This window comes from Streptomyces flavofungini, assembly GCF_014650815.1.
Classification (GTDB): Bacteria; Actinomycetota; Actinomycetes; order Streptomycetales; family Streptomycetaceae; genus Streptomyces; species Streptomyces flavofungini.
Genome location: NZ_BMVR01000003.1, coordinates 111,416 through 225,518, shown reverse-complemented (window position 1 = coordinate 225,518; position 114,103 = coordinate 111,416). Strand labels below are relative to the sequence as shown.

The following is a 114,103-nucleotide window of genomic DNA, read 5'->3' as shown; positions in this document are numbered from 1 at the left end:
CACCGGTCCGGCTTCGCGGTCACCGTGGTCGAGAAGGCGGGCGCACTGCGCGGCGGCGGCTATCCGATCGACATCCGCGGTACGGCGGTGGAGGTCGTCCGGCGGATGGGGATACTGCCGCGGCTTCGGGACGCGCACATCGACTCGCGTCGCTGCACCTTCCTCAACGCCGACGGCAGTGAACTGGCCTCGCTCAAGCCGAGCACTGTTGCCGGGAGCGTCGAGGGCCAGGACCTCGAGGTGCGTCGTGGGGATCTGGCCGCGATCCTGCACGCGCTGGTCCGCGACGACGTGGAGTTCCTCTTCGACGACTCCATCGACGTCCTCGACCAGTCCGGACCAGGGGTCGACGTGACGTTCCGCAGTGGGCGACAGCGTACGTTCGACGTGGTGATCGGCGCCGACGGAATGCACTCGCACACCCGGGAGTCCCTGTTCGGCCCCGAAGACCGGTTCCACCGCTACCTCGGCTACTGCTTCGCCCTCTTCACCATGCCGAACACCTTCGGGCTCTCCCGCGAGCTCCTGATGTGGAACAGCCCGGGGAAGGCCGCGGCCCTCTACGCCGTCGGGGACAACGACGAGCTGCACGCCTTCCTGACCTTCCACCAGCCGGCACCGCCGTCCGCCGCCCTGCGGCACCCCGACGCCCAACGGGACCTGGTCGCCGAGGTGTTCGCCGACGCGGGCTGGGAGGTCCCCCGCATGGTCGAGGCCATGCGCGCCGCGGACGACCTGTTCTTCGACACGGCCGGTCAGATCCGCATGCCCCACTGGTCAAGGGGCCGCGTCGCCCTCGTCGGCGACGCCGCGTACGCACCCTCGTTCCTCACCGGACAAGGATCGAGCCTCGCGCTGGCCGGTGCCTACCTGCTCGCCGACGCCCTCGCCGCGCACCGGGACCACACGGCGGCCTTCGCCGCGTACGAACACGGCACCCGCGACTTCGTAGCCATGAATCAGGCACTGGTCGACAACGGTGCGGCCGCGCTCTTCCCCACCACGGCGCGGGCCCTGGAGCAGCGCGACACCCGACTGCGCGGCCTCGTCACGATGCCCGCCGCGAAAGCCCGACCGGCCCACTCGGCCCTGACGCTGCCCGAGTTCGCCCCGCTCCCCTGACCTGAGACGACAGGGCGGCGCCGGCCAATGGGCTACGGCAGCTGGTCGGTGCCGCCGTCGAGGGTGGCCCGGGCCAGGCCCGTCCGGTAGGCGATGACGACGAGTTGGGCCCGGTCGCGGGCGTCCAGCTTCGTCATGGCGCGCTGCACGTGGGCGCGGACGGTGAAGGGGCTGAGGTACATCCGCTCGGCGATCTCCTGGTTGGACAGGCCGGTCGCGACCAGGGCCACCATCTCGCGCTCGCGCGGGGTGAGCACCGCGAGCTGCTCGGGGTCGCGCGGCGGTGCGCTGTCCGGGGTGGCCAGGAAACGGGTGACCAGGGAGCGGGTCGCGGCGGGGGACAGCAGCGTGTCGCCCTCGGCGATCGTCCGCACGGCGTCCAGCAGGTCCTCGGCGCCGATGCCCTTGCCGATGAAACCGCCGGCCCCCGCGCGCAGCGCCTGAGCGACGTACTCGTCGGTCTCGTAGGTGGTGAGGATCAGGATGCGGCTGGCGCTCAGGTCCGGGTCCGCGCAGATCTCCGAGGTGGCGGTGAGGCCGTCCACCTCGGGCATGCGGATGTCCATGATGACCACGTCCGGGCGCAGCTCCCGGGTGAGCCGCACTGCCTCCCTGCCGTCGGCGGCCTCGCCGACCACAGTGATGTCGTCGGCGGAGTCGAGCAGCAGCCGGAAGGCCCCGCGCAGCAGGGCCTGGTCGTCGGCGAGCAGCACGCGGAGCGTCACGACGCACCCCCGGCCCGTCCGTCACCCGTCCGTCCGTCGGCGGTTGTTCCCTCGCCTGTCGTGCGGTCGCCCTTCGCTCTGTCGGTCATCCGTCCCTCGCTGGTCGTCGCTCTGTCAGATGTCCGCGTCGTGTCCTTGGCGGGCGGGAGGGGCAGTCGGGCGGAGACGAGGAAGCCGCCCTCCGGGCGCCTGCCCGCGGAGAGCTGTCCGCCGACCGCGGTGGCGCGTTCGCGCATCCCGATCAGACCGTAACCGGGCGGGCGTTCCGACGTCGCGGCCGCACCCGGTCGCGGTCGCATGGCCGCACTCGGTCGCGGTCCCGTGGCCGCGCTCGCCGCCGTGGCTCCGGTCGGCCCCGTACGGCCGCCCGCTCCGTCGTCGGCGACGGTGAGGGTCACGCGATCGCCGTTCCAGATGAGGTGCACCCGGGCGCTGCCGGCAGCGGCGTGCTTGGTCACGTTGGTCAAGGCCTCCTGGACGATGCGGTAGGCGGTGAGGTCCACTCCCGGGGGCAGCGGCCTGGCCGTGCCCTCCTCGTGCACCGACACCTCCAGGCCCGCGCGGCGGAAGGACTCCAGGAGCGTGGGCAGGCGGGACAGGCCGGGCGCCGGATCGGCGGGCGCGTCCGCGTCCCCGGACTGCCGCAGCAGCCCGACCGTGGCCCGCAGGTCGTCGAGCGCGTCGCTGGTGGTCTCGACGAGTTCCTTCAGGCTCTTGCGGGTCTGCTCCGGGCGGGCGTCGAAGAGGTGGGCGGCGACAGTGGCCTGCGCGTTGGCCAGGGTGATCTGGTGGGCCACGAGGTCGTGCAGTTCCCGGGCGATGCGCACCCGTTCCTCGGCAACGCGCCGGCGCGCCTCGCTGTCCCGGCTCTCCTCGGCCCGCACGGCCCGCTCCTCCACGGCCGCCAGATAGGCCCGCCGGTTCTGCACCGAGCGCCCGAGCACGCCCGCCACCAGCGGGAACGCCGCCACCGCCCCGACCCTGCTCGCGTCCTTCCACGAGAGGGCACCGAACAAGGGGGTGGCGGCGACCAGCAGCCCTGCCGAGATGAGCAACACCGCGCTCGCCGCGCGCCGTTCGTTGCGCACGGTGAGCGAGTAGGAGTACGCGGTGATCACGGCGGGGGCCACGATGAGCGGGCTCAGCAGCAGGCCGAGGGGCGGCACCAGGATGCCGCTCGCGGTCGTGACCACCATGACGGCCAGCGGCGCCCGGTGCCGCAGCGGCAGCACGGCACAGGACACCACGGCGATGAAGTAGGCGGCGGCGGACGGCGGTGACAGCGGCCCGTCGTCGTCCCGCAGCACGCCGCCGAGCAGGCAGAGGGCGAACGCCGTCGCCGTGACGGCTCCCTCCCGCCACCAGGAGCCGCGTGCTCGCGGGCCACCGCCGCCTGTCCTCGTCATGGCGGGCTCAGTGCCGGTGCCGGCCGACGGGAAGCGGCGGCACCGCCGCGTCCGGCACGGTCAGGTCCGGCACGGTCGCAAGCGCCGGGGCATGCCTGCTCAGCTTCTCCCCCTCGATGTCCACGTTCGGCAGCACACGGTTCAGCGTACGGGGCAGCCACCAGGCCCGGTGGCCGAGCAGCGCGAGGACCGCGGGCACGATCGCCATCCGGACCACGAACGCGTCGAAGAGGACGGCGGCGGCCAGGCCGACGCCCATCGTCTGGATGGTCGGGCTGCTCATCCCGATGAATCCGGCGAACACGCTGATCATGATGATCGCCGCCGCGGCCACCACCCGTCCGCTGTGCCGGAAGCCGCTGACGATCGCCTCGCCGGGGTTCGCGCCGTGGACGTAGGCCTCCCGCATCCGGGTGAGGAGGAAGACCTCGTAGTCCATGGCGAGGCCGAACACGATGCCGATGACGAGGATCGGCATCAGCGACATGACCGGTCCGGTCTGCTCGATGCCGAGCAGGTCCGCCGCCCAGCCCCACTGGAAGACGGCGACGAGGACACCGAAGGCGGCACCCACCGACAGCAGGAAGCCGAGCGCGGCCTTGATCGGCACCAGGACCGAGCGGAAGACCACCATCAGCAGCAGCACCGCAAGGCCGATGACGACGGTCAGATAGGGGATGAGGGCGTCGGACATGGCTTCGGAGATGTCGATGTTCATCGCGGTGGTGCCGGTCACCAGGACGGCGGCGCCCGTGTCGGCCTCGACGCCGGAGACCGCGCCCCGGATCGCGTGCACCAGGTCCTTGGTCTCGCCACTGTTCGGCGCGGTCCGCGGCACGGCGGTGAGGACGGCCGTGTCCTTGCTCTTGCTGAGCACCGGCGCACCGACGGACGCGACCCCGTCCAGTCCCCGTACGGTCGTGACGACCCGGTCCGTGGCGGCCCGGGTGGCCGCGGCCTCCGAGGTGTCCACGACCACGGTCAACGGGCCGTTGAAACCGGGGCCGAAGCCGTCCGACAGCAGGTCGTAGGCGCGGCGCTCGGTGGTCTCCACCGACTTGGACTCGTCGCCGGGCAGCCCGAGTTCGAGGCTCAGCGCCGGTAGCGCGACGGCGCCGAGACCGAGTCCGGCGACCAGCAGCACGGCCACCGGGCGGCGCAGCACGAACCGCGCCCACCGCGTGCCGAGCCCCTGCCGACCGGCCGCGCCGGGCATCTGGTGCGGGGGCTCGCCGCCCGGCCCGCGTCGCGCGGGTGCCTTGCGGACGGCACGGGACAGCACCCGGCGGCCGAAGAAGCCGAACAGCGCGGGGACCAGCGTCAGTGCGACGAGTACGGCGAGGGCCACGGCGCCCGCGCCGCCCAGGCCCATCTTGGTGAGTTCGGGGATGCCGACGACGCCGAGCCCGACCAGGGCGATGAAGACGGTCGCACCGGCGAAGACGACGGCGGATCCGGCCGTGCCCACGGCCCGGCCCGCGGCCTCCTCCGGCTCGCTGCCCCGGGCGCGCTCGTCGCGGAAGCGGGAGGTGATGAAGAGCGCGTAGTCGATGCCGACCGCGAGGCCCAGCATCAGCGACAGGATGGCGACGGTGTCCGTCAGGCCCAGCGGCACGGCGAGGGCGGAGACCAGGCCGAAGGCGATGGCCACGCCCACGAAGGCGGTGAGGAGCGAGAGTCCGGCCGCGACCAGCGACCCGAGGGCGAGGACCAGGACGACCGCCGCCACCGCCACGCCGATGAGTTCCGTCGTACCGCCCGGTCCCTCTTCCGACTCCAGGGCCGAGCCGCCGATCTCCACGGTCAGGCCGGTGTTCCGGGCCTGGTCCGCGGCGGCCTCCAGGGCGCTCTTCGTCGACCCGGTCAGGTCGGCGGTGTCCGCGCTGTAGGTGATCGTGGAGTAGGCGATGGTGCCGTCCTTGCTGACGGCGCCGGTCTTGTAGGGGTCGGTGGTCGACGCGACCTGATCGCCCCCGGCCAGCGAGCCGAGCGTGTCGTTGACGGCCGCCCTGTTCTCCCCGGCCGTCACCCGCTGTCCGTCCGGGGCCTGGAACACCAGGCGGGCCTCGGCGCCCTGGGAGTTACTCTCGGGGAAGCGCTCGTCCAGCAGGTCGAACGCCTCCTGCGACTCGGTGCCGGGCATCGAGAGGTCCTCTTCCTCCGCGGCCGGCGCCAGGGCGGCGGCCGCCACGGCGAGCACCAGGGCGCCCAGCCACAGACCGCCCACGAGGCGGCGCCGCCGGAAGGCCCACCGTCCGATCCGGTAGAGAAATGTCGCCACCTGTAGATCACTCCAGACACCGCTAGGCAAGGGGAAACGCGCGGAATGCGCGCGTCTCCAACCCTTGCTTCCGGCGTCCTTCCGGGCATCGTCCGCCGCCGCCGTCTTCCCCTGGTGCGCCCGGACCAGCCGCGCACGTGTCCTGGTGCGACCGGACCAGCCACCCGCGGGTCCTGGTGCCTGCGCACTACAGGACGGGGCGGACCCATCCCCTCGGTGGACTCCCCCGTCACCCCCGGTGAGACTTGCCCCATGGATACCGCGCGGACAGCCGCCTATCTGCGACGCATCGGCGTCGACCGCCCCGCAGCCCCGACCTCGTCGGCCCTGCGCGAGCTGCACCTCGCCCATCTGCGCAGCGTCCCCTTCGAGAACCTCGCCATCCACCTCGGCCAGGAGGTCGGCCTCACGGAGCAGGACCTGGTGTCCAAGGTCGTCGACGGGCGCCGCGGCGGGTTCTGCTACGAACTCAACGGCGCCTTCGCCGCGCTCCTGACCGCGCTCCGCTTCGAGGTCACGCTGCTGCAGGCCCGGGTGTACGGGGACGAGGGCCGCCCCGGCATTCCGTACGACCACCTGGCGCTGCGGGTGCGTACCGAGGGCGGCGGGGACTGGCTCGCCGACGTCGGCTTCGGCACCCACAGCCACTTCCCCCTCGACCTCACCGAGCGCGGGGACCAGGCGGACCCCGGCGGCACGTTCCGCGTCGCGGCGGCGCCCGGCGGCGACCTCGACGTCGTCAAGGACGGCAGGCCGCAGTACGTGATCGACCAACGCCCGCGCGAGCTGGCCGACTTCACGGCCGGGGCGTGGTACCACCGCACCTCCCCGAAGTCGCACTTCACGCGCTCCACCGTGTGCACCCTGGTCACCGATACGGGCCGGGTCACCCTCAGCGGCGGCAAGCTCACCGTCACCACCGGCGGCGAGCGGGACGTCACGGAACTGGCCACCGACGCCGAGGTCCTCGCCGCGTACGAGAAGCACTTCGGGATCGTCCTGGACGAGGTGCCGCAGGTGGCGAAGCCGGTGCGGGTCGGCGGGCGGTAGCCGGACGGGAGCGCGCTGTCCGGAGGAGGATCTTCCAGGTAGGTTCGGCGGGCCCGCCCGGCGTCCTTGCGACAAGACATCGGGACGGATCGGCGGCGCACGGACCGGCGCCGGGCCGGGCCCGCGGAGCCCGTGCCGGACCGTTCCCGCGCGGGTCCCGCCGACCCCGTGGCGCAGCACGGGCGGGCCCCGTTGTCCAGCCCTCTTGGCGGGAAGGGCACGCGCACGCAGGCGGTGATGTTCATCGCGGCGTTCGCGGTCCCGCCGGACGTAGGCTGCTGCACTGTGAAGAGACACATACCTTTCGAACGGCTGCACAACTTCCGTGACCTGGGCGGCTATGTCACTGAGGACGGCCGTGCGGTGCGCTGGGAGCAGGTGTACCGGTCCGATTCGCTGAGCAAACTGCGGGACGCCGACTGGGACCGCTTCCTCGCCCGGGGTGTCCGCACCGTCATCGATCTGCGCCGCCCCGCCGAGATCGAGGCCGACGGCCGGGTGCCCGCGCACCCGACGCTCGCCTACCACCACCTGAGCATCGAACACCGCCCCTACGACCAGCCGTCGTTGGGCCCCGACACGGCCGTCGGGCCGTACCTCGCCGAGCGCTATCTCGCGGTCGCCGAGGATGGCGCGAAAGAGCTGCGCCGCGCCCTCGAAGTGCTCGCCGACGACGGCTCCGGCCCGGTGGTCTTCCACTGCGCGTCCGGCAAGGACCGCACCGGCCTGCTCGCCGCCCTCGTGCTCGCCCTGCTCGGCGTCGCCGAGGCCGACATCGTCGAGGACTACGCGCTCACCGAACTCGCCAGTGACCGCCTGGCCGCGGACTGGCGCGCCGCCCACCCCGGCGCGGAGCCGACGTGGCTCGGCTTCGGCCGCGCGCCCGCCGAGGTGATGCGGCTGTTCCTCGCGGGAGCGTCCGGGCGGTACGGGTCCCTGCGCGGGTACGCCGAGCGGCTGCTCGGCGCCGACGAGGAATTGGCGGCCGGGCTGCGCCGCAACCTCCTGGAGCCGGCGGCGGGGCGCGAGCTGTCGTTCCGGCGCGCCGACGAGGCCGACGTCCCCGTCCTCGTACGGCTGCGGGACGAGGCGGCCCGCTGGCAGATCGCGCAGGGCATCGCGCAGTGGAAGCCGGGCGAGCTGGGCGAGGAGCACTTCCGGGCGCGGCTCGCGGACAGCGAGATCTGGATGGCGACGCTCGGCCCGGACGGGCCGGTCGCGGGCGCCTGGGAGCTGTGGTGGGACGACCCGGCGACCTGGGGTCCGCAGCCGCCCACGGCCGGCTATGTGCACTGCCTGATGACCGACCGCCGGGTGGCGCCGCCCGGCACCGGCCGCCGCATGCTCGCGCACGCCGAACGCCGCATCCGCGCCGCGGGGCGGGGCCTGTGCCGCCTCGACTGCCGGACCAGCAATCCGCGGCTGCGGGCGTACTACACCGCCGCGGGCTTCGACGTGGTCGGCGAACAGCCGTGGAAGGACGGCGGGGTGGCCGGGAACTTCGCGGCGACACTGCTGCAGAAGCGGGTCCGCGACGCCGAGCGGCCGCTCGACGAGCACGCGGCCGACGGCGAGCGGCCGCGGGTGAGCGGCGCCGACCCGCACCGCAGTGGTCAGTGGCGGCTCAAAGCGACGATTTGATCCGGCGCGGCGCGTCGGCGAGCCGGCTGACCAGCGAGACCACGCCGGGTGGCTGCCGGCTCGCGTTCCGGTCGGCACTGAGCACGTAGTAGATCTGCTCCAGCGAGGGCGGGCCCACGGCGACCGTGCGCAGCGCCGCCTGGCCGGGCGTGGCCTGGCCGGTGCGGACGAGGTACGCGGCGGTCATCGAGCCGGTGCGGCCGACGCCCGCGCCGCAGTGCACGAAGACCGGCCCGCGCGCGTCCGCGACGACGCGCAGGAACTGGTCGACCTGGCGGCCGTCGGGGGTCTGTCCGTCGCGGATCGGCATCCGGACGACGTGCAGCCCGGCGCGCTTCGGCTGTGCGAGGGCCCTGGCGCTCAGGTCCTCCGCGCGCAGGTCCACGACGGTGTGGATGCCGTGCGCGACGAGCGCGCGGTAGCCCGACGCGCTGGGCGCGGAGCCGCGCCAGAGCCGCTCGTCGACCTGCTGGAAGTGCCGGATGCCCGCCAACTCGCCGTCAGCCGGTGCATGTTCGCCCGCCCAGGCCGACACGGCGAGGACGCCGAGGGCCGAGGTGAGCCAGAACACGGTGTAGCCGAGGACACAGGCGCCGACGGTCTTCAGCGCTCTGCGGGTGAGCCGCCGCCGGGGTGTGAGTCCACCGCGCGCCCGGGCACCGGCGGCGCGCACGGCCCCGAGGAGGGCGGCGGCGCGGGCGGGCAGGGCCCCGGAAGGGCGTGGGGCCGCGGGCGGCGAAGGGCTCGGGGAAGAGGGGGTCGGGGACGCGGGAGACAAGCGGTCACCACCTGATGGAGTACGCAGGGGCGCACGCCAGGTCGGGCCGGGAGGAAAGACAGACGCCTTTCAGGCTACCTGCGCGGGCGGGGTCCCGTGACCGCGTACGACTGCTTCACCGGGCTCATCGACATCACTAACTCGCCCTGACATCAAGGGAGTTGGGCACCCGAGGTACGGCGACAGCGGTACGTCTCCACCCCGGCCCACCCCTCCCCCTTCTCCCGGCCTTCCCGCCCTTCCCGGCCCCCCCCCCGGGCACTCACCCCTCCCGCCGGGCCGGTTGCACCTGGCTCTCACCGAGGACTCGGGCGCGGGCGCGATGGGCGGTCGCGTCGGTGAGGCAGCCGCTGAGTCGCATCACGTCGTGCTCGGACAGGGCGGGGCGGATCACTCCGGCCCAGACGTCCGTGTCGAGACGGGTCAGCGGGGCCCGCACGTTGAGGGCGGCGGTGGCGCGGCGGCACCGCTCCCACAGCTCGCGCGCGGCCAGGGCGCGGGCGTTCGCGTCGTCGGTGCCGTGCACCTCGACCTGATAGACGAGGGTGGTCGCGGCCGAGCCCGCCGACTTGCCCGGGCGGGTCTGGGTGGCATCGGACAGCGTGTCCACGAGGAGGGCGAGGAGCAGCCCGCAGGCGGCGACCACGGCGGTCAGGATGAGCACGCGGGCCGTGCGGGGCGCCGGGACGGCGGGCCTGTCCTCCAACTCCGGCGCGCGGCCGATGAGTTCGCGCGGCGGCGCGGCCAGCGGAGCGAGGCGCCCGGCGAGCCGACGCTCCGCTCCGGGCCGGGCGGTGGCCGCCGAGATCCGCTGGACGACCCAGGCGACGCCGGACAGGAGCACTCCGGCGACCATCAGGACGGGCACGAAGACGTACGTGCGGTGGGCACCGTCGGGCTCACGCGACTCCAACCACCGGAACCGTACGTCCTGTTCGTCACCGGACTCCCGCAGCCGCCGCCACACCTCCTCGGTGCGCTCCCCCGTGTCGGCCACCCGGTGCTCAAGGCGCCCGATGCGGCTCAAGAGCACGGCGCAGCCGAGGAGGACCTCCACGACCAGGAGCAACACCCCGCAGATGAGGGCGCGTTGCCACTCCCAGCGGGTGAGGTAGACGACGCTGTAGGCGGCGGCCGCGGCGGCGGTGAGACCGCCGAGGAGATAGCTCACGTATTTCATGAGGCCATGCCCTCCCGGTAGTCGGGGCAGTTGGGCCGGTAGTCCGTACGGTCGGGCGGGGCGGCGCCGGTGTCGTCGGGGGAGCTGGGCGACGCGTCGGGGCCGGAAGTCGTCATGGGGCGTGCCGGAGCGTCCGGGGCCAGGGGTGGGGGCGGGACCTCGGAGACGGCCGCCTCCGGCCTGGACATCGGATCGACCCCGGACGCCCCGTCCGCCACGTCCGTCATGGCGGTCCCCCCTGTCGCTCGGGCCAGGGGCGGGTGCGGTGTCCCGGTCGTCGCCGACTCCGCCGGGCCAGTCGCCTCCGGCACGGACGTCATGCCCGTCGCAGCGGTCGCCTCCGCCATGGCCATCCGCCGCACCACCTCCCCCGTCCCCCCGTCCACAGATATCCGCGTCCCCTCCGGGAACCGGTCGAGCGCGTCGCGGACCCCCACCGCCGTGGGCACCCGGTACTCGCGGGCCAGGACGGCGAGGTGGGAGAGGACGCTGCCGGTCTCGGCCACCAGGGCGGTGAGGCCGGGGAGGAGGGGGGCCAAGGACGGGTCGAGGGTGCGGACGATCAGGATCGCGTGTCGGGGCGGGGTGCCGGTTCCGTGCCAGGCGGTGCCCGAGCCGTAGCCGCCGCCCGCGCCCTGGCCGGGAGTCCTCTTGCCGCGCCTGGGCGGTTCGGGCACCGGGCATCCGGCGGCGAGGCGGAACACGGCGGGCAGGGCGGGGCGGTGCGGGCGGGGCAGCCGTTCGGGGAGGTCGGCGGGGAGGCCCGCGCCGTCGCTCGCGGCCGTCAGCTCGGACCAGCGCAGCAGGGCCGCGCGGGACGGGTCGTCGATGAGCCCGGCCGCCGTGAAGCGGTGGGCGATCTCGCGCACCATGCTCGCCTGCATCTCCTGCACCCAGCGGATGCGCAGCCGCAGGCCTTCGCGGGGCGGGAGCGCTGCCGTGCCGCGCGGCACCCCGGCCCACGCGGTGCGCGCGGGCAGCGGCGGGCGCGGGCCGAGCGACGGCGGGAGCAGGGAGAGCAGGACGGGGTGCCGGGCGATGAGCCTCGCGTCGTCCGGGTCGGCGGTGAGCCGCGCGACGTCCAGCGCGGGACGGTGACGCGCGGCATCAGGCACGGCACGGTGGCGCGCGACATCAGGCTCGGCAACGTGCCGTACGTCGTCAGACTCGGCGACGCATCGCGCGCTGTCGAATCCGGCGGCGCGCCGCGCGCTTTCGGGTTCGGCGACGCGCCGTGCGCCGTCGGATCCGGCGACGCGCCGCACGCTGTCAGGTGCGGCGGCACGCACCTCGGACAGGTCGGCCGGGACCTCGCCAGCGGCACGCACCCCGGACAGGTCAGCCCGGGCCTCGCCCGCGGCGCGCGCCTCGGGCAGGACGGCCAGGACCGCGCCAGCGGCACGCACCTCGGACAGCACCGCCAGCGCCTCGCCGACGGCAGTGGCACCCGAGTCCTGCGCCAACAGGGCCCCGGCCAGGGACTCCTGGGCGTGCAGCGACGCCAGGACCGTACGGCCCCAGGACACCGCGGCGAACAGCCGTCCGCTCAACATCGCGTCCGGGGGCGGCAGTTCACTCAGGTACCGGTCCACATCGGCCATGAGGTCGACGGCCAGCATCGGCAGGGCGGCGCGCAGCCGCCCGGTCCGCCAGGCCGCTCCGGCACGGCGGGCGCCCGGGGCGGGGTTGAGGAAGGCGAGGGCGGGGTGGCGTGCGGGGGCCGCGCCGAGGAGTCTCAGGTCGGCGGCCGCGCGCCCGTCGACGGCTGTGACGACGGGCAGTCGGCGCAGCAGCCCGCGCGGGGCCGAGCCCGTGAGGTCAAGGGCGAGCGTCAGGCCGTACGACATGGGGGCCAGCCACAGGTCCTCCGCCAGCGGCTGTACGACGCCGGGGAAGGTCTCGGCCACAGGCCCCGGGCCGAGCAGGCGGGCGCCGCGGGGCGGGGCCGTGGGCATCGCCGTGATCGGGCGGGTCTGGAACAGCCACAGCCGGTCGTCCGCGTCGAAGCCGAACTCGATGTCCTGCGGGCCGCCGAACTCCCGCTGCGCCAGGCGGGCGAGGCGCACCAGGCGACGCAGTCGGCCGCGGCCGAGGAGGCGGGTGCCGCGCGGCTCGGCGGGTTCGGTGCGGACCAGGCGGGCGCGGCGGGTGAGGTGGTAGCGCACGCCGTCGACGCTGCCGTCGACCAGCCGGTCGGGGCCGCCGGGCACGGCGCTGACGAGCACCCGGTCGTACCGCCCCGCGAGCGGGTCCGCGCCGAACATCACCCCGCCGACGACGGCACGCACCATGGGCTGCACCAGCACGGCCATGTCCGAGCGGGCGGCACCGGCACCGCCGTCCGCCGCGCCCTCCGCGTCCCCTGCGTCCGCCGGGCGCCGTTCGGGGACACGGCGCGCGGAGCGGAGCACCCGCCGCACGGCGTCGGTGAACGCGTCCCAGCCGTGCACGTCGAGCACCGTCTCGAACAGCCCCGCCAGGGACGACTCGGCGCCGTCCTCGTACGCGGAGGACGACCGGACGACGAGCGGTCGCGTACCGCCGTCGCTCAACTGCTCCCAGGCGCGCCGCAGTTCACCATCGCCCTGCGGCACTCCGCCGCCCCGCAGCGCTCCCCCGCCCCCCGGCGCTCCCCCGTCCTCCGGCGCCCCAGCACCCTCGTCCGCGGCCGCCACCACGAACCCCGGCAGCACCGGCAACCCCGCCCCGGCCGCCCGCGCCAGATGCGCCGCCTTCGCCCCGGCGACCCGGGCGTCCCGCGCCCGCCGGGCGTCCAGAGCGACCACCGCGAGCCGGTCCCCGTCGACGTCGATCATGGGCAACCCCCTCCGCGCGAGCACACCCCCGGGCCCCCGTCCGCCGGGCACACGACACCGCTCCGCGCGGGACGAAGGGCCTGGCAGCCGGGCTGAAAACGGTCCAGTCCTTAGCACGGACGCGTGTCGTCACAGCGAAGTTGAGTTCGCGCCCGCACGAATCGAGCCGAATCGTCTCTTCGGTGCCGATCGGCGCGGTTCCCCCGGGCCGAGGCCCCGGCGTCAGTCCCGCCCGCCCCGGAGGTGGTCGAGGACCAGGCGCCCGCGCGGCGACAAGCGGTAGCCGACGTCCAGGCTCTCCGTCAGCCCGCGTTCCTTCAGCTTGCGGACGTCGGACTCGAAGGGGAGCTTCTCGCGGCCCGCCCGCTCGGCGAGGTCGGCGGCGCGGACGGCGGGGTGCGCGGCGATGAGTTCGAGGGTGGCGGTGGTCCACGGGCCGTGGCCGCTGCGGGCGTCCATCCGGCCGAGGGCGGTGACGATGGCGTCCAGGTCGGCGGCGGAGAGGTCCGTGTCCGCGCGCAGGCCGATGCGGGGGTCGGCGCCGACGCGGCGGAGGGTGACGCGGTAGAGGGTGCGGTCGGCGCCGGGACGCTGGTCGGCGAGGAGGCTCGCGCGGTCGGCGTATCCGGCGCGGCGGGCGTCGCGGTCACTGACGGCGCTCTCCTCGACGGCGGCCACCGCGTCGACGGCGAGTACTCCGACCGCGGTACGCAGCTGTGTGCCGGGCCGGACGGCGGGCCGGGCCCAGCGCCGGAACGCCAGGTCGACCTCACCGGCGGCGATGTGGGCCAGGGCCTCCTGGCTGAACAGCACGGGCACCTCCGGGGTGGGGGGTCCTGTGGCGGCCACCGGCCGACACGGGGAAGTCTCCATCAGGCGGACGCCGCCCGCACCGGCAGCCGGACGCCGACGGCACCGGCAGCCGGACCTCGGGCCGCGCGGTCGGCCGACCGCGCCCGCACAGCACAGCGGCCCGGTGACCGAGATGGTCACCGGGCCGCCGTACCAGTACAGGCGATTCAATGTGCGCTGCCGACCGGAGCCGACCGCGTCATCGCACGCGCTGCAGCTCCCGCTCGGGGTCGCTGTGCGGCGCGGCCCCGCCGTTCACGTCGCCGAGCTGCTTGTGCAGCTTCTCGCCCTCCACGTCCACGTTCGGAAGGAGCGCGTCCAGCCAGCGCGGCAGCCACCAGGCGGACTTGCCGAGCAGTGCGAGCACCGCGGGCACGATCGCCATGCGGACCACGAAGGCGTCGAAGAGGATGGCCGACGCGAGGCCGAAGCCCATCATCTTGATCATGTCGTCGTTCTCCATGATGAAGCCGGAGAAGACGCTGATCATGATGACACCGGCAGCGGCGACGACGCGTCCGCTGTGGGTGAAGCCGGTGACCACTGCCTCGCCGGGGCGCGCCCCGTGGACGTACGCCTCACGCATCCGCGTGACGAGGAAGACCTCGTAGTCCATCGCGAGACCGAACACCACACCGATCATGAAGATCGGCATCATGCTCATGATCGGGCCGGGCTGGTCGACGCCGAAGACATCGGCGAGGTGGCCCTGCTGGAAGACCGCCACGACCGCGCCGAGCGCCGCGAGCACCGAGAGGAGGAAGCCCAGGGCCGCCTTCAGCGGCACCAGGATGGAGCGGAACACCAGCATCAGGAGCAGGAAGGCCAGGCCGACGACGAGACCCAGGTACGGGATCAGGGCGTCGTCGAGGGTCTGCGAGAAGTCGATGGTCAGGGCCGTCGAGCCGGTGATCAGGACCTCGGAGCCGGTCTTGCCCTCGACACCGCTGATGTCGGAGCGGATCTTCTTGACCAGCTTCTCCGTGTCGGCGTCACTCGGGCCGGTCTTCGGCGTGACCGTCATGGTCGCCGTGTTGTCGCCCTTGTTCGGCAGGGCCGGGGAGACACTCACGACGCCGTTGAACTTCTTGAGCTCCTCGCCGACGTCCTTCGCCGCGGCGCCCGCGCCCTTCTCCTTGTCGACGACGACCGTCAGCGGGCCGTTGAAGCCCTTGCCGAAGGAGTCCGACAGCATGTCGTACGCCTTGCGCTGGGTGGTGTCCGTCGCGAAGGTGCCCTCGTCGGGCAGGCCGAGCTCCAGCTTGGAGGCCGGGGCGGCGATGGCGCCGAGGCCGACGACGGCGAACAGCAGCACGATCAGCGGGCGGCGCAGCACGAACCGGGCCCAGCGGGTGCCGAGCTTCGGCTTGGCGTTCGCGTCGGTGAACGGCGTACCGAAGGGCTTCTTGCGGTCCTTGCGGCGCAGCACCTTGCGGCGGCCGAAGCCGAGCAGCGCCGGGATGAGGGTGAGCGCGATCAGCACGGCGATCACGACCGTGCCGGCTGCGGCCATACCCATCTTGGTGAGCAGCGGGATGTTGACGACCATCAGTCCGGCGAGCGCGATGACGACGGTGAGTCCCGCGAAGACGACTGCGGAGCCCGCGGTTCCGACGGCGCGGCCGACCGCGTCCTCCGGTTCTCGTCCTTCGGCGATCTCCGCTCGGTAGCGGGACACGATGAACAGCGCGTAGTCGATGCCGACCGCGAGACCGATCATCATCGCGAGCGTCGAGGTGGTGCTGGACAGCTCCAGGGTGCTGGCGAGCGCCGTGATGCTGGAGATGCCGATGCCCACGCCGATGAGGGCGGTCAGGATCGGCATGCCCGCGGCGATCATCGAGCCGAAGGTGATGAGCAGGACCACCGCGGAGACCGCGATGCCGATCAGCTCGGCGCTGCCGCCCATCGACTGCTCGGTGGGAACGGCGTCACCGCCCGCCTCGACGGTCAGACCGCCCTTGCGGGTGTCCTTCAGGATGTCGACCAGCGCGTCCTTGTTCTTGTCACTCAGCTCGGTGCCGGTGACCTTGTAGGACACGGTCGCGTAGGCGGTGGTGCCGTCCTTGCTGACGGCGCCCACCTTGAACGGGTCGTCGACCTTGGAGACCTTCGCGCCCTTGCCCAGGCGGTCGACCAGCTTCTCGACCTTCGCCTTGTTCTCGGCGGCGCTGATCTTCTCGCCGCCGGGGGCGCGGACGACTACGCGGGCGGTGGCGCCGTCGGCGTTCGTCTGCGGGAAGCGCTCGTCGAGCAGGTCGAAGGCCTTCTGCGACTCCGTGCCCGGCATGGAGAAGGTGTCGGCGGGTGCTGCGGGAGCCGCTGAGGCCGCGAAGCCGGCGCCGACGAACAGAAGCACCCATATGAGTGCCATCCATCCGCGTCGCCTGAAGGCGAGGCGGCCCAGTTTGTAGAGGAACGTAGCCACGGCGAAAGGGACTCCCGTCGGGATTGGCAGAGACGACCTTCGTCAGCGCCAGCGGCACGTCAGTACAGGTCGGCAGGATCCCCTCCATCGTGACTGCCGGTTCTGCCACGGAAGTCAGACTGCGGGCCGGACTATCGGCCCACGACCGGTGTAGTCCTGACAGGGGCAGCTCATCCTCGGGTAGGAGACGCGCAGAGTCCGTGTAGGTCTCATGTACCAAAGGGTCAAGAACGGTGTGATCTGCGTCTCTCGGACACCAACTTGCCCACAATGCGCCTCAATTCGGGACAGAGGCCGTGTTGTTGATCACGGAACCAGGGTGACACGGACACCCACTGTGCCGTTCACCCCACGCCGCAGCCTGCTGCCGAGCAGGACCATCCTCCCGGTCAGGCCGTACTTGCGCACGAGGAGTCTGCGGTAACGCGCAGTCGTCGTCGAGTCACAGATCTCGGCGGTGGCCGGAACCTGATCCCCCGTCGGATTGCCGCGTACGTCGCAGGGACCGACGAGCACGTCCGCCCGGCGCCGGATCCGCTTCACCTTCCAGCTGTCCGTCACCGTCCAGATCCCGAGCGCGTCGCCGTCCCGCACCACCCAGACGGGCGTCGGCACCCCGGTGCCGTTCTTGCGGTAGCTGGTGACCAGTACGTACTTGCCCTGGGCGAGGCGGTCGAGCCGCGAGGTGTCCATGCCGTGGAGTCTAGGGACGCGCCGGGCGGTATTGGCGTGATGATGACGTCGGCGGGCGCGTGCCGGAGCGATGAGTTCCGCGTGCGCTGCGGCACGCCGCGGGAGTTCGCCGAGAACCCGTCGAACCGGCTGTGTCCCACCCTCGGACCGCGCGAGGAGCAAAGCCGTGGGGTCGTGTCCCACGAGCACCATTCGTTCCCCGTCGCACCACCGGATACAGCGTCATCTTGACGGTATGGCAATGGAGTTGAGGGACGGGAGTGCCCCCGGGACCGTCTCCATCGACCGCCTGAGGGACGGCGCCGCTGTTGCTATCGTGATCCGGAGTCAGACCGGGAGACACCGCCGGGGGACACCGGGGGACAGCAGTCTTGGGGGATCATCCGTGCCGAACTCTCGCCGTGTCGGTGCCTGGCTCATCGACTTCGCGTTGGTGGTGGCGGCGGCCTGCGGGCTCGCGGTCCTGACCTTCCATCGCATCTCGGCACTCATCACCGATGTGCCCGAGCTGATGACCAAGGGCAGCTGGCACTTCGTCAAGTCCGGGGGCGACGCCCAGGGAGCGGCCGGGAACGTGGTCGACTCGCTGTGGAAGGACGCGGTGGGCTACGTCCAACAGGGCTTCCTGGCCCTGATCGTGCTCACCTTCCTCTACCAGTGGCTCACGCTCACCTGCACCGGCCGGACGCTGGGCAAGGCCCTGATGGGCTTGCGCGTCACGCCGCGCACACCCTCGCGCACCGCGGTGCGGGCGGCCGTCACCACCGCGGCCGACGTCGCGGTGTACGCGCTGGCCTGCTGCCTGCTGGTGCAGGGCTGGCTCGTCCTGTCCGTGCTGTGCTGGATCGCGGCAGTCGCCCTGTTCCTGCTGAACGTGCTCCCGGTGCTCTCGCGGTCGTCCCGCTCGCTCGCGGACCGCGTCGCCGGTACGGCCGTGGACTCCCCCGGATTCGCCGGGCTGCCCTCCGCCCGGCGCGAGCCCGACCAGCCCCAACGGAACCTCACCAGCTGGTGACGCGGTGGCGTCGGCCCCGGTCGGGCCGACGCCACCCCGCGTTCCGAAGGTCCGGGCGCCGGGCCGCCCGCTCAAGCCCGCGCGCCCCCGCCGCGTCGACCCGTCGGACGGCCCTAGGCCTTGGCCCCGCCGCTCCCCCGCAGCACCTCGATCACGCTCGCGTAGCTGTCCCCGCCGTGCCCCGCCGCCTGCGCCCGCCGCATGGTCGCCTGCAGCAGCTCCGGCAGCGCGTTGTCGACGCCCCGGTCGGCCGCCGCGTGGATGAGGTGGTCGATGGCCCCGATCTGTACGTCGACGGTCGCGTCGTCGCCCGGGTAGCGGCCCTCGTCCACCTGCGCCGCGTACCGCGTGAGGAAGCCGCTCACCGCGCCGCCGAGCCAGCGGTTCGCGAGCGCGGTGAACTCCGTGGCGGCCACCTTGTCCGCGCCGACGAGCGCCGTGCCGTGCAGCCAGCCGGTGAACGTGGACCACATGAGGCCGAGCAGCGCGGCGTCGTACAGCGAGGCGACCGCCGGGTCCGGGCCCAGGAACAGCGCGTCGCCGAGGACGTCCAGGGTTTCCTTGTGCGCGGTGAAGGTGTCCCGCGAACCGCTGTAGAGGAACATCATGTCCGGCCGTCCGACGCCGGGCGGCGTGGTCATGATGGCGCCGTCGAGGTAGCCGGCGCCCTGGCCCTCGGCCCAGTCCCTGAAGTCGCGGGCCTGCTCCGGCGATCCGGAGGTGACGTTCACCAGGGCGCGGCCCGGGAGCCGGTCGGCGACCGGGTCGAGCACGGTGTGCAGCGCGTCGTAGTCGAGCACACAGGCGATCACCAGCTCGGCGGCGGTCACCGCCTCCGCGGGCGTCGCCGCGACCCGCGCGCCACGCTCGGCGAGGGCCTTCGTCTTCTCGTGCGAACGGTTCCAGACGGTGGTCGGGTGGCCGTGCTCCAGGAAGGCGGCGGCTAGGGCCGTGCCCATGTTGCCGAGTCCGATGACGGTCACAGGGGCGCGTCGTTCTGCGCTCATTGCGTGGTTACTCCTCAAAGCTCCGCCTTTGGGCGGCTGATCACGTTGATCACGTACGGACCACCCTCGCAGCGCGCCGAGGACCCCGACAGTGACGGTGGTGCCGGTGCCCACCAAATTCCTGCCAGTGCGGCGGGCGCCGTATTCTCGGCCGCATGAGCGCTGGTTCTGTCGCGGTGGTCGTGACCGAGGAGATCGGGGTCCCGTCGTGGGACCTGTACGAACTGAGCATCCCGTGCACGGTGTTCGGCAAGCCCCAGCCGGACCTGGCCGACCCCTGGTACGACCTGCGGCTGTGCGGGATCACCGGCGGCGGGGAGGACGACGCCGCCACGGGGGCGGGCTTCTCGCTGCGCACGCCGTACGGGCTCGACGACCTGGTGGGCGCGGACACCGTCATCGTGCCGTCGGTGCCGGACGCCTGCCTCGAGGAGGGCGCGCCGCTGCCGCCCGGCCTCGTCGACGCGCTGCGCCGCGCCCACGCGGCGGGCGCCCGCATGGTCTCGCTGTGCAACGGCGCCTTCGCGCTCGCCGCGGCGGGCCTCCTCGACGGCCGCAGGGCCACCGCGCACTGGCAGCACACGGCCCAACTCGCCGCCCGCCACCCGCGAGTGCGGGTCGACGACTCGGTCCTGTACGTGGACGACGGCGACGTCCTGACCAGCGCGGGCCTGACCGCGGGTCTCGACCTGTGCCTGCATCTCGTACGCCGTGACCTCGGCGCGCACGTCGCCAACCAGCTCGCCCGCCGCATGGTGGTGCCCGCCCACCGGCCGGGCGGGCAGGCCCAGTTCATCGATCTGTCGGTGCCCGCCACGGACGACGCGGGCCTCAGCCCCGTCCTGGAGTGGGCCCGGGAGCGCCTCGACCAGCCGCTGACGGTGACGGATCTGGCGCGGCGCGCGGCGATGAGCCCGCGCACCTTCTACCGCCGCCTCCAGGCCGCCACCGGCACGACACCCCTGCAGTGGCTCCTCAACCAGCGCCTCGCGCGCGCCCAGAGCCTCCTGGAGTCCACCGGTCTGCCCATCGAGAAGGTCGGCGAACTCAGCGGCCTCGGCACGGCGAACAACCTGCGCCACCACTTCCTGAAGCAGGTCGGCGTGTCCCCGAGCGACTACCGCCGCGCGTTCCCGCAGTTGAGCGCGGCCGTGCCCGACCGGGCGCCGGCGCGGCCCGCCTGACGGCGCGTCGATAGTCTCGGCCCCTCGGGAAAGGGGTTCGGATGGACCGGAACATACGCACCGTGGACGACGTGTTGAAGCTGCTCGACGGGCTGTTCGCGCCGGGGGCCGACCGCTGGACGGCGGACGCGGGCGACTGGTGGGACGGCTTCTACGCCGACCGGTCCAAGCCGGTGCCGTTCTTCGTGGCGAAGCCCGACGCGAGCCTCGCCTCGTACGTCGAACGGGGCCTCGTCCAGCCGGGGCGCGCCCTCGAACTGGGCTGCGGTCCGGGCCGCAACGCCCTGCACCTGGCCGCGCTCGGCTTCGCCGTGGACGCCGTCGACGTCTCGCCCGCCGCGCTCGCCTGGGCGAGGGAGCGCGCCCGTGCGGCCGGGGCGGAGGTCCGCTTCCACCTCGGCGACGCGTTCGCGCTCGACCCCGCCGTGCTGGACGGACCGTACGACCTGGTCTACGACTCGGGCTGCTTCCACCATCTGCCGCCGCACCGCCGCGTCAGCTACCTCGCCCTGCTGGAACGCGCCCTCGCGCCCGGCGGCCACTTCGGCCTCACCTGTTTCGCGGCGGGCGGCATGGGCTCCGAACTCCCCGACGCCGACCTCTACGGCGGCTCCGGACTCCAGGGCGGCCTCGCCTACACCGCGGAGTCGCTGCGCTGGATCTTCTCCGACCTCACCGAGGTCGAGCTGTGCCGGATGCGCGACGAGCCGCCCGAGTCGGCGTACTTCGGCGAGCCGTTCCTGTGGACGGGCTTGTTCCGCAAGGACGCCGCCGCCGAGGCCCCCGCTCCGTAGGGCGGCTTCGCCTACGGCCCGTCGCTCTCGACCGCGTCGTCCGCCCCGCCGTGGCCCCCGCCGACGCCGCGGCTGCGCGCGAGCAGCGTCGTCCCCACGACGACGAGGCCGACGGCCACCAACTTGGCCGCGCCGTGCAGCATCATCAGGTGGCCTTCGACGTCGAAGCCGCCGAGGAACAGGAAGAGCGCGCCGCCGACGCCGAGCAGGATGAGGACGACTCCGCCGACCGGGCCGAAACCGGCCCACCACGGCATCTCGACGGGGGCGGTGGCGTCCGCGCGGCTCACGTCGTCGGCGGTGTCCGCATCGGTGACGGTGGTCGTGTCGGCGCCGATGCCCGCCGCGTGCGCCACGTCGGCCGTCTTCTCCCTGTCGGACACGTTCCGCCTCTCCCCCGCACCCGTCGCCCCCGACGGCTCACTTGATCGATTCCCCGGACGCCGACGTTAGCGCCTGCGCGGTGATCGGCAAAGCATCTGTACCTACTAGTATGTACAAGACACTCGGCGCGCAGGCCACCGCCTGCGCGCCGCAGGGACCAGCGAAGGGACCACCGCCATGCCTTTTGTCCGCATAGACGCCCTGGAGGCCGGACCCGAGCGCCTCGACGCCCTCGGCCGGGCCGTGCACGACGCACTCGTGGAGACCATCGGCATCCCGGCCGACGACCGCTTCCAGGTGCTCAACGGCCACACCGGCGGGGGCAGCACGCTGCGGTACGACGACTATCTCGGCGTACGCCGGGACCGCGGCATCGTGTACGTGGCGATCACCATGCGCGCGGGCCGCACCCCCGACCGGAAGCGGGCGCTCTACCGGCGGATCGCCGAACTCGCCCAGGAGTACGCGGACACGGAGCCGCGGAACGTGTTCGTCACCGTGACCGAGAACGAGTCGATCGACTGGTCGCTCGGCAACGGCGTCGCGCAGTACGCCGAGCCGCCGCACCGGGGCGCCGGGCCCCTATAGGGCACTCCCGCTCCGCGCGCCCGGCGTTCGGCGACATCGTCATGCTCCCGCGTGACGCGGCCCGCGCCGGACGCCGCGAGTCGGGACAATGCACCCATGCCTGACGACTGGAAGCGGCAGATCGACGCGCTGCACAGCGACTTGGTCCGCCGTGACGACCCGGCCGCGTGGGTCAGCGAGGCCGACGCGGTGGATGCCTCGTATCTGTACCCACAACTAGCCGTGCGCGGACCGGTCTTCGGTCTTGCCGCCCGGGCGACCGGCGCCGAGGAGCCATGGCGGCTGCTCGGCGACGTCACCGACGGCACGCCCCAACAGGCCCGGGACGGCCTCAACTCCCTGCTGTGGTTCAAGGCGAAGGACGGGACCGACGACCCGGAGCAGCGGCGGGCGCTGCTCGCGGCCGTGGCGCGGCTCGAACGCGAGACGGTCAACGAGGTCACCGTGCTCGGCACGCGCTACCGGATCATCCGCGGCGACGAGTTCGCGCGCGCCGGCGCGGACGGCCTCGAACCGCCGCGGCCCACCGACCCCGAACCGGGCGACGTGTCCTGGGCGGACCGCCCCTCGCCGCCCTCGCAGGACATCGGCTTCACGCTCGGCCCGAACAGCGCCGAGGGCCTGATGGCGGGGGCACTGCGGATCGCGCTGCGCGGCTTCACCTACTCGGGCGGCCACCTCCCGCCGCCGCTCCGCAAGGACTCCGAGCTGGCCGCCCGGGACTACCCGGAGGTCGTCCTGCTCCCGGTCAGCTTCGGCGTCGCCGAGCGCCGGGGCGAGCGGTGGCGGCCGCGCGGCGCCCTCATGCCCACCCCGCACGACGCCCGGCGGCTGCTCGTCCACGGCATGACCGAGCTGTGGCCGCTCCTGTACGACTTCGACGACGCCGAACGCACCGCATTCCGCCGCGCCGCCGAGGACTTCAAGGCGGCGGGCCGCGCCAACCAGGTGGTCGTGCGCGACCGGTGCTTCCGCATCTGCCGCGTGGAACGCATGGTCCGGATCGGCACCGACGGGCCCGAGTCGGCGCGCCCCTCGGACATGGAGACGACGGAGCCCATGAAGCTGCATCCGACGATGGACGCGGACGGGGTCATCCACTACGACGAGTGAGCGCTGTCGCGGAACGACTCACACCGCCACAAAACACCATCGGCACCGCACCGGTTCCGGCTCCCCGGCGTCCGGGCAACCGGACATCTGTGTGTACGGGACACCGGTCCGGGGTAGCGGTTCGGGCGCCGACCGAACCGCCACCCCAGGTTGCGGCACTTGCCCCGCTTCTGGTTCCGTCGCGCGGGCGACCACTTGAACCGCGGCCCGACCGCCTAGCTGCTCGACGGAGTGCTGATGACCACCGAACCGAACCCGACCGCCCACCGCCCCGGTGGCGACTCGGCCGCTCCCACCCCCCGTTGGCTGCGCCGCACCCAGCCGCGCCCCGGTGCCCGGACCACCCTGGTGTGCTTCCCGCACGCGGGCGGCACCGCCTCCTTCTTCGCGCCGTGGGCGAAGCTGCTGCCGCTGGACGTGGAGCTGGTCGCGGTCCAGTACCCGGGCCGTCAGGACCGGATCGCGGAGCGGCCGATCGGAACCATGACGGAGCTGGCCGACGCGGTCACGGAGGCGCTGCGGGCGGGCCTGCGCCCCGATCGGGACCTGGTCTTCTTCGGCCACAGCATGGGCGCGGCGCTGGCCTGGGAGACGGCGCTGCGCCTGGAGGCGGGGCCGGGTCCCGCGCCCCGGCAGGTGTTCGTGTCCGGCCGCCAGGGTCCGCGCCGCCACCGTCCCGGGACCACCCATCTACTGCCGGAGGAGCGGCTCGTCGACGAGATCAAGCAGCTCGGCGGCACCGACCCGCAGCTCCTCGACGACCCCGACCTGCGCGAGATGGTGCTGCCCGCGATACGCGCCGACTACCGCCTGATCGAGACGTACCGGCCGGACCTGGCGGCGCGGCTCCGCTGCCCCATCGGCGTGCTCACGGGCGACCAGGACATCGAGGTGTCGCCGGAGGACGTGGAGGCGTGGCGCGACGCGGGCAGCGGTGACTTCTCCGCCCTGGTGCTGCCCGGCGACCACTTCTACCTGGCCGACCAGGCGGAGCGCGTCATCTCCTCGATGTTCGCCGGTCGCACCGTCTGAGCTCTGCGCCCCGTTGCGGGACGGCCCCGGCTCCCCGGGCGTCAGCCCGCGAAGGCCGTCCCCGGCAGGCCCTGGCCCGCGTTCTGGACCACGAGGACCGAGCCCGCCATCGGGTGCGGGCGGTCCAGGCCGGTCCGGGCCGACGTGACGTACAGGTCGCGCAGGTCCGGGCCGCCGAACGCGCAGGCCGTGGGGCGCGCCACCGGGAGGCGCAGGACGCGGTCCAGCGCCCCGTCCGGGGTGTAGCGCCGCACCTGCCCGCCGTCCCAGAGCGCCACCCACACGCAGCCGTCGGCGTCCACGGTCAAGCCGTCCGGGAAGCCGTCCGAGTCCGCGATCACGGCGAACTCCCGCCGCTCGACCGGTCGTCGGCCGTCCATGCGGCAGACGTCGACGCGCCGCGTGGGGCTGTCCACGTAGTACATGAGCGTGCCGTCGGGGCTCCAGCCGGTGCCGTTGCTGACGGCCACGTCAGGGAACACCTCGGTCACGGTGCCGTCCGCCGTGACGCGCGTGAGGCCACCGCCGCCGGGCGCTTCGTCATAGCGCATGGTGCCCGCCCAGAGCGCGCCGTCCGGGGCGACGGCCGCGTCGTTGCCGCGCCGTCCGGCGACCGGGTCGCGCACCAGCCAGGCGAAGGCGCCGTCCGGACCGTAGAGCCCGATGCCGTCGCGGAGGTTGACGACGATGCCGCCGCCGGCCCGCGGCTTGGCGGCGCCGACGTGCTGTTCCGTGGCGAGCACCGTGCGGCGGCCGCTCGCCGGGTCGTAGGTGTGGACACGGGAGTTGAGGATGTCCACCCAGATCAGCCGGTCGGCGGCCGGGTCCCAGGTGGGGCCCTCGCCCAGTTCGGCCCACTCGTGCACCGCGACCTCGACGACCGGATTCCACTTCGTCACCGTCTCACCCTTCGCCACCGCTCCACCTCTCGTCGGGGCCCCGCCTCGGCCGGGGCCGGGCGCCCGCCGCGATCCATGGCCACGGCTCACGCCCCCTGGGGCCCATCCAACCCGTCCGACCCGTCGGCGGCGAGTACGCGGGCATGCCGAAGACCCATGCGGCGCGCGAACTCGTGGCGATCACTGCCTCGTTCATCGATGGTGCGTCGATGAGGGCGGCACCGGCACGGTACTGGGTGCCGTCGTCGTCGGCCAGATGTCCGGCGTACCCGACGACGGCAGGTCATGCGTCGGTGGGGGCACCGACTACGGGCAGACCGCCGTCGCGGTCGTGCTGCTCGCGGCGGTCGGGGGCACTGTGCGCGGCGCGGGGGTGCGCCGTGCACGGGGGGCGGGGTGGTGGGACCCCGTCCGGTGGGCGGGGCCCACGCGGCGTATCAACGTCCGCGTGGTCGGTGCGCCCCGCCTGACACGCGGCGGTGTGACTGTCGACGCGCACGCGCGGGCCGACGCGAAGTGGCCGGCCACTGCCGGACAGATGCATTCCACCCGGCCGCAGTACGGGCAGACAGGAACCATGGTTGTCATGCGTGTCAATATGCCCTGTCGAAGTCAAGATTCCGTTAGAACCGGGTGAGTATCGGCTAGGTCGGGGTGGCCATTGTCCCTTTCGTGCGGGAAGTGCTCCGTGAGCTGTGTCTCCCTGAGCGCGCTGGTTCGCCCGGAGCGCAACTCCCGCCGCATTGCCCCTTTCCTCCGTAGAGTGATCATGTGGCTGAGACCTGGAATGAGACCGCCGAGGGCGTGCTGCGGCTGCCCTCCGGCCGACTTGTGCGCGGCCGGGGACTCCGTCGCCCGCTGCCCGCGGGACCTGAGCCCATGTTCGCCGTCCACCTCCAGGGCAAGCAGCCGCCCGAGGTGCCGTGGGACGCGCGCTGGCTGCGCTGGCCGGACTTCTGGCTGCCCACGGACCGGGTCGCGGCGCGTCAACTCCTCGGTGAGGCCTGGGCGCGCGCCGCGACGGAGCGGGTGGAGATCGCCTGTGGCGGCGGCTTCGGGCGCACCGGCACGGCCCTCGCCTGCCTGGCCGTGCTCGACGGCGTCCCGGCCGGGGAGGCCGTCGCCTATGTGCGCGCGCACTATCACCGCCGCGCCGTCGAGACACCCTGGCAGCGGCGCTACGTACGCGACTTCGGCACCCCGCCCGCCGGCTGACGCCCGCCCGGGGCACCGGGCACGTCAGCGGTTCAGGGCCACGAGCGTGGCGTCCAGGTCGGCGTCCCGAGGGCGGTTGTGCGGCAGCCTGGCCAGGACGCGGGCCATGCCGCAGGTGTCCGTGAGCGCGGAGAAGACCAGGCCACCGGCGATCGCGGCGGACAGCCACAGGGCGTACGGCCACAGCAGCCCGAGGGCCAGGCCGGTCAGGACCAGCGACCCGGCGGCCAGGCGGACTTGGCGCTCCATGGCCCAGGCGGTGCGGGGTGTGCCCTGGGGGTGCTCGACGTCGTATCCGCGCTGTGTCCAGGCGGTGGTGCCGCCGGTGAGGGTGGCGGCGGGGACGCCGTTCTCCGCCAGGGTCGCGCAGGCACGGGCGGAGCGGTTGCCGGAGGCGCACACCAGGAGGAGTTCGCCGCGTGCCGCCGCGGCCCGCAGGGCGGGCAGGGCTTCGGTGAGGCGTTCCAGGGGGATGTTGTGGGCGCCGGGCAGGTGCCCGGCGGCGAATTCACCGGGGGTGCGGACGTCTACGACGGCCAGTTCGTCCAGGCGTTGGCGCGCCTGGTCGGCGGTGAGCGCGGTGGGGGACGGCACGGGGGTTCCCTTCATCGGATGCCTCGGGATGTCTTGGTTGATACGTGCACCACTCCCGTACGGTACCCATAGGGGTATCCAGATCGGAGTGACCAGTGGAACTGACGATGGCGGCCGAGGAACTGAAGACGGCGGTCAACCGGCTGCGCCGGGCCCAGGGCCAGATCAACGGCGTGATCAAGATGATCGAGGAGGGCCGGGACTGCGAGGACGTCATCACCCAGCTCGCCGCCGCGTCCCGGGCGTTGGACAAGGCCGGGTTCGCCATCATCGCCACCGGCCTCCAGCACTGCCTGACCGACACGGAGTTGGCCGAAAGCGGTGACCGGGAGCGGATGCGGGCACGCCTGGAGAAGCTGTTCCTGTCGTTGGCGTGAGGGGGCGTCCGCCGCTTCTGACGGTGGCGTGAGTCGGCGCCCACGGCTCCCGTCACCCCCAGCCTCCGCCCCGGGCGACCGCGTCCGCCGCCATCGCGGCGGCCACCGCGAGCAGCACGACCGCGAACGTGCGGCGCAGCGCGGACCCGGAAAGCCTGGCCGCGAGCCGCTTGCCGTCCCAGGCGCCGAGGATCGCCGCGCCGGTGAAGGGCCCGACCACCGCCCAGTCGAGGCCGGTCGTCGTACTGCCGCGCGTGACCAGCGAGGCAACGGAGTTGACCGCGATGACCAGCAGGCTGGTTCCGGTGGCGGCCCGCATCTCGAAGGCGAGGACGGTGACGAGGGCCGGTACGACGAGGAAGCCACCGCCGACACCGAGGAGCCCGGTCAGCGCACCGAGCCCGGCCCCGGCCCCGGCCGCCCGCCCCGGCTTCGCCGCAGCCCGCTCCGCGCGGACCGCACGCCCTGCCCCGTCCGGGCGCTCCACCCCGCCCGAAGGGTCCACCCGGTCCGAAGGCTCCACGCCGTTCACACGCCCCACTCCACCGCCCCCGCGAGACTCCCCGCCGTCCCCGCGAGACACACTGCCGTCCCCACGAGACTCCCCGTCCCCGGATGCCGTGCCACCGCCGCTCCCCCTCCGCCCCACCCTCAGCATCAACACCCCGGCAACCCCCGCCACACCCGCGAACGCCGCCGTCAGCACCGGCTGGGGCAGCCGACCCGCCACCGCCCCGGCCCCGGCGGCGGGCAGAACCCCGGTCGCCGCGAACAGCGTCCCCGCCCGCCACCGCACCTGCCCCGAGCGGGCGTGGGCGTACAGCGCCGTGGCAGACGTGACCGCCACGATCAGCAGGCTCGCGGTCGTGGCCGCCGCCGGGGTGAAGCCCAGGAGGTAGATCAGGGCGGGCACGGCGAGCATGCTGCCGCCCCCGCCGAGTGCCCCGAGGGCCAGGCCGACCACGGCCCCGGCGGCCAGGGCCAGGACGAGCGGGCTCACGTTCGGGTGCAGGAGCGGCCGTCGTGGACGGGCAGCCCCGCCCGGGCCAGCGCGCCCGCGTCGAACACGTCGTCCACCACGACGACTTCGCGCCCGGCCGCGGCAAGCAGCGACGCCCCGATCGCCGCGCGCATCCCGCTGCCGCAGTGCACCCACACCACGCCGTCCGGCACCTCGCCGAGGCGTCCGCGCAGGGCGTGCAGCGGCACGTGCGCGGAGTCCTCGATGTGGGCGCCCGCCCGCTCCGAGGCGCGGCGCACGTCGAGGATCACCACGTCGTCCCGTTCCTTGCGGGCATCGGCCAGGTCGGCGAACGTGGCTCGGGGGAAGGACCCGAGGCGCTCCCCCGCGCGTACCCAGTCGCCGGGGTCGCCCGTCGCGCCCGCCGCCGGACGGTCGATGCCCACGCGCACCAACTCACGTTGCGCGTCGGCCAGTTGGCGTGGCGACTCGGCGAGCAGCGTGACCGGGGTGCCCCACGGGATCAGCCACGCCAGATACGTGGCGAGCTTGCCCTCGGCCTCGAAGTTGAGTGACCCCACGACGTGCCCGGCGGCGAACGCCACCCGGCCGCGCAGGTCCACCACCCACTCCCCGGCCCGGAGCCGCGCGGCGATCTCCTCGGCGTCGGCGGGCCCGGGCGGGGTCAGGTCGACGGGCGCGGGCCCGGCGGCGTTGGCCGGGCCCATGTGCGCGTAGTACGCGGGCACGTCGTCGAGCCCGGCGAGCAGTTCGGCCACGAACGTGTCCACGTCCTGGGTCAGGGCCGGGTTGGCCGTCCGTTCCGCGCCGATGGTGGTCGTGTCGCCCTCGGACCGCGCGGCCGAGCAGAAGCTGCCGAAGCCGTGGGTGGGCAGTACGCGCACCGCGTCGTCCAGTTCCTCGGCGAGCCGGTGCGCCGAGGCGTGCTGGGCACGGGCCAGCGACTCGGTGAGGCCTGGTTCGACCAGGTCGGGGCGGCCCACGGTGCCGATGAGCAGGGAGCCGCCGGTGAAGGCCGCCACCGGGTGGCCGCCCACCGTCAGGACGTACGACAGGTGGTGCGGCGTGTGACCGGGTGTGGCGACGGCGCGCAACGCCACTGCCCCGTCCACGGCCCCGTCCACCGCCTCGTCCACCGACACCACATCACCATCAGCGACCCCCACATGCGCAAACGCCACCCCCGCCCCCACCGGCACCACATACCGCGCCCCCGTCACCCGGGCCAGCTCCAGGCCGCCGCTCACGTAGTCGTTGTGGACGTGGGTCTCCGCGACGTACCCGATCCGTACGCCGCGGCGGGCCGCTGCCGCGATGACCCGGTCGATGTCGCGTGGCGGGTCGACGGCCACGGCGACGGCCTGGCCTCCGGCCAGATAGCTGCGGTTGCCGAGGCCCGCGAGTTCGAGGGTGTCGACGAAGAACACGGCTGTCACTCCCTTTCCGCTTCCGCCCTTCCGGGGCTGCGCCCTCGGGTCATTACCCCCGGGGGTATGGAATCCTCCACCTTCACCATACCCAAGGGGGTATTTTCCGGCTCCGCGCGGCGGGGCACGATGGCCGGGAATGACCCCACCCGCCCCGAGGAAGCGCCCCACCCACAAGCCCCGCCCCGGAGGAACGACGAGCATGAGCGACGACGACATGGTGACGAACTGGGCGGGGAACATCGCCTTCACGGCCCGCCGACTGCACCGCCCCGCCTCGCCGGCGGAGCTGCGGGCGCTCGTGACCGGCGCCCGGCAGGTGCGGGTCCTCGGCAGCGGGCACTCCTTCAACCGCATCGCGGACACCGACGACCCGGACGGCACCCTCATCACCCTGGCCGGGCTGCCGCCCACCGTGGACGTCGACACGGCGGCGCGCACGGTGCGGGTCGCGGGCGGCGTCCGGTACGCCGAACTCGCCGACCGCGTCCACGCGTTCGGCCTCGCGCTCGCCAACATGGCCTCGCTCCCCCATATCTCGGTGGCGGGTTCGGTGGCGACCGGTACCCACGGCTCGGGGAACGCGCTGCCGCCGCTGTCGTCGTCGGTGTGCGCGGTGGAGTTCATGACGGCGGACGGCACGCTCGTCACCTTGCGCCGCGGGGACGCCGGGTTCGACGGCGCCGTGGTCTCGCTGGGCGCGCTCGGCGTGGTGACCGCGCTGACCCTCGACCTGGAGCCCGCGTACGAGGTGGCGCAGCACCTGTTCGTGGACCTCCCGCTGGCGGGGCTCGACTTCGACGCGGTGACGTCGTCGGCGTACAGCGTCAGCCTCTTCACGGACTGGCGCGGGCCGCGCTTCACGACCGTGTGTCTCAAGCAGCGGGCGGGGCGCGGCGTCGACTTCCCGTGGGCCGCGCCCGCCACCGAGCCGCACCACCCGGTGCCCGGCGTGCCCGCCGACAACTGCACGCGGCAGCTCGGCGTCCCCGGCCCCTGGCACGACCGGCTGCCGCATTTCCGCGCCGACTTCACACCCAGCAGCGGCGCCGAGCTCCAGTCGGAGTACCTGCTGCCGCGCGCCGACGCGCTCCCCGCGCTGCAGGCCCTCGATGCCGTCCGGGAGACGATCGCGCCGGTCCTCCAGGTCTGCGAGGTCCGTACGGTCGCGGCGGACACGCAGTGGCTCAGCCTCGCGTACGACCGTGCCGCGGTGGCGTTCCACTTCACCTGGGCGCCGGACCCGGCCGCCGTCCTGCCGGTGATCGCCCGGATCGAGGAGGCCCTGGCGCCGTTCGCGCCCCGCCCCCACTGGGGCAAGCTCTTCCGCACCCCGCCGACGGGCCTGCACGCCGTCCACCCGCGCCTCGCGGACTTCGCGGCGCTCGTGACAGAGCTGGACCCGGCCGGGACGTTCCGCAACGCCTTCGTGCGGAACGTCCTCGGCCGGGCCTGAGCGGCGGCGGTCAGCCGCGCTGGAACACCGCGACCGTGCGCGCCGGGACCCGGAAGGTCCCCGAACTCTTCTCGTACGCGGCCGACTTGACCACGGGGTCGGCTCCGCGCGCCTGCACGGGATGCAGCGCGTAAGCGTTCCCCGTCAGGTCCGCGATCCGCTGGGACCGCTCCTGCGGCGTGGCGTTGAAGACGACCACGAGGGAGCCGAGGCGCATGGTGATGACGCCGGGCGTCTCCGCCGGGGTGCCGGACAGCGGGAAGGACAGTTCCCGCTGGACCCGCTCGCCCGTGGCGAGCGAGAAGGCCGGTTCGGTGGCGCGCAGCCGCAGCAGGTCCCGGTACGCGGCCGCGGCGCCGCGGATGTCCGCGCAGCCGGGGGCGAGCGCGGGGTCCGCAAGGAGGGGCTTGGCGTAGGGCCACTTGGGCTTGTTGTCGGCGGCGGGCGGCAGGCCGCGGCCGAAGCCGTTGCCGTCGCGGCAGTCCCAGTGGATGGCGTTGAACCAGTCGCCGCTGTCGTAGGAGTTGCGGTCGAGGGACTTGGACCTCAGCAGGTCGCTGCCCGCCTGGTACAGCGCCGGGCCCTGCGAGAGGGTCGCCGTCGCCGTCGCGAGGACCTGCATCCGGGCCCGGTCGGCCGGTGCGGTGCCGCGCGGGAGCTTGAAGGCGAGGGCGTCGTACAGCGTCTCGTTGTCGTGGGCGTCGGCGTAGGCGAGGGCGTCGCCCGGCGCGGCCGCGTAACCGGCGGGGGCGCCGTTGTAGTCGACGTCGGCGCCGGTGACCTCGCGGCCGGCGGAGTCGGTGAAGGCGTACCCGGCCAGGTTGCCGGTGAGGCCGACCTTGATCAGGTCCTGGTAGTGCAGGAGGCGGGCCTTCTGTTCGGCGGGCGTACCGTTCGCGGTGGACGCGTTGGGGGCGGTGTAGAGGCCGCTGGCGAAGCCCTGGACGCCGGGGTCCTCGTCGAAGGGGCCGCCGCCGCGCACGGCGTCGCGGGCGCGGTCGGAGAAGGTGGCGATGCCCGTGCCCGCCATGTTGCGCTGCGTGGCCTGCTCGAAGCGGGCGTCGTCGGCGATCTCGCCGAAGTTCCAGCCCTCTCCGTAGAGCACGATCTTCTTGCCGTCGACGCCGTCCTTCTTCAGGGTGAGGGCGTCGAGGGCTTTGCGGACGGCGAGGATGTTGGCCTTCGGGTGGTGTCCCATGAGGTCGAAGCGGAAGCCGTCGACCTTGTATTTCTTGGCCCAGGTGACGATGGAGTCGACGACGAGCCGGCCCATCATGGCGTTCTCGGGGGCTGTGTTCGCGCAGCAGGTGGAGGTGGCCACGGAGCCGTCGGCGAGCAGGCGCTGGTAGTAGCCGGGCACGATCTTGTCGAGGATCGACTTGTCGGCCTGGCCGCTCGCGACGGTGTGGTTGTAGACGACGTCCATGACGGTGCGCAGACCGGCGCCGTTGAGGCCTTGCACCATCTTGCGGAACTCGACGGTACGCCGCGGGCCTTCGGGGTCGCTCGCGTAGGAGCCCTCGGGGACGGTGTAGTGCAGCGGATCGTAGCCCCAGTTGTAGGCGTCCTTGGCGGCGGCCTTGCCCACGCAGGCCTGCTGCTCCTCGGAGTCCGGCGCGAACGACGCCAGGTCGCAGTCGGGCGTTTTCTGTTGGGACTTGCGTTCGGGGATGGTGCCGATGTCGAACGCGGGCAGCAGGTGGACGTACGACGTCCCGGACCTGGCGAGCCTGCGCAGGTGTCGCATGCCGTTCGACGTGCGGTCCGTGAACGCCAGGTACTGGCCCGGGTGTTCGGCCGTGCGGTCGCCGATGGAGAAGTCGCGGATGTGCAGTTCCTGGATCTGCGCGTCCCGCAGGGGTGTCGCGGGCGGCTTGCGCAGGGTCCGCCAGCCCTTGGGGGCGAGCTGCGGGTCGTCGAGGTCGACGAGGAGGCTCCGGGCCGAGTCGGTGGTGAGGGCGGTGGCGTAGGGGTCGGTGACCTTGTTGGTGACGACCTTGCGCACGCTCGGCGCCCACACCTTCACGACGTACCGGTACGGCTTCCCGGTCCAGCTCCTCGGCCCGCTCGCCGACCACACACCGGACGCCGCGTCCCGGCGCATCGGCACGGTCCGGCCGTCGATGTCGAGCCGGACGTTCTGGGCGGTGGGCGCCCACACCGCGAGCGACGGGCCGCCCCGGCCGAAGTCGGGGCCGAGCGGGGCCTTGGTGGCGTCGGGGCCGTACAGGTCGTCGAGGACGCCGTGGGTCTGGACGCCGGTGGTGGCCCGCAGCGCGCCGCCGTCGGCGCGGCTCACCGCGACGACCTGGCCGGTGAGGGCCGCACGGATCCGGCGGCGGTCGCGTGGATCGACGCGGAAGGCCGCGTAGGTCCGCAGGTGCGGGAACGCCTTCCGCTGGTCCTCGGTGAGGCCGCCCGGCACCGGTGCGAGCCGGATCCGGCCGCCCCGGCCGGTGAGTTCGCCGTCCTCGACGGTGAGCCCACCGGTCCGCGCGTACACCAACTCCGTCTCCGCGCCCGCCCCTTCGGCGCCCCGGTCGGCGGTGCCCGCCGGGACGTTCCAGGCGACGGTGTCGCGGTCGATCCACTGTGCCTCGGCCTTCGTCAGGTCGGCGTCGGCGGCGCGGGCCTGGCGGGCGGGCTTCCCGGGCGCCGCCGCCGCGCCCGTCGGGGGCACGGTGGCGGCGAGCAGGGCCAGGGCCAGGGCCGCGGTGGTGCGGCGTACGGAGCCGGTCACGGTGGGGACTCTCCTCTGGGGACGGATGGCCGGTCGGCGGCTCGCGCGCGCCGGTGGCCGGTCAGCAGGTGCGGGCGCCGGTGTGCAGCGCGAGTGCGGTGTTCGGCGCGACGGAGGCGGTGAAGCGGCCCGAGCCGTCGACGGTGACGCTCCGGCCGCTCTGCACGTCGCAGTAGCTGCCCGCGGCCAGGGACGTCTGGAAGGTCCGGTCGAGCGCGGCACCTTCGTGGTTGATCACGACGTACGCCTTGTCGCCGCGCCCGAACGCGACGGCGTTGTCGCCGTTGTCCCACCAGTGGGTGACGCCGGTGCCGTGCGCGGTGTTGCGCAGCTTCACCATGCCCTTGATCTCGGGCCAGGCGTGCTGGCACTTCCAGCCGTCGCTGTAACAGGCGTTCACCTGGCCGCCGTTGGGCGGTCCCGCGTCGCGGTCGGTGAACTCGTAGCCGGAGTGGACGTCCGGGGCGCCGTAGGGCCAGGCGAGCATGAAGACGTGCGCGAGGGTGTGGTTCGCGCCGTCCTTGTAGGTGAGGGTGTCGCCGCCGCGCTCGGTGTCGTGGTTGGCGACGAACACGGCGGACTTGCCGGACTGCAGGTAGCCCCAGCCCTCGCCGAAGTTCTTCAGGTACGCGAGCTTCTCGCCGGTGAAGACCCGCTTGAGGTCGCGGGCGTAGCGGAACTCCTGTACATCGCCGTTGCCCAGGTACTCGTCCGGCGACACCGCCTCGCCCGCGCCGAAGATCGCCTCCTGCTTCCAGTAGACGTTCCGGTCCTTCAGGCGCGACTTGATGTTCGCGAGGTCTCCGGCGGCCATGTGCTTGGCGGCGTCCACCCGGAATCCGTCGGCGCCGAGGGAGAGCAGGTCGTTCATGTAGGCGGCGATGCGGCCGCGTACGTGGTCCTCGCCGGTGTCCAGGTCCGCGAGGCCGACCAGCTCGCACTCCTGGACGTTGGTGCGGTCCTGGTAGTTGGAGATCTGGGCGGTGCAGTTGTCGAGGTCGGGCCGCGTGTAGCTGCCCGGGTAGGTGTACTTCGTGTACGAGGTGCCGCCGGTGCCGGTGCCGTCGCCCGCTGCCATGTGGTTGATGACGGTGTCGACGACGACCTTCACGCCCGCCGCGTGGCAGGTCTCGACCATGCTCTTGAAGGCGGCCCGGTCACCGAGCCGACCCGCGATCTTGTAGCTGACGGGCTGGTACGACGTCCACCACTGCGGGCCCTGGATGTGCTCCTGCGGGGGCGACACCTGGACGTAGCCGTAGCCGTCGGGGCCGAGCCGGTCCGTGCACGCCTTGGCCACCGAGCTGAACTTCCACTCGAAGAGGACGGCGGTGACGTCCTTGGCGCCGGGCGGGGCGGCGGCGGCCTGCGGCGCGCCGCCGACCAGGCTCCCGCCGACTCCGGCGAGCAGGGCGAGGGTCGCGGCCCGGGTCCTGCGTGCGGTTGCTGGCTGCGTGCGCGTACGACGTGTCACGGGGGCCTCCTGCGCGGGTGAAGTGGGGGGCCTTCCACGGCGGTGCCAATGCGGCGTGCTCGCGCGACCGTTGAAGGTTGTTGCAGCAAGATTGCGGCAGTGTTTTCGCCCGTGACCGTACGACCGTCAATCATCACGGTCAACCCTTGGGACGCACCTGGGCCGTCGAGCCTCGTACGACGAGCTCCGGCTGGAAGACGAACTCCGTGCGCTGCACGGGATTTCCGTTGATCTCCTCAAGGAGGGCACCGACGGCGGCCGACGCCATCGCCTGCACGGGCTGGCGCACCGTGGTCAGCGGCGGGTCCGTGAACGCGATGAGCGGCGAGTCGTCGAAGCCCACCACGGACACGTCGCCGGGCACCGTGAGGCCGCGCTGCCGGGCGGCCCGGACCGCGCCGAGCGCCATCATGTCGCTGCCGCAGACCACGGCGGTGCAGCCGCGGTCGAGCAGCGCCCCGGCCGCGGCCGCGCCGCCCTCGACGGTGAACAGCGTGCGCTGCACGAACGGTTCGGCCTCCCCCGGTGCCAGGCCGACGTGCTCGTGCAGCGCCGCCGCGAACCCCTCCGCCTTGCGCCGCGAGGGGACGTAGCGGGTCGGCCCGATGGCGAGGCCGATCCGCTCGTGCCCGAGGTCGGCGAGGTGGCGCACCGCCATCCGCACGGCCGCCCGGTCGTCGGCCGAGACGCAGGAGACGGGGATGTCCGCGTTGTAGCCGTTGATGAGGACGAACGGGACGCCCCGGCCCGCGAGTTCCCGGTAGCGCCCGTGGTCGGCGCTCGCGTCGGCGTGCAGCCCGGACAGGAACACGATGCCGCTGACGCCGCGTTCCTCCAGCTGCTCCACCAGCTCGTCCTCGGTGGCGCCGCCCGGCAGCTGCGTGCACAGCATCGGCGTGTAGCCGTGCCCGGCCAGCACCTGCTCGACGACCTGCGCGAACGCCGGGAAGATCGGGTTGGTCAGCTCGGGGATGACCAGGCCGACCAGGCCCGCGCTGCGCCGCTTGAGCCGCACGGGCCGTTCGTAGCCGAGCACGTCAAGGGCGGCCAGGACACGGCGCCGGGTCGCGGCGGCCACACCTGCCTTGCCGTTGAGGACGCGGCTCGCGGTGGCCTCGCTGACCTCCGCCTGGGCGGCGATGTCCGCGAGCCGCGGGGCGCCGCGTTCGGCGTCCCGCGGCGGGGAGGTCGTCACACCGCCCACCAGACGGTGGTGTCGGCGGGCAGCTCCACCTCGGCTCCGGTCACGTCGACGGGGCCGCTCGCGAGCAGCATCCGGCCGGGCGCCACGATCCGTACGGGCTCGCCGGTGGTGTTCGCGGTGCACGCGAACTCCGCGCGCCGGAAGGCGAGCACGCCTGCCGGGGCGCCGGTCCACTCGATGCCGTCGCCCGCGCCGAGCCCCGGCTGCGTACGCCGCACCCGCAGCGCCTCGCGGTAGAGCTCCAGCGTCGACGTCGGGTCGCCGGTCTGCGCCTCGACGCTCAGCTCGCCCCAGCCCGCGGGCTGCGGCAGCCAGCTGCCACCGGTGCCGAAGCCGTACGAGGGGCCATCGACGGCCCACGGGATCGGCACCCGGCAGCCGTCGCGGAACCCGTCCTGCCCCTGCGCCCGGTGGAACGAGGGGTCCTGGCGGACCTCGTCGGGCAGGTCGGTGACGTCGGGCAGGCCCAGTTCCTCGCCCTGGTAGAGGTACGCGGAGCCGGGCAGGGCCAGCATCAGGAGCGTGGCGGCTCGGGCGCGGCGCAGGCCGAGGGCGCGGTCGCCGGGGGTGCGGAGCTGGGTGCCGAGCCCGGCCGGGTTGGCGAAGCGCGTCGCGTGCCGGGTCACGTCGTGGTTGGACAGGACCCAGGTGGCGGGGGCGCCGACGGGGCGCATCGCGGCCAGCGAGCCGTCGATGACCGCCCGCAGCTCGGCGGCGTCCCAGTGGGTGCCGAGGTACTGGAAGTTGAAGGCCTGGTGCATCTCGTCGGGGCGCACGTAGTGGGCGGTGCGCTCGACGGTGGGCGTCCAGGCCTCGGCGACCAGGACGCGGTCGCCCGCGTACTCGGCGAGGACGTGGCGCCAACTGCGGTAGATGTCGTGCACGCCGTCCTGGTCGAAGAACGGCATGGTGTCGTTGCCGAGCAGCTTCAGCTGGTCGTGGTGGCCGATGTCCGGCAGGCCCTCGGCCTTCACCAGGCCGTGGGCGACGTCCACGCGGAAGCCGTCGACGCCCATGTCCAGCCAGAAGCGCAGGATGGAGCGGAACTCGTCGCGTACGGCGGGGTGTTCCCAGTTGAAGTCGGGCTGCTCCGGCGCGAACAGGTGGAGGTACCACTCGCCGGGGGTGCCGTCGGGGTCGGTGGTGCGGGTCCAGGCGGGGCCGCCGAAGATGGACTCCCAGTCGTTGGGCGGGAGTTCACCGCCGGGGCCCTTGCCCGGGCGGAAGTGGTAGCGCTCCCGCAGGGGCGAACGGGGGCCGTCCGCGAGGGCCCGGCGGAACCAGTCGTGGCGGTCGGAGGAGTGGTTGGGCACCAGGTCCACGATGATGCGCAGGTCCAGGGCGTGCGCGTCCCTGATCACGGCGTCGGCGTCGTGAAGGGTGCCGAACATCGGGTCGATGGCGCGGTAGTCGGCGACGTCGTAGCCCGCGTCGGCCTGCGGCGAGGCGTAGAACGGGGAGAGCCAGACGGCGTCGACGCCGAGGTCCCTGAGGTGCGGCAGGCGGGCCCGGATGCCCTCGAGGTCGCCCATGCCGTCGCCGTTGCCGTCGGCGAAGCTGCGCGGATAGACCTGGTAGATCACCGCGTCGCGCCACCAGTCCGTACGCGTGCCGGAGTCGGGGGCGGCAGGGGCAGCGAGATGCTGGGTCATGTGTTCCCTGAGAGGTCGAGTCTGGTCGAGTCGTGGTGCGGATGGAGCGGGGCCGCCGGATGCGGGATCCGGGCGGGGCGCCGGGGTCAGGACTTCGTCGCGCCGGCCGTGAGTCCGGAGACGAGGTGGCGCTGCACGAAGCCGAAGATCACGGCGGCGGGCACCGCGACGATGACGGCCGCGGCGGTCAGCGAACCCCAGTCGCTGGTGTACTGGTTGACGAAGGTCTGCAGGCCGCCCGCGAGGGTGAGGTTCTCCTCGCCGGTCATGAAGGCGGACGCGTAGGCGACCTCGGCCCAGCCGGTGATGAAGCTGTAGAAGCCGGTCACGGCGAGGCCGGGCTTGGCCAGCGGGATGATGAGCCGCCAGAAGGTGCCGAACGGGTTGAGGCCGTCCACCCGGCCCGCCTCGTCGATCTCCACCGGGATGGTGTCGAAGTAGCCCTTCATCATCCACGCGGAGAACGGCACGGCGATCGTCAGATAGGTGAGGACCAGGCCCATGGGCTGGTTGAGCAGCTCCATGCTCGCGAGCAGGTTGTACAGCGGCACGATGAGCACGGCGACCGGGAACATCTGCGTGATGAGCAGCAGCCACATCAGGGGCCGCATCCCGGGGAACTTGAACCGGCTCACCGCGTAGCCCGTGGTCGCCGAGATGAACACGCCGATGACGGTGGTCAGGCCGACGACGAACAGGGAGTTGCCGACCCAGCTCAGGAACTCGGTGTCGTTCACCACGTGGTCGTAGTTGCCGAAGGTGAAGTCCTTCACGAGGGACGTGGAGAACGCCTCGCTCGTCGGCTTGAACGAGGTGACGAGCAGCCACAGCGGCGGCAGCACGGCGACGGCGCTGGCGATCAGCAGGGTGGCGTGCAGGGCGACGGAGGCCAGCGGCCCGCGCTCGCCGCGCGGCCGCCGGGCCCGGCCCTTGCCCGTGGTCCCGGGTGTCGCGTCCGGTGTCGTGGATGTCTTCACGGGGGTCGTCACCACACCTCTCCTTGCTTGCGGAGCGCGCGGCGGTAGACCACCGCGAAGAGCGAAAGGAGCAGCAGGATGAGCACGCCCCAGGCCGCGGACCCGGCGAAGTCGCGCGGGCTGACGACGAACGAGAGCCGGTAGGCGTACGTCACCAGGATCTCGGTGGCATCGCCCGGACCGCCCCGGGTGAGCAGGAAGATCACCGGGAACATGTTGAAGGTCCAGATGCCGCTGATCAGGACGACGGTGCTGCTCACCGTGCGCAGGCCCGGCAGGGTGATGTGGCGGAAGCGCTGCCAGGCGTTCGCGCCGTCCATCTCCGCGGCCTCGTACAGCTCGCCGGGGATGGACTGCAGGCCGCCGAGCATGGCGACGAGCATGAAGGGCACGCCGAGCCAGACGTTGACGGTGATCACCGAGATCTTGGCCCAGGTGGGGTCGTTGAGCCACGGGATCGCGTCGATGCCGCCGCCCGCGAGGATCTTGTTGAGGATGCCGTTCTTCTCGTTGAAGAGCAGCCGCCAGGTGAAGACCGACACGAAGGCGGGCACGGCCCAGGGCAGGATGAGGGCCATCCGGTAGAACGAGCGGCCCTTCACCTTGCGGTTGAGCATGTTCGCGAGGATCAGGCCGAGCACGAACGACAGGGCGACGCAGGAGACCGTCCAGATGACGGTCCAGGTGAGCCGGTCCCAGAAGACGCCGTCGTCGAGGATCGCCTGGTAGTTGTCCAGGCCGACCGACTCGTACGTCGCCGGGATGTGGTTGACGCCGATGCTGCGCTCGACGTTCGCCTCGTTGGCGTTCGTCGTCGACAGGTACACGCCGCGCAGCAGCGGATAGCCGACGATCACGCCGATGACGGCCACCACGGGGGCCACCATGGCCCAGGCGTACCAGTGGGTGCTGAGTGCCCTGCGCAGGCGGCTGGGGGTTCCGGGGGTCTTGCCGGTCCGGCGGCCGGGGCCGGGGACGCGCTCGGCGTCCACGGCCCCGGCCACGGAGTGGCCGCTGTCGACTGCCATGCCTACTTGTAGTCCTTCAGGAGCTTGCGGTAGGCGTCGCCGATGTTCTTGGCGCCGTCAGCAGGCGACGTGCTGCCGTTCAGCACCTTCCCCATCTGCAGCCGGATCGGCTCGAACAGCGAGTTGGCCTCGGGGATCCAGGGCCGCTGCACGGACTTGTCGACGGCCGGCTTGAAGAACTGAACCATCTGATTGTCCTTGACGGACTTCACGTCGTAGACGGAGGTGCGCGTCGGCAGCAGGCTCAGCTTCTCGGTGGTCTCCTGCTGCACCTTCGCCGAGCTCATGTACTTGATGAACTCGTACGAGGCGTCGAGGTTCTTGGAACCGGCGTACGCGGCGAGGTTCCAGCCGCCCTGCGGCGAGGCCTGCCGGGCGCTGCCGCCGGGCACCGGGGCGACGCCCAGGTTGGCCTTTTCACCCTTGAACTGCTTGCCCTGCAGGGCGCCCTCGATGGACCAGGGGCCGTCGAGCGCCATGGCGACGTCGCCGTCCTTGAAGGCGTTGAGCTGGTTGTTGTAGCCGTCGCTGGCGTCGGTGACGGCGGCCTTGGAGTCGACCAGGTCCTTCATGACCTCGAAGGCCTTGCCGCCCTCGGCGTCGTCGACGGTGATCTGCTTCTTCTTGGTGTCGAGGAGGTCACCGCCCTCTCCGTAGAGGTACGGGAGGTAGAAGTACGGGTCGTCGCCGCGCAGGTAGAGACCGGTCTTGCCGGACTTCGACTTGATCTTCTTGGCGGCGGACTTCACGTCCTCGAAGGTCTTGGGGACCTCGACGCCCGCGGCCTTGAGCATCTTCTTGTTGTAGAAGAGCGCGAGGGTGTCGATGGTCTGCGGCGCCGCGTACGTCTTGCCCTTGAACTTGGTGCTCGCGGCGGCCTGCGGCAGGAAGTCGGCCGGCTGGTCGAGGGCGGCCGTGCCCTCCAGCGGCGCCAGGTAGCCGAGGTTCGCGAAGTCGGCGACCCAGGCGACCTCGGTGCGCATCACGTCGGGGGCGCCGGAGTTGCCGCCGGCCGCGTTCTTGAACTTGGCGTTGGCCTCGCCGAACGGCACGTTCACGTACTTGACGTCGACGCCGGGGTGGAGCTGCTCGAAGCCCTCGGCCAGCTTCTTGTACGTGCCCTTCTCCGCGTCGTTCGAGGTGTCCCAGAACGTGACGGTCCCGGAGAGCTTGCCGCCGCTCTTCTTGCCGCCGTCACCGTCGTCGCCGCCGCACGCCGCCGCTGTCATCGCAAGGGCTGCGACCAGTGCGGTGGCCGCTATGCCACGCCGCATGTGTACTCCTTCAACTGGTCCCGGAATGACCCGGAATGAGGAGAGACGAAGAGGTGCCTCCTGCTGGCCGCACTCGAGGCGGCGCCGGGTTGGCAGGAACGTAACAGGCTTGAAAACCAGCCGAAAGACCTTGCGAGAAATTTCTGCAAGAGCAGGTGATCGTTACCGTCGTGTGTCCTGTGCGTTGCGGTCTTCCGGGACAGGGCTTGCTGCAAGCTTTCAGCAAGCGGGTGGGCAAGGCCGGTTTCCGGCGGTACAGTCCCGTGCATGACCGCGCGGCTCGTCGACATCGCAGCCCAGGCGGGAGTCAGCGAAGCCACCGTCAGCCGGGTCCTGAACGGCAAGCCCGGCGTGGCCGCGGCCACCCGCGAAGCCGTTCTCGCCGCACTCGACGTGCTCGGCTACGAACGGCCCGTCCGGCTGCGCAGGCGCGGCAGCGCGGGCCTGGTCGGCCTGATCACGCCCGAGCTGGACAACCCGATCTTCCCCGCGCTCGCCCAGGTGATCGGCCAGGCCCTGACCCGCCAGGGCTATACGCCGGTGCTCGCCACCCAGACCCCGGGCGGCTCCACCGAGGACGAGCTGACCGAGATGCTGGTGGACCGCGGCGTCGCCGGGATCATCTACGTGTCCGGGCTGCACGCCGACACCACCGCCGACATGGACCGCTACGGCTCGCTGCGCGCCCAGGGCGTCCCGCACGTCCTGGTCAACGGCTTCTCCCCCAAGGTCGACGCGCCCTTCGTCTCCACCGACGACCGGGCCGCGACGCAGCTGGCGGTGCGCCATCTCGCCTCGCTCGGCCACACCCGCATCGGTCTGGCGGTCGGCCCCCGGCGCTTCGTCCCGGTCGTCCGCAAGATCGAGGGCTTCCGGCTGGGCCTGCGCGAGCGGCTCGGCCTGTCCGACGCGCAGGCCGACGAGCTGGTCCAGCACTCCCTGTACACGCTGGAGGGCGGGCAGGCCGCGGCGACGGCGCTGATCGCCAAGGGCTGCACCGGCATCGTCTGCGCCAGCGACATGATGGCCCTCGGCGCCATCCGCGCGGCCCGCGAGCAGGGCCTGGACGTGCCGCGCGAGGTCTCGGTGGTCGGCTACGACGACTCCCCCCTGATCGCCTTCACCGACCCGCCGCTGACCACGATCCGCCAGCCCGTCCAGGCCATGGGCCAGGCCGCGGTCCGCACCCTCCTGGAGGAGATCGGCGGCACGCCCGCGCCGCACAGCGAGTTCGTGTTCCTGCCGGAGCTGGTGGTCCGCGGGTCGACGGCTTCGGGGCGCAAGGGCGGGGCCACGGCCACGGCGTCCTGAGACCGCGCCCGCTACCCTATTTGCATGGACGCGCAAGGACAGTCGCAGGGCCAGCCGTGGGACACGGAGGCCGCGGACCGTGCGGTGGCGGTGCTGAAGGCGGTGGCCGACCCCTCGCGGTACCGGCTGCTGTGGGCGCTCAGCGGGCAGGAACTGCCGGTCAGCGCGCTCGCTGAGCTGCTCGGCGCGCATGTGGCCGCGACCTCCCAGCACCTGGCGAAGCTGCGGGCGGCCGGGCTTGTGGTGCCGCGCCGGGAGGGCACCCGGATCTACTACCGCGCGGCGGATGTGCGGGGGCTCCTGGACGAGGCGGCGCTGGTGGCGCGCGCCGCCGCCGGTGCGGCGGTACCGGGCGCTCCCGCGGAGCCCGCGGCGGCCGCCGCGCAGGAGCAGACCGTCACCGCGCGCGGGACGAGGGCCCGGGCGGTCCGCCGCCGCCCGGCCACCGAGCACTAGGGCGTTTCTGATGGCTCTTGGTCGGCCGCCAGGGAGATCGTCGGCGCAACGGGAGCTGCCCCGCGAGGTGCTGCTCGCCCCGGCGCCCACACCCGTGACAGCCATCTGACGGTTTCAAGAGCCGTCAGAAACGCCCTAGCCGGACTCAGTCGGACGGTGGTGTCGCTGGGCTGCCGCGGCTCGTCTCGTTCCCCCTCGGTGCGCCGCCGGTCACGGCTCGGTGGCGGCGGCCTCGCCGCTCGGGCGCGAACGCGCAGGAGGGGCCGTCGGACTCCACGGGCCGCCCGTGCGGCCCGGGCCTCGTGTCAGGGATCACGCCCGAGGGCCAATCCGCCACCCGCGCAGCCACGGATTACCGGTGTCGGGTTCGTGAGGGATCCCGGACACGCGGAAGCGGTCGGCGATATGAGTTCTCCCGGTGGAATGCGAGGTACCCGGACCCCTCCGCCCGGATGAAGTCGCCGGCCCCCTCCGCCAGGCACCTGCCGCACGACGCACTGCGTGCGGCAGGTGCCCTTCGTCAGGCGCGCCGAGTACCCGCCCTCAACGGCTCACGCCGATCATGCGGGAGACCCGAGACGGACTGCGGGCCGGACCAATCCGCGGCGCCCTCGGCTACGGATCATCCTCATAGGGCGACTCGTGCTGGAGGAACACCGCGTGAAGGAAGTCGTGCACATCGGAATCCCATCGGCACCGGGGCCCGATCTCCAAGAGCTGCTCGCCCGGGTGGCCCGCGGTGAGCAAGAGGCGTTCGCCGATGTCTACGACGCCGTGGCGGGCCCCGTCCTCGGCGTCGTACGCCGTGTGCTGCGCGATCACGCCCAGTCCGAAGAGGTCGCCCAGGACGTCCTGGTGGAGGTCTGGCGCACCGCGCCCCGCTACCGGCCGGACCGGGGCACCGCCATGAACTGGATCCTCACCCTCGCCCACCGCCGCGCGGTGGACCGCGTGCGCTCCGTCGAAGCCTCGGCCGCTCGCGAGCACAAGGCCGCCCTGCTGGCGCACACCCCGGAGTTCGACGAGGTCAGCGAGCAGGTCGAGACGCACCTGGAACGCGAACAGGTACGCCGATGCCTGCGCACCCTGACCGAACTGCAGCGCCAGTCCGTCGCCCTGGCGTACTACAGCGGCCTCACCTACAGACAGGTGGCCGAACTCCTCGCCCTGCCCCTGGGCACCGTCAAGACCCGCCTGCGCGACGGACTCATCCGGCTCCGCGACTGCCTGGGGGTGAGCGCATGACCCGCTCCGACGACCCGCACACACTGACCGGCGCCTTCGCCCTGCACGCGCTGGAGGACGAGGAACGCGCGCGGGTCGAGGAACACCTGGCGCACTGTGACCCGTGCGCCCAGGAGGTGCGCGAGCTGACCGAGACCGCCGCGCGCCTCGGGCTGGCCGTTGCCACGGCCCCCCGCCGGGGCATGCGGGACGACGTGCTCCGCCGCATCACCTCCGTGCGCCAGGACGTACCGCGCGCCGAACCGGAGTCCGGCCTCCCCCGCACATCTCGCCGGGCCCGCCCGGTCTCCCGGTGGGCGCTCGCCGCCTGCGTCGCCGCGGCCGCGGCCTTCGGCGGCACCGCCCTCTGGCAGCACCAGCAGGCCCAGGACGCCCGCGACCAGACCCACCAGGCTCGGAAGGAGGCCCGGGAGCAGTCGCAGGAACTCGCGTCGGTGCTGACCGCACCCGACGCGCGGACCCGCACCGGCAGGCTCGCCGACGGCGCCAGCGCCACGGTGGTGGTGTCGGCGAGCCGCAACCGGGCCGCGTTCGTCGCGGCCGGCCTGCCCGAACCCCCGCGGGGGAAGGTCTACCAACTGTGGTTCGACGATGACGGGTCCATGCGCCCGGCAGGTCTCCTCAGCCCCGGCCGCGACTCCCAGGCGATGCTGATGGACGGCCCCGTCGACAGGGCCACCGGCATGGGGATCACCCTGGAGCCGTCCGGAGGGTCGGCCAAGCCCACCACCGTCCCGGTGGCGCAGATGCTCTTCCCCGCCTGACGCGCCCGAAGCAGCTCTCGCCCATGGCGGACGGCCGCCCCGCCCAGTGGCATGCCCGCGCGGCCCCGGGCATGACGGCCGCCCGGAGCCCGGCGTTCCCGGGCCCGGGGGACTCACTCGGCCCCGTCTCACCCTTTCGGGGGTCGGACCAATCCACGAGCCCCCCTGGCACCGGATACCTCACGTGAGAACAGAGCTAAGGATGCCGCTGCGGCGGCTGGACGGGTGGCGGGTGCTGGCGGGAGCCGTGAGCGGCCTACTGGCCGGCTTCGCCGCTCTCGCATCCGCCGAGTTGGTGTCCGCCGCGGTGCGGCCCGAGGCAGGCCCTGTGGTGGCGGTCGGCGGGGCAGCCATCGACCGCACGCCCGCGTCGGTCAAGGACTGGGCGATCCAGCAGTTCGGCACCGACGACAAACTCGTCCTGCAGATCGGCATCCTCGCCGTGCTCGCTCTGCTGGCCGGGGTGCTGGGCGTGGTCGCCCTGCGGCGACGCCTCGTCGGGGCGGCGGGCGTACTGCTCTTCGGCGTGATCGGCGCGCTGGCCGCGACCGGTCGGCCCGACTCGACCGCGCTCAGCGACGCCTTGCCGTCGTTGACGGGCTCCGTCGTCGGGGCCGGCCTGCTGTACGGGCTCGGTGGCCGCTTGGCCACAACCTCTCCCTGGGCCGTCGACCGGGCCTCGGCACCGCCGACGTCCGGCGACGTACCGGGCCCGGACAAGCACACGCCTGCCGGGTGGGACCGGCGCGGTTTCGTCATCGCGGCCACCGTCGCGGCGGCCGCGTCGACCGGGGTCGGCGCCCTGGGCAAATCGTTCAACGCCTCACGCGGCAGAGCTGCCGTCGCCTCCCGCGAGGGCGTCGAACTGCCCTCCCCGGCCTCGCCCGCCCGTGCCGTGCCCGCCGGCGCACGGGTGCGCGTGCCGGGAGTCAGTTCCTTCATCACGTCCAACAAGGACTTCTACCGGGTGGACACCGCCCTGGTCGTGCCCAAGGTGAACGCCGGCACCTGGCGTCTGAGGATCCACGGCACAGGCGTCACACGCGAGACCAGGCTGTCCTTCGCGGACCTGCTGGGACGCGAACTGATCGAACGGGACATCACGTTGACCTGCGTGTCGAACGAGGTCGGCGGCCCCTACGTCGGCAACGCCCGCTGGATCGGGGTGCGGTTGGCGGACCTGCTCACCGAGCACGGCGTGGTGCCCCCTTCCCGAGGAGGCCCGGCGGACCAGCTGGTGGCCCGGTCGGTGGAGGGCATGACCATCGGCACACCCGTGGACGACGTGATGGACGGCCGCGACGCGATGCTCGCGCTCGGCATGAACGGCCGGCCGCTGCCGTTCGCCCACGGATTCCCCGTCCGCATGCTGGTGCCGGGTCTGTACGGCTATGTGTCCGCCTGCAAGTGGATCGAGGACATCGAGCTGACGACGTTCGACGACTACGACCCGTACTGGGTCAAGCGCGACTGGGCCCGCGAGGCACCGGTCAAGACCCAGTCCCGGATCGACACTCCCAAGCCCTTCGCCAGGCCGAAGGCAGGCACGGTGATGGTTGCCGGGGTGGCCTGGGCGCAGCACCGAGGCATCGACAAGGTCGAGGTGCGCGTCGACGACGGTCCCTGGCGGCCGGCCGACCTGGCCGCGGAGGACACCCGGGACACCTGGCGCCAGTGGTCCTTCCCCTGGCCCGCCACCCCCGGCGGCCACACCCTCACCGTGCGGGCGACCGACCGCACGGGAGCGGTCCAGACCGCACGACGGACCCGCACGATCCCCGACGGGGCGAGCGGCCGGCACTCGGTGGTGGTCACCGTCGACTGAACCCCGTCCACGCCTCCGACACGTGCGCGAGCCCTCCGCTCCGCACCCGAATCCCCTCCCTGGCCTGCCCGCCGCGGCACCAAGTCGCTGCCCTCACCCCGGAGAAGAACCATGAACACCTCATCCCGCCGTTTCCGCCGCGCCGCCGTCGCCGTCGCCTCGGTCGCCCTCCTGCCGCTGTCCCTGACGGCCTGCTCGGACGACAGCAAGGACAGCGCCTCCTCCGACTCGTCCACGTCGTCGGCCGCCGAGGAGAAGACCTCCAAGGCCCCTGCCGACGACATGGGCGGCATGACGGAGCCGTTCGGCCCCGCCTGCGCCTCCGTGCCCAAGGGCGGCAAGGGCAGCTTCACCGGCATGGCCAAGGACCCCGTCGCCACCGCGGCCTCGAACAATCCGGCACTGTCCACGCTGGTCACCGCCGTCAAGAAGGCCGGTCTGGTGGACACGCTCAACAACGCCAAGGACATCACCGTGTTCGCACCGACCAACGACGCGTTCGCGAAGATCCCGAAGGCGGACCTGGACAAGGTCCTCGCCGACAAGGCCCAGCTCACGAAGATCCTGACCTACCACGTGGTCGGCAAGAAGCTCGCGCCCAAGGACCTGGAGAGCGGCTCCTACGAGACGCTGGAGAAGTCGAAGCTCACGACATCCGGTTCTGGAGAGTCGTACAAGGTGAACGGCTCGGCCGACGTCGTCTGCGGCAACGTCAGGACCGCCAACGCGAACGTCCACATCATCGACACGGTCCTGATGCCCAAGAGTTGATACCAGGTGCTCCCGCCTGCCCGGCGGGGGCTCCCCGAAGGGTCCGGCCGATGACCGCTCGTCGCGCCGGGCCCTTCGGGGTGCCGTCGGCTCGGTGGGGGTGCTCAGTTCGGTGGCCGACGCCGCGCGCACGCCGATCCCGCCCAGGCGCATCCGCGCGACGTGTGCGGGCTGAAACCTGTGCCATGCGGAGGTTGTCGGCAAGCCGGTCCTGGTGCCGGTGCAGAAAGGCCCGGTATCCGGCGGCGAAGGGGCAGGCCCGCTCACCGGTGCGCCGGGTGGGCGAGTAGACGCAGTCTGCGCACAGGTCGCTCATGCGGTGCAGGTACAGGTACAGGTGCCACACGTACTCGCGCCAGCCCGCGATCTGATCGGATGAAGCCCTCCACGCTGCTCAGCGGCGCCCGGCCAGCGTGCCAGGCGTCCTCAGCCCGCTCGACGTATTCCGCGAGGTCCAGCGGTCCCAGGTTGAGGGAGGAGGAGAGCGGGCTGTGGCGCATGACCGGTTCGGCCGCGAGCATCGCGTCCTCGTGCGGCCCGAACCCGGCGAGGCGATGGCCGACGACCCAGGCCGGCGCCGCACTCGCCTCGCGTCGTGAGGCGGGAAAGAGGCGTGGGCTGTCGCGGCCCACGAACTCGATCCCGTCCTCGCGCGGCCGGTAGGGGGGCCGGGGCACCCAGGGTGCGTACCTCCCGAGAAGGTGGTTCGCGGTTCTCGTGGTCCAGGTTCCAGCGCCCGCCCACCGGTGAATCGCCGTCCACGAGGAGGTCCAGTCGGCGTCGCGTCCAGCGGTAGAAGTCCTCCTGCCGCAGCCACGTTCCCCGGTGCCGGTCGGCCCAGGCCCGGAATGCCTCGTGGTCGACCAGGAAGCCACGGACGGGCAGCACCTGGACCTGCGGCAGGCGCGCGACCATGTTCGGGGCGGCTCGGGAGGTGGGGTGGTGCACCGTCACCGGCCGGTCGGCCACGGCCTCACGCAGGCCTTCCCGGTAGGTCTCGGCCTGGACGTAGCGGATCCGGTCGCCCAGTTCTGCGGCGCCGGGCCGGAGTCGGCCGGGTGGAGGAGGTGCGGGCCCAACTGGTCGCCGAACAGCCAGTGCGCGGTGGTCATCGGGCCCCGCCCCTGGCGTGTTCGCGCGATCGCTGGAAGCGGTCCCGTGCGTCGGCGAGGTCGACGATCGGATCGGGGTAGTCGATGGCGGCGCGGTCCAGCCCGGGCAGTTTCCACGGCTCGTGGACGGCCGGGGCCCGCAGCCCTTCGAGTTCGGGGACCCAGCGTCGGACGTAGTCCCCGTCGGGGTCGTGCCGTTTGGCCTGGGTGAGCGGGTTGAGGACCCGGTTGGGGCGGGTGTCTGTGCCGGTGCCCGCCATCCACTGCCAGTTGAGCTGGTTGTTGGCGACGTCGCCGTCCACAAGGAGGGACAGGAAGTGCCGTGCGCCGATGCGCCAGTCCACGTAGAGCGTCTTGGTCAGGAAGCTCGCGGTGAGCAGACGGCCGCGATTGTGCATCCAGCCCTCGTGGGCCAGTTGGCGCATCGCGGCGTCGATCACCGGATAGCCGGTCCGGCCCTGCTTCCAGGCCTCGATGTCGTCGTGTGCCTCCGCTGTTCCGCGCCAGGCGTCGTGCCGGCTGCGGTAGTCGCTGAACGCGGCGCTCGGGCGGGCGGCCAGGACCTGCTGGTGGAAATCGCGCCACGCCAGCTGACGGACGAACGCCGCGGGCCCGGGGCCGTGCTCCGGGCGCAGGCGGTGGAGGAGTTCGACGGCGGACAGGGTGCCGAAATGCAGATGCGGGGACAGTCGCGAGGTGGCATCGCCCGGCAGGTCGTCGTGGCGGTCGTCGTAGGTGGACACCTCGGTACGCAGCCAGTCGGTGGCCTGTCGGCGGCCCAGGCTCTCGCCGCCCTCGGCAAGACCCGGTGACACGTCGGCGATGTCGCCGCGGGCCGGGAGCGCCTCGGAGCCGACGGCGTCGGGCACGGGCACGGCGCGGGGGGCGGCCAGGGGCTCGCGCAGGACCTGTTGCGACCAGCGCTGGAAGTAGGGCGTGAACACGGCGAAGTGGTCCGAGGACGCCGGGGTGACCGAGCCCGGGGCGACAGCTGTCCGGACGGTCTCGTGGACGAACAGGCGCAGCCCTTGGGCCTGTAGAGCACGGCGCAGCCGGCCCTCACGGCGATGCGCGTGGCTGCTGTGGTCGGCCGCCATGTGCACCTCGTCGGCATGCGCCTCGGCGGCCACCCTGCACACCTCGTCGACGAGATCACCGCGGCGCACGATCAGCCGGCCGCCTCGCGCGCGCAGGTTCGCGTCGAGATCGGACAGACAGTCGGCGAGGAACGCCAGCCGGTTGGGGGCGGCGAACCCGGCGGCGTCCACGGCGGGGTCCCGCACGAACAGCGGCACGACGGCGTCAGCCCCGCGCAGCGCGGCGCGCAGCGGCGGATGGTCGTGCACTCGCAGGTCCGAGGTGAACAGGACAATCGAGATGGTCATGGCGCGGCTCCTTGAGGGCGGGCACGTCCCGCACCAGTGGTTCCGGTCCGACGGGGTGTCCAGATGCGGTGTGTGCGCGTCACCACCGGTTCACCGCGTGGTTTCGACGTCCCCTGGTTCTGCGGCCGCTGCTGACCGGAGTGGATTCCGGTCCGGAGGGACCGGTGTTCGACGCACGATCGATTCGTGGTGAACGGCAAGGTCGTCGCACTCAGGCTGGGAGCCGATGGGCCGGTACTCACCCTGGAGGCGAAGGTCATGAAGCTCCGAGAGGAACTCCCCGTCGATCACCGGCTCGCCGTCGTGTACCGGGTGGGTGCGGCAGTGTGCGGTGTGATCCTGCTCGTGTTCGGCTGTCTCGGCTTCGCCGATCAGCTCGCCTTCTTCGCCACCGACGGCTCTCGGGTAGCGGGCCTGTCCAGCAACGGGCTGCTCAGTCTGCTCTCGGTGGTGGTCGGTCTCGGCATGGCCGCGGGAGCGGTGGTCGGCGGCAACTTCGCCTCCACGCTCAATATCGTGATCGGCTCCCTGTTCCTCCTGAGCGGCTTCGTGCACCTGTTCGTACTCGACCGGTCGGTGAACGTCCTCGACTTCAGCATGGCGAACGTCGTCTTCAGCTTCGTCATGGGACTGCTGATCGTCACGTTCGGCATGTACGGACGGGTCAGTGGCGGTCTGCCACACGACAATCCGTACTGGCGCCGACGCCACCCCGGCCAGGCGCGACGCGAGGAGCAGGCCGCCGTCGCGGTCGACGCGCGCCGTTCACCGGCCGGCCTCGCCGCCGCCCCGCAACCGCCCGCCCGGTCCGCCGACTGAGATGCGCGGCGGGCCGGTGCATCCAAGGGCCGGCCTCGCGCGGAAAAGTGGGTATCGACGGACGACCGGCGAGGGGCCCATGCACGACACGCAGATCGCCATCGTGGGGGCGGGCGCGGCCGGACTTTCACTCGCCTACCGCCTGGCCGTCGACCGTCCCGGCGGCCGGGTGCCGTCGGTCGTCCTGTTGGATGCTCCGGCGGGGCCGCTGAAGCCGGGAGAGCGCACGTGGTGCTTCTGGGAAGAACCGAACGGCGAGTACGACGCCGCCCTGACCGCCGCCTGGGACACCCTGCGCGTGCACGCCCCCGACGGCACGGCCGTCGCCGCCTCGCCTGCCCCGCTGCGCTACAAGATGCTCCGTTCCAGCTCCTTCGAGTCCCTGGTCGGTGACCGCCTCGTCGGCGAGCCGAACGTGTCCCGGCTCACGGCCGTGGTCGAAGCGATCGACGACTTCGGCCACGGTGCCGAGATCCGCACGCGCACGGCGGCCGGGCACCCCTTGACCCTGCGCGCCCGGTGGGTGTTCGACTCCCGTCCGCTGCCGGCCTCGCCGCCGGCCCGGACCACCCTGCTGCAGCACTTCCGCGGCTGGTTCGTCCGGACCGGCCGACCCGCGTTCGACCCGCGGGCAGCCGTCCTGATGGACTTCCGCACTCCGCAGCCCGCACACGGCCTGTCCTTCGCCTACGTCCTGCCGACGGACCCCTGTCAGGCCCTGGTCGAGTACACGGAGTTCTCCCGCCGGGTCCTGGACCACCGGGCGTACGAGCACGCGCTGCGTCGCTACCTGACACACGAACTGGCCCTGGAACACTACGAAGTCACCCGCGCGGAACACGGTGTGATCCCCATGACCGACGCGCGCTTTCCACGCCGCGCCGGCCCCTCCGTCTTCCGCATCGGGACCGCGGGCGGGGCGACCCGGCCCTCGACGGGATACACCTTCGCCGCCATCCAGCGGCAGACACGGGCCATCGCCGCCGCCTGCCACCAGGGCCGCACGCCCCGACCGCCCCCCGCCCACTCGGCGCGGTCCCGGGCCATGGACGCCGTTCTGCTGCGGGCCCTGGACACCGGCCGGGTGAGCGGGGCGTCGGTCTTCACCCACCTCTTCCGCCACGTCCCCATGGAGCGGCTGCTCCGCTTCCTCGACGGCCGCACCAACGCCTACGAGGACCTGACGATCGGGCTGCACACCCCCGTGGGTCCCATGCTGCGCACCGCGGCCGAACTGCCCTGGCTCTCCAAGTGCCACGCCCCCACGCCCTCCCCCGAGGCGGTGGGGCGCCCAACCGACCGGAATGAGACCTGAGATGACCGTGCTGCGCGACGACACCCTGTCCGCCGCGTTCGACCACGCCGCCCACTCCTACGACCGGCTGGTCGCCGTCAATCCCGGCTATCACGCCCACCTTCGTCGCTCAGCCCGCCGACTGCGGCTGCCGCACGGCGGCGCGGGACTGCGGCTGCTCGACCTGGGGTGCGGAACCGGGGCGTCCACCGCGGCCCTGCATCGCGTCGCGCCACTGGCCGAGATCGTCGCGGTCGACGCCTCGGCGGGAATGCTGGCGCACGCCGCCGCCAAGTCCTGGCCGCCCACGGTCACCTTCGTCCAGTCACCCGCCGAACGGCTCGAACAGGCAGGCGTGCGGGGGCCCTTCGACGCGGTCTTCGCCGCCTATCTGTTCCGCAACCTCGCGGACCCCGACGCCGTGCTCGCCGCGGTCCGCGCCCTGCTGGCACCGGGCGGGCGCCTGGCCGTGCACGAATACACCCTCAGCGGACGACTGGCGGACCGCCTCGTATGGACGGCCGTCTGCAAGGCAGTGGTGCAGCCCGCGGGGACCCTGGTCGGCGACGGAACCCTCTACCGGCATCTGTTCCGGAGCGTGTCCCGCTTCGACACCGCGGAGGCGTTCGCCGCGCGGACCCGGCGGGCCGGCTTCACGCGCGTACGCGTCCTGCCGATGCCCGGCTGGCAGACGGGCATCGTGCACACCGTGCTGGCCTCGTCCGGCCAGACCGAGAAGGGCCCTCGATGAGCGGGGCCGACATCGCGCCGGACGGGCGAGCCCGCCGCGGCCGCGACCGTCGCGCCCGGGTCTGGCGGGCACCGGCCGGGCTCGCACGCGCGCCACGGGACCAAGCGCCCACGACAGCCGTCGTGGGCGGCGGCCTCGCCGGCCTGGCCGCCGCCACGGCCCTGGCCGAACGGGGCGTACGCGTCACTCTGTACGAGCGCGAGTACCAGCTGGGCGGCCGCCTCGCGGGCTGGCCGATCGAACTCGCCGACGGCTCCACGGCGACCATGACACGGGGCTTCCACGCCTTCTTCCGCCAGTACTACAACCTGCGCGGCCTGTTGCGCCGTGTGGACCCCGGCCTCACCATGATGACCGGCCTGCCCGACTACCCGCTGCGGCACAGCACAGGGTTCCAGGACAGCTTCGCCAAGGTGCCGCGTACGCCGCCGTGGAGCGCCCTCGGCTTCGCCGCGCGGAGCCCCACGTTCGGCTGGCGCGACCTGGCCCGCATGAACGCGCGCGCCGCGCTGCCCCTGATGGACGTGCGCGTCCCCGGGATCTACCGCCGACTCGACCGGATCAGCGCGCAGGAACTCCTGGCACGGATCCGGTTTCCCCCGGCGGCACACCACCTGGCCTTCGAGGTGTTCTCCCGCAGCTTCTTCGCCGACCCGCGCCGGCTCTCTGCCGCCGAACTCGCCCTCATGTTCCACATCTACTTCCTCGGCTCCAGCGAAGGCCTGCTCTTCGACGTGCCGCAGGAACCCTTCCCGGCAGCCCTCTGGGAACCACTGGCCATCTATCTCGACGCTCACGGGGTCGACATCCGCACCGGGCACGCGGTGGAGAACGTAGAGCCTGCGCAGGCCGGCGGGTTTCACGTCACCACCCGGGACAGCGAGATGCGGCACGACACCGTGGTGCTCGCCCTGGACACGGCGGGCCTGCGCCATGTGGTCGCGCGCTCACCCCGACTGGGCGCCCCCGACTGGCGAGACCGGATCGCGCGCCTGACGACCGCCCCTCCGTTCCTCGTCTCCCGTTTGTGGCTGGACCGCCCGGTTTCCTGCGACCGCCCGGGATTCCTGGGAACCAGCGGATACGGACCCCTGGACAACGTGAGCGTGCTGGAGCGGTGGGACGGCGAAGCCCTGCGCCGGGTTGCCCGCACCGGCGGCTCCGTGGTGGAACTGCACGCCTACGCCGTGGAACGGACCGCCCACCGGACAGCGGTGCAGGAACAACTGAAGGACCAGTTGCGGCGCCTCTACCCCGAGACGCGTGACGCCGAGATCGTCGATGAACGGCACGAATGGCGCGCCGACTGCCCGCTGTTCGCGGTGGGCGGCTACCACGACCGGCCCACCGTGCGCACCACGGACCCGGCCCTGACCGTCGCGGGAGACCTGGTCCGCATCGGCCTGCCCGCCGCGTTGATGGAACGGGCGGTGACGTCAGGGTTCCTCGCCGCCAACGCGCTGCTCGAGCGGTGGGGACTCGCCGGCCAGACGCTGTGGTCGGTCCCGGACCGCGGCCGAACTCCGGCGCTGAGGGTGCTCAACCGGCTGGCCGGTACCTAGGGCCTGTCGGGCGTTTCCCGTGCGTCAGCCGGGAAATCGCCCTGTGCTGCGCAGGGCCCAGCGGCGCTCGGCGTAGGCGATGTCGTCCCGCCACAGGCGCGCTGCGGCTGCCCGCATGAGCGGCCGCAGCGCGGGAGCCGCGGCCCGGGCCGCGAGGAAGCCGGGGCGTTCGGAGGTGGCGATCACCGCTTCCACGACCGCGGTGCGGGGGTGTCCGGCGCGATCCGTGCCCAACGGAGTCGCGTGCGTCTCCACCACGGAGCCCGCGCCTTCGCCGTGGGTGATGTGCATGACGACCGTCCGGGGTTCCGGAGCGGTGAAGACCGCCCGCACCGGTACGACCGCGCGCCCCGCCACTTTGAAGGACACATCGACGGTGAAGGCGTCGGCCTCCATGTCGTCCCGGCCGTCCCCGGCGAGAGGGGCAACGGTCAGGTCGACGAAGGAGTACGGGTGGAACCAGGCTCCGTGCCAAGGGTCGAGGCGGTTGGCGATGACGTCCTCGGGTTCGCAGCGCCCACTGGTCGTCATCACGGCCGCCACACTGTGCACGAGGTGGGGGCGTGGCGGGACCACGGGCCGGTCCAGAGCCTGTTCGCCGCCGATGTCGTCGAGTCTGACCCAGGTCAGCACGCCGTCGTCGAAGGCCGGATAGGGGCTCCAGTCCCCGAAGGGCCGGCCGTCCAGGGCCAGCCCGTGCCAGTGACAGATCACCGTGCCGCAGCGCACCGGGCTGTCCTTGAGCGGGGCGCCCAGGTGCGGGCAGGCTCCCGGGCCCGCCCGCACCGTCCCCTGGGCATCGCGCCACAGGACGATCTCCCGGCCTGCCACCGTGCGGCCCAGGGAACGGTCGTCCCTGAGCTGCCGGGAGGCTCCCGTCACGTACCAGTTGCCGGAGGGGCGGCCCTGCGCGCGCTTCAGTGCCGCGGCGATCACCCCGGGCCGGGCTTCGCGCCATGTCGGGTGCTGCTGCTCCCAGGCCACGGGCCGACGGCGCAGCCGCAACGGGTAACGCCCGGGCCCCGGTTCGCGGCCGGTACTCATGCTGGCTCCTTCCACGGGTGCCGGGGGTTCACCGTCGACGGGTGCCCGGGCCGCTCGGGCAGCGGCACGGCGCCGCCGCGCAGGCGGTGGCGCGTCCGGGCGGCGGCCACGCGGACCAGGCCGTCGCAGGCGACGGTGGCGCGCCGGTGGCGAGCGACGACCGCCCGGCGATGAAGGACGGCGTAGCCGTCGGCGGCGATGGCGTCCAGGATGGCGGCGTAGAGCACGAAGGCGGTGCGGACGCAGGGGCGCGAGACGGGGTCGAGCATGGCCAGGCCCGGTGCCGCCGTGCGGTAGACATCACGGGTGACGGCGCAGGCCGCCATCAGTGCCTGGGTGATCCTGTGGTCCCGGCGCCCGGTGGTACGACTCCAGCTCAACAGCGCGCGGTCGACACCGTGCGCGGCGAGCAGGTCCTGAGGTAGATAGATCCGGTCCCGGTCGAGGTCCTCGCCCACGTCCCGCAGGAAGTTGGTCAGTTGGAAGGCGACCCCGAGAGCGGCGGCGCGCGGCGCGGCCTCCGCGCGGGGGACGACGGTGCCGAGGACGGGCAGCATCTGCAGGCCGATGACGGCGGCCGAGCCGTGCATGTACCGCTCCAGATCGCTGAAGGTGGAGTACTCGCTCACCTTGAGGTCCAGGCGCATCGACGTCATGAAGTCGGTGAAGTGCCGGGGGTCGATGGCGTAGCGGCGGGTGGTATCGGCCAGGGCCATCACCACGGGTTCGCTGCTCGTGCCCGTCCGCAGCCCGTGGTCCAGCTGGTCCTGGAGGCGTCGCAGCGCCTTGGGCCTCTCGTCCGCTGCGGCTGCTCCTTCGACGACGTCGACGATGTCGTCGGCCCAGCGGGCGAAGCCGTACAGGGCATGGACGGCGGGCCGTCGGTCGACCGGCAGCAGCCGGGTGGCGAGGAAGTACGTCTTGCCGTGGCGGGCGTTGAGGCGTCGGCAGTGCGCGTAGGCGGCACGCAGCGCGGGATCGGTGATCGCTGCGGCGTCCAGTTCCCGGGCGCTCATCGGCGGCCCCCCGTGACCCTGAACCGTCCGGCGGCGGAGGGCGACGCACCCCGCGGGCCGGTGATGCGTGCCGCGGCCAGCTTCCCGGAGACGAGGACGGTGGGCACGCCCACGCCCGGCGTCGTGCCGCAGCCCGCGAGAACCGCGTTGTCCGTGCCCCGCACCAGGTTGCGGGGGCGGAAGGGGCCGGTCTGGGCGAAGGTGTGGGCGGCGGAGAAGGGGCTGCCCGCGGCGTGGCCCTGCGCCGTCCAGTCCGCCGGGGTCACCAGGCACTCCTCCTCGACGGCCGCGCCGATCCCGGTGAGCCCGCGCCGCTCCAACTCGGCGAGGAGGCTGTCGCGGTAGCGGGGCGCGAGGGCTGCCCAGTCCTGTGCGCCTGGGCCGATGTCGGTGTTGGGGCAGGGAGCCAGTACGTGGTGCAGGTGGCGTCCGGCCGGTGCCAGGTCGGGGTCGGTGGCCGTCGGACGGGTGATGAGCAGGGACGGGTCGGACATGAGGTTCCCGGTGCGGGTCAGTTCGTGGAACGTGGATTTCCAGGCGGCCCCGAAGGAGATCGTGTGGTGCGCCAGTCGGGGCCAGGTGCGGTCGCTGCCGAGGTGCAGGAGCACGGCGGAGGGCGAGTGGCGCAGCGGCTTCGGACGGCGTGGCGCGCGGCCCAGCAGTTCGTAGGCGACGGGCAGGTCCGGGGTCAGGACCACGGCGTCGCAGGCGATGCGTTCCCGGGTGGTGACGACGGCGGTGATCCGGGATCCGGTGCGCTCCAGCCTCTGGACGTCGTGCCCGTACCGGATGTCGGCGCCCGCCCGTGCGGCGGCTTCCGCCATGGCCCGTGGCAGGGCGTGCATGCCTCCTCTCGGGAAGTAGACCCCGGCGACGGTGTCCATATAGGCGATGACCGCGTAGGCGGCCAGGGCCCGGGCCGGGGGCACGCCCACGTACAGCGCCTGGAAGGAGAAGATCCGCTGCAGTCGTTCGTCGGAGATGAACGAGGCGATGCGCGCGTCCAGTCGCCGGAAGCCGCCGAGGGCGGCGAGCCGGGCCAGGTCCGGGGTCAGCAGTTCCAGGGGCGAGTCGAAGTTGGTGTCGATGAAGCGGCGCATCTGGAGCTGGTAGAGCCGCTCCAGCCAGCTGCGCAACCGCCGGTACCCCATGGCGTCCCTGGAACCGGCGAAGCGTTCGATCTCGGCTTCCATGGCGTCGGGGGCGGTGTGGACGTCCAGGCTGCTGCCGTCGGCGAACTGGGCCCGGTAGGCGGGGTGCAGCGGGATGAGGTCCAACCGGTCGCGCAGGCTCTCGCCCACCGCGGTGAAGGCGTCCTCGACGAGTTCCGGCATGGTCAGGACCGTGGGGCCGGTGTCGATCCGGTAGCCCGCCCGCTCCAGGAGCCCCGCCCGGCCGCCCGGGCCATCGGCCCGCTCGACCAGGGTCACGGCTCGTCCGGCGCCCAGCAGGTGCAGAGCGGCCGACAGGCCCGCGAGTCCGGCGCCCACGACCACCACGTGATCGGTCCGCCCCGGCACGGTCCTCATCGGCTGCGGCCTTCGGCGCGGGGGCCGCGCGGCGCGGACGGCGCCGCCGGGTCACCGGCCGCGGAGAGGCCTGCCACGCGGTGGAAGAGTTCGCGCAGTCGCCGGTCGGCGTGCGGGACGAAGGCGCCGGCGCCGAGGTGCCGGTTCGCCGTCCTGATCAGGCGCAGGATCTTGTCCTCGACGATCGCTCGTGCCCCCGTCGTCACGAATGCCTCGCGCACCCTGCGCACGTCGGCATCGGCCAGGTCGGCCCTGCCCACACAGGCGTTGAGGAGGGTCAGCAGCTCACGGTCCGCCGTGGCCTCGGCGCGGGCGGTGGCGACTGCCAGGAGATACGTGCCCTTGCCGTCGCGGATGTCGTCCCCGGACGGCTTGCCGGTCTCAGCGGGATCTCCGAACGCGCCGATGAGGTCGTCGCGCAGTTGGAAGGCGATGCCGGCACAGCGGCCCGCCGAGCGCAGCGCGCGCGTCGCGGTCTCGTCCGCACCGGCCAGAGCCGCGCCGAAGGCAAGCGGACGTTCCACCGAGTACAGGGCGCCCTTGAGCGACGCCGTACGAATGGACCTGATGATCGACCGCGAACCGATGGCTTGACCCTGCAGGTCGAGATACTGGCCGGCCACCATCTCCGTGCGCATGGACTGCCACAGCGCGCGCACCTGACGCGCCTTCGCGTCGTCGAGATCGACCGAAGCCAGCACGTCGTCGGCCCAGCTGAGCGCCAGGTCGCCCACGAGGATGGCGGCGGCCGCGCCGAACGGCTCGCCCGGCCCGCCCGCCGTGGGAGTCCCGTACTGCGTCTGGACGTCCACGTGGACGGCGTCCCTGCCCCGACGCAGCGGTGAGCCGTCCATGACGTCGTCGTGGACCAAGGCGCAGGTCTGCACGAGTTCGAGGCCCGCAGCCAGGTGCAGGGCGGTCTCCGTCTGGCCGGGGTCGCGGCCTCCGGCACACGCCCGCAGCCCCCACCAGAGGAACTGGGAGCGGATGCGTTTGCCGCCCTCCAACGTGAATCGAGCCGCCCGGGCCGCGATGTCCTGCGCGAACGTGCCGTCGACGGCTGCGGCATCGTCGAGTCGCCCCTGGAGGATGACTTCGAGCGCGCGTCCCACCGCGGCAGGCACATCGGCGTCGATGTCATGTGCGCTCACTGCGTCCAGGGTGTCGCGCCTCGTCTCCGCTGCGGCGTCCCAGCGGCGCCGGACACGGGTGTGGACCTCTGCGGCGACCGATCCGCTGCCGCTGGTGGCGGGCGGTGCTCCTGTCCCGGCGCGCATTGCACGTCCTCTCAGCCATTCGATCGGCATGGGCTAAAGAACGCTTCGGCCGCCGAGGGCTGCCCGGATGCATCAGAAGCTGATTGCGGACCGAGGGACGGGTCGTCGAGGCGTGCGGCGGCCGGACCCGGCGAGAATCCGGCACGGGGCGACGGGAGTCCTCGGACCCGTACGCGGGGCAACGGGGGTCCCCGGGCCTGACTCGGGGCAACGGGGGTCCCCGGGCCTGTACTCGGGGCAACGGCCTCGTCAGGGACCGGTTCTCAGCGCACCGCGGACCACGCTCCTGCCGGAGTGCGCGGGGTTTCCGTTGTACGCCTGGGCCGAGACGTCCACGAGGGGGTAGTCGGCCAGGTCCACACTCTCCGGCACGGGCAGGGTCGCCGATCCCTCCGAGTCGAGGACACCGACCGCGATGAGCTTCTTGTGGGTCGGATCCATCAGCCACACCTCGAAGTAGCCGTTCGTCCGCGGCAGATCGGTCACATCGATGTGCACCTGCCGTCGGGGGCCTTCCGATTCCTCGAGCCTCGCCACGCCCTGGGTGTCCCCCGGCGTCAACGGGGCGAGGGCCGCCACGGTTCCCGTCCGGGCGGCTCCCCCGTCGTCGCGCAGTTGCCACCACGTGGCGCCGGTCCCGAGCGCCGCCCCTGCCACCAGGCAGGCGGCGGCGAGAAGGACGGGGAACTTCCTTCCCCTGGCTCGGGGCGGTACGGGTTCTTCGGCGGCTTCGTCGGGAGGGACCGGCAGGGGCTCGGCTTCGGCCTGTGGCTCAGCGACCGCCCGAGTGCCGCCGGTCGCGTCCTTGCTGCCCTGGATGTGCCGGTCGCCCCGGCTGTCGTCGTGTCCGGTCGGCGGGGTGAGATCCAGCTCCGCGGAAATCGCGTGCCAGACCCGCTCGGGTGGCGGAGCCGGAACGTCGTCGGGTGACACGGCCCGCGCCGCTCCGACGACCCTGCGCAAGGAGTCGAGTTCGGCTCGGCACTGATCACACTCTGCCAGGTGGGCGGTGCGGGTGCCGAAGGTTTCGGAGGCCTCGTCCGCGAGGGCGAGCTCGGCGAGATCGGCCGGGTGCAGGTGCTTCACGGCTTCTCGCCTTCCCGCGGTGTCAGGGCTTCGAGCCCCTGGACCAGCTCCTGTCTGACCCTGTCCACCGACAGCGTGAGCCGGTCGGCCACTTCGGTCGCCGTCAGACGCTCGTACAGGGCCAGGCGCAGGATGCGGGCGCGCAGTGGCGGCTGATTCGCGAGCGTTTCCCGGGTGACGGCCTGCCGGACCGTGCGCTCGAAGGCGGCCCAGCCCAACGGCTCGCGGCGGCGCGCGGCGATTTCCCCGCGGGCGCGTTCGAGCAGCCAGGCGGCCAGGGACGAGGTGGGATCGAAGGAATCGCGCTCGCGCCAGGCCTCGGCGAACACCCGCTCGGTGGCCTCTTCCGCGGCACCTGGCTGCGGCAGCAGACGCAGGGCGAGAGCGTAGACGTCAGCGCCCCACAGGCTGTAGGCCCCGGCCAGGGCAGTGCTTTCGCCATCGTGGAAGGCCGCGGCGAGCGCGGACTCGACACCGCCTGGCGCATCCGGGCGCGCGGGTGCGCGGGGAGCGGAGTGCTCGTGAGCCGGGCCGGGTTCGGGCACGGCAGAAGCGTAGCCGTGGCCATCACCTCTCACCTCCTGCCTGCCTCAGCTGCTCGTCGGCACCGCGGTGATCACCAGGTTCCTCCGGTAGCCGCCACGGGCCGGATCGAAGGGTGCCGCGCAGGTGATCAGGGTGAGCACAGGGCGGCCGTCCCGGCGGAAGACCGACAGTGGCAGGTCCTGTTTGGGCACGGTGCGCCGGGCCGTGACCCGGTAACGCAGGGGCTCGGCCGCCTCGCGCTCCACCATGACGGTGTCGTCCGCCCGGATGTCGTACAGCGCGGCGAAGGCGCCCAGTTCGCCGGTGCGGGAGTCGACGTGGCCGACCAGGACGGCGGAACCGTTCGGAGCGCCGGGTGCGGGACCGTAGCGGTACCAGCCCGCTTCGTCGGGGTCGGCCGGGATCTCGGTCCGGCCCTGGACATCCACACCGATCGCGCGGAGGCGTGCGCTGAGGTGGAGACGAGGCAGGCGCACACGCAGGGGTGCCGCCTCGGTCTCCGACCGCGTGGCGCGCCCCGCACCGTCGGCGGGCCGCACCGGCTCCCCCGCGGCCTGCGGGGAGCCGGCGGACGGTTCGCCCGGGGCTTCGGCGGCCGTTGTCTCCGGTGTCCCGCGCGGTGCCGCGGTGCCCGGTTCGAGGTCCTGCCCGAAGTCGGCGGGCGGCCCGCCGCCGGACGGACCCGGCGCGAGGAGCAGTCCGGTGGCGAGCAGGAAGGAGAGCACAGCGCCTGCCACGAGCCCGCGCGACCGCAGCGCCCCGACCACCGTGCCGGAGGTGGGCTCAGGCATGTCGCCGGGCGCGGCGACGGACGGTCAGCGCACCAGCCACGACGAGGAGACCCGCGGCGGCGCCCCAAGCGGGCCAGTCGTGGGCGGAGTTGGCCGCGGCGGCGCCCGAGTAACCGGCATCGACACCGCCGGGCGCCGAGTGCATGCCGTCGAACGACTGCACCTTCAGGGCGAGGTTCTTGTCGTCGGCGCTTCCCCAGGCGTACACCACGTTGCTGGTGCCTTCCTTGAGGTTGACGTCGGCGGGGCCGACGGCGACCGTGTCCGTCCCGGCCAGCACGACATCGGCGGGTACGGTACCGGCCTTCACCTCGGTCTTCGCCTCCTTCGGGTTCTCCAGGGCTTCGAAGACGGGCTTCTCGGCGGCCCGTACGTCGACAGCGGGAGCCGCCGCGACATGCCGGACGGTGAGTCGGGACTTCCCGGCCGGCACCTTCGTCACGTCGTTGACGAACGCGTTGAGCTGAGGCTTTCCGTCCGCGGAGAGATGAGCGACCACCGTGGCGTCGGCACCGGCGGGAACCTCGATCTTCTTCTGAAGGGCGGGACTGCCGTCGGGGCCGTCGCCGTCCTTGAACACCTTGAGGTCGTAGGATCCGGCGGGCAGTTCCTGCGGTTCGGTGAGCGTTCCGGGCTTGAAGTCCGGGAGCAGTTCCTCACCGTTGGCGTACACGTCCACGGTCAGGCCGGGGACTGCGTGGAAGACGGAGACCATGGCCTTGTCGTCGTCGGCGCGCGGCGTGGCCCCGACGGGTCCCGCGCTCGCGAGGGCGAGGGTGAGCGCGCCCGCGGTGGCGGCTGTCAGAGTGAGGGTGCGCGAGATCATCGGTGGATTCCCTTCGCGGCGGATTCCGCCCTGTGCGGAACTCACTCCCACTTCCCTCGCGCCAGTGGCCGCGGATGCGGCGCGGCTGCTCCTTCTCGACCTGTGCCGTCCCATCGGCTTGCGGTGCGGTCCGGCGGACCCGAAGTGGCGTCCTGCCCCGGAGGGGTGCGGCCGACGGTGTGTCAGGATGCCGCCGCGGACGGACTCATCGCCCGACGGGCCGCCGAACGCCGTCGCCCACCGCCGCCTCCACCACGGCCAGGGCTTCGGCCAGTCCTGAGGGCCGTGGCAGTCCGGGCACGGTCTGACCGGCCCAGCCCGGCCCGAGCGTCAGCACCAGGGGGTGCCTGCGGGCGCCGCGCACGCCCCACTCGATGGCCGCCACGTGCTGCGCGAGGGGGCGGTTCGCGGTGGTCCGGGACTGCGCCCACAGCCCGATGATCGCGGGCCCGGTCCTGCGCACCGCGTCCACGAGCGCCTCGGCGGGCATGGCCGCGCCGAACATCCTCACCGGCAGGCCCTGATCGATGAGGGCGGCTGCCAGCGCTTCCAGCGGCAGTGTGTGAACTTCACCGGGCACACAGGCGAGCAACGTCGTGGCAGCCGCCTGGTCGGCCGGGATTCTCGGTGCGCCGCGCCGCAACGCACCGGTGATGTGCCAGGAGAGGAAGTGTTCGACCTCCACGTACTTCTCGCCGGAGGCCTCCCACTTGCGCCCCACCGCCTGAAGCGTCGGCATGATCACTTCCTGCCATGCCGTGACCAGTCCGTAGTCGTCGATCGCCGCGGTCAGCAGGTCGTCCACGGAGGCGGCGTCGAGCCGTAGCGAGGCGCGGGCGAGACCTTTGCACTCCCGGCGCGCGTTCCCCAGTCGGAGCCCGGTGCCCGCCCGGCTACGCGCGGGGCCCGGCCGCGTCGGCGCGTCGGCGGCGAGCGCCGTTGCCGAGGACCGGCCCTCGCGTGCGGCGCGCGCCGCCTCGGCCGGCGGCACCCCCGCCATGGTCAGCGCGCTCATCCGCTCCAGCCGTGCGATGTCCGCGGCGGTCCAGCGGCGGTGCTTGCCGGGGGTGTGGGCATCGGGTCCCAGGCCGTAGCGCTGGTCCCACGTACGCACTGTCGTGGGTGCGACGCCCAGGCGCCTGGCCACCGCGCCGGTCGACAGTCCCGCGGCCTTGTCGTGCTCGTTCGAGCTCACCGCCTCATCGTACGACGCAAAACCGACGCGTGTTGCTTGCGTCGTTTCTGCGTCCAAGACTCGGAACCGGCGCAGGTGGGCGCTGGCCCTCGGAGCTTGCGCAGGTGGGTGTCGGCCCGTGGCTGTGCGTCCGCACGTGAACTCCTACTCCGCACTGCTGCTTCGCAGGAGGAACAAGACCATGAGTTCGATCATGCGAACCTCGGAGCGTCTGTTCCCGCCCATCGAGGAAACGGCGCTCGAGGAGGACCTGGCCCGCGGACTCGTCGACTCCGACGAGCAGGCGTTCGCCACGGTCTACCGGCGCTGGAGCTCCCTCGTCCACACAATGGCCGCCCGCTCGCTCGGCGACGCGCGGGAAGCGGAGGACGTGACCCAGCAGGTGTTCCTGGCGGCCTGGCGGGGCCGGGCCGGTTTCCACCCCGAACGCGGGCCGCTCGGTGCCTGGCTCGTCGGCATCACCCGGCGCAAGATCGTCGACGCGCTGGCAGCCCGCACGCGCCGCCTCCGTCTGGTCGAGGCGGCGGGCCGTGCCGCGGACGCAGCCGCGCCGCAGCCACAGTCGACCTCCACCGACCAGGTGCTGGACCGGGTCCTTCTCGCAGCGGAACTCTCCCGCCTGCCCCGGCGGCAGCAGGAGGTGCTGCGTCTCGCGTTCTTCGACGACCTGACCCAGGCGCAGATCTCCGAGCGCACCGGCTTGCCCCTGGGCACGGTCAAGAGCCACGCGCGCCGGGGCCTGTTCCAACTGCGCCGCAAGATCGAGGAGGGTCGCTGATGTGCGCGCTGCGCCCGTCCGGTCAACTCGCTCGGGGCGACGGCCCGGCGGGGTGCGAACCCGGCGCGCCGCTGACGTGGCGCACGCTCGGGCTGGACACGATGGCGTCCCTGCTCGTCATGTCCTTGAGCCGCCTGGGCAGCAGCGGTTATCGCGCCCGATGCCAGTGGCCTCGCCTGCATCCGCTGAACGAGCGCGCGATCGCCGTGTCCCACCATCCGCTGATCATGGCGGAGTCCACCCGCCAGCTCGCCATCGCCTGGGAGCGTCGGCACGCGTCCGCGGACGGCGTCGCCCCGCTCGAACCCGTATCGGTGAACCTCGGGCTGCGTCCTGCTGCCCGGCCCACGGAGCGGGGCAGCTTCACCGATGTGGCCGTGCGGGTGAGCGTGAGCGATCACGCCACACACGCCGGCAGGCTCGTCGCCTATCGGATCACTGCGGAGTACGAACATGAGGGAACGCCGTTCGGATCGTGCACCATGCGATGTGCTCGTCCGGCGGACTCACGTGCGCCGAGCACGGTCACTCCCCCTCCGCTGGCGCATATCCATCCCCCGGCGGCCGCTGTGGGAGCCGGCGCCGACAGCGATGTGATGGTGGCGCGGGCCCCGCAGGGGCGCCTGATCGTCGTCCCGCGCGACCCGGGACATCCGGTCCTGCTCGCCGGCCGTCCGGTCCGGCTGCCCGCCCTCGCCGTGCTGGAAGCCGCGCGGCAGGCGGTCCTGCTGACCTCCGGAATGACCGCCGAGGCCGTCGCCGGACTGCGGGTGGAGCTGCGTGCGCCGGTGCCGCCGAGCGGTGCCTCGGCCGAAGTGACGGCGGAGTCGGGAGGGGCCCGCGTTGTCGTCACCGCCGCCGGTCAGGTGGCCGCGCTGGGGACGGTGGCGCTGCTCGCTCCGTGAACGGGCGGCGCAGGCAACGGCCGGGACGTGGATGTCGGAGCAAGAGTACGGAGGAACGATCATGGGTACGGACGGACAGCGGGACGCACAGCGGCTGCGCTGCCTGGTCACCGGCGCATCCGGCTACATCGGCGGACGCCTGGTGCCGGAGCTTCTGGACGCGGGGCATCACGTGCGGTGCCTGGCCCGCTCCCCGGCCAAACTCCGCGACCATCCCTGGGCGACGCACGTCGAGGTGGCCCAGGGCGATGTCACGGACGCCGCTTCCCTCGCGGAGGCCATGCGCGGGATCGACGTCGCGTACTACCTCGTGCACGCGCTGGCCTCCGGCTCCGATTTCGAGGAGACCGACCGCCTCGGGGCCCGCAACTTCGCCGAGCGGGCCTACGCCGCCGGTGTGCGGCGCATCGTCTATCTGGGCGGTCTCACGTCGCGGGGGGTCCCCGCGTCGGACCTCTCCCCGCACTTGCGATCGCGCGCCGAGGTCGGGCAGATCTTCCTGGACGGACCGGTCCCTGCCACCGTGCTGCAGGCCGCCGTCGTCATCGGTTCGGGATCGGCCTCGTTCGAGATGCTGCGTTATCTGACCGAGCGGTTGCCAGTCATGGTCACCCCCAGTTGGGTGCACACGCGCACGCAGCCGATCGGCGTCCGCGATGTGCTCCGCTATCTCGTCGGATCGGCCACCATGCCGGCCGATGTCGACCGGGCGTTCGACATCGGGGGCCCGGACGTGCTCACCTACAGGGAGATGATGCGGGCGTACGCGCGAGTCGCGGGGCTGCGCCAGCGGCTCATCGTGCCGGTGCCCGTCCTCACGCCGGGGCTCTCCAGCCACTGGGTCGGCCTTGTCACCCCGGTGCCCGCCGCCATCGCCCGGCCGCTCACACAGTCGCTGCGCCACGAGGTCGTCTGCCACGAACACGACATCGCCAAGTACGTGCCCGACCTCCCGGGCCGCCCGCTGCCGTTCGGCGAGGCACTGGCCCTGGCACTGCGCAGGGTGCGGGATGCTCAGGTCGCCACCCGCTGGTCGTCCGCCTCCGTGCCAGGGGCGCCGAGCGATCCGCTTCCCACCGACCCCGACTGGGCCGGCGGCAGTCTCTACGAGGACGAGCGGCAGCTGTCGGTCGAGGTGTCCCGGCAGGCGCTGTGGAAAGTGATCGAAGGCATCGGAGGCGACAACGGCTGGTACTCGCTCCCGATCGCCTGGGCGGTCCGCGGCTGGCTGGACCGGTTCGTCGGCGGTGTGGGCCTGCGCCGCGGACGACGTGACGCCGAGCGGCTGAGGGTCGGCGACTCGCTCGACTTCTGGCGGGTCGAGGAGATCGAGCCCGGACGGCTGCTGCGCCTGCGGGCCGAGATGCGACTGCCGGGACTCGCCTGGCTGGAGATGCACGCGGAGACGGACGAGGCGGGCCGCACCCGCTACCGGCAGCGCGCCCTGTTCCACCCTCGCGGTCTGCTGGGCCACGCCTACTGGTGGTCCGTCGCGCCGTTCCACGCTCTCGTCTTCGGCGGCATGGCCCGCAACATCGCGCGGGCAGCGGCCAAGGACCGGAGCGCGCCCCACCGCGGCCCCGTTCGACGCCGCCGCGGCGGGCCACGCGGGCGGCGCTGATCCACACCCCACCGCCTGCCCACGCGAAACCCCTGACAGGGCGCCCCGCCTTCGACCGCCACTCGCCGACGCCTCCGGCGCACCGTCGTCACCCGCGCCGCGACGCCCCCTCCCCCTGTGTCTCCGCCGCCCCCTCGTCCAGCCGGTACTCCTGCGGACCGGCGTCGTACGCGTACAGCTCCGCGTACCGGCCCCAGTCGGTGGCCGTCTCCAGTTGCCGCTCGACCTGTTCGCTCGTGAAGTGGTGGGCGAGCAGGTCGCGGAAGAACCCGGCGCGCACCGCGCCGTCCGGCTGCTGCCGCAGGCTGTTGGTGATCAGCTTCACCAGCGGGACCTCGGTGGCGGCGTCGGCGAAGATGGTCTTGGACGTCTGTACGTCGGCTTCGGCGAAGGCCGTGCCCGGCTCGGTGAGGACCAGGTCGTCGCCGCTGACCGTGGCGAAGCCAAGCAGTTCGAGGGCGTCGACCTGCGGCAGCAGGTCGTCGATGTCGAGGCCGAGTTCGTCGGCGAGGTCGGCGAGGTCGCAGCGCCCGCCGCGGTGGGCGACCAGCTCCGCGAGGCCGGACAGGCCGTCGACGGTGGCGGCGGGCAGCGGGGCGGACGCGACGGTGCGCTTGTCCAGGGCGGAGCGCACGGCGCCGGTCTGACCCTCACCCCCCGCCCAGCCTACGCACGACCTCCCCGAGCCCGTCCTTCAGGGCCCGCACCTGGTCCTCGCTGAGCACGTCGATCAGATGGGCGCGGACCACCTCGACGTGGCCGGGCGCCGCCCGCTCCAGGCGGGCCCGGCCCGCGTCGGTGAGGACGGCGTAGACGCCGCGCACATCCGCGGCGCAGGTGCGGCGGCGCACCAGGCCCGCCTTCTCCAACTGGGTGATCTGGTACGTCAGTCCGCTCTTGGTGGTGATCACCGCGCCCGCGAGTTCGCTCATCCGCAGCTCGTCGTCCGGGGCGGCCGACAGCCGCACCAGCACCTCGTACTGCAGGTGGGACAGCCCCGAATCGGCCTTCAGCTGCTCCTCGATCCGCCGGTCGAGCAGCGCCCCCGCCATCAGGAAGGCCTGCCAGGCGGCCATCTCGTCGTCGTTCAGCCAGTTGGTGTCGCCCATGGAAGGCAGCGTACGCCTGTTGTTCAAATTCGAACTAGGGAGTACCGTCGGAGACGTGATTCAAATTTGAACCACCTGCCCCTCAAGGAGCCGCTCATGACCACCGCAGCCCCCGAGCGCCGGGACGCCCCGGAGCGCATGCCCGCCGTCTTCATGAGCCACGGCGGCCCGACCCTCGCCGAGGACGCCCACTGGCCGGCCGAACTGGCCCGCTGGGGCGCCGGGCTGCCGCGGCCGAAGGCGATCCTGATGGTCTCCGCCCACTGGGAGGAGGCCCCGCTGGCGCTCGGCGCGACCACCGCCGTGCCGCTCGTCTACGACTTCTGGGGCTTCCCCGAGCACTACTACCGCATCCAGTACGCCGCGCCCGGCGCGCCCGACCTGGCCGCACAGGTCCGGTCGCTGCTGCGCGCCCCCGGCATGCCGGTGCACGACCTGCCGGACCGGGGCCTCGACCACGGCGCGTACGTCCCGCTGCGGGAGATGTACCCGGACGCCGACATCCCGGTGCTCCAGGTGTCCATGCCGACGCTCGACCCGCGCAAGCTGATGGACATCGGCCGCAGGCTGGCGCCGCTGCGCGACGAGGGCGTGCTGATCGTCGGCAGCGGCTCCTTCACGCACAACCTGCGCGCCATCAACCCGGAGAACGAGGTGCCGTCCGCCCTGGCCGAGTTCGACGACTGGGGGCGGCGGGCGCTCGCGGCCGGTGACGTGGACGCGCTGCTCGACTTCGCGCACAAGGCCCCGGCCGCCCAGTACGCGCACCCCCGCGAGGAGCACTTCGTGCCGCTCGCGGTCACGCTCGGCGCGGCGGCCGACGAGCTGGGCACGCAGCGCAGCGTCATCGAGGGCACCTGGCTGGGTCTTTCGAAGCGGTCGGTGCAGATCGGCTGACGCCCCGGTCCGGGGGCGGCGGGCGGCCGGGGGTTCCCCGGCCGCCCGCCGGAACGACGGGCCCCGTCCCCTACGCCTGGTGCAGCCACCCCCGGTCCGTCCGGACCAGTTCCCGGAAGCCGAGCGCCGTCATCCGCGCGATCGCGTCCACGTCGTCGGACGTCTCGTACGCGAGCAGCCGGTCGGCCCCGGCGAGGCGCAGCCACTCGGCGGCCTCGCCCAGGAGCCAGGCGTCCAGGCCGTCGACGCCGTGGCCGGGTTCGAGGTGGAAGTTGCCGATGTCGGCCAGGGTGCCGTTGCGGGCCTGGCGTTCGGCGCGGCCGAGCGCGCTGTCCACCTCGATGAAGCCCAGGTCACGGCCGTCGGCGTGAGCGGTGAGGCGGGTGCCGCAGGCGCCGAGGGTGCGGCGGACGGCCAGGCCCGGCAGCGGGGGCTCGGTCCGGCGCAGGGCGGGCACGCGGGCGATCAGGACGACTTCGGTGTGTCCGGTGTGGCGGAATCCGGCCCGTTCGTAGGCGGCGCGGATGTGCGGCCAGGTGCTCGGCAGGCCGTACACGGCCGGGGCGGGCAGCGCGCCGTCGGCCGCGCGGGTGCGCACGCCCCAGCGGGAGAGCTGGGCCAGACAGGCGCTCATGAGCAGGTCCGCGGCCACTTCCGAGTCCGGCCAGAAGGAGGCGGGCGGGTGGCAGACGAACCAGTTGACCTCGCCGAGGTCGCGGTGGTCCGGGGAGACGTCGGCTTCGGCGCGGTAGCGCAGCAGGTGCGCGGCGGCCACGACGAAGGAGCGCTGCTCGGCGACCAGCGTGACGCGCTCGGCCACCCACGGGTCGGTGATGAACTCGTCCGGCTGGCGGGCCAGTTGTCCGAGGACGGTGTTCACGGAGACGGAGACGCCCGGCACGACGGCGGCCACGTGGCTGTTCACCAGCTCGGTGAGCTGATCGCGGTCGTCGCGGTGGAAGGGGCGTACCAGAAGCGCGGACATGCGGGGACCTCCCGGTCGGGATTGCGTATGCAGGAGGCCGCCATGCGATGCGGTACGTGACCGATCCTACGACAGGTGCCTCCGCCTCGCGGGTGCGGCCCGGCGGTACGGCCTCATGGGCGCGGCCCTGGGTGCGCTGTGCGGCTGTGCACCGCACGCGGGCGCGCCTTCCGGGTGCGACGCGTGCGAAAGCGGCGCGGCCCGACGAGACTCGTACGGATCCGGCGCCGCCGGAAGGATGGAGCCCCGCCCCACATGCCCACCCCACCGCACGCGTTTGACCGGCCGTCCGCCGCACTCGCCATGTCGTCCGGCGCCGCCGAGGCGCTGCTCGGGCCCGATGTGCTCGCCGCGTTCGCCGGAGTCTGCGCGCTCCAGCCCCCGCCCGTCCTCGACGACTTCTCCGGCGAGCGGGCCCGGCAGGTGCTCGGGCGGGCCGAGGTCCTGATCACCGGCTGGGGCTGTCCGCCGCTCGACGAGGCCGCGCTCGCCGCCGCGCCGAGGCTGCGGGCCGTCGTGCACACCGCCGGGTCCGTGCGCGGACATCTCACGCCCGCCTGCTGGGAGCGCGGCATCGAGGTGTCGTCGGCCGCCGCCGCGAACGCCCTTCCGGTCGCCGAGTACACCGTCGCGATGATCCTCCTCTCCGGCAAGCACGTCCTGGAGCGGGCCCGCGCCTTCCAGGCCGCGCGCGACCGCGCCGACCCGCTGAGCACCCCGCGCTCGATCGGCAACTACCGCCGCACCGTGGGGATTCTGTCCGCCTCCCACGTCGGACGGCGCGTCGTCGAGCTGCTGCGCCCGTACGACATCGAGGTGCTGCTGCACGATCCGTACGTGGACGAGGCCGAGGCGGCCGCGCTCGGCGTGCGGGCCGTCGGGCTCGACGAGCTGTTCCGGCTGAGCGACATCGTCAGCGTGCACACCCCGCTGCTTCCCGCCACGCACGGGCTCGTCGGCCGCCGTCAGCTCGCCGCCCTGCGCCCGGACGGCGTGCTCATCAACACCGCGCGCGGGGCCGTGGTCGACCAGGACGCGCTCACCGAGGCGGTGGTGGCGGGCCGGATCCGGGTGGTGCTCGACGTCACGGAACCCGAAGTCCTGCCGCCGGGGCATCCGTTGTGGGACTGCGCGAACGCGCTGCTCACCCCGCACCTCGCGGGCTCGCAGGGCAACGAGTGGCGGCGCCTGACCGATGTCGCGGTGAGCGAGGTGGCACGGTGGGCGGCGGGCGCGGGCTTCGCGCATCCGGTGCGGGCGGACCGGGTGGCGTTCCTGGCGTGAGCGGGGTGCGCAGGGAGCGGGTGTCGGGCGGGGGTGGTCCGGCGAGCGTCAGGCGGGATGGTCCGGCGTTTGCTGGTGGGCGCTAACCGGTGAGGTTCAGGGTGAAGTTCTCGTTGTCGCCCACGTCGAAGAGGCGGAAGCCGCGCGGGCGGCCGCCCGAGCCCGAGGGCCGCCAGCAGCGGTTGAACGCCTGGTCCGGCACCTGGGTGACGTACTCCCCCGCCCAGACCGGGCCGTTGTTGGCGGCCTCGCCGACGAAGAACCACATGCGGCCGTACTGGTTGACGCGGTTGGCGTACACGAGCGCGCAGCGGCCCGGGTCCAGGTTCCACCAGCCCATGATGTGCGGACCCGTGTTGTACAGGCAGGTGTTGTCGTAGAAGCCGATGGAGACGCTCACGCGGGTGTGGAAGCGGTTGCAGATCGTCAGGCCCACGGCTCAGCCCTCCGGCGTCTCTGGCCGGGTCCCCGGCGCCGGTGCGCGCGGCGGGTCCAGCGGGGCCGGCAGGTCCGGTGCCCCCGGGGCCTGCCACGCCTCCGCGTGGGACGCCGCCGGGTCCTGTGCCGCCGCGCACTCGCCCGGCGTCCTGCCGACCGGCGGATCACCGATCGCGCCGCGCGGGTCGGCGCCGTCGGGCTCGGCCGGAGCGGGTGGCATGCTGTCGTCCTCGGACCCCATCTCGTACCCCCTGCGAGCAAGTTGACGGACCGTCGTCGCATCGAGCATGGGGCACGGGCGCCGCCCCGGCCAGCCTCGCGGGGCAGGTGCGAGGTCAGCCTCCGGTCGTGGAGCCCGGCCGCACGATCATCAGGATGGTGACGGCGGCCCACAGGAGGTTGAAGACGCCGGTGACCATGGCGAGTTGGGCGCTGGTACGGGCGTCCGGCTTCACGGCGACAGCGCCGCCGGTCCCGCTCTCGTCATCGGTGGCGCCATCGGTGGCCGCCGCGTCGCCGGACGCCCCGGTGGCACCGCCGCCCGCCGCACCGACGGCCGCGGCCCGCACCGCTGCGACCGCCTCCAACGCCGTCTCCTGGCGCGGCAGCACCAGCACGATGAGGATCACCGCCGCGACGAACGTCAGCGCGATCGACGTGATCAGCCAGGCGCTGCCGAGCACGCCCATGCTGCTCGCCGTCAGGAAGCCGAAGACCACCACGGCGATGGCGGCGCCCGCGTAGACACGGCAGATGCGGTGCAGCGTACGCAGCGTCGTCACCGGGGCCGCGTCACCGGGACCGGCGAGCGCGTCCCGAAGCACCTTGGGGAACATGCTGGCCGCGACGGCGACCGGGCCCACGGCGAGGATGGCCGCGAGGACGTGGAGGATGAGGAACAGCTTCGTCATGGGAGGGCTTTCGCGTCGGGAGGGCAGGCGGGGCCGCGGGGCGGGCGAGGTCAGATCGGTGCGGGTGCGGTCCCGGCGGCGCGCCACACGACACCGCGCTGCTCGTGCGCGAACATCTCCTCGACGGCATGTGCCACGCGCGGCCCGAACTCGCGCTCCAGGAGGTGCAGTCCGAGGTCGAGGCCCGACGTCACCCCGGCGCTGCTGACCAGGTCGCCGTCGTCGACGACGCGGGCCCGCACCACGGTCGCCCCGAGGCCCCACAGGACGTCGAGCGCGTCGTGGTGACCGGTGGCGTGCCTGCCCTTGAGGAGCCCGGACAGCGCGAGGACCAGGGAGCCGCCGCACACGGTCGTCATCGTCACGCCGGGGCGCGCCATGGCGGCCGACAGGAGCGCGGGCAGGTCGGTGCGCTGGGTGCGGGCGATGCGGGACGGGATGCTGTCGTCCTCGGGGTCGGCCTGCCGGGTGGGTCCGGCGGCGCCCGGCACCAGGATCAGGCCGTCGCGCTCCGGGTCGAGCCGCGCGGTGGCGCGGAGGGTGATGAGGTCGAGGCCGCTGGGGACGTCGCGGGCGCCCTCCGCCGAGACCAGTTCGACGGTGATCGCGCCGTCCGTCGCGATGCCCCCGGCGTACAGGATCTCCAGCGGGCCGAGGACGTCGAGCGGGTCGAAGCCGTCGAAGAGGACTGCCTGAACGTGCATGCGAGGTTCCGTTTCCTGGCGGGGACCGCGCCCCGGCGGGGCTCCGGTGCTGTTCCCGTGCTGTTCCCGGCGTCGAGGCTAGTCAGCGCCGATCCCCCTCCGACAGTGGCTGCAATGACAGCTTTCAACGGGATATCGCCAGCGCTGCGCAGGGCCGCTGACACCCGATCGGTGCCCGTTTCCGCAGGCCGTCGGCGCGCGGCGCGGGTGCGTGGGGCCCGGTGGGGGCCGCGAGCGGCGCTTGGCGGGAGTCCGGTGGTGCCGTACGTTGCCGCCATGCACACCGTCGCGTTCCTCGCCCTCGACGACGTCATCCCCTCCGACCTGGCGATGCCCCTGGACGTGTTCAGCAGGACGCGGCTGCCCGGCGAACGGCCGGCCTACCGGGTGCGGGTGTGCGCGGCGGAGCCCGAGGTCGACGCGGGAACGTTCTCGCTGCGGGCGCACCACGACCTGAGCGGGCTCGTGGACGCGGACACCATCGTCGTACCGGGCACGCACGACCCGACCGCGCCGGTGCCGGAGAAGACCCTGGCCGCGCTGCGCGAGGCGGCCGCGGCGGGCACCCGCATCGCGTCGATCTGCGTGGGCACGTTCGTCCTCGCGCAGGCGGGGCTGCTCGACGGCCTGCGGGCCACCACGCACTGGTTCGCCACGGACCACCTCGCCGCGGCCTACCCGGACATCGACGTCGACCCGGACGTCCTGTACGTGGACAACGGCCAGATCCTCACGTCCGCGGGCGCCGCCGCCGGGCTCGACCTGAGCCTGCACATGGTGCGGCGCGACTACGGCTCGGCGGTCGCCGCGGACTCCGCGCGCCTGTCGGTGATGCCGCTCGAACGGGAGGGCGGCCAGGCCCAGTTCATCGTCAACCAGCCGCCCGCGGTCCCCCGGGGCCGGGCGCTGGAGCCGCTGCTGCGCTGGCTGGACGAGAACGCGGCGCGCGACCTCGCTCTCGACGACATCGCCGAGCACGCGGGCCTGAGCAGCCGCACCCTGCTGCGGCGGTTCCGCGAGCAGACCGGCACGACGCCGCTGCAGTGGCTGCACCGGGCGCGGGTCCGCCAGGCCCAGCACCTCCTGGAGACCACGGAGCACCCGGTGGAGCGGATCGCCGCGCAGGTCGGCTTCGGCTCGCCGACCGCGTTCCGGGACCGCTTCAAGCGGGTCGCGGGGGTCAGCCCGCAGGCCTACCGGCGGGCGTTCAGCAGCGCGGGCCGCTGACCCGGTCCACCGCGGCGGCCGTCGGCCCGGCGGTCACGCCCCCGCCGCCTTGCGCGCCACCACCAGCCGCCACCGCGGACTCCCGTCCTCCCGGCGCCCGAACTCCTCCAGCGGCCGCAGCCGCACCGTGAACCCGGCCCGCTCCAGGTCGGCCCGCACCCCGGGCAGCGGGAACGTGCGGTAGTACATGACGAAGGGCGGCTGCCGCAGCGCGTTGCGCGCCCGCATCGCCAGGTCGAAGCCGAGCATGCCCCAGTACCATGGTGACGTGAGTGGCTGTGGCGCGCCGATGGGGAAAGCGAACAGGCCGCCGGGGCGCAGCGCCCGGTGCACCTGGGCGAACAGGCCCGGCCGCTCGGCGGGCAGGAAGTGCCCGAACGCCCCGAAGCTCACGGCCACGTCGAAGCGCTCGGTGAAGGGCAGCGCGCGGGCGTCGGCCCGCACCCAGTGGACCGCCGGGCCCGTGTCCCCCGTCCCGTCCCCCGCGGCCGGTGCCGCCCGCGCCGCGGCCAGCATCCCCGCGCTGAAGTCGACGCCGGTCACCTGCTCCCGGCACATCGGCCGCAGGATTTCCACCCCGGCCCCGGTGCCGCAGCACACGTCGAGACCCGCGGCGAACGGGCCAAGTGGCCGCAGCGCCTCGGCACACGCGTCGAGGATGCGCTCGGGCGTACGGAAGGGCGTGTGATCGAACTTGGGAGCCAGCAGGTCGTAGCCGTGCTCGGTGGAGGACAGCGCCTGCACGGTCAGTTCGCGGAGCGAGGGGCCCTGGGAGGTGAACACCGGCACAGCTTAGTGAGCCCGTGTGGCCAGGATCCGCCTCGTGGCCTTCCGGGCCCGTCGAGCCCTCGGGTAGAGCTTCAGCTGCCGCACACCCGAACCCACTTCACGGAGGTGCACCATGTGCGCACACAGGCAGCCGGGCCCCGATGACCCCACGGCCGACGCCATGGCGGGCAAGACCCGGTTCGACGACATCTACGACCAGCCGGACCCGCGGTCGTACTTCCGCCGCCTCGCCCCGTACGACTACGAGATCCCGCACCACGCCCAGGCCGTCTTCCGCCGCACGCTCGCCGCGCGCCGGGCCGCGCCGCCGGGCCCCGGCCTCACCGTGCTCGACCTGTGCTGCTCCTACGGTCTCAACGCCGCGCTGCTCAACCACGACCTGACCCTCGCCGACCTGTACGCGCACTACGCCGGGGACGGGACGACGGACCTCACCACCAGCGAACTCATCGACCTGGACAAGGAGTTCTACGCGGCCCGGCGCCGCCCGGACGCGGTGCGCCTGGTCGGCGTGGACACCGCCGCCCACGCCACCGCCTACGCCCTCGCCGTCGGCCTCCTCGACGAGGCGTACGCCGAGAACCTGGAGCGCGTACCGCCCAGCCACGGCCTCGCGCGCGCCATGGCCGGCGTCGGCCTGATCACCGTCACCGGCGGCATCGGCTACGTCACGCACCGCACCTTCGACGCCCTGCTGGACGCCGCCCGCCTCCCCCTGTGGGTCAGCGCGTTCGTCCTGCGCACCGTCCCCTACGACCGCATCTCCCAGAGCCTCACCGAGCACGGCCTGCGCACCACGACCGACGCCGGCCGGCTCTATCCGCAGCGCCTGTTCACGGGCCCCGACGAGCAGCGCGACGCCGTCGAGCGGGTGCGGGCGGCGGGCGACGACACCACCGGTCTGGAGTCCGCGGGCCGCTACTACACGCGCCTGTACGAGTCGCGCCCGCGGGCCGTCTGACCCGCGCCCAGGGGCTCGCCCCGGCACGCCGTCCGGGCGTACTCTTGATGGACGGGCGGCTCGGAATGACAGGGGGTCGTCATGCTGCAGGAACTCCTCGCGGCGGGTGCGGTCACGCTCTCCGCCGGTCTGGTGTACGTGATGTCGGCGGCCCGCGTCGTCAAGCAGTACGAACGCGGTGTCGTCTTCCGGCTCGGCCGCCTTTCGGGCACCGCCCGCGGGCCGGGGTTCACCATGATCGTGCCGGGCGTCGACCGGATGCGTAAGGTCAACATGCAGATCGTGACGATGCCGGTGCCCGCGCAGGAGGGCATCACGCGCGACAACGTCACGGTGCGGGTCGACGCCGTCGTGTACTTCAAGGTGGTCGATGCCTCGCACGCGATCGTGCGGGTCGAGGACTACCGTTTCGCGGTCTCGCAGATGGCGCAGACCTCGCTGCGGTCCATCATCGGCAAGAGCGACCTGGACGACCTGCTGTCCAACCGCGAGAAGCTCAACCAGGGGCTCGAGCTGATGCTGGACAGCCCGGCCATCGGGTGGGGCGTGCAGATCGACCGCGTCGAGATCAAGGACGTGTCCCTGCCGGAGACGATGAAGCGGTCGATGGCCCGGCAGGCCGAGGCGGACCGGGAGCGGCGCGCCCGCGTCATCAACGCCGACGCCGAGCTCCAGGCCTCCAAGAAGCTCGCCGAGGCCGCCAAGGAGATGTCCGAACAGCCCGCCGCCCTCCAACTCCGGCTCCTGCAGACCGTCGTGGCCGTGGCCGCCGAGAAGAACTCGACGCTGGTCCTGCCCTTCCCCGTCGAGCTGCTGCGCTTCCTGGAACGGGCCGCGAACCAGCAGCCGCAGGCGACGCCCCCGCCCGCGGAGGCGGCACCGCGGGCCGTGGCCGCGCCGCGGGACGACGCCGCGCCACGGGAGGTCACCGCACCGGCGGTGGAAACGGTTCCGCGGGTCACCGACGGTACGGCGCCGCATGTGGAGGCCTAGGGCCCGTCCGACGGGTCGGCCCCAGGCGGCACCCGGAGCGTGGCCGGTCGTCCGGTCCGCCTCGGCGATTCCTCCGTCACGCCCATTGAGCCCGTCGACGACCGCATGCTAGAAAGCGCTTACTGACCTCCGGTCGCCCGCCCCGCCCCACCCGGCACGTGCCCCGCACCCCTCCTGCACGCCTTCCGCTCCTCGCCTCCCCTGGCCCCCTGGTCCCCCTGGAGCCCCCGCATGCCCACTCCCTGGCCCCGCCGCGCCTTCCTCCTGACCACCGGCACCTCGGCGCTCTCCCTCGCCACGCCCACCACGCCCCCCGCGGCCGCGCGCGACACCGCGACCACGGCCGCCGTCGAAGCCACCGCCGACGCCGACGCGTTCGCCGCCCTGCGCGCCAAGTGGCGCACCCTGATCCTCGGCGAGGGCTTCAGCCCGACCGCCGAGCCGTTCCAGACCCGCCTGGCCCAACTTGGCGCTGATGCCAGGCAGTTGAGGGACACGATGGCCCCGGCGACCGGCTCCCTGTGGCCCGACGCCTCGTACGCCGATCCCGAACCGGACACCGACCAGGAGTCGTTCGGCTACTCCGCGAACCTCGTCACGAGTTGCACCCGGCTCGCCACGATGGCGGGGGCCTACAGCCAGCAGGGCACCGGCCTCACCGGCGACAGCACGCTCAAGTCGGCGATCGTGACCGGCCTCGATCACCTCTACACGCAGGTCTACAACGAGCGGCAGGCGCGCTTCGGCAACTGGTGGAGCTGGCAGATCGGCGCCCCGCAGGCGCTGCTCGACACCTGCGTCCTGATGTACGACGCGCTGTCGGCCGAGCGACTCTCCCACTACTGCGCGGCCGTCGACCACTTCGTACCGGACTCCGCAGTCGCCCAGTACACCGGCACCAGCACCGGCGCCAACCGCGTGGACCTGTGCCGGGTGCTCGCGCTGCGCGGTGTCGTCGGCGCGAACGCGGCGAAGGTCGCGCTCGCCCGGGACGCCCTGTCGCCCGTCTTCCCGTACGTGACCAGCGGCGACGGCCTGTACGTGGACGGCTCGTTCATCCAGCACACCACCGTGCCGTACACCGGCTCGTACGGGTCCGTGCTGCTCGGCGGGCTCGGGCTGCTGTTCGCGCTCCTCGACGGGTCGCCGTGGGAAGTGACGGACAGCGGCAAGCAGATCGTCTTCGACGCCGTGGAGAAGGCGTGGGCGCCGTTCCTCTACAACGGTCTGGTCATGGACTGTGTCGCGGGCCGCGCCATCAGCCGCGGGATCGCCGCGTCCGACGCGAAGAAGGCGCAAGCCGACGACCACCTGCGCGGGCACCCGATCCTGGCGTCGATCGCGCTGCTCGGCCAGGGCGCGTCGGCGGCCGAGAACGCCCGCTGGCGGGGCCTGGTGAAGGGCTGGATGCGCCGCGACTACTACAGCCCGCCGCTCAGCGACCCACAGTTGAGCCTCACCCACCTGGCCCGCCTCAAGGCCGTCGAGGACGACACCGCCGTCACGCCCGTGCCCGAGCCCACCGGCCACCGCCTGTTCACGAACATGGCGCGGGCCACCCACCGCCGCCCCGGCTGGGCCGCCGCCGTCAGCATGGCCGACGCCCGCATCACGTACTACGAGACCGGCAACGGCGAGAACCTGCGCGGCTGGCACACCGGCTCGGGCATGCTCGCGTGGTGGGGCGACAGTTACGCCAACGGCCAGTACAGCGACGCGTTCTGGCCCACCGTCGACCCGTACCGGCTGCCCGGCACCACCGCGTCCCGCAAGGTCCTCGCGGACGGGGCGGGCGGCGACTGGGGCGCGGCGCGGCCGGACGTGAGCTGGGTGGGCGGGGCGAGCGACGGTCAACGGGCCGTGCTGGGGCAGCACTTGAAGGGGCTCCAGAGCACGTTGTCGGCCCGCAAGGCGTGGTTCTGTCTGGACGACACGATCGTGTGCCTGGGCGCGGGCATCAACTGCGCGGACGGCACGGTCGTGGAGTCCACCGTGGAGAACCGCAACCTCGGGCCGAGCGGGCGTTCCCCGTTCCAGGTCGACGGTGTCACCAAGCCCACCACCACGCCCTGGTCGCAGACGCTCACCGGTGCCCGCTGGGCGCACATCGGCGGCCACGGCGGCTACGTCTTCCCCGGCGGGGCGGCCGTCCGGGCCCGCCGCGAGCAGCGCACCGGCAAGTGGAGCGACATCAACAAGGGCGGCGCCACCACCCCGTTGACCCGCACCTACCTCACGCTGCACGTCGACCACGGCACCGACCCCACGGACGCGGCCTACGCCTACATGCTGCTGCCCGGCGCGAGCGCGGCCCGCACGGCGGAGCGGGCCGGGGCCTCCGGCTGGCTGCGGATCCTCGCCAACTCCGGGGCACGGCAGGGCATCAGCGTGCCCTCGCTCGGCTTCACCGGCGTGGCCTTCTGGTCGGGCGGCACGGCCGGGGCGCTCACCGTGAGCGCCGCCTGCGTGGTGCTGGTCAGTGAGCGGCCGGACGGCACGGCGGTGGTGTGCGTCAGCGACCCGACCCGGGCGGCGCGCGCGGGCCTGACGGTGACGTGGGACCGGCCGGTCGCCGCGGTCACCGCGAAGCCCGCCACCGTCACGTCGGCCGGCACCGGCGCGGCCCTGAAGCTCACGTTCGCCGACCTGGGCCCCACGAAGGGGGCGACGCAGAAGATCACTGTGCGCCTCGGGTGAGCCGCCCACGCCCTCGGTACGGCCGCTGCGGGTCCCGCCCGGCCCGGGGCGCTCACCGGACGGGTGGGTTCACCGGACTCCGTCGGGGTCGGCGGCGGGGTCGGTCGCGGCGGCAGGGTCGTGTGGGTGCGGCGCGGCGGGCTTGCGCCGCAGGGTGCCCGGCGCGGGGTGGGCCCCGCGGAACCGCAGCCGCCGGGCCGCGCGCTCGCCCCGGCCGCTCCCCCCGCCCCGGCTCTCCTCCGTCCGGGGTGCGCGCCGCCACCTGCGGCGCAGCTCGCTCGCCAGCCGGGACCGGGGCTGCCAGTCGAGGCCGCTCGGCAGCCCCCAGCCGCGCTTGTACGCGGTGAGGCGCAGGGCGAGGGCCACGGTCACGCCGAGCACGATGCCGAGCGTGGGCTGCTCGGCGTAACTGCACACGACGGTGATCGCGGCGGCGACCACCGCGACGGACGCGTACAGCGCGTTCCCGCCGAGCACCGCGGGGACGCGGCGCAGCATCATGTCGCGCAGCGCCCCGCCGCCGACGGCCGTGATGGTGCCGAGCAGCAGCGCGGGCAGCCAGCCGAGCCCCGTGGCGAGGGTCTTCTGCGCCCCGGCGACGGCCCAGAAGCCGATGACCGCCGCGTCCAGGGCGGTGAAGAGCCGGTCCCAGGCCTCCTGGCTGATGCTGATGAGGAAGGCGATGAACGCCCCGGTGAGCGCGGTCGGCAGGTAGAACACGTCGGTGAGCGCCACCGGCGTGCCGTGCTGGAGCAGGGTGTCGCGGATCAGCCCGCCGCCGAGCCCGGACACCACGCCGACCGCGACGAAGCCGAACAGGTCGAGCCGTTCGGTGCGGGCGATCGCGCCGCCCTGCAGCGCGGCGGCGAACACCCCGGCGAGGTCGAGCCCGCGCGTGGCCACATCCACGCCGTGCGGCGTCAGCAGCTCGGCCATCGCCGCCCGCCTCCCTGCTCCGTTCCGCGCCCGGTGGGTCCCGTACGTCTCCTACGTTTCGTACGTCACCGGGCGGCGGACGGCGACCGGAAGCGGGGCGGACGCCTGCTTCAGGAGCTGGCGGCAGCGGGCAGGCCGGGGCTGACCCGCGGGCGCCCCGGCACCCGGCGCAGGGCGAGGACCATGGTGAGCCCGCCGCCGGGGGTGTCCTCGGCGCTGAGGGTGCCGCCCATGGCCTCGGTGAAGCCGCGGGCGACGGCGAGCCCGAGGCCCACTCCGGCGCCGCGCGGGGAGTCCCCGTACCGCTGGAACGGCTCGAAGATGCGCTCCTTGGCGTCGTCAGGGACGCCGGGGCCCCGGTCCACGACCCGTAGCTGCACCTGGTCGGCCATGGTGCTGGCGGCGACGAGGACGCGCTCGCCGTCGGGGCTGTACTTCAGGGCGTTCTCGATGACGTTGGCGACGGCCCGCTCCAGGAGGCCCTTGTCGGCGGCGACCATGGGCAGTTCCTCGGGGATGTCGAGGCAGACGTGCTCGGCGGAGGCCGCCATCCCTTCGAGGGCGAGCGGGACGACCTCGTCGAGGTCGATCTCGCGGACCATCGGCGTCACGGTGTCGGTCTGGAGGCGTGACATGTCCAAAAGGTTGCCGACGAGGTGGTCGAGGCGGTCGGCGCCCGCCTCGATGGCGGCGAGGAGCTCGGCCTGGTCCTCCTCGGACCACTCGATGTCGTCCGAGCGGAGGCTGGAGACGGACGCCTTGATGCCGGCGAGCGGGGTGCGCAGGTCGTGGCTGACGGCGGCGAGCAGGGCGGTGCGGATGCGGTTGCCCTCGGCGAGCGCCCGGGCCTCCTTCGCCTGGGACTGCAGGCGCTGGCGGTCCAGGACCACGGCGGCCTGGGCGGCGAACGCGCCGAGCACACGGCGGTCCTCGGCGGGCAGGACGCGGCCGGTCAGGGCGAGCGACATGTAGTCGCCGACGGGCATGTCGACGTCGGCGTCCTCGGGGCGGCCGGTATGGGGGCGGGAGCCGACGCCGGCCACGCACGTCCACGGGGCGATGTCGCTCTCGCGCTCAAGGAGCGCCACGGACTCCATGGCGAAGGTCTCGCGTACGCTCTCCAGGAGCGACTCCAGGCTGTTCTCACCGCGCAGGACGCTGCCCGCCAGGTGGGAGAGGATCTCCGACTCGGCGCGCAGCCGGGCCGCCTGGTGGGTGCGGCGGGCCGCCAGGTCCACCACGGACGCCACGGACACCGCCACCGCGACGAAGATCATCAGGGCGACGATGTTCTTCGGGTGGGAGATCAGGATGTGGTGGAAGGGCGGGGTGAAGTAGTAGTTGAGCAGCAGGGACCCGAACGCCGCCGACGCGAGGGCCGGCAGCAGGCCGCCGAGCAGGGCCGACGCCACGGTGAGCGTCAGGAACAGGAGCATGTCGTTGGCGAGGCCCAGCTGGGGCGCCACGCCGCGCAGCAGCAGGGCGAGCAGGACCGGCCCGCCGATGCCGACCAGCCAGGCCCAGATGAGCCGGTCGCGGCCGAGGCGGGCGGCGCGCGGCGTGGCCGACAGGCTGCGGCCCTTGCCCGCCTCGTTGTGGGTGACCAGGTGGACGTCGAGGTCGGGCCCGGACTCGCGGGCGACGGTGGCGCCGACGCCGGGCCCGAACAGGTACTGCCAGCCCCGGCGGCGGGAGACGCCGAGGACGATCTGGGTGGCGTTGACGCCGCGCGCGAACTCCAGGAGAGCCGCCGGGATGTCCTCCCCTATCACCTGGTGGAAGGAGCCGCCCAGATCCTCCACGAGGGTGCGCTGGATCGCGAGTTCCTTGGGCGAGGCCGCGGTGAGGCCGTCGCTGCGGGCGATGTAGACGGCGAGGACCTCGCCGCCCGCGCCCTTCTCGGCGAGCCGCGCGGCACGGCGCAGCAGGAAGCGGCCCTCGGGTCCGCCGGTGAGGCCGACGACGATGCGTTCGCGGGCCTGCCAGGTGGAGCGGATGTTGTGCTCGCCCCGGTACTGCTGGAGGTACTCGTCGACCCGGTCGGCCACCCACAGCAGCGCCAGCTCGCGCAGGGCCGTGAGGTTGCCGGGGCGGAAGTAGTTGGACAGGGCCGCGTCGACCTTGTCGGCCTTGTAGATGTTGCCGTGCGCCATCCGGCGGCGCAGCGCCTGCGGCGACATGTCGACCAGCTCGACCTGGTCGGCGCGGCGCACCACCTCGTCCGGCACCGTCTCGCGCTGCCGGACGCCGGTGATCGACTCGACCACGTCGCCGAGCGACTCCAGGTGCTGGATGTTGACGGTGGAGACCACGTCGATGCCCGCGGCAAGCAGCTCTTCGACGTCCTGCCAGCGCTTGGTGTTGCGCGAGCCGGGGATGTTGGTGTGCGCCAGCTCGTCGACCAGGGCGACGGTCGGGGCGCGCTCCAGGACGGCGTCCACGTCCATCTCCGTGAACGTCGCGCCGCGGTACTCCAGCTCCTTGCGGGCCACCTGCTCCAGGCCGTGCAGCATCACTTCCGTACGGGCACGGTGGTGGTGCTCCACGAAGGCCACGACACAGTCGGTGCCGCGTTCGATACGACGGTGCGCCTCGGACAGCATCGCGTACGTCTTGCCGACGCCCGGTGCCGCCCCCAGATAGATCCGAAGCTTGCCGCGTGCCATGTATCTCGTCTCTGCGCTCGGGGGGGTGATTGATACGTTCATCGATCAAAGGCGCTCAGAATGCCAGACGCCAGGGCCCCGCGCACCGTTGGTTTCGCGCACCCGTTCCGCGAACGGCAGCGACAACACCATGGTGAGCCCGCCGCCGGGGGTGTCCTCCGGGGTGAGGGTGCCGTCCATCGCCTCGGCGAGGCCCCGGGACAGCGCGAGCCCGAGGCCGAGCCCGGTGGTGTTGTCGGTGTCGCCGAGGCGCTGGAACGGCTCGAAGACCCGGTCGCGGTCGGCCGCCGGGAGGCCGGGGCCGCGGTCGACGACGCGCAGTTCCACACGGCCCGCCAGCGCGCTCGCGGTGACCAGGACCTTGCCGCCGGAAGGGGTGTGGCGGGCGGCGTTGCCGACGAGATTGGCTATCACCCGCTCCAGGAGCGGCGGGTCGGCGAGGACGGCCGGGATCTCCTCCAGGCTGCCCGTCTCGACCGGGCAGTACACGGGCAGCGAGTCCAGAGCGGGCGGCAGGACCTCCTCCAGGGTGGTGTCGCGCAGTTCGAGCTTGAGGGCGCCCGCCTGCAGGCGGCTCATGTCGAGGAGGTTGTCGACGAGCCGGTTCAGCTTGGTCATGGACTCGTCGGCGGTGGCGAGCAGTTCCTCCCGGTCCTGTGCGGAGAAGTCCAGGTCGCGGCTGCGCAGCGAGCCGATCGCGGCGAGGGCGGCGGCCAGCGGGGTGCGCAGGTCGTGCCCGACGGCGCGCAGCAGCGCGGTACGCATCCGGTCGGCGGCCTTGACGGGCTCCACCTCGGCGGCGGCCTCGGCGAGCCGGGCCCGCTCGACGGCGGCGCCGACGTGCGCGGCGAACGCGGCGAGGACGCGGCGGTCGGCGGCGGGCAGGGGGCGGCCGCGCAGCACCAAGTAGGCGTCGGCGCCCGCGGGTACGGCGGTCACCTGGGCGTCGGCGGCCTCGGAGACGTCGGGCGGCTCCGCCACGAGTTCGGCGGCGTCCACGCCGAAGGCCTCCCGGGCGCGTTCGAGCAGGGCGGGAATGGGCTGCCCGCCCCGCACGATGGTGCCCGCTAGCGCCGACATCGTCTCGGCCTCGGCGGTGGCGCGCGCGGAGCGCCGCGAAAGACGCAGCGACCGGTCGACGACAGCGGCGACCGTGGCGGCGACGATCGCGAACACCACCAGGGCCAGCATGCTGTTCGGATCACCCAGCGTGAAGTGTCCGACGGGTGGCATGAACCAGTAGTTGAGCAGCAGCGACGCGGTCACCGACGCCACGACCGCGGACAGCACGCCGCCGATGCAGGCCACGCCCACCACGGCGAGCAGGAACAGCAAGGTCTCGCTGGTGAGGTTCAGGTGCTCGCGGGCCGTGTCCGGGTCGAGGAGGAAGGTGAGCGCGATCGGCAGGAGCAGCCCGGCGACCGGTCCGCCGACGCGGCGCGGGCCCGACAGCGTACGCCTGCGCGACGGCAGCAGGGTGCCCGCGCCCGCGCGTTCGTGCGTGACGGTGTGGACATCGATGTCGCCGGAGGACTCGACGACGGACTCGCCGGTGCCGCGGCCGGTGAGGAACCGTTCGACGCGGCCGCGGCGGCTGGAGCCGAGGACGAGCTGGGTGGCGTTCTCGGCGCGGGCGAACTCCACCAGGGCGGTCGCGATGTCGTCGCCGACGACCGAGTGGTAGCTGCCGCCCAGGTCCTCCACGAGCCGCCGCTGCCGGGTCAGGGACGCGTGCGAGGTGCCCGCGGCGAGGCCGTCGCTGCGCGCGATGTGCACGGCGAGCAGCTCGCCGCCGACGGAGCGGTCGGCGATGCGGGCGGCACGCCGGATCAGGGTGTCGCCCTCGGGGCCGCCGGTCAGGCCTACGACGACGCGCTCGCGGGTCTCCCACACGCCGCCGATGCCGTGCTCGGAGCGGTACGCCTGCAGGGCCTCGTCGACGCGGTCGGCGACCCACAGCAGGGCGAGCTGGCGCAGGGCCGTCAGATTGCCGGTGCGGAAGTAGTTGGCGAGGGCGGCGTCCACCTTCTCCGGGGCGTGGATGTTGCCGTGCGCCATGCGGCGGCGCAGCGACTCCGGGGCGACGTCGACGAGCTCGATCTGGTGGGCGCGGCGCACGACGTCGTCGGGGACGGTCTCGGCTTGCGGCACCTTGGTGATCTTCTCCACCACGTCCTTGAGGGACTCCATGTGCTGGATGTTGACCGTCGTGACGACGTCGATGCCCGCGGTGAGCAGCCGGTCGATGTCCTGCCAGCGCTTGGGGTTGCGGCCGTCGCCGGGAACGTTGGTGTGGGCGAGGTCGTCGACGAGCGCGACCTGCGGGGCGCGGGCGAGCAGCGCGTCCAGGTCGAGCTCGGTGAACGCGCCGCCGCGGCAGGAGACGCGGGCGCGCTCCACGACGTCGAGTCCCGCGGCCCGCGCCTCCCGCAGGAGGGATTCCGTGTGCGGACGCCGATGGCACTCGACGAGACCCACGACGACGTCGGCGCCGCGCGCGGCCCGTCGCCGTCCTTCGTCGAGCATGCGGCAGGTCTTGCCGACCCCCGGTGCCGCTCCGAGGTAGATCTTCAACTGTCCGGGTCGTACATCCGTCATCGCGCCGGTGTCAGAACCTCTCCGGGAAGAGCCGCGCGAGGACGAGATACCCGACCAGGCTGACGGCGATGACGAGTCCCACCACATTCTCAGCACTCACGGTCCTCAACTCCTTGGCGTGCTGGGTGACTTCCCCACCGAAGCCGCTCGCCGGACCAGCGGATACGCCCCTTGACACATCCTTGGCAGCTCTCACCAGGACGTTGACACCCCCTTGACATCCGGGAGCCGACAGGGCGCGGGAGCCGGTGGAGCCGGTGCGGTGTCGCACCGGCCCCGCGGGCTCCGCACGCCCTAGCGCAGCGACTCGATCGCGCGGGACATGCTCTCCGCGCCGTGCCCCTGCGACACCTGCCGCTCGAACAGGGCGTGCAGGGGGGCGAGCAGGTCGACGCCGACGCCCTGCTCCTTGGTCGCGGCGAGGATGTGGGCGAGGCCGACGGCGTTGATGTCCAGGTTGGAGGTCTCGGTCCGGTAGTCCCCGGCGTCGATCTCGGCGGCGAAGCCGGGCAGCGCGGCGATGGCCTCCGTGAGCCAGCGCACGAGCAGTTCGGTGACCTTCGCCGCCTCGATCCCGGCGGAGCCGCCGACGGCGACCGTCTGGAAGAACCCGGCGAACATCCCGTACATGCCGCTGAGCACCGCCACGTCGTACACCGGCGCGAGCCCCGCGTCGGTGCCGACGAACACCGCCGAGCCCAGTGTCTCCAGGAGCGTCCGGTACCGCGCGAACGCCTCGGCGTCGCCGCTGTACAGGACGAAGGCCTCCGGCGTGCCGACGGTCTGCGGGATCGCGTACACCGCGCCGTCCACGTACGCGGCGCCCTGCTTGCCGACCCACGCGCCGAGTTCGCGGGCGGGGTCGGGGGTGCCGGAGGTGAGGTTCACGACGACGCGGCCCGCGAGGGCGGCCGCGGTCGGCGTGAGCAGGTCGCGGACGGTCGTGTAGTCGAGTACGCAGACGACGATCAGGTCGCTCGCGGCGACGGCCTCGGCCGGGCTCGCCGCCAACGTGGCGCCCCGGGCGACCAGTTCGTCCGCCTTGTCCTGCGAGCGGTTCCAGACGGTGACCTGGTGGCCCTGGTCGAGGAAGGTGCGGGCGAGGACCTGCCCGAGGTTGCCGAGCCCGATGACGGTGATGGTGGTGGGCGCGGGGGTGGTGGTCTCGCCGGTGGTGCTGCCGGTGTCGCTCATGCTGTGCCTCCGTGGGACTGCGGCTGGGACTGCTTTCGGTGCTGCGGCCGGGGCGGTGTGCCCGGCCTGCGGTCATCACCCTGCGGGCGGGGCCTGTCCGTTCGCTGCCGCTTGCCTGCCGGTTCGCTGTCGCTGCCCTGTCGGCGCCGACGGCAGAGCGCTCACCTGCCGAGTTATCGTCTTCGGCATGCGATTCGGAGTGCTCGGTCCGCTGGCCGTGTGGACGACGGACGGCGCGGAGGTCACCGTCCCCGGCGCCAAGGTCCGTGCGCTCCTGGCCCACTTGCTGGTGCACCCGGGACACCCGGTGTCCGCGGACCGGCTGATCGACGGGTTGTGGGGCGAGGAGTTGCCCGACCATCCGTCCAACGCCCTGCAGGGCAAGGTGTCGCAGCTCCGCCGGGCCCTGGAACGGGCCGAGCCGGGCGGCCGGGCCCTGGTCGGGGCGGGGCCCGCGGGCTACACGCTGCGGGTGGCGGCGGACGCGGTCGACACGGGCAGGTTCGCGCTGCTGCTGGAGCGGGCCCGGGCGGCGGACGTGCCCGGCGAGCGGGTGCGGCTCCTGGACGAGGCGTTGGGGCTGTGGCGAGGCGGGGCGTTCGCCGACTTCACCGACGACGCGTTCGCGCGGGGCGCCACCGACCGCCTGGAGGAGGACCGCCTCACGGCCCGGGAGGACCAGGCCGAGGCCCGCCTGGAGTCCGGCGACCACGGCCCGCTGGCCGCCGACCTGGCCGACCTGGTGCGCCACCACCCCCTGCGCGAGCGCCTGCGGGCCGCACAGCTCCGGGCCCTGTACCGCGCGGGCCGCCAGTCGGAGGCCCTCGCCGCCTATGAGGACCTGCGCCACCGCCTCGCCGAGGACCTCGGCCTCACCCCCGGAGCCGAACTGGCGGCGCTGCACGGGGCGATACTGCGGCAGGACCCGAAGCTGGACGCTCCGCCGGCCGCCGGGACCACCTCGTCGGCACCGCCCGAGCCCGCGGCAATGGTGTCTCCGCCCGCCACGCCTCCGGCCTCCCCGCTTGCGCCCCCCATGCCGCCTGGGACCACACCCGCACGGCCGTCCGCGCGGACACCCGCACCCACGCCTCCGGCGACCGCGCCACCCGGGGCCATGCCCGCACCGCCGATCGCCGACGCACCCAAGCCCCCGCCTCCGGGGACTGCCACGTCCGCGACGAGACCCCGGATCACCACGGCATCGGCTGCCGCGGCACCGACCGCCGAGCCCGGCCCCGCCCGGCCGACCACCGCGACCTCCGCGCCCACCCCTTCCGGCACCACCCCGCCCGGCACCACGCCCGCCGAGCCCCCGAGCCGGACCGCCCCCGCGCCCCCGCTCACGACGGAGCCCACAGCCACACCCGCGGCCGTCGCGCTGCCCGCCGCCACGACACCCGCCCCGCTGCCCCCGGCCTTCGCGACACCCCCGGCAGCGCCCCCGTCCACCACACCCCCCGGGACCACCGCCCCCGCGTCCCACTCCCCCACCCCCGAAGCCCTCGCAGAGGCCACCACCCACCGCACCAACCTCCCGGCCCCTGTCGCCCCGCTCATCGGACGCGCCGACGCGGTCCTCGACGTGCGTCAACTCCTCGCCGCCACCCGGCTGGTGACCCTGACCGGCCCCGGCGGGGTGGGCAAGACCCGGCTGGCGTTCGCGGCGGCGCGTGGCGTGGCGGGGGAGTTTCCCGACGGGGTGTGGGTGGCCGAGCTCGCGGGGCTGGGGGACGGGGCGGGGATCGAGGGGGTGGCCGAGGCGGTGGCCCGGGTCATCGGGCTGCATGAGGAGCCGGGGGTGCCGGTGGCTGCGGTCGAGCGGCTCACGGGGGCGTTGCGCGGGCGGCGGCTGCTCCTCGTCCTCGACAATTGCGAGCATCTGGTGGACGCGGCGGCCGAGTTGGCCGACGCGCTGCTGCGCGATGCGCCCGGGCTGAGCGTCCTCACCACCAGTCAGGAGCCCCTCGACGTGAGCGGTGAGCGGGTCCTGGCGGTGCCGCCGCTCGACCTCGCGGGCGCCATGGAGCTGTTCCGGCAGCGGGCCGGGCTCGGGCCGGGGGCCGGCCTCGGCGCGGACGACGCGGAGGCCGTCGCCGAGTTGTGCGTGCGGCTCGACGGGCTCCCGCTGGCACTGGAACTCGCGGCCGCGCGGGTGCGCACGTTGGGCGTGCACGGGCTGCTGTCCCGCATCGACGACCGGTTCGCGCTGCTCGGCCGGGGTTTTCGCGGGGCGCCCGCCCGGCAGCGTACGCTCCGCGCGGTCATCGACTGGAGCTGGTCGCTGCTGTCGCCGCCGGAGCGCACGGTGCTGCGCCGCCTCGCCGTGCACGAGGGCTGCACGCTCGACGCCGCCCGGGCCGTGAGCACGGGCGGCGCCGTACGCGGGCCCGATGTGCTCGACCTCCTCTCCCGCCTGGTGGACCGCTCGCTGGTGGTGGCCTCCGATCGGCGGGACGGGCCGCGGTACTGCGTTCTTGAGTCCGTCAGGGAGTACGGCGTCGAGCAGCTGCGGGAGGCGGGCGAGTCCGGGGACGTGCGTGAGCGGCACAGCGTCCACTACGCCGAACTCGCTGTCACGGCGGGCCGGTCGCTGCACGGTCCCGAGCAGCGCCGGTGGCTGGATCGCCTCGACGAGGAAAGCGCCAATCTGCGCCGCGCGCTGGACACGGCGGTCGGACTCGGCGCGGTGGAGCGCGCGTTGGGCATGGTCAACGCGCTGGCCTGGTACTGGGTGCTGCGGGGGCGGATCACCGAGGCGCGGAGGTCACTGGACGCGGTGCTGGCGTTGGTGCCGGATACGGGAACGCAGGCGACGTCGGCCCCCACCTCCAGGTCGGCACCGAACGCCGAGCACGCCCCCGAAGCCGCCGAGCCCACCGAGATCGCCGCCGCCCGCGCCCTCGCCCTCGCCTGGCGCACCGGCATCTCCCTGCGGGAAGGCGGCCATGACGCGGCCGTGGACGCGTACGCGGACATCTGCACGGGCACGGACGCCGGGCCGACCCCCACCGGCGAGGCCACGGGCGACAGCGAGGCCACCGGCGACAGCGAGGGCACGACCAGCACCCCGGAACCACCCGCCGAACCCACGCGCCTCCTCCGCGCGACCCTCGCCGCCTACCAACACCTTGACGACCCCTCAGGCCGCGCCACCGCCCTGTGGGTCCTCGGCTCCGCGCAGTTGGGCGCGGGCGCCGTGCGCACCGGGGAGCGGCTGGTGAACGAGGCGCTCGACTTGTTCGCCGCCCTCGGTGACGCCTGGGGCACCGCCGCCGCGCTGAGCGTGCGGGCCCGGCACGCGCTCGCGCACGGCGACCTCGCCGCCGTACGCCGTGACAGCGAGCGCAGCGCCCGGTTGTTCCGGGAACTGGGCGACGACTGGGGGCAGTTGCAGACCGTCTTCCCGCTGGCGACACTCAGCGAGATCGCGGGCGACTACGCCGAGGCGGCGCGGCTGCACCGCGAGGGACTGGCCATCGCGGAGCGGCTTCGGCTGTGGGCGGAGGCGTCCAAGCGGCTGTCCGGAGTTGGCCGGATCGCGCTGCTCACGGGCGACTTCGCCGAGGCCCGCGCCGCGCACGAGCGCGCGCTGCGGCTCGCGCGCGACCACAGCTTCCGCTCCGGCGAGCTGGACGCGCGCATCGGCCTCGGACTCGGGGCGCGCAGGGAGGGCGACCTGGCGGGCGCGGAGGGGTACATGCGGGACCTGCTCGCCTGGTTCCGCCGGGCCGACTACGGGCCGGGCGTCACGCTCGCGCTCGCCGAGCTGGGCTTCGTGGCGGAGCTGCGCGGCGACGCGGACCGGGCGCATGCGTTGCACGCCGAGGGCTTCGACGTCGCCGTCGGCCTCGGCGACGCGCGGGCGCTCGCCCTGGCCCTGGAGGGCCTCGCGGGGGCAGCGGGCGCCGCCGGGGAGCACCGCACCGCCGTGACGCTGCTCGGCGCGGCGGCCGCCGCCCGCGCCTCCGCGGGCGCCCCGCTCCCAGCGGCCGAGCGCGGCGACGTGGACCGGGTGTCGGCGGGCGCCAGGGACCGGCTGGGCGAGGGCGCGTACACCGCCGCGTTCGACGAGGGCGAGCGCATGGCCCCTGAGCAGGCCCGACGCCTCTCAGCCCGGACGCCCGAGCGGGCCGAGAAGCCGCTCCCGCCCCACTGACCCCACCCGTGCCACCCGCCTCATAACTCCTCCGCACCCACCCGGTCAAGCACCGGTTTCCGGTCGAACGCCGCGCCGAAGAAAATTACCAACCGCTCATTCTCCCAGGTCAGCGTGTTGTTCTTGGTTATACCACCTGGCAGAGTCCACATTCTGGACGGTCGTCACACCGTGCGTTCGACCGCCCTGAGCTGCCCGAACGGTCATTCGGCCCGCACTCGACGATCGCAGTCATCCGGAAATCGACCATCCGCTTGCCGCTTACTCAGCGCACTTGCAAGACTCCCGACCGCAACCAAGAACGGCACACGCAATCTCCACGTAACACCTGGTTTCACGCACAGGAAACACAACTCTCGTACTTCCCACTCGCATTGAAGGAGCGTCAAAGTGCGTCACCTCCTGAAGACCGTGAGCGCGGCCGCCGCCGTAGCCGCAGGCGTCCTGACCGTCTCGGCGGTCTCGACGGGCGCGGCCGGTGCTGCGACCCCGGCGCCGACGGGCCTGTACGCGCCGTCGGACCTCGTGCTCACCGTCGGCCAGGGCGACGACGCCGCCACGGCCACGGTGCAGCGGGCGGTCACCCTCAGCTGCGCGCCGAAGGCCGTCGGCACCCACCCGGCGCCGCGCGCGGCGTGCGGCGAACTCTTCGCCGTCGAGGCGCAGTTCGAGAAGCTCGTCGACCAGGCTCCGAAGGTCGCGTGCACCAAGGAGTGGAACCCGGTCGTGGTCTCCGCGGCCGGTGTCTGGCAGGGCAAGCACGTGTCGTGGACGACCACCTTCGGCAACCCGTGCTCGATGAAGGCGGCTCTCACCGACGGCGCCCTGCTCAACTTCTGAGGACCCGCCCCGTCAATGCACCCCTGACGGAACGCCCGTTCCAGCGCGACCGCTGACGGACCGTCCGTCCACCCCAAGACACCTCGGCAACCTTTCGTGGGGGGAGGAAGCCGAGGCACGCGGCCCCCGATGTCCCGAGCATCGGGGGCCGCACAATTCCCCGCGCGCGGAACCCACGGCCTCCCGCCCGGGTCGTTCCGGCGGAACCTGCCGGATCCTGTCCGGGAACCGGCTCCCGTCCGGCCCGAGGAGGCCCCGCCGTGCCCACCCCCGACACGCCCCCGCGCCCCGCGCCCGCGACCACCCCGAGGCCCGCTCCCGGCGATCCCGCCGTATACGTCGGCCTACCGGGGGGCATCGGCGTCTCACGGCTCCACGTGTACGACTGGTCGGCTGCCGACGGCCTCCGCGGCGGCACGCCCCACCTCCACCTCACCTGCACGGAGGGCTACGCGGTCGTCAGCGGCCGGGGCGCCGTGCAGACCCTGACCCCCGCCGGCTTCCGGCAGACCCCGCTGGCGCCGGGCGCGCTCGTGTGGTTCACGCCCGGGACGATCCACCGGCTCGTCAACGAGGGCGGCTTGACCCTGCACGTCCTCATGCAGAACAGCGGCCTGCCCGAGGCGGGCGACGCCGTACTCACCCTGCCGCCGCACCTGCTCGCCGACCCCGCGACGTATCGCGCCGCCACCGCCCTGCCGCCGCGCGCGCTCGACGGGGGCGCGGCGGGCGACGCGGCCGTGGAGCGGGCGGCACGGCACCGCCGTGACCTCGCCGTCGAAGGGTTCACCGCGCTGCGCGAGGCCACGGAGGCGGGCGACCCCGAGCCCCTCGCCGCCTTCCACCGGGCCGCCGCCGCGCTGGTCGAGCCCCTGACCGGCGCGTGGCGCGAGCGCTGGCGCACGGGTGCCGCCGCGGCGACCGCCGCCACCGGCGCACAGCTCGACGCGCTGGAGAAGGGCGACGCGGCCCACCTCGCGAAGGCCGGGGTGCGCGCCGAACTCCCCGCCGAGCGCGGGCGGTTCGGGATGTGCGGACGACTCGACGTGTACGAGAGCGGTGCCGCCTGAGCCGGGCGCGGGGAGGGTTCGCGGCCGGAGGGCGGTGGTCCGGCAAGATCCGCGCGATCCCGGTGATCCGTGCCGGCGGCGGCACGCGTTACCTTGCCGTCGGCTCCGTACACACGGAGAAGCGCGACAGCGAGGGGCAGTGGATGAGCGGCTCGGGGAAGCCAGGGCACGTGGAGTGCCCGACGTACGCACACGCACAGAACGCGGGGAGCCGCGCATGAGCCGGGCCGGGCACACCGTCGGGGCCGAGCCCCTCGCCACCGCGCGCCTCACCCTGGAGCCGCTGCGCGTCGCGCACGCCGAGGAGATGGCGGCCGTGCTCGCCGACCCGGCGCTGCACGCGTTCATCGGGGGCGCCCCGGACGATCTCGCGACGCTGCGGGCCCGCTACGCCCGTATGGTCGCCGGATCGCCGGACCCGCGTGTCTCCTGGTGCAATTGGGTCGTCAGGGTGACCGCCGACGGCCGTCCGGCGGGCACCGTGCAGGCGACCGTGGGGCCCGACCACGCCTCTGCCGACACAGCGTCCGGCGGCCCCGCGTCCGGCGGCCTCGCGGCCGAGATCGCCTGGGTGGTGGGCACTCCCTGGCAGGGCCGAGGCATCGCGTCGGAGGCGGCGCGGGCCCTCGTGGCCTGGCTGCGCGGCCGGCCGGAGGTGGCGTGCGTCCTCGCGCACATCCACCCCGACCACGCGGCGTCGGCGGCCGTGGCCCGCGCCGCCGGGCTCGCCCCCACCGAGGAGTGGCACGACGGCGAGGTCAAGTGGCTGCTCACGTTTGACCGTTGAGGCAGGGCCCGGTCCGCTCACCCCGGGCCGGGCCCGTGCTCAGTACGGCCGGTCCCCCGCGATCGCGACGCGCTCCGCGACCCTGCGGTGCGGCGCGTAGTCGTCGACGGCGTAGTGCTGCGTCGCCCGGTTGTCCCAGAACGCGATGTCGCCCGCCTGCCAGTGCCAGCGCACCTGGTACTCCGGCACATGCGCCTGGCGGATCAGATAGCCGAGCAGGCGGTCGCTCTCGGCGCGGTCCATGCCGACGATGTGCGTGGTGAAGGACGTGTTGACGAACAGCATCCGGCGGCCGGTCTCCGGGTGCGTACGGACGACGGGGTGCGTGACGGGCGGGAACTCGTCCTGGAGCGGGGCGAGTTGCTCGGGGCCGTAGAAGCGGGCGAAGCCCGGGATGAAGTCGTGCACGGCCACGGCGTCGTCGACGCGCGCCTTGACGTCGTACGGGAGGTTGTCGTACGCGGCGGCCATGTCCGCCCACAGCGTGTCGCCGCCGACCGGCGGGACCTCGCGCAACTGCAACACGGCGCCGAGCGCGGGCCGTTCGCGGAAGGTGACGTCGGCGTGCCACACGTTCTCGAAGGTGGGCGTCGCGGTGCCGCCCTTCTCGAAGCGCACGATGTCCTCGGCGGCGCCGCGGGCGAGGAGCGGGTTGGTCTCCAGGTCGCCCCATCCGCGGGCGAAGGAACGCTGCTGGTCGGAGGTGAGGTGCGCGCCGCGGAAGAACAGCACCTTCCACTCCAGGAGCGCGCGGTGCAGTTCGGCCCGGAGCGCCGGGGCGAGCGGCCCGGTGAGGTCGGCGCCCCGGATCTCGGCGCCGATGACGCGGCCCCGGGGCACCACGTCAAGGTGCTCGTAGGGGCGCTCCGACCAGCCGTCGGGGAGGCGGCGCAGGGTGCGGCGGCCCTCGTACATGCCGTCGGCGGGGACGCGGGCCTCGCGGAGTGCGGCGGGGGCGTCGTGGGGCGGGTTCGGGGCGTCGTGGGCAGAGACCTCAGAGAACTCGGAGACCTCGGAGAACTCAGAGGACGCGGACGTGGGCAGAGACGTCATGGTGATGATCCTCGCGTCGGGCGAAGGGCCTGGACCGGGCCGGACACAGGCCGGGCGAACGGAGCTTCGGCGCGCGGCACGACACGTACACGGAGAGGTACGGTCACATGGGCGCGGCGCCGCGGGGTCGCGGTGGTCGCGTCAACAGCCCGATCGCTCGCACCCGCGCCGCCACGGGACGTTGAAACGCCCGAGGCCGGTGGTCAGGTGCTGGATCATGTCGGCCATTCTGGGTGGCGGTTCCGCGTACGTCAACAGGTCCTGACAAGGGCTGCCGGACTCCCCCTCGGCGCGGGAAAACGCCGCCGACCTGCGCGGAAGAACCGGGCACTCCGGCGAGTTGTACGGGCGGGGCACCCGCGCCAGGCCGACCCGGCCGACACCGCGACGCCCGGATGACGGATGATCGACCCATCCGTACCAGGCAACTGTGCAACGCAGAGAGGACCACCCCATGGATGACCGCTTCGACGTCGTCGTGCTCGGAGCAGGACCCGGCGGATATGTCGCCGCCATCCGCGCCGCCCAGCTGGGCAAGCGGGTAGCGGTCGTCGAGGAGAAGTACTGGGGCGGGGTCTGCCTCAACGTCGGCTGCATCCCGACGAAGGCGCTGCTGCGCAACGCCGAGCTGGCGCATCTGTTCACGCACGAGGCGAAGACGTACGGCATCAAGGTCGACGGCGAGGTGTCCTTCGACTACGGCGAGGCGTTCCGGCGCAGCCGCACCGTCGCGGACGGCCGCGTCAAGGGCGTCCACTTCCTGATGAAGAAGAACAAGATCACGGAGTTCGACGGCCGGGGCACCTTCCTGGACGCCAACACCCTGCAGGTGGCGAAGTCGGACGGCACGACCACCACGATCGGCTTCGACAACTGCATCATCGCCACCGGCGCGACCCCGAAGCTGCTGCCCGGCACCCGCCGCAGCGAGCGCGTGGTCACGTACGAGGAGCAGATCCTCGCCGACGAGCTGCCGCGCTCCGTGGTGATCGCGGGCGCGGGCGCGATCGGGATCGAGTTCGCCTACGTCCTGCACAACTACGGCGTGAAGGTCACGATCGTCGAGTTCCTGGACCGGATGGCGCCGCTCGAGGACGTGGACGTGTCCAAGGAGCTGGCCAAGCAGTACCGCAAGCTCGGCATCGACGTGCTGACGTCGACCCGGGTGGAGAGCATCGACGAGTCGGGCGAGCAGGTCCGCGTCACCGTCACCGCCAAGGACGGCAAGCAGCAGGTCCTGGAGGCCGACAAGGTCCTGCAGGCCATCGGCTTCGCCCCGAACGTCACCGGCTACGGCCTGGAGGCGACCGGCGTGACGGTCACCGAGCGCGGCGCCATCGACGTCGACGGCCGCTGCCGCACCTCCGTGCCGCACATCTACGCCATCGGCGACGTGACCGCGAAGCTGATGCTCGCGCACACCGCCGAGTCCATGGGCGTCATCGCTGCCGAGACCCTCGCGGACGCCGAGACCATGGAGCTCGACTACCCGATGATCCCGCGCGCCACCTACTCGCAGCCGCAGATCGCGAGCTTCGGCTGGACGGAGGCGCAGGCCCGGGAGAAGGGCTTCGACGTCCAGGTCGCCAAGTTCCCGTTCCAGGCGAACGGCAAGGCGCACGGCCTCGGCGACACCGTCGGCTTCGTGAAGATCATCAGCGATGGCACGCACGGCGAGATCATCGGCGCCCACCTGATCGGCCCCGACGTCACCGAGCTCCTGCCCGAGCTGACCCTGGCCCAGCAGTGGGACCTCACGGTGCACGAGGTGGCCCGCAACGTGCACGCCCACCCGACGCTGGGCGAGGCCGTCAAGGAGGCCGTGCACGGCCTGGCCGGACACATGATCAACTTCTGACGGGAGCAGCCCGCCGCCTGTCCGCACGACGGCCCCGCCACCCCCCTGTACGCGGGTGGCGGGGCCGTCGCACGCGCAGGGCGCCTCTCCTCCCGAGCGCCCGGGCCCCGGGCTTCCCGCGTGCCTCCCGCAGGCCTCCCGCAGGCCTCCAAGTGGCGGAGTCGGGCTCTCCGGAAGATCCTGAGCAGGATGTGCCGTGCCTCGGGGGCCGAGGAGAGGCAGCTGCCGATGTTCGCTGGCCTGGGCCGATTCGTGGTCCGCCGCCCGTGGTGGATCATTCTCGCGTGGGTGATCGCCGCGGGAGCCGTGATCTCGCTGGCACCGAAGCTCACGTCCAGCTCGGACGAGGCGAGCTTCCTGCCCGACCACTACGAATCCATCCGCGCTTCGGACCTGCAGGAACGTGATTTCCCGCAGCAGCAGAACGTCGGCGCGATCATCGTCTTCCAGCGCTCCGACGGCGCGAGGATCACCGCCGCGGACTCCGCGGACGTCACCCGCGTCACCAAGGACCTGGCGGCGAAGAAGGTCAAGGAAGTCCAGGCGATCGACCCCGGCGAGGTCTCGCCGAACAAGCTCGTGCAGACCGCCGTCGTCGCCATGCCGAAGATCACCAACCCCGAGGACACCGACCAGCAGGACGCCGTCGAGCAGCTCCGCAAGGACCTCAAGCCGGAGCTGAAGGGCACCGACCTGAAGGCCGGCATCACCGGCTCCGCCGCGCAGGCCCTGGACGAGAGCGACGCCTCCGAGCGGGCCGGGATCCTCGTCGGCGTCGGCACCATCGTGATCATCATCGTGCTGCTGCTGGTGATCTTCCGCAGCCCGATCATCGCGCTGCTGCCCGTCGTCCTCATCGGCCTGATCTCGCCGATGGCGACGGGCCTGATCGCCTCGGCCAACAAGGCCTTCGACATGAAGGCCGACTCCTCCATCCAGGAGCTCCTCACCGTCGTCCTGTTCGGCGTCGGCACGGACTACATCCTGTTCCTGCTGTTCCGCTACCGGGAGGCGCTGCGCGCGGGCGAGGATCCCAAGGGCGCCATGGTGCACGCCGTGGAGCGCGTCGGCGAGGCCATCACCTCGGCGGCGGGCGCCGTCATCGTCGCCTTCGCCGCGCTGACGCTGTCCTCGCTCGGCATGCTGCGCTCGATGGGCCCGGCCCTCGCGATCGCCGTGTTCCTGACGCTGCTCGCGGGCCTCACCCTCGTCCCGGCCGTGGTGTCGCTGCTCGGTACGAAGGTCTTCTGGCCGTCGAAGTCCTGGCAGCGCGAGCCGCACGGCACGGGCTTCGCCAAGCTCGGCGCGTCGATCGCCCGCAAGCCCGCCGTGTGGACGGTCGTCTCGGGGCTCTTCATGGCCGCGCTGGCGCTCGGCGCGCTCGGCTACAAGGCGAACTTCGACCTCGCGGGCTCCTCACTGCCCAAGGACAAGGAGTCCATCGTCTGGCAGGACAACCTCGAGAAGGGCTTCCCCGCGGGCAGCACCGACCCGACCTTCGTGTATCTGACGTCGTCGGGCGACCGGCCGCTCGCGGCGGACCAACCCGCCGCGTTCCAGAAGAAGTTGGAGTCGGTCAAGGGCGTGGGCGAGGTGGCGGCGCCGCGCGTCGGCAAGGACCGTACGACGGCCGCGTACTCGGTCGTCCTCTCCGATCCGCCCGCCTCCGAGAAGGCCCTCGCGACGGTCAAGGACCGGCTGCGGCCCGCGGCCCACGACGACGCGCCCGCGGGCACGGAGGCGCTCGTGGGCGGCACGACGGCCGTGTACGTCGACATCAACAAGGCCGTGGACCGCGACTATTCGGTGGTCTTCCCGGTGGCCGCCGTCGCCATCATGGTGATCCTCGGCCTGCTGCTGCGCAGCCTGGTGGCGCCCTGGTACCTGATGCTGTCGGTGGCGCTCGGCTTCGGCGCGACGCTCGGCGCGACCTCGATCCTGTTCCAGCAGATCGGCAGCCAGCCGGGCCTGATGTTCATGCTGCCCGTGATCATGTACTTGTTCGTGGTCGCGCTGGGCACGGACTACAACATCCTGATGGTCTCGCGGCTGCGCGAGGAGGCCCGCGAGGGCCGCGACCCGCACGACGCGGCGGGCACCGCGGTGCGCCACTCGGGGCCGACGATCGGCTCGGCGGGCGTGATCCTCGCGGGGACGTTCGCGACGCTGATGCTCGCGGGCAACTCCACCCTGTCCCAGATGGGTTTCTCCCTCTCCTTCGGCATCCTCATCGCCGCGTTCGTCATGGCGATGGTGTTCACGCCCGCGCTGACGGCCCTCATCGGCCATGCCGCGTGGTGGCCGGGGCACGGCGACGAGAAGCGGAACGGCGGGGGTACGGGCGGGAGTGCCGGCAGCGGTGCCGGGGAGCCCGCCGACGGAGGGCCGGGAGCGGGCGCGGGTCCGCCGCGCTGAGCGGGGCACGGCGGCGCCGGTCAGCGAACGGTCACAGGCGGCGCCGTCGCGGCGGGCGGTGGGCGCGGGCGGCTCAGGGCGCGGCCCGTTCGCCCTCCGCCCGTCCGGCCCGCGCCCGCCCGATCCCCGTCAGCGTCCCGCTCAGCGCGATGCCCGCCGCGCACAGGCCGACCACCAGACACACCGTCCGCACGCCCCACACTCCGGCGGCCAGGGTCACGACGGCGGCGCCGATCGGGCCGAGGGCGTTGTGGATCGTCCAGAACGCCGAGGTGACGCGCCCCAGGAGATGGCCGGGCGTCACCTCCTGGCGCAGCGACATGGAGTTGATGCCGCCGACGCCGGTGCAGAAGAGCATGCCCGCCGCGATGAACGCCACCACCGGCACGCTGCCCGACAGGCCGAGGCAGGCCACGGCGACCCCGCCGAGCGCGTGCGCGCCGATCCAGCTCGCCCCGAAGCCGAGCCGTCCGCGCAGCCGGGCGACCACGAACGTCGCGGCGAGCGTGCCGAGCGTCCCGGCGGTCAGGACATAGCCGACGGTGCCGTCCCCGTGGCCGAGGTCCTCCTTCACTCGGTAGACGATGACGTCGGTCATGCCGGCGGTGAGGAAGATGAGCAGCGTGAGCAGGACGGTCAGGGGCCGCAGCACGGGGTGCTGCCACAGGAACCTCGCTCCGGCGAGGAACTCCTGGAGCACACCGCCCTGTTCGGCTTCCGCCGGGGCCGACGCGACTGCCGCGGCTGCCGCGTCTTCGTTCTGTGCGGGCTCCGTGTCCGGAGGCGGTGCGGTGGGCCGGATCCGCACGAAGAGGATGCCCACCGCCGACACCGCGAAGGTCGCCGCGTCGATGCCGATGGCCGCCGCGGGCCCGAAGGCGGCAGCGATCAGGCCCGCGAGCATCGGCCCGCCCGCGCCCGCGACGGCATACGTGCCGTACAGATGGCTGTTGGCCTTGAGGATCTGCCCGGGCCCGACGATGCCGGGCACCACGGTCACGTACGTCACCTGGAAGAGCATCGCGAAGACACCGGCGACGGGCACGACCGCGTACACGAGCCAGATCGGCGTCGCGAACAGCCACACCAGCGGGATGAGTCCGAAGAGGAGGCACCGCGCGACGTCGGTGACGACGATCAGGCGGCGCCGGTCCACGCGGTCGGCGACGACCCCGGCGAACAGGCCCGAGACGATCGTGGCGACGCCGGTCAGGCCCGTGACGAGACCCATCTGCGCGAGGGAGCCGGTCTCGTGCAGGACGAGCAGCGGGATCGCCACGTGCGAGAAGGAGTCACCGAGTGCGGAGAGACCCTGAAGGGCCAGGAACAGCCGGTAGTTGGGGTCGGCCCACAGCGACTCCCCCGGTGCGGCACCCGCCGCCGTCCGCGTACGCCGCGACGTGTCGCGCCGGGCCATGCCTGTCCCCCGTCCCCGTGACTGCCTACCGAACCGCCTTGCCCCCTAAGGAACTTCGCGGTCGTCACCGAAGTCCGCCGCGAGCTCCTGCGCCTCAGCGTACGTCGGCAGCCCCTCCGGTCCCACAGCGCCGCGGGTGAACGCCTGCGCCACCTCGACGGCGTGCCGCACCGCCGCCCGGAACAGCAGCGACCCGCTGCTGACGCGGCGCACGCCGAGAGCGGCGAGGCGCTCGGGCGTGCGGCCGCCGGGCGCGTAGAGGATGTTCAGGGGTACGTCGAGGGCGGCGACGAGTCCGGCGATCGCGGCCTCGTCCTGCACCCCGGGCACGAACACGCCGTCCGCACCGGCGAGTTGGTACGCGGCGGCGCGCTCGCGGGCCTCCTTCTCCCCTCCGGCGTTCAGCCAGTACGCGTCCGTGCGCGCGTTGAGGAACAGCGCGGGAACGGCCTCCTTCACGGCGCGGATCAGCTCGCACTGCGGGCCGACGGCGGTGAGAGTGCCGTCCGGCCTGCCGTCTTCGAGGTTCACGCCGACCACGCCCGCGGCGGCGAGTTCGCGGGCCAGCTCGGCGACGTCGGCGGGCCGTTCGCTGAAGCCGCCCTCGATGTCGACGGTGATGAGCGCGGGCAGGCGGGCGAGGCCGAGGGCGAGGCTCAGCGTCTCCGCCCGCGCGGCGCCGGTGGCGTCCGGCTTGCCCGCGGCGGCGGCGACGCCGAGGCTCGTCGTGCCGATGGCGGGGAATCCGGCGCGGGCGAGCGCGGCGGCGGACGCGTGGTCCCAGGCGTTGGGCAGGAGCAGCGGGTCACCGGTGCGGTGCAGGGCGCGGAAGGCCTCGAATCGGTCGCTCCGGTCGGGCGTCCGTTCGGTTCTGGGCTCGGTCATGGGCGCACTGTGCCAGAAGCCCCGACCGGCGCCGCCCGGACCCGGTCCCTACCCCTCCGCCCCCGCCCCCGCCCTGATCGGACCCCAACAGGAACCTGACAGGTTCCTCATAACTTCACGCCAGCCTGTGCGACAGGCCCGGCGCCGCCTGACCGACGGCGCCGGGCCCTCCCGAGTCAGAGCTGGAATGGAGCCCCTATGTCCCACCGTGCCCGTCGTCCCCAGCGCAGCACGTCCCTGCGTGCCACCGTAGTCGCCAGTGTCGTGGCGGGCGGGGTGCTCGCCGCTCCGGCTGCCACGGCCTTCGCGAGCGACGCGCCCCCCAAGCCGAAGCCGACCGCCAGCAAGCCCGACGTGGTGGAGAAGAAGCGGGCCGCCGAGGAGGCCGCCAGGGACGCCAAGCAGAAGGCCCCGTCGGTGACGCCGCCGCGTGGCGGCGTCGCCGCCGGTGACAAGCCCGCCGCGCCCGAGGCGGCCCCCAAGCCGAAGGTCGTCGGCGACGAGGCGCGGAAGCGGGCCGCGCAGGCGCCCGAGGGCGGGGTCGCGGCGGGCGAGCGGCCGGAGTCCGGCAGCGACGGCACGGCCACCCTGATCGGTTCGGCGGCGGGCATCGCGCTGCTCGCGGGCGCGAGCACGCTGGTCCTGCGCCGCCGCGCCACCGCGCGCCAGCAGGCCTGACACACCCCGCGCCGGACCGGCCCGACGCGCTCCCGGCCCCGCCCGGCAGCCGGCCCGGCCACCCCGAGGCACGCCGTCGGGCCGGTCACCTCGACGCATCCCGTCGGGCCCGAGCCCGGCACCCCCCTTCGGCCCGACCCCCAACACGGCGGTGCCGCCCCGGTCCCCTTCACAAGTGCCGGGGCGGCACCGCCGTTCACGGAGCCCTCATGTCCCCTGCGCATCACCGGACGTCCCGCTCGCACCACGGGACGCCCCACCGCCGACGCCCGTCGGGCACCCTCGTGCTCGTCGCGAGCGGCCTCGCCCTCGTCTGCGCCGCCGTCGGCGGCTGCTCGTCCGGGGACGGGGCGCGGGCCGAGTCCCCGTCCACGTACACCGTGCGGGCGGACGACTCCCCCACCGAGGGCTCGGCCTCCCGGACGGAGCGCGGCAAGCCCGCGACGGCCCCCGCGCCCGTCCATGTCGCGGTGCCGTCCATCGGCGTCAGCAGCTCGCTGATGCGGCTCGGCCTGAACGCGGACCGTACGGTCGAGGTGCCGCCGCCGGACAAGGGCATGACCGCGGGCTGGTACACCGGCGGGGCCGTACCGGGGCAGCGCGGCGCGGCCGTCATCATCGGCCACAACGACACGCGCTTCGGGAAGGCCGTCTTCCACGACCTGAAGAAGCTGCGCACGGGCGCGGACATCGCCGTCCGCGACGCCCGCGGCAAGACGACGCACTTCCGCGTGACCCGCACCGAGACCGTCGACAAGCAGGCCTTCCCCACGAACCGGGTCTACGGCGCCACCCGCTCCCGCGCCCTGCGCCTGATCACCTGCGACGGCGCCTTCGACAAGCAGGGGCACCCGGTGGACAACCTCATCGTGTACGCCACGGCGCGCTGACCGGAAGCCCGGACAGTGGCCGACCGGGTCGGCGGCCCACCGAGCAGTGGTCCCCCGCTCAGTGGCCCCGGGCCACCGTCGTGCGGCCCGGCGTCCGTCCCTGCAGCACCGCGGCCCGCTCCCTGATCGCGGGCAGCTCGGCCCGCAGCGCGGCGCCCGGGCAGTCCGTGGTGTAGCCGTCGGTGTGCCCGGCCACCGCGTGGAAGTCGGCGTGCCTGCCCGCGGGGACGCGGCTGAGGCTGTTGCTGGAGACCAGGCGCGCGGTCTGCCGGGGGTCGGTCCCGGCCAGGCCCAGCTTCCACGCGGCGAGCGCGGCGATCGCCTCCGCCATCGGTGCCGGGACCGGGCTGCCCGCGGTGAACGTACCGAGCGCGGCGACGCCCGCCGAGCGGTGGTTGAAGCCCTGGGTGTGGGCGCCGACGACGGCCTTGTCGACGCCGCCGCCGCGGCCCTCGTAGATGGTGCCGCAGCGGTCGACGAGGAAGTTGTAGCCGATGTCGTCGAACAGCCGGGCGCTGGTCTGGCCCTCGGCGAGGGCGCGGATGATGCGGGGCGCGTCGGCGCAGTCGTACCCGTTGGGCGAGTCGGTGTGGTGGACGAAGACCACGACGACGGGCCCGCTGTAGTGCGCGGGCGGGGTGGTGGGCCGGGGGTCGCCGAGCCACCGCTCGCGGGGCACGATGGCGGGCCTGACCGCGCGGTGCGCCACGGCCGCCCTGGCCTCGGTGTGCCGCCCGCCGCCGCCGGCCGCGTCCTGCACCCCGAGCACGCACAGCACGAGGGCGGCCATGGCGAGCAGCCCCGGCAGGCAGGCGAGAGCCCAGCGCGCGGCACGGGGCAGCCGCCCCGCCACCGTTTCCCCCAGGGCCCGCAAGGCACGCATGGGCCCACTCTCGTGGCGCGACCCGGGGCCCGCGCCGCGGAGTACTCCAGTCGGGCGACGGCCATCCCGAAGAACCGGCCCGGAGAACTCGCGGAAAAAACTTCGCGGAACTTGTCGAGACCGAGTCGCCCGCTCCGACGTCCCCTGTGAGAGTTGCCCATGAGGGGTGACGACACAGCCAAGGAGTGGCGGTCATGAAGTATCTGGTGATGGTGCAGGGGTCCCAGGCCGACTACGAGGCGATGAGCGGCAAGGCCTCGGAGCGCAGCCCGGCGTGGAGCGAGAAGGATCTCCAGGCGATGTTCGCCTTCATGGGGAACCTGAACAACGATCTGTCCGAGTCCGGCGAGATGATCGACGGCCAGGGCCTGACGGAGCCCGCGCAGACCCGGCTCGTCGGCGTCGACGACAACGGCCGCCCGGTGATCACGGACGGGCCGTACAGCGAGACCAAGGAGGTCCTCGCGGGCTACTGGGTCCTTGAGTGCGAGAGCCTGGAGCGGGTCACGGAGATCGCCAAGCGCATCAACGAGTGCCCGGCGCCCGCGGGCTCCCCGAACCCGACGGTGGTGATCCGGACCATCCAGGAGGGCGGCGACGGCGGCCCGGAGTGCTGATCACCGCACGGATCGGAACGCTGATCACCGCACAGAACCGGCGCGCCTCCGCGAGTCCCGCGGACGACGATGAGCGCGACCGGTGACGTCGAGGACCTGCTGCGCCTGCACGCGCCGCAGGTCCTCGGCGCGCTGGTGCGGCGTTACGGCCACTTCGACGAGGCCGAGGACGCCGTGCAGGAGTCCCTGCTGGCCGCCGCCCGCGAGTGGCCGGCCCGTGGCGTGCCGGACAATCCGCGCGGCTGGCTGATCCGGGTCGCGTCGCGGCGCCTGATGGACCAGCTGCGCAGCGACGAGGCGCGGCGGCGGCGCGAGGAGAACGCCGCCGCGATGACGCCGCGCGACGCGTTCACCGCGCCGCCGCCCGGCGAGAGCCGCGCCCCGTCGGACGACGACACGCTCACCCTGCTGTTCCTGTGCTGCGAGCCGTCGCTGACGCCCGCCGCGCAGATCGCCCTGACGCTGCGGGCCGTCGGCGGTCTCACGACGGCCGAGATCGCCCGCGCGCACCTGGTGCCGGAGGCGACGATGGCCCAGCGCATCAGCCGCGCCAAGCAGAAGGTAAGGGGCGCGCCCTTCCACCAGCCGGGCCCCGCGGACCGCGACCGGCGCCTGGCCGCCGTCCTCCAGGTCCTGTACCTCATCTTCAACGAGGGCTACACGGCGACGTCGGGCGCCGCGCTGCACCGCGCCGACCTGGCCCGCGAGGCGATCCGGCTGACCCGCGCCGTACGCAGGCTGCTGCCCCGGGAGGGCGCGGTGACGGGCCTGTTGGCGCTGATGCTGCTCACCGACGCACGCAGCGCCGCCCGCACCGGCCCGCACGGCGAGCTGGTCCCGCTGGACGAGCAGGACCGCACGGTCTGGGACAGCGAGGCGATCGCCGAAGGCACCGCGCTGGTGGAGCAGGCCCTGCACCAAGGCCCGGCGGGCGTCTACCAGTTGCAGGCCGCGATCGCCGCCCTGCACGACGAGGCAGCCCGCGCCGACGACACCGACTGGCCGCAGATCCTCGCCCTGTACGACATCCTGGTGCGCCGCACGCCGGAGCCGATGGCCGAGCTGGGGCGCGCCGTGGCGGTCGCCATGGTGCACGGCCCGCGCGCCGGTCTCGGTGAACTGGCTTCACTGGAGGAGCGGTTGGCGGGACACCATCGCCTTGAAGCGGTACGCGGACACCTCCTGGAGCGCGCGGGCGACCCCGAAGCCGCCCGCACCGCCTACCAGTTGGCCGCGCAGCGCACGCTCAGCCGACCGGAGTCCCGCTACCTGCAGATGCGGGCGGCCCGGCTCTCTCCTCCTCCGCACACCAATCCCGACGCCCCGTCGGCGGACGAGCGAGCCCTGTAAGGGGCGCGGGGAACTGCGCGCGCAGCCGTTGGCGCACCGGCAGACGCGTCTGCCGAGTACTGAGCAGACGCGTCTGCGGCTTTTCGCGCGCTGAGCGCGCCCACGCGGCGGAGCCGCACATCGGCACAGCCCCGCGCCCTAACGGGGCTGACCCCACTGGTCAAGGCGCCCCGCCAGAAACCATGTCAGCGAAGGCGCGGGCCAGCGGGCTGAGGGCGTCCCACCGCCGCACCGCCCAGCCGACGGAGAGCGGCGGCAGGCCGGGCACCGGAAGCAGCCGCAGCCCGGGCGGGCTCTCGGCGCGCCAGCCGGGCAGATCGGGTACGAGCGCCTGGCCGACGCCGAGTTCGGTGAGCAGCAGCGCGGTGTCCCAGTCGGCGACGCTGGTGTGTCCGTCGGGCGTGAGGTCGAGGTCGGCCAGGGCGGCGTCGAGGCGGGCGCGGGACGTGGACGCCTGCGGGGGCCTGATGAGGCGGGCGGCGGTGAGATCGGTGAGGTCGGCGTGCGGCTTGGCGGCGAGCGGGTCGCCGGACTGCACCGCGAGGACCCAGGGCAGGTCGGCGACGGGCCGCTGCTCGATGCCCCGCACCGGCGTGCCGATGGTGACCCAGGCCAGGTCCAGGTCGTCGGCGGCCAGCGCGTCGAAGCAGGCCCGGCTCGAACTCGCCGTCTGGAACTCCAGCGTGACCTGCGGGAAGCGCTGCCGGAAGGCGACGACGGCCTTGGCCATGAAGTGCCGTACCGTCGTCGCGCCGGTGGTGACGCGCACCGCGCCGCTCTCGCCGCGCACCAGGTCGCGCAGGCGGCGCAGGGCGAGGTCGATGCCGCCGAGGCCGTCGGCCGCGGCGGCGTGCAGGATGCGTCCGGCCGACGTCGGTACGACACCGCGCGCGTGCCGTTCCAGGAGACTGACGGCCAGTTCCTTCTCCAGGCGTTTGACGTGCTGGCTCACCGCCGACTGCGTACAGGAGAGGTCGCGCGCCACGGCGCTGAGACTGCCGGCGCGGCAGACGGCGAGGAAGACACGGAGGTCATCGAGCGTCACGGCCCCCAAGCTATCGCTTGGGCCTCCCGGGCCGACGCCCGGAGCTGAATCAAGGCACCGCATCCGGCCAGGGCGCCCCAGCCGCCTCCGACCCCGCGAATCGGCGCCGCCGCCGACGGCAACCACCCGTGAACCGGTCATGTAACGCGGATCACACAAAAACGACCCCACCACCCGGGAACGCGCACCCCTATTTCACCGTTGAACTAGATGAGAGCCCCGGCCGCGATTCCCCCGTCCGGCCGGGGCTCTCGCCGTGTCCGCGGCCCGCACGCGACGGCAACAGCCACCCCGGAGCCCACTCCACCACCACTCCGCCACCGTTTCGAGGCCGCGCCACCCCTTCGAGGGCGAATATGCCAACCGCACCGCGCGCAGCCGATCCGGACGGCATCATGCGTCCATGGACGGTCCAAAGGCTGTGCAGGTCCTGTTCCCACCCGACGAGTACGCCGCCGTGCTCCGGCACGCCGACCGCCTCGGGATCACGCCCGCGGACTTCATACGCCGGGCGGCGGCCGTCCACACCGGGCAGGACCCCGACACCTGCGGCTCCGGCGGCGCCCGGCGGAGCGTGGTCGTACCCCCGGTGCGGCGCGGCCTCGACACCCGCGGCACCCCCGCGCTCCAGCGGTTCCTGGACACCCTCACGACCGCCGACCCCACCCGGGTCCCCCAGCAGCAGCCGACGGTCCGCAACTGCTCCGGCCCTTGAGGCCCCCGGCCGCCCACGGCCACCGCGCCACCGCGCCACCGACGGACCTCAGCCCAGCGGAACCTCCGGCCGATACAGGTCGAACCACAGCGCCAGATCGAGCGCCCGCTCCAGACCCCGTCGTGACGCCGGCCTGACCTGCGGGGTCTCGCGGTGCGCGAGGCGGCGCAGGGCCTCGCGGTCGACGAGGCCGAAGACCGGGTGCCCGGGGCTCGCCAGGAGATCCTTGGCGTTCTCCTGGAGCGCGAACGCGTACTTGGGGTCCTGGGTGGAGGGGTACGGGCTCTTGACCCGGTCGCAGACGGAGCGCGGCAGGCTGTCCCTGGCGGCCTCCCGCAGCAGCGACTTCTCCCGGCCGTCGAAGGACTTCAGCGCCCAGGGCGCGTTGTAGACGTACTCCACGAGCCGGTGGTCGCAGAACGGCACCCGCACCTCCAGGCCCACGGCCATGCTCGCGCGGTCCTTGCGGTCGAGCAGCGAGCGCACGAACCGGGTCAGATAGAGGTTGCTGACGGTGCGCATGCGGTACTCGAAGTCGCTCTCCCCGTCGAGGCGCTGGACGGCGCGGGCGGCCGTCGCGTAGCTGTCGCCGACGTACGTCGGCAGGTCGAGCGCGGCCAGGACGTCCGCGCGCAGCACGCCCGTCTCGTCGCCCAGGGTCTCGGCGTGCCGCACCAGCCAGGGGAAGGTGCCGCCCCGCCGGGCGTCCTCGTCGAAGAACTGGAGGTAGCCGCCGAACACCTCGTCCGCCGACTCGCCGGACAGGGCCACCGTCGAGTGCTCGCGGATCGACTGGAAGAGCAGGTACAGCGAGGCGTCCATGTCCCCGAAGCCGACCGGCATGTCACGGGCGGTCAGCATCTTCGCGCGCACCTCGGGGTCGGCGAGGGCCTGCGCGTCCAGGACGATGTCACGGTGGTCGGTGCCCGCGAGGCGCGCCACGTCGTGGGCGTACGGGGTGTCCGGTGTGCCGCGCAACTGGTCCGGCACGAAGTTCTCGCTCAGTCCCGCGAAGTCGACGGAGAAGCTCCGCAGGGTCTCCCCCGAGCCCGCGAGCTGCCCCGCGGCGAGGGCCGCCATGGCGGAGGAGTCGAGGCCGCCGGAGAGGAGCACGCAGCGCGGCACGTCCGCGACGAGCTGGCGGCGCACGATGTCGTCGAGCAGCGAGCGCACAGCGGCGATGGACTCGTCGCGGCCGTGCGGGTGCGGACGGGTCTCCAGGCGCCAATAGACACGGCTGCGCAGTCCCTCGCGGTCGACGGTGACGACGGTGCCGGGCTCGACCTCGCGCATGCCGTCCCACACGGCGTGGCCCGGCGTCTTCACGAAGGCGAAGACCTCACGCAGCCCGTCAAGGCCGACGCGCGCGCGGGCCAGCGGGTTGGCGAGGATCGCCTTGGGCTCGGAGCCGAACAGGACGCCGTCGGGCGTCGGGTGGAAGTAGAACGGCTTGACGCCCATGCGGTCGCGGACCATGACGAGGCGCTGCCTGCGGCCGTCCCAGACGGCGAACGCGTACATCCCGTTCAGCCGCTCGGCGACGCCCTCGCCCCACTGGAGGTAGCCGCGCAGCACGACCTCGGTGTCGGAGTCGGTCCTGAACTCGTGTCCGTGCCCGGCGAGTTCGGCGCGCAGCTCGGTGAAGTTGTACGTCTCGCCGGAGTACACCAGAGCGACGGTTCCCGCGGGCGTCGTCGCCGTCATGGGCTGCCGTCCGCCCGGCAGATCGATGACGGCCAGGCGCCGGTGCCCGAGGGCGGCGGGGCCCTCGGCCCAGGTGCCCCGGTCGTCCGGGCCGCGACACGCCATCGTCTCCGTCATGGCGTCCAGGGTCCCGGGGTGCGCCCGCAGGTCGCGGTCGAAAGAGATCCAGCCGGTGATGCCACACATGCGGTTTTCCTCCTGCCGTCCGGCTGCCTTCGCGGTCGTACGTCCTGAACGGCCGACTTAGATGTAATGGGCAGCTATCTCTCCAGACTCCGCCCCGGATCGCATACGGTCAACGCGCCCGCGCCCCGGCGACCCCGCCCCGCCCAAGGGATTTCGGCCGCCCCGAGGGCCGGGTCAAGGAACCGTCAGGGAGCCCCACCGGCCCGCCCCGCGCCGACACCCGTCGCGGGGCCGCGCGGAACGACGCCTTCCGGCCACAGGCAAAGAATTACTCAACACATGTGCAATTACTGGAACATCACCGCGCGCCGAGAACGGCTCCCCGTCAGCCGGACGGGACGGCCGCCCGAACCAGCGCCTGGGCGTCCTGCCGGGCGCGCTCGATCGCGTCGGGGAAGATCCCCATGCCGTACGCGACGAGCCCGCCCTCGTGCAGCAGCATCAGGGACCGGCCCAGCGACTTCGCCCGGCGCGGGGCGAGAGGGCGGGCCAGGTCGGTGAAGAGCTCCAGCATCCAGGCCTTCTGGCCGGTGATGACGGCGTACGCGGGGTGCGCGGGGTCGGCGATCTCCGCGTGCGCGTTGATCATGCTGCAGCCCCGGGGCAGGCTCTGCTCGGCCCAGTCGCGGGACGCGTCGAAGACGGCCAGGATCCGGGACCGGGGCGAGCGCGAGCGCTCCAGGTATGCGACGAGGAAGGCGCGCCACCGCTCGTCGCGGTCCGCCAGGTACTCCACGACGATCTGGTCCTTGGCGCCGAACCGGTCGTACAGCGTCTTCTTCGTCACCCCGGCCTCGGCCGCGATCAGATCGACACCGACGGCGTGGATGCCGCGCTCGTAGAACAGCCGCCCGGCCGCCTCCAGGACCTTGCGCGCGCCCGGCGTCATGGGGACGCGGCGCGACCCCTGCCCCGAATTGTCCGGCGCCCGCGTCGCGTCCGATCGACGCTGCCCGTGCTCACTCATGCACTCACCTCACCACATCTAGCCCACTCCCATAGTAGACCGATCTGTATACTCACCCTCATGGAGTAAACAGATCTGTCTACTTCACCCGGGCAACAGGAGGCGTACCGTGAACGTCCTGCTCTCCCTCGGATTCGTGCTGACCTGGAGCTCCGGCTTCATCGGCGCCAAGCTCGGCGCGGGCAGCGCGGACGCGGTCACCGTCCTGATGTGGCGGTTCCTGCCGCTGGCCGCGGTCCTCGCGCTGATCGCCGCGACCGTGGCCAGGGCGTCCTGGCGCGGTCTGACGGCCCGCGACCTGGGGCGGCAGGCGGTCGTGGGCGCCCTGTCCCAGAGCGGCTATCTCCTGACCGTGTACTACGCGATCCAGCTCGGCGTCTCCAGCGGTACGACGGCCCTGATCGACGGGACCCAGCCGCTGGTCGCGGGCGCGCTCGTCGGACCGCTGCTCGGCCAGTACGTGTCCCGCACCCAGTGGCTCGGCCTCGCACTCGGCCTCACCGGCGTGGCGATCGTCACCGTCGGCGACGCGGCGGCGGGCACCGGCGCGCCCTGGTGGGCCTATCTGGTGCCGTTCCTCGGCATGCTGTCACTGGTCGCCGCGACCTTCCTGGACCGCCGCACCCGCACCCCCGTCGCGCCCTCGGCCGCGATGACCGTGCACTGCATGACCAGCGCGGTCGTCTTCACGGCGCTCGCGCTCGCCCGGGGCGCGGCGGCGCCCGTCGCCGAGACGTCGTTCTGGGCGGCGATCGGCTGGCTCGTGGTCCTTTCCACCTTCGGCGGGTACGGCCTGTACTGGCTGATCCTGCGCCGGGGCGGCGTCACCCGCGTCAACACGCTGATGTTCCTGATGGCCCCGGTGACGGCGCTGTGGGGCGCGGCGATGTTCGGGGAGCCGTTCGGCGCGCAGACGGCTCTGGGCCTCGCCGTCGGGCTCGCCGCGGTCATCGTGGTGCACCGGGGCGGGGCCGGACCGAGGCGGCGGGACCGGGGTCACTCCGGAGTCAGGAAGGCCTGCACGGCGGGGGCGTAGCGGTCGGTGATCTCGGCTATCGCCGTCGCCCGCAGGTGCGGGCCGCGCGCGATGCCGTACATGACGCCGAGCCCGAGCAGCATCCCGACGGCCAGCTCGGCGCGCAGTCCCGCGTCGGGGCCCGCGAGCCGGTCGCCGAGCCTGCGCACCACCTGCGTACGGAAGTTGGCGCGCAGGACGTAGCCGTGCTCGCGGTGCAGCGGTGCGTACACGATGCGCAGGATGGGGTCGGCGCCGCGCTCGGCCTGGCTGGTCAGGAGGTGGTGGACCATGTGGCGGCCGAGGTCCGCCAGCGGCGCGTCGAGCACCTCCCCCGCGTCGGCCTCGAAGGACATGATCCCGGCGAACAGCGCGTCCTTGCTGCCGAAGTACTTCAGGACCAACGGCGGGCTCACACCGGCGCGTTCGGCCACCGCTTTCAGGGTGATGTCGGTGTGCGCGTGCCGGGCGAGCAGATGGCGGGCGGCACGCACGATCGCGGCCTTCGTCGCCTCGGCGTCGCGGCGCGCGGGGGTCGGCGCGCACGGCGCCGGGTGTGAGGTCGAGCTGGTCATGGCGTCACTTTCCGTCGCTGGCAGCCGTTTTGGGCAGCCGATTCCGAGCGTATGGCGCCGGGCGCCGCGCGGACCACGAATCGGGCGGACGGGACACGGAGACGCCGATCACGATCAGGGCCGGTGGGCGCGGCCCACCGCTCCCCATACCCCCCGGGGCACATCGACCGGCGCGCACCCGCCGGAATGCCGGATGTCGGGAACTCCCGGACAGTCAGGACACGTTGCACACACCCTTTCGGACAGCGGCTATCAGCCACAAGTGAATGCGAATTCACCCGGCACACACCCCTGGCCACGAATTGCCATTCACCGGCGGAGAGTTGACGGAACGTCGAGAATGGAAGGGCGCCCCGGGGAACGGTGGGAGCCGTTCCGCGCCCCCTTCACCGGATACACGCAAACCCGCACGCAGGCACCACGCGAACGCGCGAGAGGGGACCGCACCAAGAAAAGGTCCAGACCTTCGAAGGTCGCACCGGTTCCCCCCCTTCTCACCGAACACGTCAGAAGGCCCCGCCGGTATCGGTGGCACCCCGCCCCTCATCCCGAGCCATGCCCGCACAGCCGCCACAGCGGGCTCCGCCATACTGCGCGCATGAACAGACTTCGAGTGGGCTTGATCGGCACGGGCCCTTGGGCGACACAGACACACGCGCCGGTACTCGCCGGGCACCCCGACGCCGTGCTCTCGGGAATATGGGGCCGCCGCCCGAAGGCGGCGGCCGAGCTGGCGTCCGCGCACGCCACCACCGCGTACGAGGACGTGGACGAGCTGTTCGCCGCGAGCGACGCGGTCGCCTTCGCGGTGCCGCCGGACGTCCAGGCGCCGCTGGCCGAGCGGGCCGCGGCGGCGGGGTGCCATCTGCTGCTCGACAAGCCGGTGGCCACCTCGCCGGCGGCGGCGCGGGGTGTCGCCGACGCCGTGGAGCGGGCCGGGGTGGCGTCCGTCGTGTTCTTCACGCTCCGCTTCGCGCCGCCCATGGCGCGGTGGCTGGCGCGCCAGGCCCAGGACGGGCCGTGGTTCACGGCGCGCGCCGACTGGTACAGCTCGTTCTTCACGGCGGACGGCACCAGCGCGTTCGACTCGCCGTGGCGGGCCACCAAGGGCGGGCTCTGGGACGTCGGACCGCACGCGCTTGCTGTGCTCACGGCGGTGCTCGGCGAGGTCACGTCGGTGACGGCGGCGCCGGGGCCCGCGGACACCGTCCACCTGATCCTGCGGCACGCGGGCGGCGCGTCGAGCACGGCGACGCTCACCTTGCGGGCGCCGCGGGCGGCCGAGGGGCTGACGCTGGAGTTCCGCGG

95 protein-coding genes and 3 pseudogenes (2 of these 98 cut by a window edge) are annotated in these 114,103 nt (G+C 73.2%); 44 read left to right on the top strand and 54 right to left on the bottom strand.

Annotated elements, in window-relative coordinates; genetic code table 11:
• Nucleotides 1-1,122: the 3' portion of an FAD-dependent monooxygenase gene (locus IE274_RS08235; protein ID WP_190114954.1), read on the top strand. 102 nt of this gene lie to the left of the window's left edge; the window shows 1,122 of its 1,224 coding nt (coding positions 103-1,224); its start codon lies off the left edge, out of view; its stop codon occupies nucleotides 1,120-1,122.
• Nucleotides 1,123-1,154: 32 nt separating this feature from the next.
• On the opposite strand, the gene IE274_RS08230 is transcribed toward IE274_RS08235, so the two are convergent.
• The 3 genes from IE274_RS08230 to IE274_RS08220 are packed head-to-tail and all read right to left on the bottom strand — an operon-like array spanning nucleotide 1,155 to nucleotide 5,534.
• The gene (locus tag IE274_RS08230) at nucleotides 1,155-1,847 is read right to left on the bottom strand and encodes a response regulator transcription factor (protein WP_190114953.1); all 693 of its coding nucleotides are present in this window, start codon (nucleotides 1,845-1,847) and stop codon (nucleotides 1,155-1,157) included.
• Nucleotides 1,844-3,253, bottom strand: coding sequence for a sensor histidine kinase (locus IE274_RS08225; RefSeq protein ID WP_190114952.1), 1,410 nt, complete (start codon nucleotides 3,251-3,253; stop codon nucleotides 1,844-1,846). Before IE274_RS08225 ends, IE274_RS08230 begins: the two co-directional genes overlap by 4 nt.
• 7 nt (nucleotides 3,254-3,260) lie before the next feature.
• Nucleotides 3,261-5,534, bottom strand: a complete 2,274-nt coding sequence (locus IE274_RS08220) for an MMPL family transporter (protein ID WP_190114951.1) — start codon at nucleotides 5,532-5,534, stop codon at nucleotides 3,261-3,263.
• Between the two features lie 252 nt (nucleotides 5,535-5,786).
• On the opposite strand from IE274_RS08220, the gene IE274_RS08215 reads away from it, so the two are divergent.
• Both IE274_RS08215 and IE274_RS08210 read left to right on the top strand, forming a co-directional pair.
• Nucleotides 5,787-6,584: an arylamine N-acetyltransferase family protein gene (locus tag IE274_RS08215; protein WP_190114950.1), complete on the top strand. Its 798-nt coding sequence runs from the start codon at nucleotides 5,787-5,789 to the stop codon at nucleotides 6,582-6,584.
• A 285-nt stretch (nucleotides 6,585-6,869) separates the two neighbouring features.
• Nucleotides 6,870-8,225 (top strand): tyrosine-protein phosphatase, encoded by a 1,356-nt coding sequence (locus IE274_RS08210; RefSeq protein ID WP_190114949.1) that lies wholly within the window; start codon nucleotides 6,870-6,872, stop codon nucleotides 8,223-8,225.
• On the opposite strand, the gene IE274_RS08205 is transcribed toward IE274_RS08210, so the two are convergent.
• The 6 genes from IE274_RS08205 to IE274_RS08175 all read right to left on the bottom strand — a co-directional run bounded on the left by IE274_RS08205 (nucleotide 8,209) and on the right by IE274_RS08175 (nucleotide 16,972).
• Nucleotides 8,209-8,898: a fused DSP-PTPase phosphatase/NAD kinase-like protein gene (locus IE274_RS08205; protein WP_190114948.1), complete on the bottom strand. Its 690-nt coding sequence runs from the start codon at nucleotides 8,896-8,898 to the stop codon at nucleotides 8,209-8,211. The genes IE274_RS08210 and IE274_RS08205 overlap by 17 nt on opposite strands.
• A 367-nt stretch (nucleotides 8,899-9,265) precedes the next feature.
• The gene (locus tag IE274_RS08200) at nucleotides 9,266-10,183 is read right to left on the bottom strand and encodes a hypothetical protein (RefSeq protein ID WP_190114947.1); all 918 of its coding nucleotides are present in this window, start codon (nucleotides 10,181-10,183) and stop codon (nucleotides 9,266-9,268) included.
• Complete coding sequence (locus IE274_RS39310; RefSeq protein WP_229909368.1) at nucleotides 10,180-12,999, bottom strand: PEP/pyruvate-binding domain-containing protein; 2,820 nt, start codon at nucleotides 12,997-12,999, stop codon at nucleotides 10,180-10,182. The genes IE274_RS08200 and IE274_RS39310 overlap by 4 nt, the downstream gene beginning before the upstream one ends.
• A 222-nt stretch (nucleotides 13,000-13,221) precedes the next feature.
• Nucleotides 13,222-13,812 (bottom strand): hypothetical protein, encoded by a 591-nt coding sequence (locus IE274_RS08185; RefSeq protein ID WP_190114946.1) that lies wholly within the window; start codon nucleotides 13,810-13,812, stop codon nucleotides 13,222-13,224.
• A 238-nt stretch (nucleotides 13,813-14,050) separates the two neighbouring features.
• The gene (locus tag IE274_RS08180) at nucleotides 14,051-16,279 is read right to left on the bottom strand and encodes an MMPL family transporter (RefSeq protein WP_190114945.1); all 2,229 of its coding nucleotides are present in this window, start codon (nucleotides 16,277-16,279) and stop codon (nucleotides 14,051-14,053) included.
• Between the two features lie 306 nt (nucleotides 16,280-16,585).
• A complete protein-coding gene (locus IE274_RS08175) occupies nucleotides 16,586-16,972 on the bottom strand; it encodes a PPOX class F420-dependent oxidoreductase (protein WP_190114944.1) in 387 nt (128 codons plus the stop codon).
• 385 nt (nucleotides 16,973-17,357) lie between these two features.
• Between IE274_RS08175 and IE274_RS08170 the strand changes: the two genes are divergently transcribed.
• A complete protein-coding gene (locus IE274_RS08170; protein WP_229909366.1) occupies nucleotides 17,358-17,987 on the top strand; it encodes an RDD family protein in 630 nt (209 codons plus the stop codon).
• A gap of 113 nt (nucleotides 17,988-18,100) precedes the next feature.
• On the opposite strand, the gene IE274_RS08165 is transcribed toward IE274_RS08170, so the two are convergent.
• Nucleotides 18,101-18,994, bottom strand: coding sequence for an NAD(P)-dependent oxidoreductase (locus IE274_RS08165; protein ID WP_190114943.1), 894 nt, complete (start codon nucleotides 18,992-18,994; stop codon nucleotides 18,101-18,103).
• A gap of 176 nt (nucleotides 18,995-19,170) precedes the next feature.
• Between IE274_RS08165 and IE274_RS08160 the strand changes: the two genes are divergently transcribed.
• A complete protein-coding gene (locus IE274_RS08160; protein ID WP_443732144.1) occupies nucleotides 19,171-20,178 on the top strand; it encodes a helix-turn-helix domain-containing protein in 1,008 nt (335 codons plus the stop codon).
• A 41-nt stretch (nucleotides 20,179-20,219) separates the two neighbouring features.
• A complete protein-coding gene (locus IE274_RS08155) occupies nucleotides 20,220-20,972 on the top strand; it encodes a class I SAM-dependent methyltransferase (RefSeq protein WP_190114941.1) in 753 nt (250 codons plus the stop codon).
• 11 nt (nucleotides 20,973-20,983) lie between these two features.
• On the opposite strand, the gene IE274_RS08150 is transcribed toward IE274_RS08155, so the two are convergent.
• Nucleotides 20,984-21,355, bottom strand: coding sequence for a hypothetical protein (locus IE274_RS08150; RefSeq protein ID WP_229909365.1), 372 nt, complete (start codon nucleotides 21,353-21,355; stop codon nucleotides 20,984-20,986).
• Between the two features lie 178 nt (nucleotides 21,356-21,533).
• Here IE274_RS08150 and IE274_RS08145 point away from each other — a divergent pair, with 178 nt between their 5' ends.
• The 3 genes from IE274_RS08145 (at nucleotide 21,534) to IE274_RS08135 (ending at nucleotide 24,089) form a co-directional block, all read left to right on the top strand.
• On the top strand, nucleotides 21,534-21,944 hold the full coding sequence (locus IE274_RS08145) for a tautomerase family protein (RefSeq protein WP_190114940.1): 411 nt from the start codon (nucleotides 21,534-21,536) through the stop codon (nucleotides 21,942-21,944).
• 96 nt (nucleotides 21,945-22,040) lie between these two features.
• A complete protein-coding gene (locus IE274_RS08140; protein WP_190114939.1) occupies nucleotides 22,041-23,057 on the top strand; it encodes a DUF5954 family protein in 1,017 nt (338 codons plus the stop codon).
• Between the two features lie 237 nt (nucleotides 23,058-23,294).
• The gene (locus tag IE274_RS08135) at nucleotides 23,295-24,089 is read left to right on the top strand and encodes a thioesterase II family protein (protein WP_190114938.1); all 795 of its coding nucleotides are present in this window, start codon (nucleotides 23,295-23,297) and stop codon (nucleotides 24,087-24,089) included.
• 41 nt (nucleotides 24,090-24,130) lie between these two features.
• Here IE274_RS08135 and IE274_RS08130 read toward each other — a convergent pair whose 3' ends face one another.
• Nucleotides 24,131-25,006, bottom strand: a complete 876-nt coding sequence (locus tag IE274_RS08130; RefSeq protein WP_229909364.1) for an SMP-30/gluconolactonase/LRE family protein — start codon at nucleotides 25,004-25,006, stop codon at nucleotides 24,131-24,133.
• Nucleotides 25,007-25,759: 753 nt separating this feature from the next.
• Here IE274_RS08130 and IE274_RS08125 point away from each other — a divergent pair.
• Nucleotides 25,760-26,203 (top strand): protein-tyrosine phosphatase family protein, encoded by a 444-nt coding sequence (locus IE274_RS08125; protein WP_190114937.1) that lies wholly within the window; start codon nucleotides 25,760-25,762, stop codon nucleotides 26,201-26,203.
• 24 nt (nucleotides 26,204-26,227) lie between these two features.
• Here the strand turns inward: IE274_RS08125 and IE274_RS08120 are convergent, their stop codons facing one another.
• Nucleotides 26,228-26,812: a rhodanese-like domain-containing protein gene (locus IE274_RS08120; RefSeq protein WP_190114936.1), complete on the bottom strand. Its 585-nt coding sequence runs from the start codon at nucleotides 26,810-26,812 to the stop codon at nucleotides 26,228-26,230.
• 80 nt (nucleotides 26,813-26,892) lie between these two features.
• Between IE274_RS08120 and IE274_RS08115 the strand changes: the two genes are divergently transcribed.
• Entirely contained in the window at nucleotides 26,893-27,174 is a 282-nt protein-coding gene (locus IE274_RS08115; RefSeq protein WP_030358230.1) for a metal-sensitive transcriptional regulator, read from the top strand.
• Nucleotides 27,175-27,226: 52 nt separating this feature from the next.
• Here the strand turns inward: IE274_RS08115 and IE274_RS08110 are convergent, their stop codons facing one another.
• Both IE274_RS08110 and IE274_RS08105 read right to left on the bottom strand, forming a co-directional pair.
• Complete coding sequence (locus IE274_RS08110) at nucleotides 27,227-28,174, bottom strand: sulfite exporter TauE/SafE family protein (RefSeq protein WP_190114935.1); 948 nt, start codon at nucleotides 28,172-28,174, stop codon at nucleotides 27,227-27,229.
• Nucleotides 28,171-29,583, bottom strand: coding sequence for an MBL fold metallo-hydrolase (locus tag IE274_RS08105; RefSeq protein WP_190114934.1), 1,413 nt, complete (start codon nucleotides 29,581-29,583; stop codon nucleotides 28,171-28,173). Before IE274_RS08105 ends, IE274_RS08110 begins: the two co-directional genes overlap by 4 nt.
• Before the next feature lie 202 nt (nucleotides 29,584-29,785).
• Between IE274_RS08105 and IE274_RS08100 the strand changes: the two genes are divergently transcribed.
• Nucleotides 29,786-31,039, top strand: coding sequence for an FAD-binding protein (locus tag IE274_RS08100; protein WP_190114933.1), 1,254 nt, complete (start codon nucleotides 29,786-29,788; stop codon nucleotides 31,037-31,039).
• Nucleotides 31,040-31,049: 10 nt separating this feature from the next.
• Here the strand turns inward: IE274_RS08100 and pulA are convergent.
• From pulA to IE274_RS08065, 7 genes and pseudogenes are all read right to left on the bottom strand, one after another.
• Nucleotides 31,050-33,674 (bottom strand): annotated as a pseudogene (pulA, locus tag IE274_RS08095) (pullulanase-type alpha-1,6-glucosidase); the annotation flags it as partial.
• Nucleotides 33,675-33,843: 169 nt separating this feature from the next.
• A pseudogene (locus IE274_RS08090) lies at nucleotides 33,844-35,253 on the bottom strand (alpha-amylase); the annotation flags it as partial.
• 139 nt (nucleotides 35,254-35,392) lie between these two features.
• On the bottom strand, nucleotides 35,393-36,457 hold the full coding sequence (locus IE274_RS08085) for a LacI family DNA-binding transcriptional regulator (RefSeq protein WP_190114931.1): 1,065 nt from the start codon (nucleotides 36,455-36,457) through the stop codon (nucleotides 35,393-35,395).
• Nucleotides 36,445-38,109 carry a glycoside hydrolase family 13 protein gene (locus IE274_RS08080; RefSeq protein WP_190114930.1) on the bottom strand — a complete coding sequence of 555 codons (1,665 nt, stop codon included), beginning with the start codon at nucleotides 38,107-38,109 and terminating at the stop codon, nucleotides 36,445-36,447. The genes IE274_RS08085 and IE274_RS08080 overlap by 13 nt, the downstream gene beginning before the upstream one ends.
• Before the next feature lie 86 nt (nucleotides 38,110-38,195).
• Nucleotides 38,196-39,086 carry a sugar ABC transporter permease gene (locus IE274_RS08075; RefSeq protein ID WP_372447216.1) on the bottom strand — a complete coding sequence of 297 codons (891 nt, stop codon included), beginning with the start codon at nucleotides 39,084-39,086 and terminating at the stop codon, nucleotides 38,196-38,198.
• Nucleotides 39,087-39,094: 8 nt separating this feature from the next.
• Nucleotides 39,095-40,114, bottom strand: a complete 1,020-nt coding sequence (locus IE274_RS08070; protein WP_190114929.1) for a carbohydrate ABC transporter permease — start codon at nucleotides 40,112-40,114, stop codon at nucleotides 39,095-39,097.
• A 2-nt stretch (nucleotides 40,115-40,116) separates the two neighbouring features.
• Nucleotides 40,117-41,388, bottom strand: a complete 1,272-nt coding sequence (locus IE274_RS08065) for an extracellular solute-binding protein (protein WP_190114928.1) — start codon at nucleotides 41,386-41,388, stop codon at nucleotides 40,117-40,119.
• A gap of 267 nt (nucleotides 41,389-41,655) precedes the next feature.
• Between IE274_RS08065 and IE274_RS08060 the strand changes: the two genes are divergently transcribed.
• The 6 genes from IE274_RS08060 (at nucleotide 41,656) to IE274_RS08035 (ending at nucleotide 47,760) form a co-directional block, all read left to right on the top strand.
• On the top strand, nucleotides 41,656-42,699 hold the full coding sequence (locus tag IE274_RS08060) for a LacI family DNA-binding transcriptional regulator (RefSeq protein ID WP_190114927.1): 1,044 nt from the start codon (nucleotides 41,656-41,658) through the stop codon (nucleotides 42,697-42,699).
• Nucleotides 42,700-42,723: 24 nt separating this feature from the next.
• Nucleotides 42,724-43,155, top strand: a complete 432-nt coding sequence (locus IE274_RS08055; protein WP_190114926.1) for an ArsR/SmtB family transcription factor — start codon at nucleotides 42,724-42,726, stop codon at nucleotides 43,153-43,155.
• A 660-nt stretch (nucleotides 43,156-43,815) separates the two neighbouring features.
• Entirely contained in the window at nucleotides 43,816-44,400 is a 585-nt protein-coding gene (locus tag IE274_RS08050) for a sigma-70 family RNA polymerase sigma factor (protein WP_190114925.1), read from the top strand.
• Entirely contained in the window at nucleotides 44,397-45,164 is a 768-nt protein-coding gene (locus IE274_RS08045) for an anti-sigma factor (protein WP_190114924.1), read from the top strand. The genes IE274_RS08050 and IE274_RS08045 overlap by 4 nt, the downstream gene beginning before the upstream one ends.
• Before the next feature lie 202 nt (nucleotides 45,165-45,366).
• Complete coding sequence (locus tag IE274_RS08040) at nucleotides 45,367-46,989, top strand: molybdopterin-dependent oxidoreductase (protein ID WP_190114923.1); 1,623 nt, start codon at nucleotides 45,367-45,369, stop codon at nucleotides 46,987-46,989.
• 111 nt (nucleotides 46,990-47,100) lie between these two features.
• Nucleotides 47,101-47,760 carry a fasciclin domain-containing protein gene (locus IE274_RS08035; RefSeq protein ID WP_190114922.1) on the top strand — a complete coding sequence of 220 codons (660 nt, stop codon included), beginning with the start codon at nucleotides 47,101-47,103 and terminating at the stop codon, nucleotides 47,758-47,760.
• A 178-nt stretch (nucleotides 47,761-47,938) separates the two neighbouring features.
• Here the strand turns inward: IE274_RS08035 and IE274_RS08030 are convergent.
• Nucleotides 47,939-48,872, bottom strand: a pseudogene (locus IE274_RS08030) (cryptochrome/photolyase family protein); the annotation flags it as partial.
• Nucleotides 48,869-50,257: a cryptochrome/photolyase family protein gene (locus IE274_RS08025; protein ID WP_190114921.1), complete on the bottom strand. Its 1,389-nt coding sequence runs from the start codon at nucleotides 50,255-50,257 to the stop codon at nucleotides 48,869-48,871. The gene IE274_RS08025 and the pseudogene IE274_RS08030, both read right to left, overlap by 4 nt.
• 258 nt (nucleotides 50,258-50,515) lie before the next feature.
• On the opposite strand from IE274_RS08025, the gene IE274_RS08020 reads away from it, so the two are divergent.
• The 4 genes from IE274_RS08020 to IE274_RS08005 all read left to right on the top strand — a co-directional run bounded on the left by IE274_RS08020 (nucleotide 50,516) and on the right by IE274_RS08005 (nucleotide 54,683).
• Nucleotides 50,516-51,076: a DUF4383 domain-containing protein gene (locus tag IE274_RS08020; RefSeq protein ID WP_190115335.1), complete on the top strand. Its 561-nt coding sequence runs from the start codon at nucleotides 50,516-50,518 to the stop codon at nucleotides 51,074-51,076.
• Between the two features lie 79 nt (nucleotides 51,077-51,155).
• A complete protein-coding gene (locus IE274_RS08015) occupies nucleotides 51,156-52,391 on the top strand; it encodes a lycopene cyclase family protein (RefSeq protein WP_190114920.1) in 1,236 nt (411 codons plus the stop codon).
• A 1-nt stretch (nucleotide 52,392) separates the two neighbouring features.
• Nucleotides 52,393-53,121, top strand: coding sequence for a class I SAM-dependent methyltransferase (locus IE274_RS08010; protein WP_190114919.1), 729 nt, complete (start codon nucleotides 52,393-52,395; stop codon nucleotides 53,119-53,121).
• On the top strand, nucleotides 53,118-54,683 hold the full coding sequence (locus IE274_RS08005) for an FAD-dependent oxidoreductase (protein ID WP_190114918.1): 1,566 nt from the start codon (nucleotides 53,118-53,120) through the stop codon (nucleotides 54,681-54,683). Before IE274_RS08010 ends, IE274_RS08005 begins: the two co-directional genes overlap by 4 nt.
• Before the next feature lie 24 nt (nucleotides 54,684-54,707).
• Here the strand turns inward: IE274_RS08005 and IE274_RS08000 are convergent, their stop codons facing one another.
• The 9 genes from IE274_RS08000 to IE274_RS07960 form a co-directional block, all read right to left on the bottom strand.
• The gene (locus IE274_RS08000; protein ID WP_190114917.1) at nucleotides 54,708-55,727 is read right to left on the bottom strand and encodes a Rieske (2Fe-2S) protein; all 1,020 of its coding nucleotides are present in this window, start codon (nucleotides 55,725-55,727) and stop codon (nucleotides 54,708-54,710) included.
• Nucleotides 55,724-56,743 carry a phytoene/squalene synthase family protein gene (locus IE274_RS07995; RefSeq protein ID WP_190114916.1) on the bottom strand — a complete coding sequence of 340 codons (1,020 nt, stop codon included), beginning with the start codon at nucleotides 56,741-56,743 and terminating at the stop codon, nucleotides 55,724-55,726. The genes IE274_RS08000 and IE274_RS07995 overlap by 4 nt, the downstream gene beginning before the upstream one ends.
• On the bottom strand, nucleotides 56,740-58,272 hold the full coding sequence (locus IE274_RS07990; RefSeq protein WP_190114915.1) for a phytoene desaturase: 1,533 nt from the start codon (nucleotides 58,270-58,272) through the stop codon (nucleotides 56,740-56,742). Before IE274_RS07990 ends, IE274_RS07995 begins: the two co-directional genes overlap by 4 nt.
• A complete protein-coding gene (locus IE274_RS07985; protein ID WP_229909360.1) occupies nucleotides 58,269-59,423 on the bottom strand; it encodes a polyprenyl synthetase family protein in 1,155 nt (384 codons plus the stop codon). The genes IE274_RS07990 and IE274_RS07985 overlap by 4 nt, the downstream gene beginning before the upstream one ends.
• 375 nt (nucleotides 59,424-59,798) lie before the next feature.
• Nucleotides 59,799-60,635, bottom strand: coding sequence for an anti-sigma factor (locus tag IE274_RS07980; protein WP_190114913.1), 837 nt, complete (start codon nucleotides 60,633-60,635; stop codon nucleotides 59,799-59,801).
• The gene (locus IE274_RS07975; protein WP_190114912.1) at nucleotides 60,632-61,180 is read right to left on the bottom strand and encodes a sigma factor; all 549 of its coding nucleotides are present in this window, start codon (nucleotides 61,178-61,180) and stop codon (nucleotides 60,632-60,634) included. The genes IE274_RS07980 and IE274_RS07975 overlap by 4 nt, the downstream gene beginning before the upstream one ends.
• Before the next feature lie 45 nt (nucleotides 61,181-61,225).
• Complete coding sequence (locus tag IE274_RS07970) at nucleotides 61,226-61,972, bottom strand: class F sortase (protein ID WP_190114911.1); 747 nt, start codon at nucleotides 61,970-61,972, stop codon at nucleotides 61,226-61,228.
• Nucleotides 61,965-62,798, bottom strand: a complete 834-nt coding sequence (locus tag IE274_RS07965; RefSeq protein ID WP_190114910.1) for a DUF4397 domain-containing protein — start codon at nucleotides 62,796-62,798, stop codon at nucleotides 61,965-61,967. The genes IE274_RS07970 and IE274_RS07965 overlap by 8 nt, the downstream gene beginning before the upstream one ends.
• Nucleotides 62,799-63,003: 205 nt before the next feature.
• Entirely contained in the window at nucleotides 63,004-63,993 is a 990-nt protein-coding gene (locus IE274_RS07960) for a MerR family transcriptional regulator (protein WP_190114909.1), read from the bottom strand.
• Nucleotides 63,994-64,174: 181 nt separating this feature from the next.
• Here IE274_RS07960 and IE274_RS07955 point away from each other — a divergent pair, with 181 nt between their 5' ends.
• The 3 genes from IE274_RS07955 to IE274_RS07945 all read left to right on the top strand — a co-directional run bounded on the left by IE274_RS07955 (nucleotide 64,175) and on the right by IE274_RS07945 (nucleotide 67,297).
• Nucleotides 64,175-64,771 carry an RNA polymerase sigma factor gene (locus IE274_RS07955; protein WP_190114908.1) on the top strand — a complete coding sequence of 199 codons (597 nt, stop codon included), beginning with the start codon at nucleotides 64,175-64,177 and terminating at the stop codon, nucleotides 64,769-64,771.
• The gene (locus tag IE274_RS07950; RefSeq protein ID WP_190114907.1) at nucleotides 64,771-65,676 is read left to right on the top strand and encodes an AfsA-related hotdog domain-containing protein; all 906 of its coding nucleotides are present in this window, start codon (nucleotides 64,771-64,773) and stop codon (nucleotides 65,674-65,676) included. Before IE274_RS07955 ends, IE274_RS07950 begins: the two co-directional genes overlap by 1 nt.
• Before the next feature lie 61 nt (nucleotides 65,677-65,737).
• Nucleotides 65,738-67,297 (top strand): SDR family oxidoreductase, encoded by a 1,560-nt coding sequence (locus IE274_RS07945; protein ID WP_190114906.1) that lies wholly within the window; start codon nucleotides 65,738-65,740, stop codon nucleotides 67,295-67,297.
• 88 nt (nucleotides 67,298-67,385) lie between these two features.
• On the opposite strand, the gene IE274_RS07940 is transcribed toward IE274_RS07945, so the two are convergent.
• Together IE274_RS07940 and IE274_RS07935 are read right to left on the bottom strand one after the other, a co-directional pair.
• Complete coding sequence (locus IE274_RS07940; RefSeq protein WP_229909357.1) at nucleotides 67,386-67,931, bottom strand: AAA-associated domain-containing protein; 546 nt, start codon at nucleotides 67,929-67,931, stop codon at nucleotides 67,386-67,388.
• A 16-nt stretch (nucleotides 67,932-67,947) separates the two neighbouring features.
• Nucleotides 67,948-68,406 (bottom strand): MarR family winged helix-turn-helix transcriptional regulator, encoded by a 459-nt coding sequence (locus IE274_RS07935; RefSeq protein ID WP_190114905.1) that lies wholly within the window; start codon nucleotides 68,404-68,406, stop codon nucleotides 67,948-67,950.
• A 96-nt stretch (nucleotides 68,407-68,502) separates the two neighbouring features.
• Between IE274_RS07935 and IE274_RS07930 the strand changes: the two genes are divergently transcribed.
• Complete coding sequence (locus IE274_RS07930) at nucleotides 68,503-69,303, top strand: dioxygenase family protein (RefSeq protein ID WP_190114904.1); 801 nt, start codon at nucleotides 68,503-68,505, stop codon at nucleotides 69,301-69,303.
• Between the two features lie 70 nt (nucleotides 69,304-69,373).
• Here IE274_RS07930 and IE274_RS07925 read toward each other — a convergent pair whose 3' ends face one another.
• Nucleotides 69,374-70,288: an N-acetyltransferase gene (locus IE274_RS07925; protein WP_190114903.1), complete on the bottom strand. Its 915-nt coding sequence runs from the start codon at nucleotides 70,286-70,288 to the stop codon at nucleotides 69,374-69,376.
• Between the two features lie 255 nt (nucleotides 70,289-70,543).
• Between IE274_RS07925 and IE274_RS07920 the strand changes: the two genes are divergently transcribed.
• Entirely contained in the window at nucleotides 70,544-71,572 is a 1,029-nt protein-coding gene (locus tag IE274_RS07920; protein ID WP_190114902.1) for a hydroxyacid dehydrogenase, read from the top strand.
• 82 nt (nucleotides 71,573-71,654) lie between these two features.
• Here IE274_RS07920 and IE274_RS07915 read toward each other — a convergent pair whose 3' ends face one another.
• From IE274_RS07915 to IE274_RS07900, 4 genes are all read right to left on the bottom strand, one after another.
• Nucleotides 71,655-72,008, bottom strand: coding sequence for a DUF1036 domain-containing protein (locus IE274_RS07915; protein WP_190114901.1), 354 nt, complete (start codon nucleotides 72,006-72,008; stop codon nucleotides 71,655-71,657).
• 3 nt (nucleotides 72,009-72,011) lie between these two features.
• Complete coding sequence (locus IE274_RS07910; protein WP_190114900.1) at nucleotides 72,012-72,230, bottom strand: hypothetical protein; 219 nt, start codon at nucleotides 72,228-72,230, stop codon at nucleotides 72,012-72,014.
• Nucleotides 72,231-72,345: 115 nt separating this feature from the next.
• A complete protein-coding gene (locus IE274_RS07905; protein ID WP_190114899.1) occupies nucleotides 72,346-72,921 on the bottom strand; it encodes a hypothetical protein in 576 nt (191 codons plus the stop codon).
• A gap of 50 nt (nucleotides 72,922-72,971) precedes the next feature.
• The gene (locus IE274_RS07900) at nucleotides 72,972-73,625 is read right to left on the bottom strand and encodes a DJ-1/PfpI family protein (RefSeq protein WP_190114898.1); all 654 of its coding nucleotides are present in this window, start codon (nucleotides 73,623-73,625) and stop codon (nucleotides 72,972-72,974) included.
• 276 nt (nucleotides 73,626-73,901) lie between these two features.
• Here IE274_RS07900 and IE274_RS07895 point away from each other — a divergent pair, with 276 nt between their 5' ends.
• Nucleotides 73,902-74,852: a GlxA family transcriptional regulator gene (locus IE274_RS07895; RefSeq protein ID WP_190114897.1), complete on the top strand. Its 951-nt coding sequence runs from the start codon at nucleotides 73,902-73,904 to the stop codon at nucleotides 74,850-74,852.
• 33 nt (nucleotides 74,853-74,885) lie between these two features.
• On the opposite strand, the gene IE274_RS07890 is transcribed toward IE274_RS07895, so the two are convergent.
• The gene (locus IE274_RS07890; protein WP_190114896.1) at nucleotides 74,886-75,635 is read right to left on the bottom strand and encodes a class I SAM-dependent methyltransferase; all 750 of its coding nucleotides are present in this window, start codon (nucleotides 75,633-75,635) and stop codon (nucleotides 74,886-74,888) included.
• 118 nt (nucleotides 75,636-75,753) lie between these two features.
• Here IE274_RS07890 and IE274_RS07885 point away from each other — a divergent pair, with 118 nt between their 5' ends.
• The 3 genes from IE274_RS07885 to IE274_RS07875 all read left to right on the top strand — a co-directional run bounded on the left by IE274_RS07885 (nucleotide 75,754) and on the right by IE274_RS07875 (nucleotide 80,292).
• A complete protein-coding gene (locus IE274_RS07885) occupies nucleotides 75,754-76,602 on the top strand; it encodes a hypothetical protein (protein WP_190114895.1) in 849 nt (282 codons plus the stop codon).
• An 81-nt stretch (nucleotides 76,603-76,683) separates the two neighbouring features.
• The gene (locus IE274_RS07880; protein WP_190114894.1) at nucleotides 76,684-77,595 is read left to right on the top strand and encodes a slipin family protein; all 912 of its coding nucleotides are present in this window, start codon (nucleotides 76,684-76,686) and stop codon (nucleotides 77,593-77,595) included.
• A gap of 231 nt (nucleotides 77,596-77,826) precedes the next feature.
• Nucleotides 77,827-80,292 carry a polysaccharide lyase 8 family protein gene (locus tag IE274_RS07875; protein WP_190114893.1) on the top strand — a complete coding sequence of 822 codons (2,466 nt, stop codon included), beginning with the start codon at nucleotides 77,827-77,829 and terminating at the stop codon, nucleotides 80,290-80,292.
• Nucleotides 80,293-80,361: 69 nt separating this feature from the next.
• On the opposite strand, the gene IE274_RS07870 is transcribed toward IE274_RS07875, so the two are convergent.
• The 5 genes from IE274_RS07870 to IE274_RS07850 all read right to left on the bottom strand — a co-directional run bounded on the left by IE274_RS07870 (nucleotide 80,362) and on the right by IE274_RS07850 (nucleotide 87,686).
• The gene (locus IE274_RS07870) at nucleotides 80,362-81,228 is read right to left on the bottom strand and encodes a trimeric intracellular cation channel family protein (RefSeq protein WP_190114892.1); all 867 of its coding nucleotides are present in this window, start codon (nucleotides 81,226-81,228) and stop codon (nucleotides 80,362-80,364) included.
• A 110-nt stretch (nucleotides 81,229-81,338) separates the two neighbouring features.
• Nucleotides 81,339-83,894, bottom strand: coding sequence for an ATP-binding protein (locus IE274_RS07865; protein ID WP_190114891.1), 2,556 nt, complete (start codon nucleotides 83,892-83,894; stop codon nucleotides 81,339-81,341).
• A gap of 45 nt (nucleotides 83,895-83,939) precedes the next feature.
• The gene (locus tag IE274_RS07860; protein WP_190114890.1) at nucleotides 83,940-86,492 is read right to left on the bottom strand and encodes a sensor histidine kinase; all 2,553 of its coding nucleotides are present in this window, start codon (nucleotides 86,490-86,492) and stop codon (nucleotides 83,940-83,942) included.
• Nucleotides 86,493-86,502: 10 nt separating this feature from the next.
• Entirely contained in the window at nucleotides 86,503-86,592 is a 90-nt protein-coding gene (gene kdpF, locus IE274_RS07855) for a K(+)-transporting ATPase subunit F (RefSeq protein WP_033263837.1), read from the bottom strand.
• 194 nt (nucleotides 86,593-86,786) lie between these two features.
• Entirely contained in the window at nucleotides 86,787-87,686 is a 900-nt protein-coding gene (locus IE274_RS07850) for an NAD(P)-dependent oxidoreductase (protein ID WP_190114889.1), read from the bottom strand.
• A 187-nt stretch (nucleotides 87,687-87,873) separates the two neighbouring features.
• Between IE274_RS07850 and IE274_RS07845 the strand changes: the two genes are divergently transcribed.
• From IE274_RS07845 to IE274_RS07830, 4 genes are all read left to right on the top strand, one after another.
• Nucleotides 87,874-91,845, top strand: a complete 3,972-nt coding sequence (locus IE274_RS07845) for an AfsR/SARP family transcriptional regulator (RefSeq protein WP_190114888.1) — start codon at nucleotides 87,874-87,876, stop codon at nucleotides 91,843-91,845.
• Nucleotides 91,846-92,235: 390 nt separating this feature from the next.
• Complete coding sequence (locus tag IE274_RS07840; RefSeq protein ID WP_190114887.1) at nucleotides 92,236-92,685, top strand: subtilase-type protease inhibitor; 450 nt, start codon at nucleotides 92,236-92,238, stop codon at nucleotides 92,683-92,685.
• Between the two features lie 356 nt (nucleotides 92,686-93,041).
• Nucleotides 93,042-93,755, top strand: coding sequence for a cupin domain-containing protein (locus IE274_RS07835; RefSeq protein WP_229909424.1), 714 nt, complete (start codon nucleotides 93,042-93,044; stop codon nucleotides 93,753-93,755).
• A gap of 217 nt (nucleotides 93,756-93,972) precedes the next feature.
• Nucleotides 93,973-94,542 (top strand): GNAT family N-acetyltransferase, encoded by a 570-nt coding sequence (locus tag IE274_RS07830; protein WP_190114885.1) that lies wholly within the window; start codon nucleotides 93,973-93,975, stop codon nucleotides 94,540-94,542.
• Between the two features lie 39 nt (nucleotides 94,543-94,581).
• Here IE274_RS07830 and IE274_RS07825 read toward each other — a convergent pair whose 3' ends face one another.
• Entirely contained in the window at nucleotides 94,582-95,457 is an 876-nt protein-coding gene (locus IE274_RS07825; RefSeq protein WP_190115334.1) for a TauD/TfdA dioxygenase family protein, read from the bottom strand.
• Nucleotides 95,458-96,049: 592 nt separating this feature from the next.
• Between IE274_RS07825 and lpdA the strand changes: the two genes are divergently transcribed.
• Nucleotides 96,050-97,453 carry a dihydrolipoyl dehydrogenase gene (gene lpdA / locus IE274_RS07820; RefSeq protein WP_190114884.1) on the top strand — a complete coding sequence of 468 codons (1,404 nt, stop codon included), beginning with the start codon at nucleotides 96,050-96,052 and terminating at the stop codon, nucleotides 97,451-97,453.
• Nucleotides 97,454-97,681: 228 nt separating this feature from the next.
• Nucleotides 97,682-99,868 (top strand): MMPL family transporter, encoded by a 2,187-nt coding sequence (locus IE274_RS07815; RefSeq protein WP_229909355.1) that lies wholly within the window; start codon nucleotides 97,682-97,684, stop codon nucleotides 99,866-99,868.
• 73 nt (nucleotides 99,869-99,941) lie between these two features.
• On the opposite strand, the gene IE274_RS07810 is transcribed toward IE274_RS07815, so the two are convergent.
• Together IE274_RS07810 and IE274_RS07805 are read right to left on the bottom strand one after the other, a co-directional pair.
• Nucleotides 99,942-101,285: an MFS transporter gene (locus IE274_RS07810; protein WP_190114883.1), complete on the bottom strand. Its 1,344-nt coding sequence runs from the start codon at nucleotides 101,283-101,285 to the stop codon at nucleotides 99,942-99,944.
• Between the two features lie 45 nt (nucleotides 101,286-101,330).
• Nucleotides 101,331-102,170 (bottom strand): isocitrate lyase/PEP mutase family protein, encoded by an 840-nt coding sequence (locus tag IE274_RS07805; protein ID WP_190114882.1) that lies wholly within the window; start codon nucleotides 102,168-102,170, stop codon nucleotides 101,331-101,333.
• 198 nt (nucleotides 102,171-102,368) lie between these two features.
• On the opposite strand from IE274_RS07805, the gene IE274_RS07800 reads away from it, so the two are divergent.
• Together IE274_RS07800 and IE274_RS07795 are read left to right on the top strand one after the other, a co-directional pair.
• Nucleotides 102,369-102,848 carry a hypothetical protein gene (locus IE274_RS07800; protein WP_190114881.1) on the top strand — a complete coding sequence of 160 codons (480 nt, stop codon included), beginning with the start codon at nucleotides 102,369-102,371 and terminating at the stop codon, nucleotides 102,846-102,848.
• Nucleotides 102,849-103,057: 209 nt separating this feature from the next.
• Entirely contained in the window at nucleotides 103,058-103,738 is a 681-nt protein-coding gene (locus IE274_RS07795; protein WP_229909354.1) for a class F sortase, read from the top strand.
• 58 nt (nucleotides 103,739-103,796) lie between these two features.
• Here the strand turns inward: IE274_RS07795 and IE274_RS07790 are convergent, their stop codons facing one another.
• Nucleotides 103,797-104,621 carry a peptidoglycan recognition protein family protein gene (locus tag IE274_RS07790; protein ID WP_190114880.1) on the bottom strand — a complete coding sequence of 275 codons (825 nt, stop codon included), beginning with the start codon at nucleotides 104,619-104,621 and terminating at the stop codon, nucleotides 103,797-103,799.
• A gap of 194 nt (nucleotides 104,622-104,815) precedes the next feature.
• Between IE274_RS07790 and IE274_RS07785 the strand changes: the two genes are divergently transcribed.
• Nucleotides 104,816-105,238: a YciI family protein gene (locus IE274_RS07785; RefSeq protein WP_190114879.1), complete on the top strand. Its 423-nt coding sequence runs from the start codon at nucleotides 104,816-104,818 to the stop codon at nucleotides 105,236-105,238.
• Nucleotides 105,239-105,307: 69 nt separating this feature from the next.
• Nucleotides 105,308-106,588 (top strand): RNA polymerase sigma factor, encoded by a 1,281-nt coding sequence (locus IE274_RS07780; RefSeq protein ID WP_190114878.1) that lies wholly within the window; start codon nucleotides 105,308-105,310, stop codon nucleotides 106,586-106,588.
• A 160-nt stretch (nucleotides 106,589-106,748) separates the two neighbouring features.
• Here the strand turns inward: IE274_RS07780 and IE274_RS07775 are convergent, their stop codons facing one another.
• Nucleotides 106,749-107,633, bottom strand: a complete 885-nt coding sequence (locus tag IE274_RS07775) for a LysR family transcriptional regulator (protein ID WP_190114877.1) — start codon at nucleotides 107,631-107,633, stop codon at nucleotides 106,749-106,751.
• A gap of 403 nt (nucleotides 107,634-108,036) precedes the next feature.
• Between IE274_RS07775 and IE274_RS07770 the strand changes: the two genes are divergently transcribed.
• A complete protein-coding gene (locus tag IE274_RS07770) occupies nucleotides 108,037-108,348 on the top strand; it encodes a hypothetical protein (protein WP_190114876.1) in 312 nt (103 codons plus the stop codon).
• Nucleotides 108,349-108,396: 48 nt separating this feature from the next.
• Here IE274_RS07770 and asnB read toward each other — a convergent pair whose 3' ends face one another.
• Complete coding sequence (asnB, locus tag IE274_RS07765) at nucleotides 108,397-110,238, bottom strand: asparagine synthase (glutamine-hydrolyzing) (protein WP_190114875.1); 1,842 nt, start codon at nucleotides 110,236-110,238, stop codon at nucleotides 108,397-108,399.
• 325 nt (nucleotides 110,239-110,563) lie between these two features.
• The gene (locus IE274_RS07760; protein ID WP_372447185.1) at nucleotides 110,564-111,127 is read right to left on the bottom strand and encodes a TetR/AcrR family transcriptional regulator; all 564 of its coding nucleotides are present in this window, start codon (nucleotides 111,125-111,127) and stop codon (nucleotides 110,564-110,566) included.
• Nucleotides 111,128-111,314: 187 nt separating this feature from the next.
• Here IE274_RS07760 and IE274_RS07755 point away from each other — a divergent pair, with 187 nt between their 5' ends.
• Nucleotides 111,315-112,241, top strand: coding sequence for a DMT family transporter (locus tag IE274_RS07755; RefSeq protein ID WP_190114873.1), 927 nt, complete (start codon nucleotides 111,315-111,317; stop codon nucleotides 112,239-112,241).
• On the opposite strand, the gene IE274_RS07750 is transcribed toward IE274_RS07755, so the two are convergent.
• A complete protein-coding gene (locus tag IE274_RS07750; RefSeq protein ID WP_190114872.1) occupies nucleotides 112,202-112,795 on the bottom strand; it encodes a TetR/AcrR family transcriptional regulator in 594 nt (197 codons plus the stop codon). The two genes, IE274_RS07755 and IE274_RS07750, sit on opposite strands and share 40 nt — an antisense overlap.
• Before the next feature lie 598 nt (nucleotides 112,796-113,393).
• Here IE274_RS07750 and IE274_RS07745 point away from each other — a divergent pair.
• A protein-coding gene (locus IE274_RS07745) for a Gfo/Idh/MocA family protein (RefSeq protein ID WP_190114871.1) crosses the window boundary here: on the top strand, nucleotides 113,394-114,103 show its 5' portion. The gene runs 235 nt beyond the window's last position; 710 of the gene's 945 nt are visible here — the first part of the coding sequence; it begins with the start codon at nucleotides 113,394-113,396; the stop codon falls past the right edge of the window.

What these genes read in the sequence shown, in the direction of transcription:
- IE274_RS08225 (WP_190114952.1), bottom strand. Translation starts at nt 3,253, where the DNA reads ATGACGAGGACAGGCGGCGGTGGCCCGCGAGCACGCGGCTCCTGGTGG.
- IE274_RS08215 (WP_190114950.1), top strand. Translation starts at nt 5,787, where the DNA reads ATGGATACCGCGCGGACAGCCGCCTATCTGCGACGCATCGGCGTCGAC.
- IE274_RS08200 (WP_190114947.1), bottom strand. Translation starts at nt 10,183, where the DNA reads ATGAAATACGTGAGCTATCTCCTCGGCGGTCTCACCGCCGCCGCGGCC.
- IE274_RS39310 (WP_229909368.1), bottom strand. Translation starts at nt 12,999, where the DNA reads ATGATCGACGTCGACGGGGACCGGCTCGCGGTGGTCGCTCTGGACGCC.
- IE274_RS08175 (WP_190114944.1), bottom strand. Translation starts at nt 16,972, where the DNA reads ATGGACACCTCGCGGCTCGACCGCCTCGCCCAGGGCAAGTACGTACTG.
- IE274_RS08165 (WP_190114943.1), bottom strand. Translation starts at nt 18,994, where the DNA reads ATGAGCGCAGAACGACGCGCCCCTGTGACCGTCATCGGACTCGGCAAC.
- IE274_RS08155 (WP_190114941.1), top strand. Translation starts at nt 20,220, where the DNA reads ATGGACCGGAACATACGCACCGTGGACGACGTGTTGAAGCTGCTCGAC.
- IE274_RS08145 (WP_190114940.1), top strand. Translation starts at nt 21,534, where the DNA reads ATGCCTTTTGTCCGCATAGACGCCCTGGAGGCCGGACCCGAGCGCCTC.
- IE274_RS08140 (WP_190114939.1), top strand. Translation starts at nt 22,041, where the DNA reads ATGCCTGACGACTGGAAGCGGCAGATCGACGCGCTGCACAGCGACTTG.
- IE274_RS08135 (WP_190114938.1), top strand. Translation starts at nt 23,295, where the DNA reads ATGACCACCGAACCGAACCCGACCGCCCACCGCCCCGGTGGCGACTCG.
- IE274_RS08120 (WP_190114936.1), bottom strand. Translation starts at nt 26,812, where the DNA reads ATGAAGGGAACCCCCGTGCCGTCCCCCACCGCGCTCACCGCCGACCAG.
- IE274_RS08100 (WP_190114933.1), top strand. Translation starts at nt 29,786, where the DNA reads ATGAGCGACGACGACATGGTGACGAACTGGGCGGGGAACATCGCCTTC.
- IE274_RS08080 (WP_190114930.1), bottom strand. Translation starts at nt 38,109, where the DNA reads ATGACCCAGCATCTCGCTGCCCCTGCCGCCCCCGACTCCGGCACGCGT.
- IE274_RS08070 (WP_190114929.1), bottom strand. Translation starts at nt 40,114, where the DNA reads ATGGCAGTCGACAGCGGCCACTCCGTGGCCGGGGCCGTGGACGCCGAG.
- IE274_RS08065 (WP_190114928.1), bottom strand. Translation starts at nt 41,388, where the DNA reads ATGCGGCGTGGCATAGCGGCCACCGCACTGGTCGCAGCCCTTGCGATG.
- IE274_RS08060 (WP_190114927.1), top strand. Translation starts at nt 41,656, where the DNA reads ATGACCGCGCGGCTCGTCGACATCGCAGCCCAGGCGGGAGTCAGCGAA.
- IE274_RS08055 (WP_190114926.1), top strand. Translation starts at nt 42,724, where the DNA reads ATGGACGCGCAAGGACAGTCGCAGGGCCAGCCGTGGGACACGGAGGCC.
- IE274_RS08045 (WP_190114924.1), top strand. Translation starts at nt 44,397, where the DNA reads ATGACCCGCTCCGACGACCCGCACACACTGACCGGCGCCTTCGCCCTG.
- IE274_RS08040 (WP_190114923.1), top strand. Translation starts at nt 45,367, where the DNA reads ATGCCGCTGCGGCGGCTGGACGGGTGGCGGGTGCTGGCGGGAGCCGTG.
- IE274_RS08035 (WP_190114922.1), top strand. Translation starts at nt 47,101, where the DNA reads ATGAACACCTCATCCCGCCGTTTCCGCCGCGCCGCCGTCGCCGTCGCC.
- IE274_RS08025 (WP_190114921.1), bottom strand. Translation starts at nt 50,257, where the DNA reads ATGACCATCTCGATTGTCCTGTTCACCTCGGACCTGCGAGTGCACGAC.
- IE274_RS08020 (WP_190115335.1), top strand. Translation starts at nt 50,516, where the DNA reads ATGAAGCTCCGAGAGGAACTCCCCGTCGATCACCGGCTCGCCGTCGTG.
- IE274_RS08015 (WP_190114920.1), top strand. Translation starts at nt 51,156, where the DNA reads ATGCACGACACGCAGATCGCCATCGTGGGGGCGGGCGCGGCCGGACTT.
- IE274_RS08010 (WP_190114919.1), top strand. Translation starts at nt 52,393, where the DNA reads ATGACCGTGCTGCGCGACGACACCCTGTCCGCCGCGTTCGACCACGCC.
- IE274_RS08005 (WP_190114918.1), top strand. Translation starts at nt 53,118, where the DNA reads ATGAGCGGGGCCGACATCGCGCCGGACGGGCGAGCCCGCCGCGGCCGC.
- IE274_RS08000 (WP_190114917.1), bottom strand. Translation starts at nt 55,727, where the DNA reads ATGAGTACCGGCCGCGAACCGGGGCCCGGGCGTTACCCGTTGCGGCTG.
- IE274_RS07995 (WP_190114916.1), bottom strand. Translation starts at nt 56,743, where the DNA reads ATGAGCGCCCGGGAACTGGACGCCGCAGCGATCACCGATCCCGCGCTG.
- IE274_RS07990 (WP_190114915.1), bottom strand. Translation starts at nt 58,272, where the DNA reads ATGAGGACCGTGCCGGGGCGGACCGATCACGTGGTGGTCGTGGGCGCC.
- IE274_RS07970 (WP_190114911.1), bottom strand. Translation starts at nt 61,972, where the DNA reads ATGCCTGAGCCCACCTCCGGCACGGTGGTCGGGGCGCTGCGGTCGCGC.
- IE274_RS07965 (WP_190114910.1), bottom strand. Translation starts at nt 62,798, where the DNA reads ATGATCTCGCGCACCCTCACTCTGACAGCCGCCACCGCGGGCGCGCTC.
- IE274_RS07955 (WP_190114908.1), top strand. Translation starts at nt 64,175, where the DNA reads ATGAGTTCGATCATGCGAACCTCGGAGCGTCTGTTCCCGCCCATCGAG.
- IE274_RS07950 (WP_190114907.1), top strand. Translation starts at nt 64,771, where the DNA reads ATGTGCGCGCTGCGCCCGTCCGGTCAACTCGCTCGGGGCGACGGCCCG.
- IE274_RS07945 (WP_190114906.1), top strand. Translation starts at nt 65,738, where the DNA reads ATGGGTACGGACGGACAGCGGGACGCACAGCGGCTGCGCTGCCTGGTC.
- IE274_RS07935 (WP_190114905.1), bottom strand. Translation starts at nt 68,406, where the DNA reads ATGGGCGACACCAACTGGCTGAACGACGACGAGATGGCCGCCTGGCAG.
- IE274_RS07930 (WP_190114904.1), top strand. Translation starts at nt 68,503, where the DNA reads ATGACCACCGCAGCCCCCGAGCGCCGGGACGCCCCGGAGCGCATGCCC.
- IE274_RS07925 (WP_190114903.1), bottom strand. Translation starts at nt 70,288, where the DNA reads ATGTCCGCGCTTCTGGTACGCCCCTTCCACCGCGACGACCGCGATCAG.
- IE274_RS07920 (WP_190114902.1), top strand. Translation starts at nt 70,544, where the DNA reads ATGCCCACCCCACCGCACGCGTTTGACCGGCCGTCCGCCGCACTCGCC.
- IE274_RS07910 (WP_190114900.1), bottom strand. Translation starts at nt 72,230, where the DNA reads ATGCCACCCGCTCCGGCCGAGCCCGACGGCGCCGACCCGCGCGGCGCG.
- IE274_RS07905 (WP_190114899.1), bottom strand. Translation starts at nt 72,921, where the DNA reads ATGACGAAGCTGTTCCTCATCCTCCACGTCCTCGCGGCCATCCTCGCC.
- IE274_RS07900 (WP_190114898.1), bottom strand. Translation starts at nt 73,625, where the DNA reads ATGCACGTTCAGGCAGTCCTCTTCGACGGCTTCGACCCGCTCGACGTC.
- IE274_RS07895 (WP_190114897.1), top strand. Translation starts at nt 73,902, where the DNA reads ATGCACACCGTCGCGTTCCTCGCCCTCGACGACGTCATCCCCTCCGAC.
- IE274_RS07885 (WP_190114895.1), top strand. Translation starts at nt 75,754, where the DNA reads ATGTGCGCACACAGGCAGCCGGGCCCCGATGACCCCACGGCCGACGCC.
- IE274_RS07880 (WP_190114894.1), top strand. Translation starts at nt 76,684, where the DNA reads ATGCTGCAGGAACTCCTCGCGGCGGGTGCGGTCACGCTCTCCGCCGGT.
- IE274_RS07875 (WP_190114893.1), top strand. Translation starts at nt 77,827, where the DNA reads ATGCCCACTCCCTGGCCCCGCCGCGCCTTCCTCCTGACCACCGGCACC.
- IE274_RS07870 (WP_190114892.1), bottom strand. Translation starts at nt 81,228, where the DNA reads ATGGCCGAGCTGCTGACGCCGCACGGCGTGGATGTGGCCACGCGCGGG.
- IE274_RS07865 (WP_190114891.1), bottom strand. Translation starts at nt 83,894, where the DNA reads ATGGCACGCGGCAAGCTTCGGATCTATCTGGGGGCGGCACCGGGCGTC.
- IE274_RS07860 (WP_190114890.1), bottom strand. Translation starts at nt 86,492, where the DNA reads ATGACGGATGTACGACCCGGACAGTTGAAGATCTACCTCGGAGCGGCA.
- IE274_RS07850 (WP_190114889.1), bottom strand. Translation starts at nt 87,686, where the DNA reads ATGAGCGACACCGGCAGCACCACCGGCGAGACCACCACCCCCGCGCCC.
- IE274_RS07845 (WP_190114888.1), top strand. Translation starts at nt 87,874, where the DNA reads ATGCGATTCGGAGTGCTCGGTCCGCTGGCCGTGTGGACGACGGACGGC.
- IE274_RS07830 (WP_190114885.1), top strand. Translation starts at nt 93,973, where the DNA reads ATGAGCCGGGCCGGGCACACCGTCGGGGCCGAGCCCCTCGCCACCGCG.
- IE274_RS07825 (WP_190115334.1), bottom strand. Translation starts at nt 95,457, where the DNA reads ATGTACGAGGGCCGCCGCACCCTGCGCCGCCTCCCCGACGGCTGGTCG.
- lpdA (WP_190114884.1), top strand. Translation starts at nt 96,050, where the DNA reads ATGGATGACCGCTTCGACGTCGTCGTGCTCGGAGCAGGACCCGGCGGA.
- IE274_RS07815 (WP_229909355.1), top strand. Translation starts at nt 97,682, where the DNA reads ATGTTCGCTGGCCTGGGCCGATTCGTGGTCCGCCGCCCGTGGTGGATC.
- IE274_RS07810 (WP_190114883.1), bottom strand. Translation starts at nt 101,285, where the DNA reads ATGGCCCGGCGCGACACGTCGCGGCGTACGCGGACGGCGGCGGGTGCC.
- IE274_RS07805 (WP_190114882.1), bottom strand. Translation starts at nt 102,170, where the DNA reads ATGACCGAGCCCAGAACCGAACGGACGCCCGACCGGAGCGACCGATTC.
- IE274_RS07800 (WP_190114881.1), top strand. Translation starts at nt 102,369, where the DNA reads ATGTCCCACCGTGCCCGTCGTCCCCAGCGCAGCACGTCCCTGCGTGCC.
- IE274_RS07795 (WP_229909354.1), top strand. Translation starts at nt 103,058, where the DNA reads ATGTCCCCTGCGCATCACCGGACGTCCCGCTCGCACCACGGGACGCCC.
- IE274_RS07790 (WP_190114880.1), bottom strand. Translation starts at nt 104,621, where the DNA reads ATGCGTGCCTTGCGGGCCCTGGGGGAAACGGTGGCGGGGCGGCTGCCC.
- IE274_RS07785 (WP_190114879.1), top strand. Translation starts at nt 104,816, where the DNA reads ATGAAGTATCTGGTGATGGTGCAGGGGTCCCAGGCCGACTACGAGGCG.
- IE274_RS07780 (WP_190114878.1), top strand. Translation starts at nt 105,308, where the DNA reads ATGAGCGCGACCGGTGACGTCGAGGACCTGCTGCGCCTGCACGCGCCG.
- IE274_RS07770 (WP_190114876.1), top strand. Translation starts at nt 108,037, where the DNA reads ATGGACGGTCCAAAGGCTGTGCAGGTCCTGTTCCCACCCGACGAGTAC.
- asnB (WP_190114875.1), bottom strand. Translation starts at nt 110,238, where the DNA reads ATGTGTGGCATCACCGGCTGGATCTCTTTCGACCGCGACCTGCGGGCG.
- IE274_RS07760 (WP_372447185.1), bottom strand. Translation starts at nt 111,127, where the DNA reads ATGACGCCGGGCGCGCGCAAGGTCCTGGAGGCGGCCGGGCGGCTGTTC.
- IE274_RS07750 (WP_190114872.1), bottom strand. Translation starts at nt 112,795, where the DNA reads ATGACCAGCTCGACCTCACACCCGGCGCCGTGCGCGCCGACCCCCGCG.